The 114,107-nt window shown below is 64.5% G+C and carries 103 protein-coding genes, 1 tRNA gene and 1 pseudogene (2 of these 105 only partly in view); 58 read left to right on the plus strand and 47 right to left on the minus strand.

The features are described from left to right. Positions 1-1,148 carry the 5' portion of a glycerol-3-phosphate dehydrogenase gene (gene glpD, locus HV770_RS03760; RefSeq protein ID WP_175158156.1) on the minus strand. Its footprint begins 382 nt before the window's first position, so 1,148 of the gene's 1,530 nt are visible here — the first part of the coding sequence; it begins with the start codon at positions 1,146-1,148; its stop codon lies beyond the left edge, outside the window. A gap of 200 nt (positions 1,149-1,348) precedes the next feature. On the opposite strand from glpD, the gene HV770_RS03765 reads away from it, so the two are divergent. Then, positions 1,349-1,723, plus strand: a complete 375-nt coding sequence (locus tag HV770_RS03765) for an RNA-binding protein (RefSeq protein ID WP_175158157.1) — start codon at positions 1,349-1,351, stop codon at positions 1,721-1,723. Positions 1,724-2,157: 434 nt separating this feature from the next. Here the strand turns inward: HV770_RS03765 and HV770_RS03770 are convergent, their stop codons facing one another. Beyond that, a complete protein-coding gene (locus HV770_RS03770; RefSeq protein WP_175158158.1) occupies positions 2,158-2,355 on the minus strand; it encodes a hypothetical protein in 198 nt (65 codons plus the stop codon). A gap of 305 nt (positions 2,356-2,660) precedes the next feature. Beyond that, positions 2,661-3,440 (minus strand): DeoR/GlpR family DNA-binding transcription regulator, encoded by a 780-nt coding sequence (locus HV770_RS03775; protein ID WP_175158159.1) that lies wholly within the window; start codon positions 3,438-3,440, stop codon positions 2,661-2,663. Positions 3,441-3,768: 328 nt separating this feature from the next. Here HV770_RS03775 and HV770_RS03780 point away from each other — a divergent pair, with 328 nt between their 5' ends. The 4 genes from HV770_RS03780 to HV770_RS03795 all read left to right on the plus strand — a co-directional run bounded on the left by HV770_RS03780 (position 3,769) and on the right by HV770_RS03795 (position 8,920). Beyond that, positions 3,769-5,406 carry a gamma-glutamyltransferase family protein gene (locus tag HV770_RS03780; protein ID WP_175158160.1) on the plus strand — a complete coding sequence of 546 codons (1,638 nt, stop codon included), beginning with the start codon at positions 3,769-3,771 and terminating at the stop codon, positions 5,404-5,406. 293 nt (positions 5,407-5,699) lie between these two features. Beyond that, positions 5,700-7,064 (plus strand): MFS transporter, encoded by a 1,365-nt coding sequence (locus HV770_RS03785; protein WP_175158161.1) that lies wholly within the window; start codon positions 5,700-5,702, stop codon positions 7,062-7,064. Positions 7,065-7,430: 366 nt separating this feature from the next. Continuing rightward, on the plus strand, positions 7,431-8,258 hold the full coding sequence (locus HV770_RS03790) for a ferritin-like domain-containing protein (RefSeq protein ID WP_175158162.1): 828 nt from the start codon (positions 7,431-7,433) through the stop codon (positions 8,256-8,258). Positions 8,259-8,395: 137 nt separating this feature from the next. Continuing rightward, positions 8,396-8,920, plus strand: a complete 525-nt coding sequence (locus HV770_RS03795) for a hypothetical protein (RefSeq protein ID WP_175158163.1) — start codon at positions 8,396-8,398, stop codon at positions 8,918-8,920. A gap of 45 nt (positions 8,921-8,965) precedes the next feature. Here HV770_RS03795 and HV770_RS03800 read toward each other — a convergent pair whose 3' ends face one another. From HV770_RS03800 to HV770_RS03815, 4 genes are all read right to left on the minus strand, one after another. Continuing rightward, positions 8,966-10,513, minus strand: coding sequence for a DEAD/DEAH box helicase (locus tag HV770_RS03800; RefSeq protein WP_175158164.1), 1,548 nt, complete (start codon positions 10,511-10,513; stop codon positions 8,966-8,968). 212 nt (positions 10,514-10,725) lie between these two features. Next, complete coding sequence (gene trhA, locus HV770_RS03805) at positions 10,726-11,346, minus strand: PAQR family membrane homeostasis protein TrhA (protein WP_175158165.1); 621 nt, start codon at positions 11,344-11,346, stop codon at positions 10,726-10,728. Between the two features lie 118 nt (positions 11,347-11,464). Further along, on the minus strand, positions 11,465-12,763 hold the full coding sequence (locus HV770_RS03810; protein ID WP_175158166.1) for a c-type cytochrome: 1,299 nt from the start codon (positions 12,761-12,763) through the stop codon (positions 11,465-11,467). A gap of 21 nt (positions 12,764-12,784) precedes the next feature. Continuing rightward, the gene (locus tag HV770_RS03815; RefSeq protein ID WP_175158167.1) at positions 12,785-13,516 is read right to left on the minus strand and encodes a c-type cytochrome; all 732 of its coding nucleotides are present in this window, start codon (positions 13,514-13,516) and stop codon (positions 12,785-12,787) included. 394 nt (positions 13,517-13,910) lie between these two features. Here HV770_RS03815 and copC point away from each other — a divergent pair, with 394 nt between their 5' ends. Continuing rightward, positions 13,911-14,288, plus strand: a complete 378-nt coding sequence (copC, locus tag HV770_RS03820; protein WP_175158168.1) for a copper homeostasis periplasmic binding protein CopC — start codon at positions 13,911-13,913, stop codon at positions 14,286-14,288. Next, on the plus strand, positions 14,285-15,214 hold the full coding sequence (locus tag HV770_RS03825; RefSeq protein WP_175158169.1) for a CopD family protein: 930 nt from the start codon (positions 14,285-14,287) through the stop codon (positions 15,212-15,214). The genes copC and HV770_RS03825 overlap by 4 nt, the downstream gene beginning before the upstream one ends. 347 nt (positions 15,215-15,561) lie before the next feature. Here HV770_RS03825 and HV770_RS03830 read toward each other — a convergent pair whose 3' ends face one another. The 4 genes from HV770_RS03830 to dgoD form a co-directional block, all read right to left on the minus strand. Continuing rightward, the gene (locus HV770_RS03830) at positions 15,562-15,792 is read right to left on the minus strand and encodes a YodC family protein (RefSeq protein WP_175158170.1); all 231 of its coding nucleotides are present in this window, start codon (positions 15,790-15,792) and stop codon (positions 15,562-15,564) included. A 26-nt stretch (positions 15,793-15,818) separates the two neighbouring features. Next, complete coding sequence (locus tag HV770_RS03835; protein WP_175158171.1) at positions 15,819-16,121, minus strand: hypothetical protein; 303 nt, start codon at positions 16,119-16,121, stop codon at positions 15,819-15,821. 248 nt (positions 16,122-16,369) lie between these two features. Continuing rightward, positions 16,370-16,510, minus strand: a complete 141-nt coding sequence (locus HV770_RS03840; RefSeq protein WP_175158172.1) for a hypothetical protein — start codon at positions 16,508-16,510, stop codon at positions 16,370-16,372. 12 nt (positions 16,511-16,522) lie between these two features. Beyond that, positions 16,523-17,671 carry a galactonate dehydratase gene (dgoD, locus tag HV770_RS03845; RefSeq protein WP_064268791.1) on the minus strand — a complete coding sequence of 383 codons (1,149 nt, stop codon included), beginning with the start codon at positions 17,669-17,671 and terminating at the stop codon, positions 16,523-16,525. Positions 17,672-17,916: 245 nt separating this feature from the next. On the opposite strand from dgoD, the gene HV770_RS03850 reads away from it, so the two are divergent. After that, positions 17,917-18,594 (plus strand): FadR/GntR family transcriptional regulator, encoded by a 678-nt coding sequence (locus HV770_RS03850; protein WP_175158471.1) that lies wholly within the window; start codon positions 17,917-17,919, stop codon positions 18,592-18,594. 20 nt (positions 18,595-18,614) lie between these two features. On the opposite strand, the gene HV770_RS03855 is transcribed toward HV770_RS03850, so the two are convergent. Then, on the minus strand, positions 18,615-20,153 hold the full coding sequence (locus HV770_RS03855; protein WP_175158173.1) for a DHA2 family efflux MFS transporter permease subunit: 1,539 nt from the start codon (positions 20,151-20,153) through the stop codon (positions 18,615-18,617). Between the two features lie 136 nt (positions 20,154-20,289). On the opposite strand from HV770_RS03855, the gene HV770_RS03860 reads away from it, so the two are divergent. Next, a complete protein-coding gene (locus tag HV770_RS03860) occupies positions 20,290-20,733 on the plus strand; it encodes a MarR family winged helix-turn-helix transcriptional regulator (protein ID WP_121315637.1) in 444 nt (147 codons plus the stop codon). Between the two features lie 61 nt (positions 20,734-20,794). Here the strand turns inward: HV770_RS03860 and HV770_RS03865 are convergent, their stop codons facing one another. The 5 genes from HV770_RS03865 to HV770_RS03885 all read right to left on the minus strand — a co-directional run bounded on the left by HV770_RS03865 (position 20,795) and on the right by HV770_RS03885 (position 25,784). Next, positions 20,795-21,133 carry a hypothetical protein gene (locus HV770_RS03865; protein WP_175158174.1) on the minus strand — a complete coding sequence of 113 codons (339 nt, stop codon included), beginning with the start codon at positions 21,131-21,133 and terminating at the stop codon, positions 20,795-20,797. 284 nt (positions 21,134-21,417) lie between these two features. Further along, positions 21,418-21,494: transfer RNA gene (locus HV770_RS03870), tRNA-Met, on the minus strand. An 86-nt stretch (positions 21,495-21,580) separates the two neighbouring features. Further along, entirely contained in the window at positions 21,581-23,239 is a 1,659-nt protein-coding gene (locus tag HV770_RS03875; RefSeq protein ID WP_175158175.1) for an MFS transporter, read from the minus strand. 217 nt (positions 23,240-23,456) lie between these two features. Next, positions 23,457-25,007: a sensor histidine kinase gene (locus HV770_RS03880; RefSeq protein WP_175158176.1), complete on the minus strand. Its 1,551-nt coding sequence runs from the start codon at positions 25,005-25,007 to the stop codon at positions 23,457-23,459. Between the two features lie 9 nt (positions 25,008-25,016). Then, complete coding sequence (locus HV770_RS03885; RefSeq protein ID WP_175158177.1) at positions 25,017-25,784, minus strand: response regulator transcription factor; 768 nt, start codon at positions 25,782-25,784, stop codon at positions 25,017-25,019. Positions 25,785-26,015: 231 nt separating this feature from the next. Between HV770_RS03885 and recA the strand changes: the two genes are divergently transcribed. From recA to HV770_RS03925, 8 genes are all read left to right on the plus strand, one after another. After that, entirely contained in the window at positions 26,016-27,092 is a 1,077-nt protein-coding gene (gene recA / locus HV770_RS03890) for a recombinase RecA (RefSeq protein ID WP_121315632.1), read from the plus strand. Positions 27,093-27,099: 7 nt separating this feature from the next. Further along, positions 27,100-27,786 carry a recombination regulator RecX gene (gene recX / locus HV770_RS03895; RefSeq protein WP_175158178.1) on the plus strand — a complete coding sequence of 229 codons (687 nt, stop codon included), beginning with the start codon at positions 27,100-27,102 and terminating at the stop codon, positions 27,784-27,786. Between the two features lie 179 nt (positions 27,787-27,965). Continuing rightward, positions 27,966-28,691: a DUF2889 domain-containing protein gene (locus HV770_RS03900; protein WP_175158179.1), complete on the plus strand. Its 726-nt coding sequence runs from the start codon at positions 27,966-27,968 to the stop codon at positions 28,689-28,691. Continuing rightward, complete coding sequence (gene sucC / locus HV770_RS03905; RefSeq protein ID WP_064268774.1) at positions 28,688-29,857, plus strand: ADP-forming succinate--CoA ligase subunit beta; 1,170 nt, start codon at positions 28,688-28,690, stop codon at positions 29,855-29,857. Before HV770_RS03900 ends, sucC begins: the two co-directional genes overlap by 4 nt. Positions 29,858-29,973: 116 nt before the next feature. After that, complete coding sequence (gene sucD / locus HV770_RS03910) at positions 29,974-30,855, plus strand: succinate--CoA ligase subunit alpha (protein WP_175158180.1); 882 nt, start codon at positions 29,974-29,976, stop codon at positions 30,853-30,855. Positions 30,856-30,999: 144 nt separating this feature from the next. Beyond that, positions 31,000-31,704, plus strand: a complete 705-nt coding sequence (locus tag HV770_RS03915) for a TerC family protein (protein WP_175158181.1) — start codon at positions 31,000-31,002, stop codon at positions 31,702-31,704. 176 nt (positions 31,705-31,880) lie between these two features. Continuing rightward, the gene (locus HV770_RS03920; RefSeq protein ID WP_121315628.1) at positions 31,881-32,504 is read left to right on the plus strand and encodes a pilin; all 624 of its coding nucleotides are present in this window, start codon (positions 31,881-31,883) and stop codon (positions 32,502-32,504) included. 148 nt (positions 32,505-32,652) lie between these two features. Then, complete coding sequence (locus tag HV770_RS03925) at positions 32,653-34,440, plus strand: PglL family O-oligosaccharyltransferase (RefSeq protein ID WP_175158182.1); 1,788 nt, start codon at positions 32,653-32,655, stop codon at positions 34,438-34,440. Between the two features lie 64 nt (positions 34,441-34,504). Here the strand turns inward: HV770_RS03925 and moaC are convergent, their stop codons facing one another. After that, on the minus strand, positions 34,505-34,981 hold the full coding sequence (gene moaC, locus HV770_RS03930; RefSeq protein WP_175158183.1) for a cyclic pyranopterin monophosphate synthase MoaC: 477 nt from the start codon (positions 34,979-34,981) through the stop codon (positions 34,505-34,507). A 143-nt stretch (positions 34,982-35,124) separates the two neighbouring features. Between moaC and HV770_RS03935 the strand changes: the two genes are divergently transcribed. Beyond that, positions 35,125-36,834 (plus strand): M48 family metalloprotease, encoded by a 1,710-nt coding sequence (locus HV770_RS03935; protein ID WP_175158184.1) that lies wholly within the window; start codon positions 35,125-35,127, stop codon positions 36,832-36,834. A 72-nt stretch (positions 36,835-36,906) separates the two neighbouring features. Here HV770_RS03935 and HV770_RS03940 read toward each other — a convergent pair whose 3' ends face one another. The 6 genes from HV770_RS03940 to HV770_RS03965 all read right to left on the minus strand — a co-directional run bounded on the left by HV770_RS03940 (position 36,907) and on the right by HV770_RS03965 (position 41,823). Further along, positions 36,907-37,488 carry a DUF2946 family protein gene (locus HV770_RS03940; protein ID WP_175158185.1) on the minus strand — a complete coding sequence of 194 codons (582 nt, stop codon included), beginning with the start codon at positions 37,486-37,488 and terminating at the stop codon, positions 36,907-36,909. Then, the gene (locus HV770_RS03945; protein ID WP_175158186.1) at positions 37,481-38,551 is read right to left on the minus strand and encodes a YheT family hydrolase; all 1,071 of its coding nucleotides are present in this window, start codon (positions 38,549-38,551) and stop codon (positions 37,481-37,483) included. Before HV770_RS03945 ends, HV770_RS03940 begins: the two co-directional genes overlap by 8 nt. 51 nt (positions 38,552-38,602) lie before the next feature. Further along, positions 38,603-39,049: a nuclear transport factor 2 family protein gene (locus HV770_RS03950; RefSeq protein ID WP_175158187.1), complete on the minus strand. Its 447-nt coding sequence runs from the start codon at positions 39,047-39,049 to the stop codon at positions 38,603-38,605. Between the two features lie 182 nt (positions 39,050-39,231). Next, positions 39,232-40,257, minus strand: a complete 1,026-nt coding sequence (gene waaF / locus HV770_RS03955) for a lipopolysaccharide heptosyltransferase II (protein ID WP_175158188.1) — start codon at positions 40,255-40,257, stop codon at positions 39,232-39,234. 361 nt (positions 40,258-40,618) lie between these two features. After that, on the minus strand, positions 40,619-40,813 hold the full coding sequence (locus HV770_RS03960) for a zinc-finger domain-containing protein (protein ID WP_175158189.1): 195 nt from the start codon (positions 40,811-40,813) through the stop codon (positions 40,619-40,621). Positions 40,814-40,899: 86 nt separating this feature from the next. Next, a complete protein-coding gene (locus HV770_RS03965) occupies positions 40,900-41,823 on the minus strand; it encodes a branched-chain amino acid transaminase (protein WP_175158190.1) in 924 nt (307 codons plus the stop codon). Positions 41,824-42,045: 222 nt separating this feature from the next. On the opposite strand from HV770_RS03965, the gene HV770_RS03970 reads away from it, so the two are divergent. The 9 genes from HV770_RS03970 (at position 42,046) to HV770_RS04010 (ending at position 51,682) form a co-directional block, all read left to right on the plus strand. After that, positions 42,046-42,792: an AzlC family ABC transporter permease gene (locus HV770_RS03970; protein ID WP_175158191.1), complete on the plus strand. Its 747-nt coding sequence runs from the start codon at positions 42,046-42,048 to the stop codon at positions 42,790-42,792. Beyond that, positions 42,789-43,115 (plus strand): AzlD domain-containing protein, encoded by a 327-nt coding sequence (locus HV770_RS03975; RefSeq protein ID WP_175158192.1) that lies wholly within the window; start codon positions 42,789-42,791, stop codon positions 43,113-43,115. Before HV770_RS03970 ends, HV770_RS03975 begins: the two co-directional genes overlap by 4 nt. Before the next feature lie 272 nt (positions 43,116-43,387). Beyond that, complete coding sequence (locus HV770_RS03980; RefSeq protein WP_175158193.1) at positions 43,388-44,581, plus strand: phosphoglycerate kinase; 1,194 nt, start codon at positions 43,388-43,390, stop codon at positions 44,579-44,581. A 421-nt stretch (positions 44,582-45,002) separates the two neighbouring features. Beyond that, the gene (gene pyk / locus HV770_RS03985; RefSeq protein ID WP_175158194.1) at positions 45,003-46,439 is read left to right on the plus strand and encodes a pyruvate kinase; all 1,437 of its coding nucleotides are present in this window, start codon (positions 45,003-45,005) and stop codon (positions 46,437-46,439) included. 220 nt (positions 46,440-46,659) lie between these two features. After that, on the plus strand, positions 46,660-47,724 hold the full coding sequence (gene fba / locus HV770_RS03990; protein ID WP_121315614.1) for a class II fructose-bisphosphate aldolase: 1,065 nt from the start codon (positions 46,660-46,662) through the stop codon (positions 47,722-47,724). A gap of 129 nt (positions 47,725-47,853) precedes the next feature. Continuing rightward, on the plus strand, positions 47,854-48,744 hold the full coding sequence (locus HV770_RS03995) for a phosphoribosylaminoimidazolesuccinocarboxamide synthase (RefSeq protein WP_042321200.1): 891 nt from the start codon (positions 47,854-47,856) through the stop codon (positions 48,742-48,744). A gap of 50 nt (positions 48,745-48,794) precedes the next feature. After that, positions 48,795-49,313: a 5-(carboxyamino)imidazole ribonucleotide mutase gene (gene purE / locus HV770_RS04000; protein ID WP_121315613.1), complete on the plus strand. Its 519-nt coding sequence runs from the start codon at positions 48,795-48,797 to the stop codon at positions 49,311-49,313. A gap of 112 nt (positions 49,314-49,425) precedes the next feature. Further along, a complete protein-coding gene (locus HV770_RS04005) occupies positions 49,426-50,622 on the plus strand; it encodes a 5-(carboxyamino)imidazole ribonucleotide synthase (protein ID WP_175158195.1) in 1,197 nt (398 codons plus the stop codon). A gap of 10 nt (positions 50,623-50,632) precedes the next feature. Then, complete coding sequence (locus HV770_RS04010; RefSeq protein WP_175158196.1) at positions 50,633-51,682, plus strand: L-threonylcarbamoyladenylate synthase; 1,050 nt, start codon at positions 50,633-50,635, stop codon at positions 51,680-51,682. Positions 51,683-51,824: 142 nt separating this feature from the next. On the opposite strand, the gene HV770_RS04015 is transcribed toward HV770_RS04010, so the two are convergent. From HV770_RS04015 to dacB, 3 genes and pseudogenes are all read right to left on the minus strand, one after another. After that, entirely contained in the window at positions 51,825-53,078 is a 1,254-nt protein-coding gene (locus HV770_RS04015) for an SGNH/GDSL hydrolase family protein (RefSeq protein ID WP_175158197.1), read from the minus strand. A 94-nt stretch (positions 53,079-53,172) separates the two neighbouring features. Further along, positions 53,173-54,134: pseudogene (locus tag HV770_RS04020) on the minus strand (sterol desaturase family protein). Positions 54,135-54,352: 218 nt separating this feature from the next. Continuing rightward, positions 54,353-56,008 (minus strand): D-alanyl-D-alanine carboxypeptidase/D-alanyl-D-alanine endopeptidase, encoded by a 1,656-nt coding sequence (dacB, locus tag HV770_RS04025; RefSeq protein ID WP_175158198.1) that lies wholly within the window; start codon positions 56,006-56,008, stop codon positions 54,353-54,355. Positions 56,009-56,332: 324 nt separating this feature from the next. Here dacB and HV770_RS04030 point away from each other — a divergent pair, with 324 nt between their 5' ends. From HV770_RS04030 to HV770_RS04055, 6 genes are all read left to right on the plus strand, one after another. Next, positions 56,333-56,995 (plus strand): response regulator, encoded by a 663-nt coding sequence (locus HV770_RS04030; RefSeq protein WP_175158199.1) that lies wholly within the window; start codon positions 56,333-56,335, stop codon positions 56,993-56,995. A gap of 4 nt (positions 56,996-56,999) precedes the next feature. Continuing rightward, positions 57,000-58,301, plus strand: coding sequence for an ATP-binding protein (locus HV770_RS04035; protein WP_175158200.1), 1,302 nt, complete (start codon positions 57,000-57,002; stop codon positions 58,299-58,301). 152 nt (positions 58,302-58,453) lie between these two features. Continuing rightward, complete coding sequence (locus tag HV770_RS04040) at positions 58,454-59,977, plus strand: DegQ family serine endoprotease (protein ID WP_175158201.1); 1,524 nt, start codon at positions 58,454-58,456, stop codon at positions 59,975-59,977. A gap of 295 nt (positions 59,978-60,272) precedes the next feature. After that, the gene (locus HV770_RS04045) at positions 60,273-60,770 is read left to right on the plus strand and encodes a carboxypeptidase regulatory-like domain-containing protein (protein WP_175158202.1); all 498 of its coding nucleotides are present in this window, start codon (positions 60,273-60,275) and stop codon (positions 60,768-60,770) included. A gap of 149 nt (positions 60,771-60,919) precedes the next feature. Beyond that, the gene (locus tag HV770_RS04050) at positions 60,920-61,312 is read left to right on the plus strand and encodes a DUF427 domain-containing protein (protein WP_175158203.1); all 393 of its coding nucleotides are present in this window, start codon (positions 60,920-60,922) and stop codon (positions 61,310-61,312) included. Positions 61,313-61,346: 34 nt separating this feature from the next. Continuing rightward, on the plus strand, positions 61,347-62,108 hold the full coding sequence (locus HV770_RS04055; RefSeq protein ID WP_175158204.1) for an SRPBCC family protein: 762 nt from the start codon (positions 61,347-61,349) through the stop codon (positions 62,106-62,108). A 232-nt stretch (positions 62,109-62,340) separates the two neighbouring features. Here the strand turns inward: HV770_RS04055 and HV770_RS04060 are convergent, their stop codons facing one another. Beyond that, entirely contained in the window at positions 62,341-63,342 is a 1,002-nt protein-coding gene (locus tag HV770_RS04060) for a helix-turn-helix domain-containing protein (protein WP_175158205.1), read from the minus strand. 184 nt (positions 63,343-63,526) lie between these two features. Here HV770_RS04060 and HV770_RS04065 point away from each other — a divergent pair, with 184 nt between their 5' ends. Beyond that, positions 63,527-64,159, plus strand: coding sequence for a cysteine hydrolase family protein (locus tag HV770_RS04065; RefSeq protein ID WP_175158206.1), 633 nt, complete (start codon positions 63,527-63,529; stop codon positions 64,157-64,159). A 182-nt stretch (positions 64,160-64,341) separates the two neighbouring features. Here the strand turns inward: HV770_RS04065 and HV770_RS04070 are convergent, their stop codons facing one another. Continuing rightward, positions 64,342-64,983, minus strand: a complete 642-nt coding sequence (locus tag HV770_RS04070; RefSeq protein WP_175158472.1) for a TetR family transcriptional regulator — start codon at positions 64,981-64,983, stop codon at positions 64,342-64,344. 428 nt (positions 64,984-65,411) lie between these two features. Between HV770_RS04070 and HV770_RS04075 the strand changes: the two genes are divergently transcribed. The 3 genes from HV770_RS04075 to HV770_RS04085 are packed head-to-tail and all read left to right on the plus strand — an operon-like array spanning position 65,412 to position 71,415. Next, complete coding sequence (locus HV770_RS04075; protein ID WP_175158207.1) at positions 65,412-66,644, plus strand: efflux RND transporter periplasmic adaptor subunit; 1,233 nt, start codon at positions 65,412-65,414, stop codon at positions 66,642-66,644. A gap of 18 nt (positions 66,645-66,662) precedes the next feature. Then, complete coding sequence (locus tag HV770_RS04080) at positions 66,663-69,884, plus strand: efflux RND transporter permease subunit (protein ID WP_175158208.1); 3,222 nt, start codon at positions 66,663-66,665, stop codon at positions 69,882-69,884. 1 nt (position 69,885) lies between these two features. Beyond that, on the plus strand, positions 69,886-71,415 hold the full coding sequence (locus HV770_RS04085) for an efflux transporter outer membrane subunit (RefSeq protein ID WP_175158209.1): 1,530 nt from the start codon (positions 69,886-69,888) through the stop codon (positions 71,413-71,415). Positions 71,416-71,564: 149 nt separating this feature from the next. Here HV770_RS04085 and HV770_RS04090 read toward each other — a convergent pair whose 3' ends face one another. Continuing rightward, on the minus strand, positions 71,565-72,974 hold the full coding sequence (locus tag HV770_RS04090; RefSeq protein ID WP_175158210.1) for a nucleobase:cation symporter-2 family protein: 1,410 nt from the start codon (positions 72,972-72,974) through the stop codon (positions 71,565-71,567). A gap of 458 nt (positions 72,975-73,432) precedes the next feature. Between HV770_RS04090 and HV770_RS04095 the strand changes: the two genes are divergently transcribed. The 3 genes from HV770_RS04095 to fghA all read left to right on the plus strand — a co-directional run bounded on the left by HV770_RS04095 (position 73,433) and on the right by fghA (position 77,109). Then, positions 73,433-74,896, plus strand: coding sequence for a xylulokinase (locus HV770_RS04095; protein ID WP_175158211.1), 1,464 nt, complete (start codon positions 73,433-73,435; stop codon positions 74,894-74,896). Between the two features lie 239 nt (positions 74,897-75,135). Next, positions 75,136-76,242, plus strand: a complete 1,107-nt coding sequence (locus HV770_RS04100) for an S-(hydroxymethyl)glutathione dehydrogenase/class III alcohol dehydrogenase (protein ID WP_175158212.1) — start codon at positions 75,136-75,138, stop codon at positions 76,240-76,242. A gap of 15 nt (positions 76,243-76,257) precedes the next feature. Next, on the plus strand, positions 76,258-77,109 hold the full coding sequence (fghA, locus tag HV770_RS04105; protein WP_175158213.1) for an S-formylglutathione hydrolase: 852 nt from the start codon (positions 76,258-76,260) through the stop codon (positions 77,107-77,109). Positions 77,110-77,208: 99 nt separating this feature from the next. On the opposite strand, the gene HV770_RS04110 is transcribed toward fghA, so the two are convergent. The 4 genes from HV770_RS04110 to HV770_RS04125 form a co-directional block, all read right to left on the minus strand. Further along, the gene (locus tag HV770_RS04110; RefSeq protein WP_175158214.1) at positions 77,209-77,991 is read right to left on the minus strand and encodes a metal ABC transporter permease; all 783 of its coding nucleotides are present in this window, start codon (positions 77,989-77,991) and stop codon (positions 77,209-77,211) included. After that, the gene (locus tag HV770_RS04115; RefSeq protein ID WP_175158215.1) at positions 77,984-78,967 is read right to left on the minus strand and encodes an ABC transporter ATP-binding protein; all 984 of its coding nucleotides are present in this window, start codon (positions 78,965-78,967) and stop codon (positions 77,984-77,986) included. Before HV770_RS04115 ends, HV770_RS04110 begins: the two co-directional genes overlap by 8 nt. Further along, complete coding sequence (locus tag HV770_RS04120; RefSeq protein ID WP_175158216.1) at positions 78,964-79,956, minus strand: metal ABC transporter solute-binding protein; 993 nt, start codon at positions 79,954-79,956, stop codon at positions 78,964-78,966. The genes HV770_RS04115 and HV770_RS04120 overlap by 4 nt, the downstream gene beginning before the upstream one ends. Positions 79,957-80,204: 248 nt before the next feature. Next, positions 80,205-80,684, minus strand: a complete 480-nt coding sequence (locus tag HV770_RS04125; protein WP_175158217.1) for a Fur family transcriptional regulator — start codon at positions 80,682-80,684, stop codon at positions 80,205-80,207. Between the two features lie 306 nt (positions 80,685-80,990). Here HV770_RS04125 and HV770_RS04130 point away from each other — a divergent pair, with 306 nt between their 5' ends. The 7 genes from HV770_RS04130 (at position 80,991) to HV770_RS04160 (ending at position 87,462) form a co-directional block, all read left to right on the plus strand. Then, positions 80,991-81,773: an L-iditol 2-dehydrogenase gene (locus HV770_RS04130; RefSeq protein ID WP_175158218.1), complete on the plus strand. Its 783-nt coding sequence runs from the start codon at positions 80,991-80,993 to the stop codon at positions 81,771-81,773. Positions 81,774-81,873: 100 nt separating this feature from the next. Then, positions 81,874-83,196: an ABC transporter substrate-binding protein gene (locus HV770_RS04135; protein WP_175158219.1), complete on the plus strand. Its 1,323-nt coding sequence runs from the start codon at positions 81,874-81,876 to the stop codon at positions 83,194-83,196. Between the two features lie 174 nt (positions 83,197-83,370). Beyond that, entirely contained in the window at positions 83,371-84,306 is a 936-nt protein-coding gene (locus tag HV770_RS04140) for a carbohydrate ABC transporter permease (RefSeq protein ID WP_175158220.1), read from the plus strand. Positions 84,307-84,344: 38 nt separating this feature from the next. After that, a complete protein-coding gene (locus HV770_RS04145; RefSeq protein WP_246290716.1) occupies positions 84,345-85,178 on the plus strand; it encodes a carbohydrate ABC transporter permease in 834 nt (277 codons plus the stop codon). Further along, the gene (locus HV770_RS04150) at positions 85,175-85,888 is read left to right on the plus strand and encodes an HAD family hydrolase (protein ID WP_175158222.1); all 714 of its coding nucleotides are present in this window, start codon (positions 85,175-85,177) and stop codon (positions 85,886-85,888) included. The genes HV770_RS04145 and HV770_RS04150 overlap by 4 nt, the downstream gene beginning before the upstream one ends. A gap of 109 nt (positions 85,889-85,997) precedes the next feature. Beyond that, positions 85,998-87,107, plus strand: coding sequence for an ABC transporter ATP-binding protein (locus HV770_RS04155; RefSeq protein WP_175158223.1), 1,110 nt, complete (start codon positions 85,998-86,000; stop codon positions 87,105-87,107). Between the two features lie 58 nt (positions 87,108-87,165). After that, on the plus strand, positions 87,166-87,462 hold the full coding sequence (locus HV770_RS04160; RefSeq protein ID WP_175158224.1) for a DUF1330 domain-containing protein: 297 nt from the start codon (positions 87,166-87,168) through the stop codon (positions 87,460-87,462). Positions 87,463-87,487: 25 nt separating this feature from the next. On the opposite strand, the gene HV770_RS04165 is transcribed toward HV770_RS04160, so the two are convergent. The 3 genes from HV770_RS04165 to dalD form a co-directional block, all read right to left on the minus strand. Continuing rightward, positions 87,488-88,435: a sugar-binding transcriptional regulator gene (locus tag HV770_RS04165; RefSeq protein WP_175158225.1), complete on the minus strand. Its 948-nt coding sequence runs from the start codon at positions 88,433-88,435 to the stop codon at positions 87,488-87,490. Between the two features lie 81 nt (positions 88,436-88,516). Then, complete coding sequence (gene xylB, locus HV770_RS04170) at positions 88,517-89,998, minus strand: xylulokinase (protein ID WP_175158226.1); 1,482 nt, start codon at positions 89,996-89,998, stop codon at positions 88,517-88,519. Between the two features lie 118 nt (positions 89,999-90,116). Next, positions 90,117-91,526 carry a D-arabinitol 4-dehydrogenase gene (gene dalD, locus HV770_RS04175; RefSeq protein ID WP_175158227.1) on the minus strand — a complete coding sequence of 470 codons (1,410 nt, stop codon included), beginning with the start codon at positions 91,524-91,526 and terminating at the stop codon, positions 90,117-90,119. Between the two features lie 426 nt (positions 91,527-91,952). Between dalD and HV770_RS04180 the strand changes: the two genes are divergently transcribed. From HV770_RS04180 to HV770_RS04210, 7 genes are all read left to right on the plus strand, one after another. Beyond that, positions 91,953-92,933, plus strand: coding sequence for an AraC family transcriptional regulator (locus tag HV770_RS04180; RefSeq protein ID WP_175158228.1), 981 nt, complete (start codon positions 91,953-91,955; stop codon positions 92,931-92,933). Positions 92,934-93,071: 138 nt separating this feature from the next. Then, positions 93,072-94,025 (plus strand): ABC transporter substrate-binding protein, encoded by a 954-nt coding sequence (locus HV770_RS04185; RefSeq protein ID WP_175158229.1) that lies wholly within the window; start codon positions 93,072-93,074, stop codon positions 94,023-94,025. A 59-nt stretch (positions 94,026-94,084) separates the two neighbouring features. Further along, positions 94,085-95,605: a sugar ABC transporter ATP-binding protein gene (locus tag HV770_RS04190; protein ID WP_175158230.1), complete on the plus strand. Its 1,521-nt coding sequence runs from the start codon at positions 94,085-94,087 to the stop codon at positions 95,603-95,605. Next, positions 95,592-96,599, plus strand: coding sequence for an ABC transporter permease (locus tag HV770_RS04195; protein WP_175158231.1), 1,008 nt, complete (start codon positions 95,592-95,594; stop codon positions 96,597-96,599). The genes HV770_RS04190 and HV770_RS04195 overlap by 14 nt, the downstream gene beginning before the upstream one ends. A 46-nt stretch (positions 96,600-96,645) precedes the next feature. Beyond that, positions 96,646-97,734 (plus strand): alcohol dehydrogenase catalytic domain-containing protein, encoded by a 1,089-nt coding sequence (locus tag HV770_RS04200; protein WP_175158232.1) that lies wholly within the window; start codon positions 96,646-96,648, stop codon positions 97,732-97,734. Positions 97,735-97,816: 82 nt separating this feature from the next. Then, positions 97,817-99,361 (plus strand): FGGY-family carbohydrate kinase, encoded by a 1,545-nt coding sequence (locus HV770_RS04205; protein ID WP_175158233.1) that lies wholly within the window; start codon positions 97,817-97,819, stop codon positions 99,359-99,361. Further along, positions 99,358-100,095: an SDR family oxidoreductase gene (locus tag HV770_RS04210; RefSeq protein WP_175158234.1), complete on the plus strand. Its 738-nt coding sequence runs from the start codon at positions 99,358-99,360 to the stop codon at positions 100,093-100,095. Before HV770_RS04205 ends, HV770_RS04210 begins: the two co-directional genes overlap by 4 nt. 34 nt (positions 100,096-100,129) lie before the next feature. Here HV770_RS04210 and kynA read toward each other — a convergent pair whose 3' ends face one another. The 3 genes from kynA to kynB are packed head-to-tail and all read right to left on the minus strand — an operon-like array spanning position 100,130 to position 103,031. Next, positions 100,130-101,074, minus strand: a complete 945-nt coding sequence (kynA, locus tag HV770_RS04215; RefSeq protein WP_175158235.1) for a tryptophan 2,3-dioxygenase — start codon at positions 101,072-101,074, stop codon at positions 100,130-100,132. A 10-nt stretch (positions 101,075-101,084) separates the two neighbouring features. After that, positions 101,085-102,335: a kynureninase gene (kynU, locus tag HV770_RS04220; RefSeq protein WP_175158236.1), complete on the minus strand. Its 1,251-nt coding sequence runs from the start codon at positions 102,333-102,335 to the stop codon at positions 101,085-101,087. A 57-nt stretch (positions 102,336-102,392) separates the two neighbouring features. Further along, positions 102,393-103,031 carry an arylformamidase gene (gene kynB / locus HV770_RS04225; RefSeq protein WP_175158237.1) on the minus strand — a complete coding sequence of 213 codons (639 nt, stop codon included), beginning with the start codon at positions 103,029-103,031 and terminating at the stop codon, positions 102,393-102,395. A gap of 130 nt (positions 103,032-103,161) precedes the next feature. On the opposite strand from kynB, the gene HV770_RS04230 reads away from it, so the two are divergent. Next, positions 103,162-103,677, plus strand: coding sequence for an Lrp/AsnC family transcriptional regulator (locus HV770_RS04230; protein WP_175158238.1), 516 nt, complete (start codon positions 103,162-103,164; stop codon positions 103,675-103,677). A 159-nt stretch (positions 103,678-103,836) separates the two neighbouring features. Here HV770_RS04230 and HV770_RS04235 read toward each other — a convergent pair whose 3' ends face one another. Next, positions 103,837-104,346, minus strand: a complete 510-nt coding sequence (locus HV770_RS04235) for a flavin reductase family protein (RefSeq protein ID WP_175158239.1) — start codon at positions 104,344-104,346, stop codon at positions 103,837-103,839. A gap of 256 nt (positions 104,347-104,602) precedes the next feature. Between HV770_RS04235 and msrA the strand changes: the two genes are divergently transcribed. Next, positions 104,603-105,151, plus strand: a complete 549-nt coding sequence (gene msrA / locus HV770_RS04240; RefSeq protein ID WP_175158240.1) for a peptide-methionine (S)-S-oxide reductase MsrA — start codon at positions 104,603-104,605, stop codon at positions 105,149-105,151. A 12-nt stretch (positions 105,152-105,163) separates the two neighbouring features. On the opposite strand, the gene HV770_RS04245 is transcribed toward msrA, so the two are convergent. The 3 genes from HV770_RS04245 to pdxH form a co-directional block, all read right to left on the minus strand. Next, positions 105,164-106,603, minus strand: a complete 1,440-nt coding sequence (locus HV770_RS04245) for a DUF72 domain-containing protein (RefSeq protein ID WP_175158241.1) — start codon at positions 106,601-106,603, stop codon at positions 105,164-105,166. Between the two features lie 70 nt (positions 106,604-106,673). Beyond that, positions 106,674-107,888: an SAM-dependent methyltransferase gene (locus tag HV770_RS04250; protein ID WP_175158242.1), complete on the minus strand. Its 1,215-nt coding sequence runs from the start codon at positions 107,886-107,888 to the stop codon at positions 106,674-106,676. A 140-nt stretch (positions 107,889-108,028) separates the two neighbouring features. Then, positions 108,029-108,670 carry a pyridoxamine 5'-phosphate oxidase gene (gene pdxH / locus HV770_RS04255; RefSeq protein WP_175158243.1) on the minus strand — a complete coding sequence of 214 codons (642 nt, stop codon included), beginning with the start codon at positions 108,668-108,670 and terminating at the stop codon, positions 108,029-108,031. A gap of 223 nt (positions 108,671-108,893) precedes the next feature. Between pdxH and tcdA the strand changes: the two genes are divergently transcribed. Further along, a complete protein-coding gene (tcdA, locus tag HV770_RS04260) occupies positions 108,894-109,751 on the plus strand; it encodes a tRNA cyclic N6-threonylcarbamoyladenosine(37) synthase TcdA (RefSeq protein ID WP_175158244.1) in 858 nt (285 codons plus the stop codon). A 112-nt stretch (positions 109,752-109,863) separates the two neighbouring features. Here the strand turns inward: tcdA and trxA are convergent, their stop codons facing one another. Beyond that, entirely contained in the window at positions 109,864-110,712 is an 849-nt protein-coding gene (trxA, locus tag HV770_RS04265) for a thioredoxin (RefSeq protein WP_175158245.1), read from the minus strand. Between the two features lie 103 nt (positions 110,713-110,815). Further along, a complete protein-coding gene (locus HV770_RS04270) occupies positions 110,816-111,691 on the minus strand; it encodes a pirin family protein (protein WP_175158246.1) in 876 nt (291 codons plus the stop codon). A 177-nt stretch (positions 111,692-111,868) separates the two neighbouring features. Here HV770_RS04270 and HV770_RS04275 point away from each other — a divergent pair, with 177 nt between their 5' ends. After that, entirely contained in the window at positions 111,869-112,750 is an 882-nt protein-coding gene (locus tag HV770_RS04275) for an EamA family transporter (protein ID WP_175158247.1), read from the plus strand. A 92-nt stretch (positions 112,751-112,842) separates the two neighbouring features. Here the strand turns inward: HV770_RS04275 and HV770_RS04280 are convergent, their stop codons facing one another. After that, positions 112,843-114,107, minus strand: partial view of an N-acetylmuramoyl-L-alanine amidase gene (locus HV770_RS04280; protein ID WP_175158248.1) — the 3' portion only. It continues 328 nt past the right edge of the window; only the last 1,265 of its 1,593 coding nucleotides appear in the window; its start codon lies beyond the right edge, outside the window; its stop codon occupies positions 112,843-112,845.

Below are 114,107 nucleotides of genomic sequence, written 5' to 3' on the forward strand. Positions count from 1 at the left end.
GCGCCATTGTGCAACGCCTGCGCGAGCGTGTCGACGGCTTGCTCCGCGAGCTTGCGAAAGGTCGTGATCTTGCCGCCGAACACCGACAGAAGCGGCGCTTCGCCCGCGGGCGCGTCGAGTTCGAGCGAGTAATCGCGCGTGACTGCCGACGGGTTGTCCGCGCCTTCGTCTTCGAGCAACGGACGCACGCCCGAATAGGTCCAGCGCACGTCGGCCGGCGAGATCTTCTGTTTGAAGTAGCGGTTGATCGAGTCGCACAGATACTGCGTTTCGCCGGCGTCGATCGCCACTTGCGACGGGTCGCCGCGATATTCGAGGTCGGTCGTGCCGATCAGCGTGTAATCGCCTTCGTACGGAATCGCGAAGATGATCCGCTTGTCGGGGTTCTGGAAGATGTACGCGTGGTCGTGTTCGAACAGGCGCCGCGTGACGATATGGCTGCCTTTTACGAGGCGGACACTGTGCGATGCCTGGCGGCCGAGCGCGCCCTGCAGCAGTTCGCCGACCCATGGGCCCGCGGCGTTCGCGATCGAGGCAGCGCGTACGTCGAGGGTGGTGCCGTCGGCGCGCCGCAGTTGCGCGCGCCATTCACCGCCCGCGCGCACCGCGCTGACGAGCTTCGTGCGCGTCAGAATCGTTGCGCCGTGTTCCTGCGCGTCGAGTGCGTTCAGCACGACCAGACGCGCGTCGTTGACCCAGCCGTCCGAATACACGAAACCGCGTTTGATCGAGTCGATCAGCGGCGCGCCGGCCGGATGCCTGCGCATCGAGATGCCGCGCGAACCGGGCAGCAATTCGCGTTTGGCGAGATGGTCGTACAGAAACAGCCCCGCCCGGATCAGCCAGGCCGGGCGCAGATCGGGCATGTGCGGCATCACGAAGCGCAGCGGCCACATGATGTGCGGCGCGGCGCGCAGCAGTGTTTCGCGCTCCTGCAGCGCTTTGCGCACCAGGCCGAACTCGCGGTATTCGAGGTAGCGCAGGCCGCCGTGGATCAGCTTGGTGCTGGCCGACGACGTATGCGCGGCCAGATCGTCCTGTTCGCAGAGCAGCACCGACAGGCCGCGACCGGCCGCATCGCGTGCGATGCCTGCGCCGTTGATCCCGCCGCCAACGACGAGCAAATCGTATCTCGAGCCTTGCGTCACCTGCTGTGTCCCCTGCGTTGCGCTTGAAAGTCGTATGGAAGCCGGCCGAACAGACTGTGTTCGTTTTCGAACTTTAATGAACATATTCGAAAAAGTAAAGTTCGCTTTATCTGAACGCGCCTTACCCGAACGGCCAAGGGTGTGGCGCAATGGGCGGCCACGGACGATACTCTCGGCAGTAGCCATTTCGAGGTGAATGAATGCGTGGACTTTTGATGATCGGCGCCGCCGCGCTTCTCACGGGGTGCGTCAGCTCGCCGAGCCTGACGGGGACGATGGGTGCGCCGTCGTTCGAAGCGTTGCAGCGGATGTGCACGGCGCAACCCGTCGACTATGGCAAGGATGCGCAAGGCGTCTACGCGGCGCTATTCGACGCCTATGTGGCGAACCGGCGCGGCGCGTTGTCGAAGGACGATTTCTGCGCGTTCCAGGCCGCCATCGCCCAGCGTCATGCGAGCGAAGGTATGAGCGCCGATCCGCACGCGCGCAATCAGTGGGTCGAGTTTTTCACCGCCCAACGGGCCAAGGCGCTGAGCTGGCGCGCGGCGGTCGATCCGACCTTGCGCAGCGGTTGAGCGGGGTCGTATTGCGTTTTCCTCTCCGCGCAGGCGGGCGCGTGGGCCGCTATCTCTAACCGGGTGGGGTAATGGGGCGGCGGCGGTTCGCGCATCGTCGCAAGGCTCGCGCGCCGGGTGTGGCGAACGCATCTGCCCGCCAAGCCTTGAGTCAAGTCGCTGGGCGGAATTGCCGAATGCCGTTCGCGGGAAAGCGATGTTGACAGGCGCGAGGGCCGAAGGTCCGTCGCGCCAATTCATCGTGTCAACGAGTCGGGCACGACGACGCGGCAACGCGGCCTCTTGACCGGCTGCCCGGTCCGGCTTCGTTAAGAGGCGTAGAAAATACGAGGCAATCGACAGGGAGCGAGGGCGTACGAACTGTGTACGACGCACCCTGCCGTCATTGCAAGACCGCGCGTCGGCTGCAAAAACAGCGACACGCTTTCGCGACATCAGGAAAAACGCTTGATAGCCCGCAGTGCCTCATCGCCGGTTTCCGTCACACGCCATTGTTCGTTGCCCGACGCGAGTCGTTCGAGTTGTACCAACTGGCGTTCCAGCAGCGCGTCGAGTTCTTCTCGGCCCATGTCGACCTGATTAGGGGCGTCCTTGACGAGCAACAACGTGGCGAATTCATGCGGACTCAGCATCGTTCTCTCCATGTCAAGCAAACGCGGACGGCCTTGCCGGCGACTGGCGAGATGCCAGTGAAGTCCGCTAGAGGATCAGGCGGGAAGTACGGCTCACACAACACAACCACGCAACCGGCGCTACGCAGAATGCGCCACGCACAGCGGGAACTGGAGTGTAGTCAACCGCACGTTAAACGCCAAATGCGCCCCCGCAAATATTCCCTTTGACAATTGAGGGGCCCGGCGGCGGTTGGGAATAGCGGCCTGAATCTTGATTTCACTCGAAGTTTTGTATGCGCTGCAGCATGGCGCAGAACGCATGGTTAATCCGCGATGTACACCTGACAGTTGGCCGCGGTGAGGGCTTCGAGCATCGGGGCGGCGGGTGCGGCATCGGTGAAGAGCGCATCGATCTGGTCGAGATGGCCTTGGCGGACCAGCGCCGGGCGGCCGAATTTCGAGCTGTCAGCCGCGAGGAATACGGTGCGCGCATGCTGGATGATGGCCTCGGCCACGCGCACTTCACGGGTGTCGAAATCGCGCAGTGTGCCGTCCGTTTCGATACTGGAGGTGCCGATGATCGCGAAATCCACCTTGAACTGACGGATGAAATCGATTGCGAGTTCGCCGACGATGCCCTTGTCCCAAGGCCGCACGATGCCGCCCGTCACCAGCACCTCGCAATCCGGATAGCCGCTCATCATGCTCGCGACGTTCAGATTGTTGGTGATCACCCGCAACCCGCGATGCCGGTTGAGTGCTCGAGCGACTTCCTCGGTCGTGGTGCCGAGGTTGATGAAGAGCGACGCCTGATCGGGAATGTGAGTGGCCACCAGCGCTGCGATGCGCCTCTTCTCGTCATGGAACATCCGCTGGCGTGCGGTGTACGAGACGTTCTCGGAACTGGTCGGCAGACTGGCGCCGCCGTGATAGCGGCGCAGCAGGTTCATGTCGGCAAGCCAGTTGACGTCGCGGCGGATCGTTTGCGGCGTCACGTCGAAGTGCGCCGCGAGGTCGTCCACGGTCACGAAGCCGTCGCGTTGCACCCACTCCAGCAATTCCTGTTGCCGCGCATTGAGAGTGAGGCGGGGGTCTCGGGTCATGTGTCTCGGGTCGTGGGATTTTATCGGGCGCTGCCCGCCGCCGGCGTGATGTGCCAAGCCGGAAACCGGGTCATGCGTGAACGGGATATGACTATTGTAAGACCATCAGTCCCCTTGTCCGTGAACTCGCGCGACATGCATAAGGCGCGCGAAGGCAATCGTCTGATCCATTCAGGCGCCAGGTGCATTTATTCATTTGATAAATGAATTTGTTTTTTGGGCCGGTTCGCGCTGCAATCCACGGTTTCGCGTTTTACCCTGTTTTCATGATTTCCCGCGTACCGGACGGCTTTCCTCGCTCCGGATCGCGCTTTCGAGAGTGTTCGACATGACTGGCTTCAACTGGCAAAACCCCTATCCGACGCCGCGTCTGCCTGTATTCGCGCGCAACATCGTTTCGACTTCGCATCCGCTCGCCGCGCAAGCCGGGCTGCGCATGCTGTGGAAAGGCGGCAATGCCGTCGATGCGGCGATCGCGGCGGCCGCCGCCATCACGGTGGTCGAGCCGGTGTCGTGCGGCCTTGGCGGCGACGCGTTCGCTCTGGTGTGGGACGGCAAGAAGCTGCATGGCCTGAACGCGTCGGGCGTCTCGCCGGCGGCGTGGAACGTCGACTACTTCAAGCGCAAATACGGCGCGGAAAACGGTCTCGCGAAGCAGCCCAAGCGCGGCTGGGATGCGGTGACGGTGCCCGGCGTGATCGCGGGCTGGGAAGCGCTGCATCAGAAGTTCGGCACGCTGCCGTTCGCCGACCTGATGGAGCCGGCCATCGAAATCGCCGAGCGCGGCCATGCGGTGGCGAGCATCGTCGCCTACAAGTGGGCAGCGGCCGTGCCGGAACTGAAGGACCTCCCGGGCTTCGCGCAAACCTTCATGCCGCGCGGCCGCGCGCCTGAAGTGAGCGAGCTGGTGCGCTTCCCCGGCCACGCGAAGACGCTGCGCAAGCTCGCCGAGCTTGGCCCGCGCGCGTACTACGAAGGCGAGATCGCCGAGCGGATCGCGGCGTTCGCGCGCGAAGGCGGCGCGGCGCTCACGCTCGACGACCTGCGCAACTACCGCGCGGACTGGGTCGAGCCGATCGGCAAGGACTATCGCGGCTACACCGTGCATGAGATTCCGCCGAACGGCCAGGGCATCGCGGCGCTGATCGCGTTGGGCATCCTCGAAAAATTCGACGTGAAGTCGCTGGCGGTCGACAACGTCGAGTCGCAGCACTTGCAGATCGAAGCGATGAAGCTGGCGTTCGCCGATGTCTACCGCTACGTGGCCGATCCGCGTTCGATGGAAGTCACGCCCGAGCAGATGCTCGACGACGCGTACCTCACGTCGCGCGCGAAGCTGATCGACCACAAGCGCGCGACGCAGTTCGACTTCGGCATGCCGAAGGCCGGCGGCACGATCTACATGTCGGTGGCGGACGAGCGCGGCATGATGGTGAGCTTCATTCAATCGAATTACATGGGCTTCGGCTCGGGCATCGTGGTGCCTGACAGCGGCATCGCGATGCAGAACCGCGGCTGCGGCTTCTCGATGGACCCGAAGTCGCCGAACGTCGTGGAAGGCGGCAAGCGCCCGTTCCACACGATCATCCCGTCGTTCCTCACGCAGCAGGTGAACGGCCAGCAGGAAGCGGTGATGAGCTTCGGCGTGATGGGCGGCGACATGCAGCCGCAAGGCCATCTGCAATCCATCGTGCGGATGCTCGATTACGGTCAGCAACCGCAGGCCGCGTGCGACGCGCCGCGCTGGAAGGTCAACCGCGACTTCACGATCGACATCGAATCCACGCTCGATCCGAAGACCGCCGAGGCGTTGCAGAAGCTGGGCCACACGATCAAGTCGGTCGACGATCCATACATGGACTTCGGTTCGGGCCAGTACATCTGGAAGCTCGACCGGAACGATCCGGAGCGCGGCTACGTGGCGGCAAGCGACAGCCGCCGCGACGGGTTGGCCGCCGGGTTCTGATCCATTCCACGTGATGCGCGGCGCAGCCGGGGAGGCCGCTTCGGGGAGTGCCCCGGCGGCGCCTCGCTGAATCTGGCGAGGCCGCGGGCGGGGCAAATAGCATATCGCCGAATGGCTCCCATCGCAGTCGCGGTGGTCGGCATGCGAGCCACCCGCCGCGCTGCTGCGCGGGAGCGCCGTTATCGAACGACATCGGCCGCCTCGCGCGTCACGCCCATCAGTCACGTTTCAGATACACCCCGCACGCCAGGCATACGGCGTCAAAGCAGGCATTGAACAAGGCAGGAGACATCATGCACACCCACGCGTCGCCATCCACGACAGCTTCCCCTCACGCGTCGTCCGCACCGCTCTCCAAAGCGATGGTGCGGCGGATCGTGTTTTCGTCATCGGTCGGCAATGCGCTCGAATGGTTCGACTTTCTGGTCTACGGCTATTTCGCGACCATCATTGCCAAAGAGTTTTTCCCGATGCAGGACGAGTGGCTCTCGACACTGTTCGCCATCGCCACGTTCGGCATCTCGTTCCTGATGCGTCCGCTGGGCGCGGTCGTGCTGGGCATCTACGGCGACCGCAAGGGGCGCAAGGCGGCGCTCACGCTCGCCATCGCATTGATGATGGTCGGCACCTTCACGATGGCCGTGATGCCCCCATATGCGTCGATCGGCATCGCGGCGCCGTTGCTGATCCTGCTCGCGCGGCTCGTGCAAGGCTTCGCAGTGGGCGGCGAGTTCGGCAGCGCGACGGCCTTCATGGTCGAGCACAGTGCGTCGCGCCGAGGTTATTACGCGAGCTGGCAGTTCGCGAGCCAGGGCCTCGCGGCGATCACCGCCGCTACCTTCGGCTCGCTGCTGACCGCATGGATGTCGCCCGAGCATCTCAGTAGCTGGGGCTGGCGCCTGCCGTTCGTGTTCGGTTTGCTGGTCGGGCCGGTCGGCTTCTACATCCGTTCGCATCTCGACGAAACGCCGGAGTTTCTCGAGTTGCGCAAGGCACGCGAAGCGGCCGGCGAGCGTAAAGACGCGAGCGAAGCGAAGGGCGTATCGTTCGCCAACCAGTGGGTCAACCTCGTGCTCGCGGTCGGCATCGTGGCGCAGTCGACGGTTGGCGTCTACGTGCTGCAACTCTACATGCCGATGTACGCCGTCAAGCAGTTGCACATGTCGGCGGCCGCGTCGTTCGGTGTGGTGGTGCTCAACGGCGGACTGCAGTTCATCTTTTCGCCGGTGATGGGCGCATTGTCCGACCGTATCGGGCGGATTCGCATCATGCTGACTACGTCGATCCTGATGGGCGTGATGATCTACCCGATGTTCGCGTGGCTGCAGTCTCATCCGACGATCGGCTGGCTGATGGCGCTGCAAGCCATCGCGGGCATCTTCAAGGCCGCTTACTCCGGACCGATGCCCTCGCTGATGTCCGAGATCTTCCCGACGCACGTGCGCTCGACCGGTCTCTCGATCGGCTATAGCATCGGCGTGACGATCTTCGGCGGCTTTGCGCCGACGATCGTCGAGACCTTCATTCATTTGACCGGCGACAAGCTCGCGCCAAGTTATTACGTGCTGCTTGCGGCGGTGCTGTCGGGCCTGTCGTTGATCATCGTCGCGCAACGCATGCGCCGCGTGCGTCCGCTCCAAAACGTGCAGCCTGCCTGAGCATCGCGCATCGCAGCGGGGCGGGCGGGGGCGCGGTCGCACGCTGGCTCCGGCGTCTCTGCGGTGACTCACGAGGCTCACAGGCTCCATGCCCTGCCTCAAAGCCAGCTCCTTCGAGCTGGCTTTTTTCGTCTGGCGCCCGACGTTTTCTCGACCGAGCGTTTCGACTATCTCCGAATTGGAACTGAGCCCGTCCGGCATGGTCTGTGCTGGGTTGTCTGCAGAGTTGGTTAACACCGGCTAAGATGCAGACAAGGGGTTAACTCTAATTCAAGCGCTGTGTCCGACATAGCGAACCGTCACGGCGAATGCGGGGCGGTTTCGCGCAGGCAGCACGAGTCGGGACAGCATTCGGAGCAACACATCATGCATACCGAGCCGAACCATGTCATGCCCTGGCGGATCGAGGACATCGACCTGACCCGCATTGATCGGCAGAAGGCCGTCGCTAATGAAGACCTGCTGCTGCTCCTGTGCGCGGCTTCGTTCATTGAAAGCGGAACCGATCTTTACACGAGCAATCTCAGTACTTTTTTCAACGGCGATCCCGAGGTCTCGGCTTGGCTCAACAAGGAATGGGAGCCGGAAGAGATGCAGCATGGCCGCGCGCTCAAAACGTATGTCGCCTATGTGTGGCCCGAATTCGACTGGGACACCGCCTTCCGCAATTTCATGGACGAGTATTCGCTGACCTGTTCGGTCGAAGATTTCGAGAAGACCCGCGCGCTCGAAATGGTCGCGCGCTGTGTGGTGGAGACCGGCACGGCGACGCTGTACCGCGCGATCGGCGAATGTTCGGATGAACCGGTGCTCAAGCAGATCACCGACAACATCCGCACCGACGAAGTCCGTCACTACAAGCATTTTTTCAAGTTCTTCAAGAAGTACAACCGGATCGAAGGCAACGGACGGCTCGCGGTACTCGGCGCGTTGATGCGGCGCGTGATGGAGATCAAGAACGAAGACTCGGAGATCGCGCTGCGTCATGTGTTCGCGATTCGCTATCCGGAGCGCGTGCATGATTCGGCGTATAACCGCGAGCGGGCGGCGCGTATCAATGCGCTGGTGCGGCGCAACCTGTCCGCCGACATGTGCGTGAAGATGTTGCTCAAGCCGCTCAATCTGCCGGCGAAGATTCAGCCGGGCGTGCACTATCCGCTCGCGAAGATCACGCAGCATGTGTTCTTCCGCTGAGTCGCTGGCGAGCCGCGTGTCTTTGGCTTACTGAAACGCAATTACGCAACGACATGCAGAAGAATGGCCCGCTAACGCGGGCCATTGCTTTTTCGAGGCATGATTGAGCCTTGCCCACTTTCAACCGGATCGACAGCATGAGCGATTCCTCCGCACCTGCACGTCCGCTCGAACAGAACGTGTTCGACGAATGGCCCGATGCCGTGCGCGCGTTGTTCGACGGTTCGTCGCTGGCGAGCAAGACAGGATTCACCGCGTCGCTGCTAAGTGTCGATACGAACGGCCACGTGCGCACGTCGTTGCTCGGTGTCGGCGAGTTGTACGCGCCCGATTCGCGCACGCTGTGCATCGCGTTGTGGCCGCAAGCGAGGGCGGCGCGCGCGATCGCGCAAAGCGGACGCGCCGCGCTGAGCTTCGTTTGCGACGCAGCTTTCTATCAGGTGCAGTTGCTTTTCACGCCGCTCGCCGGTGCTGCTGGAGACGACAGCGGGTTGGTCTATCTGATCGGTTCGATCGATACGGCCGAGGCGCAGAGCGTGCGTTATGCGCGCCTGACGAGCGGCATCACGTTCGAACTGGAAGGGCAGGGAAGTACGGTGCTCGACCGTTGGGAACGGCAGGTCGAGCACCTGAAGCAGGCGGCCGCCGCGGCCGGCCGTTAGTCCTCGACTAGCGAGGACCAAGCGGCCAGCCGGGAGCCTTGCAGCTTAACGGCCGCGCTGGCCGCTGCGTGACGGCTGGCCGCCACGCGGTGCGTCGTTGCGCGGCTTCGCGCCGCCCAGCAACGCACCCGGATTGCCGCCTTGCGGCTTGTTGGCGTGCGGCTTGCGCGGCGCATGTTGCGCAGCGCTGCCTTCATGCGCGACCGCGCGCGGCCGGTCGTCATGACGCTGACCGTCGCGACGCGGCTGGCCGCCGTTGCCCGCCGGCTTCGCGCCCTGCGGCTTCGGCTGTTGCTGACCGTTCGCCGGACGCTGGCCCGAACGCTGAGCAGGCTTCGCCGCAGCGGCGCCATCACGCTTCGGCGCGCCTTGACCTTGACGCGGCGAACGACCACCGCCGCCGCCGCCACCTTGGCCGCGGCGCAGGATCGGTTCCGGCTTCGCGGTCGGGTCCGGTTCGAAACCGGCGATCACTTCCTGCGGCACCGGACGCTTGATCAGCTTCTCGATGTCCTTCAGCAGTTGCAATTCATCGACGCACACCAGCGACACCGCTTCGCCCGTCGCGCCCGCGCGACCCGTGCGGCCGATACGATGCACGTAATCTTCCGGCACATTCGGCAGATCGAAGTTGACCACGTGGGGCAACTGGTCGATGTCGATGCCGCGCGCGGCGATGTCGGTCGCGACCAGCACCTGCAGCGTGCCGTCCTTGAACTCGGCGAGCGCGCGGGTCCGGGCCGACTGGCTCTTGTTGCCGTGAATCGCGAGCGCGCTGATGCCGTCCTTGGTCAGTTGTTCGGCGAGGCGGTTCGCGCCGTGCTTCGTGCGCGTGAACACCAGCACCTGAAACCAGTTGTGCTGCTTGATCAGATGCGTGAGCAGCTCGCGCTTCTTGTCGCGGTCCACCGGGTGAATCTTTTGTGCGACCGTTTCCGCCGTCGTATTGCGGCGAGCCACTTCGATCAGCGCCGGCGAGTCGAGCAGGTTGTCGGCGAGGGTCTTGATCTCGTCGGAGAACGTGGCCGAGAACAGCAGGTTCTGACGCTTCGGCGGCAACTTGGCGAGCACGCGCTTGATGTCGTGGATGAAGCCCATGTCGAGCATGCGGTCGGCTTCGTCGAGCACGAGAATCTCGAGATGCGACAGATCGATGGTCTTCTGCTGCATGTGATCGAGCAGGCGGCCCGGCGTCGCGACGACGATGTCCACGCCGCTACGCAACGCGCCGATCTGCGGATTGATGCCGACGCCGCCGAACATCACGGTCGACTTCAGCTTCAGATACTTGCCGTAAGCGCGCACGCTTTCTTCGACCTGCGCGGCCAGCTCACGCGTCGGCGTGAGGATCAGGGCGCGCACCGCGCGCTTGCCCGAGCCGGTGGCGACGGCCGGCATCGAATTCAGACGCTGCAGGATGGGTAGCGTGAAACCGGCGGTCTTGCCGGTGCCGGTCTGCGCGCCGGCCAGCAGGTCGCCGCCGTTGAGCACGGCGGGGATCGCTTGCGTCTGGATGGGAGTCGGCGTGGTATAGCCGAGTTCGTGTACTGCGCGGACCAACGGTTCGGACAAGCCGAGGGAATCAAAAGACATAAATGCTCTTTGCAATGCAGTTTCGCGAACGGCACAAATGGGCTCAAGCAGGCATGAATGCAGCATGAACACGCCAGCATGGCGCGTTCGATGCCCAAGCCCAGTTCCGGTCGCAGAGAAATCGGCGGCACGCTCAAACACGTGCCGAATGCTTCAACGCGCTATGCAGACACGTTGACTGGCCTTAAGTTGCATTTCGTCGCCGTGGGGTGTCACGCGACATAGCGCGCAACACTGACGAATTGACACAGACTGCCCGCCAGTACGAACAGGTGCCAGATACCATGTCCATGCCGGATGCGCTCGTCGTTGATGAAGAAGTAGATGCCGGCGCTGTAGATGATCCCGCCGGCCACGAGCCAGGCGGTACCCGCTGCAGGTAAGGCTTGCAGCAGCGGGTGGACGGCAACGAGCGCGAGCCATCCCATCAAAACATACAGCACCATCGACACGCTGCGGGTGCGTCGCCCGAGCGTCAGTTCCTGCACGATGCCGAGGGCGGCAAGCCCCCAACTCACGCCGAATAACGACCAGCCCCACGGCCCGCGCAAGGTGACAAGCGTGAACGGAGTGTAGCTGCCGGCGATCAGCAGGTAGATCGCCGAATGGTCGCATTTTTGCAGGACCGCTTTGACGCGCGGGTTACGCGCGCTGTGGTAAAGCGTCGAGATAGCATACAGCACGAACAGCATCGCACCGTATACCGCGAAGCTGACCACCTTGTACGCGTCGCCGTCGAGCGCGCCCATCGTGACGAGCGTCACCAGCCCCACCACCGACAGCACGGCGCCGACAAGATGGGTCATGCTGTTCAAACGCTCACCGACATGCACGGCTCTTTCCTCCTGCGCGGTTTCATCAGGGTAAATACCGACATGATACCGGTCCTGCAAAAACGAAGGGCGCGGCCGCGAATTTCGCAGGCCGCGCCCGGGGTGCAACTCAGGCTGCTTAGTCGAGCGGCGCCGAACGCAGATCCGACACTTGCTGCGGCGACACCGCGGTGCCATGGTTGCCCCACGACATACGGATGTACGTCACCACCGCGGCGACTTCCGTGTTCGACAGCGACTGTGCGAACGGCGGCATGCCATACGGATGCGGGTTGGCTTCCGTGCTCGGCGGATAACCACCGTTGAGCACCATGCGGATCGGGTTGACCGCCGACGGCATCTGGATCGACTGATTGTTCGCGAGCGGCGGGAACGACGGCGGCATGCCGAGGCCGTTTTCCGCGTGGCATTTCGCGCAGTTGTCAGCGTAGATCTTCGCGCCTTGCTTCAGCAGTTCGCCGCCGAACTTTTCCGACGTTTCGAGCTGCAGCGGTTCAGGCGCCTCGCTCTTTTGCGGAATCGTCTTCAGGTACGTGGCCATCGCGTTAATGTCTTCGTCCGACATGTACTGCAGGCTGTTGTGAACCACTTCAGCCATCGGACCGAACACCGCGCCGCGATTCGACACGCCGGTCTTCAGCAGATCGGCGATGTCCTTCAGGTCCCAGTCGCCGAGGCCGGCTTCACGGTTCGACGTGAGCGACGGCGCGTACCAGTTCTGCAGCGGGATCAGGCCGCCCGCGAAGGCCGCCGAATTGACCGGGCCGCCCATCGCGTTGATCGAGGTGTGGCACATGCCGCAATGGCCGAGGCCTTCGATCAGGTACGCGCCGCGGTTCCATTCGACCGACTTGGTCGGATCGGGCTTGAACTCGCCTTCACGGAAGAACAGCGTGCGCCAGCCGATCAGCATGTTGCGCTGGTTGAACGGGAATTTCAGTTCGTGCGGACGGCTCGGCACGTTGACCGGCGGGACCGAGCGCAGGAACGCGTAGATCGCGTCCGAGTCGGCGCGCGTGACCTTCGTGTAGCTCGTGAACGGGAAGCCCGGATACAGCAGGCTGCCGTCTTTCGAGCGGCCGGTGTGCATCGCGCGATAGAAGTCGTCCTGGGTCCACTTGCCGATGCCGTACTGGTCGTCCGGCGTGATGTTCGGCGTGAACATCGTGCCGAACGGCGTGGCCATCGGCAGCCCGCCGGCAAACTGCTTGCCGCCGCGCACCGTGTGGCAGGCGATACAGTCGCCGGCGCGGGCGAGGTACTCGCCCTTTTTGATCAGTTCGGCCTGATCGGCGGGCGTGGCCGCCATCGCCGAGCCGTTATGCAGGTTGTCGCCGCCCGACCACAGGACGGGAACGAGTGCGGCAGCCGCAACCACGACGACTGCCGAGAGGGCGAACAAGGACTTGCGTTTCATTTGAGTGTCTCTCCCGGTGCCTTATTGCGGTTCGCTGCCGCAGGCAAGCGGAGTCTTCAACGAGCGGGCCGGAGCCGGCACGGGGTTTTGTGGAGCCTGCTGCGTGGAAAGCCATGCCGCAACGGCGTTCACGTCTTCGTCGCTCAGGCGCGTGGCGATGGTGTGCATGCAATCAGGCGCGATGGCATGACGCGTACCCGAGCGCCATGCGCCAAGTTGCGCGCTGATGTAGTCGGCGTGCAGGCCGACCAGACCGGGGATAGCCGGCTCCATGCCCGTCAAGGCCTTGCCGTGGCAGGCCGCGCAAGCCGGGATCTGCTTGCCTGCGTCGCCGTTCAGCACGAGCTGCTGGCCGCGCGCGAGCGTGGCCGACGACACCGTCGGCTTGGCCGGCGGCGGATACGGCGGGCGCTGCTGCGAAAAGAACGTCGCGATCTTATGAAGGTAGTCGTCCGAAAGATACGTGACGAGGTAATTCATGGGCGGGTACTTGCGACGCCCTTCGCGGAAGTTCTGCAACTGGTTGAACAGATAGTCGGCCGGCTTGCCCGCGAGGCGTGGGAAGTAGTCGTTGTCGGTACCTTGCCCGTGCGAGCCATGGCACGCGGTGCAACCTTGCACGCGCGCTTCCATTGTGTCGGGGGCCTTCGGTTGAGTCTGCGCTTTCGCAGCGCTATAGACACCCGCGGAGCCGATCAGGAGAAGGGCGAGCAACGGGCGGAAAAGGCGTCTAGAAGACACGCGTAACTCCATCAAAATCGGGGACCTGACCGAACTTCGAGCGGCTCGGTGTGAAGGGCAGCCGGCGCTGCGGCGACGCAGCATTCTATCATTGAAGGGTCATGGTGACTATTTGCCACATTAGAGAAGGTTCCTGGTGTAACAGCGATGCGACACTTTGACGCGCAATCCTGCTTCCTGAGGCGTTTTTCGTTTATCTCAATTTAGCTATTCCTGGCTGTTCCGTTTCACCCCCGTTCCACCCCGTTAATGCGGGGGGCGCGCCATGCCATTCGACAAACCAGGTTGAACCGATGCCCGAGCGATCCATCGAAGCGTACACTTCCGGGCTCGCCGGCCGCTGTCCGAGCCAGATGCGCCCGGCTCGACATTCACCGTTTTCCTGTTCATCAGCTATCGGCCTTACATGAAGCTATTCCATTTTTCCCGTCCGACGCTGCGTGCGTTGATGGTCGGCGCCGCGGCGCTGGTTGTGACGTCTGCCGCGTCCGCGCATGCGCATCTGGCGTCGAGCGAGCCAGCGGCGAACACCGACGCCGTCGCGCCCACCGCGGTGACGATCCATTTCACCGAGCCGCTCGAGCCGGCGTTCAGCAGGATCACGCTGGCCGATGCGAGCGGCAAGGCGGCCGCGCAGGCCGCCTCAGAAGTCGACAAGCAGGACGCCAGGGTGATGCGCCTGCCGCTGCCGCCGTTGAGCGCGGGCCGCTATGCGGTGCACTGGATCGCGGTCGCCACCGATGGCCACCGCACCCAAGGCGACTTCGCGTTCAACGTCAAATGAGCGTCGACGGATTGTGGATCGGGCAGGTCGCCATGGCCGCGCTCATGAACGTTGCGTTTGCGTTTGCCGTCGGTTCAGCGTTGCTCAGCGCGTGGCTCGCGAACGACGCCCAACAGAAAATCTCGCCTGCGCGCCCGGCCTGGATGCGCGCGCAACGATCGCTGCTGACCGCGACGGTCGTACTGGTGCTCGCGGACCTCGGCTGGCTGCTGTATCAGGCGGCGTCGATGGCCGGGGTCGCGTTGCCGGCCGCGTTCGGCGTCGTGCCGACCGTGCTGACGCAGACGCATGTCGGCTACGGCTGGAGCGTCGCATTTGCAGGCGCGCTGGTATTGCTCGGCATGGCGATGGCCAGCCATAGGGGCATGCTGCGCAATGCGCTGCTGTGGCTCGCGGTGATCGCGGTCGCGGCGGGCAAGGCGTCGCTCGGGCATGCGGCCGATGCCGGCGTGGCGTCGGCCGCGATCGGCATGCAAACGCTGCACGTGCTCGTCACGAGCGTGTGGGGCGGGCTGGCGATGGCGGCGGGGCTGGCGATCCTGCCGGCCCTCGGCACCTCGACCGCGCGCGGGATGCTGATCCGCACCGCGACCCAGGTGTCGAATGTGTCGGTGGTGGCGGTAGGGTTCGTGCTGCTGTCGGGCATCTTCAATGCCGTGCGCGGCTCCGGCGGCTCGCTCCAGGCGATTCAGTCCAGCACATGGGGTCACGTGCTGACGCTGAAACTCGTGCTCGTCGCCATGGCGCTCGTGCTCGGCGGACTCAACCGTTTCCTCGCGCTGCCGCGCCTGCGCCGCACGGCGTCGACGATGGATGCGCATACGTTCGTCAACGTCCTGTACCTCGAAGCGCTGGCGATGATCGGGGCATTCGTCGCGGCGGCGGCGCTGTCGCATAGCGTGCCGGCGTTCGCGGCATTGGGCTGAGACCGTCGGGCGGTTGAGCAGGGTTGAGTTGAATTGAGCGGGGCGGACGGGCGAAGGGCGTGACGTGGGGTGTTGCGCCAGTTTGTGCGACGCGCGCATGAAATCGCCAACGTCCGGTGCGACCACGCCGCCTAAGGGATTTTGGGGCAATAAGCCTGTGCGCCCCAGACTCGCAAACGGGGCGGCGTCTCAAGACTCTTGCGGTACGCGTCCGTGCGCCCGCCGCCCGCTCGTCCACCTTGCGTCATTCCTGCAACGGAACACCAAAAAAAAAGCGCCGCACTGCAGGAGCGTGCGGCGCAATACACACGGTCGCCTGGCGGTGGCCGGCAATCCGCTACTGCTCCTCAGGCGGCGAGCGCGTCCTGGCTCGCCCGTTCCAGCGTCTCCTCCGGAAACATCTCCTGCTGCAACTCGCCAGCGTCGCTGATCCATTGGCAGATCAGCCAGTTGCCCGGTGCGAACAGCACCGGACCGCTCCAGGTGGCGGTCATCGGGCGTCCGCCAGATCCGGGCTTCAGCACTTCGCCCACGTGATACGCAGGCTTCGCGCGTCTCTTCGCCAGCCGCAGTCGCATGGTGAGCATCCGCTTGATGAAGCCGCTTATTCGAGGCCGAGCCGATGGCCGACGATCGGCGCGCAAAAGAGCGCGATCGCGCAGCCCGCGGCCTTGCCTTCGAGTTCGGCGCCGGCGGCGCGCGCGCCGTACATATGCATCAGCAGATCGAAGAGTTGCGGCAGGCAGTAGACGACGGCGGCGGCAACGAAGCATTTCTCGACCACCGAGATGCGCCAGCCGCGTTCGAACGCCAGCATCGCGCCGAGGATGCGTAGCACGCCGAAGGCGACCAGTGCGCCGACGGCCGCCTGTTCGCGGATCAGATAGTCAGGAAGGAATTCGCCCATGATGTGCCCCGATGCGTGCGTTGTTTGCAAGCATTTCAGCAAGGCGCGGGCCATGCGTATGTCCGGTGCCGTACAAATGGCTTGAAAGCCTTGATGGATAAGGCTTTTCGAGAAATGAAGCCGGGCGGGTAGCGGTCCCTGAAACGCGTGTCTCAGCGTACGCGGTCCAGGATGTTACGTTACTGCGAAGGCCTGTGCGTCACGTCGCCGTAACATGCGGGCGGGCGGTCGTAACGAGGCTTTGGCGGTTAGGTCGATGTTGCCCAGACGAGCAAAGAGAACGATGCGCAGACCATGCCGAGCGCATTCGCGAGCGTTGACGCGAGCCTGGCATCGCAGACCGGCAGCAGCTCGCCGATCAAAGCGAACATGCCGCCCGCAGGCGGCATGTCTTGAGACTCTTACCACTCGGCGACGCTTCCGTCCTCGTGACGCCATACCGGGTTGCGCCAGCGATGTCCGACCTTGGCCATCTCGCGCACCTTCTCTTCGTTGACCTCGATACCGAGGCCCGGGCCTTGCGGAATCGACACGAAGCCATCTTCGTACTTGAAGACTTCCGGGTTCTTGATGTAGTCGAGCAGGTCGTTGCCCTGGTTGTAGTGAATCCCGAGGCTCTGTTCCTGGATGAACGCGTTATAGCTGACCGCGTCGATCTGCAGGCAGGTTGCCAGAGCGATCGGGCCGAGCGGGCAATGCAGCGCGAGGGCGACGTCGTACGCTTCGGCCATCGACGCGATCTTGCGGCACTCGGTGATGCCGCCCGCGTGCGACGCGTCCGGCTGGATGATGTCCACGTAGCCGCCCGACAGGATGTGCTTGAAGTCCCAGCGCGAGTACAGACGCTCGCCCAGCGCGATCGGCGTATTGGTCTGGTTGACGATGTCGCGCAGCGCTTCGGCGTTCTCCGACAGCACCGGCTCCTCGATGAAGAGCAGCTTGTACGGGTCGAGTTCTTTCGCCAGCACCTTCGCCATCGGCTTGTGGACGCGGCCGTGGAAGTCCACGCCGATACCGATGTTCGGCCCCACCGCCTCGCGCACCGCCGCGACGTTGTTGATCACGCCTTGCACCTTGTCGAAGGTGTCGATGATCTGCAACTCTTCTGAGCCGTTCATCTTCACGGCCTTGAAGCCGCGCTCGACCACCGCGCGCGCGTTGTTCGCGACGTCGCTCGGACGGTCGCCGCCGATCCACGAGTACACCTTGATCTTGTCACGCACCTGGCCGCCGAGCAGCGCGTGCACCGGCACGCCGTGATGCTTGCCCTTGATGTCCCACAACGCCTGGTCGACGCCGGCAATCGCGCTCATCGTGATCGGGCCGCCGCGGTAGAAGCCCGCGCGGTACATCACCTGCCAGTGGTCTTCGATCAGTAGCGGGTCTTTGCCGATCAGATAGTCGGACAGCTCTTCCACCGCGGCCGCGACCGTGTGCGCGCGGCCTTCGACCACCGGCTCGCCCCAACCGACGATGCCTTCGTCGGTCTCGATCTTCAGGAAGCACCAGCGCGGCGGAACGATGAAGGTTTCGAGCTTGGTGATTTTCATGGTGTGCGTCTCCTTGCGGCCTTGGGTGCCACGCGAAATATTTCGAGGACTCACATGCTACAACAAAAGCGCGTTTAAGTACTATTAATAGTATTATTCGCCAGATAGTGGCCACAGATGGCCGCACCGGAAGGCGTCGGGTTAAGGCGGCAGCACGCCGACAGGCGGGATGATGCCCGGACGCTCCCGTCGACGCTGGATTCCATGATCAATAAACGGCGCCGCAAGGCCGCTGGGAGAAATCTATTCAGCACGATCTGCATGGGCGCGTCACCCATCTGCTGGCGACCGCGATTCTGCGCGGCGACTACGCGCCCGATTCGATCCTGCCGCGCGAGGCGGAGTTGATGGAAACGTTCGGCGTGAGCCGCACGGTGCTGCGCGAAGCGCTGCGCACGCTGACTTCGAAAGGGCTGATCGAATCGCGCCCGCGCGTGGGCACACGCGTGCGGCCGAAGCCAGCGTGGAATCTGCTCGATGCCGATCTGCTCGACTGGTATTCGCGCGTCGCCGAGCCGATGGCGTTCGCGCTCAAGCTGCAGGAAATGCGCGAAATGATCGAGCCGTATGCCGCGGCTCTGGCTGCCGCCTCGCACACGGACGATACGTTCCGCGCGCTCGCGGCCGCACATGCGGCGATGGTGGCGGCGCGCAACGTCGACGAGTGGGTGCGCGCCGATCTGGAATTTCATTTGAGCGTGCTGAGCGCGTGCAGCAACGAATTGCTGATCCCGCTCGGCACGCTGATCGAGCGTACGTTGGAGGCGCAATTGCGCCTGAATGCGAAACGCGCGGACGTGTTCAACGCGTCGCTGGCCGAGCATACGGCGGTGTTCGACGCGATTCGCGAGCGCAACGCCGCTGCCGCGCGTGCGGCGATGGGCTCGTTGCTCGGGGTGACGCGAGGGCGGATCGAGGGGTGATCGAAGGCGCGTGGCCGCGCTCAATCCATCGCGGCATGCGCGACCGACGCATCCGGCGCCCTGTGCGAAGGGCGGATCAACAGCAGTAGCGGGATCACCAGCAACGTCGCCACGAACATCAGCTTGAAGTCGTTCAGATAGGCGATCATCGACGCCTGCTGTGTGATCGAAGCGTTCAGCGCCGCGATATCGTAGGCCGAGCCACTGCTGAGCATCGGCTGCATCGCGGGATTGAACGGCGTGACGTTCGCCGCGAGGTCCGCGTGCGAGATCTGCGTGTTGCGCGTCATCAGCGTCTGCACGATCGAAATGCCGATGCTGCTGCCGATATTGCGCATCAGGCTGTAGGTCGCGGTGCCGTCCGCGCGCAGTTCGGGCGCGAGCGTCGAAAAGGTCAGCGCGCTCAGCGGCACGAACACGAGACCGAGCCCGAAACCCTGAATCACGCCCGGCCACACGATGTCCGACGCCGACAGCACGATCGTGTAATGCATCATCTGCCACAACGCGAACGCCGAAATCAGAAACCCGGCGAGCAGCAACAGCCGCGCGTCGATCCGCTTCAGCAGGCGTCCGGCGATCAGCATTGCGACCATCGTGCCCGCGCCGCTCGGCGCGGTAACGAGGCCGGTGGTCGCGACCGGATAGTTCATCAGGTTTTGCAGCATCGGCGGCAGAAGCGCGCGTGTCGCGTACATCACCGCACCGATCACGAAGATGAAGAAGGTGCCGGTCGCGAAGTTCGGGTCCTTCAGCAACTTGTATTTGAAGAACGAGCGCTCGCCGACTGTCGCCGTGTGCACGAGAAAAAAGGCAAAGCTGATCGCCGCGACGAGCGCCTCGATGACGATCTCGGTCGACGCGAACCAGTCGAGCTGCTCGCCGCGATCGAGCATCGCCTGCAATGCGCCGATCGCGAGACCGAGCGTGACGAAGCCGAACGCGTCGAACTTGACGTCGTGTTTCGGCTCGCGCGAGGGCAGGAAGGTCGCCACGCCGAACAGCGCGAACGCACCGATTGGCACGTTGATGAAGAACACCCAGCGCCAGTTATAGCTGTCGGTGAGCCAGCCGCCGAGCGTCGGCCCGAGAATCGGCCCGACCATCACGCCCATGCCCCACACCGCCATCGCCTGGCCCTGCTTTTCGCGCGGATTGATGTCGAGCAGGATGGACTGCGACAGCGGCACCAGCGACGCGCCGAAAATCCCTTGCAGCAAACGCGACGCGACGATCTGCGTCAGCGTTTCCGACAGCCCGCACAGCGCCGACGACACCGTGAAGCCGCCGATCGCAACGATCAGCAGGCGCTTCACGCTCAGCCGGTCGGACAGCCAGCCGGTGAGCGGCGTCGCGATTGCGGCAGCGACGATGTACGAAGTCAGCACCCACGTGATCTCGTCCTGCGACGCGGACAGCGTGCCCTGCATATGCGGCAGCGCCACGTTCGCGATTGTGCTGTCGAGCGTCTGGATCAGTGTCGCGAGCATGATCGAGAGCGTGATCATCGGCCGGTTGAGCGGCGCGGTCGCGCTCGCCGGCGAGGAGGCGGAGGACATGAGTGAGCGGGATGGTCGATATAGTAAGCATGCTTATTATATCGATTGCACGCGCGGCCGCCATCAGGAGTTATGCGGAGGCTGAATTGCGCTCGCAGCCGCGCTCGAAGGCGAAAGGTTTTCGTATAATCCGCGCATGAAAACCCAACTCGAAGAGCGCTTCGGCTTCCTGGTCTCCGACGTCGGCCGGCTGGCAGGAAAGCGTTTCGACGACCTCGCGAAATCCTCGGTCGATCTGACGCGCGCGCAGTGTCGCGTGCTTGCTTATCTCGCGCATTACGGCGACATCAATCAGGCGCGGCTCGCGGATCTGCTCGAAGTCGCGCCGATTTCGGCGGGCCGGTTGCTGGACCGGATGGCGGAGGGCGGCTGGATCGAGCGCATCGCCAATCCGCAGGACCGCCGTGAGTATCTGGTGCGCATGACGCCCAAAGCCGGACGTACGCTCGGCAAGGCGCGCAAGGTGGGCGATGAGGTGGCGCTCGAAGCGCTCAACGGTTTCAGCGATGAAGAGGCGCAGCAACTGATCGCGCTATTGCAGCGGGTGCGCGGCAATCTGAGTCGCCTGGTGGATCGTTGAGGTGCGCATACGATGGCGTGGTGGCCCGCGCTTCGCGATGCGCGGGCTTATCGCACGGCCGTTACTTCGATTCGCTAGCCGGTGCGGTTCCCGATGGCGGGACCAGTTCGAAGCAGGCGGGCGCTTTCGTGCGCGCGTCCGGCAGCTGCGGGTCGATGCATTTGAACGCGCTCTGATCGCGCTGAACGAAGATCGTGTCGGCCGGCCCGGCGGCGCCGTGCGCGCCATTCACGACGGCGACGATCTTGTAGCCGTCCTGCAGCAGCGTGGACAGGGTGATCGGGCTAGCGCGCCACTGACTGTCGGTCGGTATCTGGGCCCGCGCCGTCAACGTGGACGTGACGCCTAGCAGCGCGATGGAAGCGGTGGCCGCGGCGAGCGCGATGGTGCGGAACGTCATCAAGAACCCTCCTTGAAGTTGCGATCGGGAAAGCCAAAATAAAAAAGCCGCTGAACCTTGAGGGTTAGCGGCTCTTTTGCAACTGGCGAAGAATCAATGGGAGGAGGATAACTCACTCCATTGAAGACATCGTTTTGGTGATGTTAACACGGGCGGCGTGATGGCCTTGTAAGCGGTTGTTCGCTGGCTGACGCAACCCGCTTGCCGGTCACCGCAGCAAAATCGTCGCTGAAAAAACGAAAGGCCCGCTCTTGGTTAAGAGAAGCGGGCCTTGCGAGTGATACTGGTGGCGAATCAGGGACTCGAACCCCGGACCTGCGGATTATGATTCCGTCGCTCTAACCAACTGAGCTAATTCGCCGAAAGAAGCGAGATTATGCTGACGGCGCCGGAGGCTGTCAACCCCAGGCGCACAACTTTTTTAAATTACCCGGGCCAACACGCGTTTCAGTCCTTTGCGTAGATGTCCGAGTCCTTGGTCTCCCGCACGAACAGCATGCCGATCACGAACGTGATCAGCGCGATCACGATCGGATACCACAGCCCCGAATAGATGTTGCCCCTTGCCGCGACGATCGCGAATGCCGTGGCTGGCAGGAACCCGCCGAACCAGCCATTGCCGATGTGATACGGCAGCGACATCGACGTATAGCGAATCCGCGTCGGGAACATTTCCACCAGCATCGCCGCAATCGGACCGTAGACCATCGTCACGTAGATCACGAGGATCGTCAGGATCACCACGGTCATCGGCCAGTTGATCTGCGAGGGATCGGCCTTCGGCGGATAGCCCGCGGCCTTCAGCGCCCCGGCGAGCCTCGTATCGAACAGTTTGCCTTGCTCCTTCGCATCAGCGGCGCGCCCGTCGAACGTGTTGATCACCGTGTCGCCGACCCGGATTTGCGCCTGCGTGCCCGCCGGCGCCGCGACGTTCTCGTAGTTCAGGCCCGCCCGCGACAGCGCGCTCTTCGCGATGTCGCAGGAGTTCGTGAACTTCGCCGTGCCGACCGGATTGAACTGGAACGAGCACTGCGCCGGATCCGCGATCACGACGATCGGAGCCCGCAGCGTTGCGGCTTCCAGCGCCGGGTTCGTGTAGTGCGCGAGCGCCTTGAACAACGGGAAGTAGGTGAGCGCGGCGATCAGCAGGCCGGCCATGATGATCGGCTTGCGGCCGATGCGATCGGACAGCGAGCCGAAGAACAGGAAGAACGGCGTGCCGATCAGGAGTGCGATCGCGATCATGATGTTGGCGCTGCTGCCGTCGACCTTTAGCGTCTGCGTCAGGAAGAACAGCGTGTAGAACTGGCCCGTGTACCACACCACGGCCTGGCCGGCGGTCAGGCCGATCAGCGCGAGAATCACGACCTTCAGGTTCTTCCACTGGCCGAACGCTTCGGAAAGCGGCGCCTTGGACGTCTTGCCCTCGGCCTTGATGCGCTCGAACACCGGCGATTCATGCAGTTGCAGGCGAATCCACACCGACACGGCCAGCAGCAGAATCGACGCGACGAACGGAATGCGCCAGCCCCAGGCGCCGAATGCGTCTTCGCCCATTGCCGTGCGCACGCCGAGAATCACCAGCAGCGACAGGAACAGCCCGAGCGTCGCCGTGGTCTGGATCCACGCCGTATAGAAGCCGCGGCGTCCCGGCGGCGCATGTTCCGCCACGTAGGTCGCGGCGCCGCCGTACTCGCCGCCGAGCGCGAGGCCTTGCAGCATCCGCATGGCGATGAAGATCACCGGGGAAGCGATGCCGATCGCTGCGTAGCCCGGCAGAAAGCCGACCAGGAACGTCGACAAGCCCATGATCACGATCGTCACGAGGAACGTGTACTTGCGCCCGACCATGTCGCCGAGCCGCCCGAACACGATCGCGCCGAACGGCCGCACCGCGAAGCCCGCGGCGAAGCTGAGCAGCGTGAAGATGAAGGCGGCCGTCGGATTGACGCCGGAGAAGAAGCTTTTGCTGATGAAGGCCGCGAGCGAGCCGGCCAGATAGAAGTCGTACCACTCGAAAATCGTCCCGAGCGACGATGCGAAGATCACCCGCTTCTCCTCGCGCGTCATCGGCACGTGCGAGATTTGCCCGCCAACGCTAGCCATATGCTGTCTCCAATATTGATATGCACGCGGAGCACCGGTAAAGGCGTTCCCGTGAAACCGATTATTGGAGTGGAAACTTACGGCGTACTGACGTCGCGAGGTGGATGGGCATAATTCGAAGTGCCGGCTTCGATTCGTCAACGTCTGCCAAATTTATTGAAATGTTTCCAAACGTTCGCTCAACGTATCTCAAAAATGTGGGTGCAAGTTTTTTCGTTCAGGGCGCGTTAGGGTAAGTCCTGCCCCGCTCATGCACGTGCAAACTGACACGCACGAGCGTCCCCGCAAGCCTCGGCGACTCCTGATAGACGTTGTCCTCGATAGTCAGCTCGCCGCCATGCATGGTCGCGATTTCGCGGACGATCGCCAGCCCGAGCCCGCTGCCGTCGCCTTCGCGGCCGAGAATCCGGTAGAAGCGCTCGATCACCCGCGACCGTTCGGCGACCGGAATGCCGAGGCCGGTATCTTCGACTTCCAGATGCACCAGCCGTGCCGCCGCGTCGTGTCTCACCGTGACGGTGATGCGCCCGCCCGGCGGCGTATAGCGGATCGCATTGTCGATCAGGTTCGACAGCATTTCGCGCAGCATCACCGGATTACCGTCGACTTGGACGGGTCCGTCGGGCGCTTCGTAGCCGAGGTCCATCTGCTTGGCGAGCGCGGCCTGCACCCAGTCGCGCACGGCGTTGCGCGCGACCTCGCTAACCTCGACCGGCGCGAATATCTGCCCCGACAAACGGTTTTCCGCGCGCGCGAGCGCCAGCAACTGAGTGACGAGCCGCGCGGCGTGTTCCGAACTGGTGGCGATCTGTTCGAGCGAGCGGTGCACTTCCGTCGACACGTCCTCGCGCAGCGCCAGCTCGGCCTGCATGCGCAAGCCGGCGAGCGGGGTTTTCATCTGATGCGCGGCGTCGGCGATAAAGCGCTTTTGCAGTTCCATGTTCTGTTCGAGGCGCGTCAGCAGATCGTTGAACGACGTCACCAGCGGCTCGATTTCCGGCGGCGCGCGGCGCGCCTCGAGCGGCGACAGATCGTCCGGGCGCCGCGCGCGGATGTGCGCCTGCAGCGCATGCAGCGGCGCAAGGCCGCGCGAGAGGCCGAACCACACCAGCAGGATCGCGAGCGGCAGAATCACGAACTGCGGCAGGATCACGCCTTTAATGATGTCGTTGGCCAGCTGGCTGCGCTTGTCGAGCGTTTCGGCGACCTGTACCAGCACGGGCTGCGCGCCGGGCGTGCGCGGAAATTCGACGGTCGTGTAGGCGACGCGGATGTCGTTGCCGTGCAGCACGTCGTCGCGGAATTCGACGATGCCCGGCGGCGGCCGGTCCTCTTCATGCGGCAACGGCATGTCGCGCTCGCCGCTCACCAGTTCGCCCCGCGTGCCGAGCACCTGATAGAACACGCTGTCGACGTTATCGGCGCGCAGGAAGTCGCGCGTCGAGTCGGGCAGCGCCAGCTCCGCCACGCCATTGACCGGATGGATCTGGCGGGCGAGCACGTAGGCATCGATTTCGAGCGCGCGGTCGAACGGGCCGTTCGCGATCGACTTGGCGACCAGATAGGTGACCGCGAGGCTCATGGGCCAGAGCAGCAGCAGCGGCGCCAGCATCCAGTCGAGAATCTCGCCGAACAGCGAGCGCGGGCGTGCTGCTGCGGCGGCCTCGGTTTCGTCGGGCGGGGCGAACGGATTGGCGTAGCGCTCGTCGCGCGCCTCGTCGAGGTCCGCCGCGTGCGCCGCCGGGGCGCGATCTGCGCGCGCGGACATGGATGCCCTCTATTTGTAGTGATGACTCGCCGGCATCGCGCGGGACGGCGGCGAGGCGGACGGGTCGGGCTCGGTGGGGGCGTGGGTGCCGGCGCCCGCGCCGGCGTGCGCCGCGGCTTTTTCGAGGCAGTAGCCGAGGCCGCGCACCGTGATGATGCGCACGCCGCTCGGCTCGATTTTCTTGCGCAGGCGGTGCACGTAGACTTCGATCGCGTTATTGCTGACTTCCTCGCCCCATTCGCACAGGTGGTCGACGAGCTGTTCCTTCGAGACCAGCCGGCCGATCCGTTGCAGCAGTACTTCGAGCAAGCCGAGTTCACGCGCCGACAAATCGATCACCTGCTCGTTCACATAGGCAATCCGGCCGACCTGGTCGAACGACAGCGAGCCGTGCCGCACGACTGTCGGGCCGCCGCCCGCGCCGCGCCGCGTCAGCGCGCGCACGCGCGCTTCGAGTTCGTTCAGCGCGAAGGGCTTTGCCATGTAGTCGTCGGCGCCGAGGTCGAGTCCTTTGACGCGTTCGTCGACGCTGTCCGCGGCGGTCAGGATCAATACCGGCAGACTCGAATTGCGCGCGCGCAGGCGGCGCAGCACCTCGAGCCCGGACATGCGCGGCAGGCCCAGATCGAGGATCAATAGGTCGAAAGTCTGCATTGACAACGCGGTATCGGCTTCCACGCCGCTCTTCACGTGATCGACCGCATAGGCCGATTGGCGGAGTGATCGCACCAGACCGTCCGCGAGTATGCTGTCGTCTTCGGCAATCAGAATTCGCATGATGCGCCAGCCTGGCCTTGCCGGCACCGTGGGTGTTCCCGGCGCACAGCGGTCTCCGAAAATTATTGTGGGTAGTTTGCGCAGCGCGACGGTAAAAATGCGTGTTCGCATGAGAATCGTGCTTGCCAAAACCACTGTTTTTTTATACAGTGTCTGGGTTTCGTGTGCTGTCCTTCAAAAGTGGACGGTACACCTGCCTCAGACGCCGTTCATCATAGCAAAGGACGATTCATGGAAGAAAGCAAGAAAGGCTCGGCTGGACTGACTGCTGAAAAGAGCAAGGCGCTGGCTGCCGCGCTCGCGCAGATCGAAAAGCAGTTCGGCAAAGGGTCGGTCATGCGGCTCGGCGCAGGTGAGGTGGTCGAAGACATCCAGGTGGTTTCAACCGGATCACTCGGCCTCGACATCGCGCTGGGCGTCGGCGGTTTGCCGCGTGGCCGTGTGGTCGAAATCTATGGTCCGGAATCGTCAGGCAAAACCACGCTGACGCTGCAGGTCATCGCCGAAATGCAGAAGATCGGCGGCACGGCAGCCTTCATCGACGCGGAACACGCGCTGGACATCCAGTACGCGGGCAAGCTCGGCGTGAACGTGAACGACCTGCTGGTTTCGCAGCCGGACACCGGCGAACAGGCGCTCGAAATCGCCGACGCGCTGGTGCGCTCGGGCTCGATCGACATGATCGTGATCGACTCGGTCGCGGCACTCGTGCCCAAGGCTGAAATCGAAGGCGAAATGGGCGACTCGCTACCGGGTCTGCAAGCGCGTCTAATGTCGCAAGCGCTGCGCAAGCTCACCGGCACGATCAAGCGCACGAACTGCCTCGTGATCTTCATCAACCAGATCCGCATGAAGATTGGCGTGATGTTCGGCAACCCGGAAACCACCACGGGCGGCAACGCGCTGAAGTTCTACGCGTCGGTGCGTCTGGACATTCGCCGGATCGGTTCGATCAAGAAGAACGACGAAGTAATTGGCAACGAAACGCGTGTGAAGGTCGTCAAGAACAAGGTGTCGCCACCGTTCCGGGAAGCGATTTTCGACATTCTGTACGGCGAAGGTATTTCGCGTCAGGGCGAAATCATCGACCTGGGCGTGCAGGCCAAGATCGTCGACAAGGCTGGTGCCTGGTACAGCTACAGCGGCGAGCGGATTGGTCAGGGCAAAGACAACGCGCGCGAATTCCTGCGTGAAAATCCGGACATCGCTCGCGAGATCGAAAACCGTATCCGCGAATCGCTGGGCGTCAATGCAATGGCGGAAGCCGTGACCGGCGCGAGCGCTGAAGTCGCGGACGAAGAAGAGTAAGCATCAAGTGATACGCAAGGGCCGACCGTGGTCAGATGGCGGACGCCATTCGGTCGGCCCGCGCGATGACGGTGACGATCCTTTCGAATCGTTCGACGCACACGACCGCGCTGCGGGCCACGGCCAGCAGCGTGCGCAGTCTGAACCCTCGCAGTCCTCAACCTCGGTCCCTTCCGAGACCACGTACACCCGTTCGCGTCGCACTCCTGGCGAAGCGAATCCGGGGCAAGACGAAGCAAAAAAATCCCAACGTCCCGCACGTTCGCTGAAAGGGCGCGCGCTCGGCTATCTGTCGCGCCGCGAATACAGTCGTACCGAACTCGCACGCAAACTGAAGCCATTCGTGGAAGAAACCGATTCGCTCGACACGGTGCTCGATGCACTGGAGGCCGAAAACTGGCTGTCCGACTCGCGTTTCGCGGAAAGCCTGGTTCACCGTCGCTCGTCGCGGCTCGGCGCGAATCGGATTCTCGGCGAACTGAAGCAACATGCGCTCGACCAGACACTCGTCGAAGAGGCGAGCGCGCAATTGCGAGAGACCGAACTCGCGCGTGCTCAGGCCGTCTGGCGCAAAAAGTTCGGCCAGCTTCCCGAAACGCCCGCCGAGCGGGCGAAGCAGATGCGCTTTCTGGCGGCGCGCGGTTTCTCGGGCGCCACGATCGGCAAAATCCTCAAAGGCATCGACGAGGAATGAGGCGGCGAATAGCCGCGTTGACTTCGGTTGCCGTTTTTGGGCCTTCCCTTCCGGCCTCTCACCCATTTCCTTCGAGACAGGCTCCCAGCCTCGCTGGCCGCCCTTGCGGATTCCAATCTGTCTCAAATACCCAGTATGCTAAAATTCGTGGGTTTTCCAATCCGGCCTTTCCTTCCCGCATGCCGCTTTCCCCGCCAGTGTCCCGTCAGTTGCGCCACCGTCGCGCAATCAGAGCGGAAGCCTATGAGCGAGCCGATGGCCTGTGGGATGTGGAAGCGTGCTTGACCGACGAAAAACCACGCGATGTGGAGCTTGCGTCGGGCGTCCGGCCCAATGGTCAGCCGATCCATGAACTCTGGCTTCGCATCACCATCGATCGCAAGCTCAATGTCGTCGACGCCGAGGCGTCGTCCGACTGGGTGCCCTATCCTGGTTTATGCCAAGTCAGCAATCCCGCCTACCGTGCCCTCATCGGGCTCAATCTCCATCACAACTTTCGTCGCGATGTTGCCCGTTTGCTCGGCGGCACGACCGGTTGCACGCATCTCACCGAGTTGTGTGCGATTCTGCCGACCGCCGCGATCCAGGCATTCGCCGGCGACGTGTGGAACACCGGTGACTCCAATGGCGGCACGCGAGGCGCGAGCGCAGGTTCAGAAGACGAGTCGTCTAACAGCACAGGCGAGCATTTCAACGACAAACCGCCATTCCAGCTGGGACGCTGCCACGCGCTGCGTTTCGACGGCGAGGCGGTGCAAGAGTTTTATCCGCGCTGGTATGGCCACGCACCGCGGTCAGCGGATCGCGCGGCATCGTCAGGCGAGGGCGGCAACGCGTCCGGCATGAACGACGGCAGCGGAAACGAAGTTCAATCCAACTCTCAGACTGAAGGGAATCACGCATGAAGATTCACGAGTACCAGGGTAAGGAAATCCTGCGGAAATTCGGCGTCGCGGTACCGCGCGGCAAGCCGGTCTTCTCGGTGGATGATGCGGTCAAGGCCGCGGAAGAGCTCGGCGGCCCGGTATGGGTCGTGAAGGCTCAGATCCACGCGGGTGGCCGTGGCAAGGGCGGCGGCGTGAAGGTCGCGAAGTCGCTGGAACAGGTTCGCGAATACTCGAACCAGATCCTCGGCATGCAGCTCGTCACGCACCAGACCGGTCCGGAAGGCCAGAAGGTGAACCGTCTGCTGATCGAAGAAGGCGCGGACATCAAGAAGGAACTGTATGTCGGTCTCGTGATCGATCGCGTTTCCCAGAAGATCGTCGTGATGGCATCGAGCGAAGGCGGCATGGACGTCGAAGAAGTCGCGGAAAAGACGCCTGAGCTGATCCACAAGATCGCCGTCGACCCGGCGACCGGTCTGAAGGACGCTGAAGCTGACGAACTCGCAACGAAGATCGGCGTGCCCGCCGCTTCGCTGCCGCAAGCGCGCGCGATCCTGCAAGGTCTGTACAAGGCATTCTGGGAAACCGACGCATCGCTGGCCGAAATCAACCCGCTGATCCTGACCGGCGACGGCAAGGTCATCGCGCTGGACGCCAAGTTCAACTTCGATTCGAACGCACTGTTCCGTCATCCGGAAATCGTCGCGTACCGCGATCTGGACGAAGAAGATCCGGCTGAAGTCGAAGCATCGAAGTTCGACCTCGCGTACATCTCGCTCGACGGCAACATCGGCTGCCTCGTGAACGGCGCAGGCCTCGCGATGGCAACGATGGACACCATCAAGCTGTTCGGCGGCGAACCGGCGAACTTCCTCGACGTGGGCGGTGGCGCCACGACCGAGAAGGTCACGGAAGCGTTCAAGATCATGCTGAAGAACCCGAATCTGACCGCGATTCTGGTCAATATTTTCGGCGGCATCATGCGCTGCGACGTGATCGCGGAAGGCGTGATCGCGGCGTCGAAGGCCGTGTCGCTGAAGGTGCCGCTCGTGGTCCGCATGAAGGGCACGAACGAAGACCTGGGCAAGAAGATGCTCGCCGAATCCGGTCTGCCGATCATCGCGGCGGACAGCATGGAAGAAGCGGCTCAGAAGGTCGTCGCGGCCGCTGCGGGCAAGGCGTAAGCCAAAACCCCCAGCGCGTTTACCAGGATTACGAATGGCGGCGTGCGAGCGACGCGGGCGAGGACATTGCGCCTCGCGGCGCAACCGCATGACGCCAAACGAACAGAGGTTTATACATGTCGATTCTGATTAACAAAGACACCAAGGTCATCACGCAGGGCATCACCGGCAAGACCGGTCAGTTCCACACGCGTGCTTGCCGTGAATATGCAAACGGCCGCGAAGCGTACGTTGCAGGCGTGAACCCGAAGCGGGCCGGCGAAGATTTCGAAGGCATTCCTATCTACGCCAGCGTCGCGGAAGCCAAGGCTGAAACGGGCGCGACCGTGTCGGTGATTTACGTTCCGCCGGCGGGCGCTGCTGCGGCAATCTGGGAAGCGGTCGAAGCCGAGCTGGATCTCGCGATCTGTATCACGGAAGGCATTCCCGTGCGTGACATGATCGAGCTCAAGGCCCGTATGCGCGCAGAAAACCGCAAGACCCTGCTGCTCGGACCGAACTGCCCGGGCACGATCACGCCGGACGAACTGAAGATCGGCATCATGCCGGGTCACATCCACCGCAAGGGCCGCATCGGCGTCGTGTCGCGTTCGGGCACGCTGACGTACGAAGCAGTCGGCCAGTTGACGGCGATTGGCCTGGGCCAGTCGTCGGCAGTCGGTATCGGCGGCGACCCGATCAACGGTCTGAAGCACATCGACGTGATGAAGATGTTCAACGACGATCCGGATACGGACGCCGTCATCATGATCGGCGAAATCGGCGGTCCGGACGAAGCGAACGCCGCTGAGTGGATCAAGGACAACATGAAGAAGCCGGTGGTTGGCTTCATCGCGGGTGTCACGGCGCCTCCGGGCAAGCGCATGGGCCATGCGGGCGCGCTGATCTCGGGCGGAGCGGATACGGCTGAAGCGAAGCTGGAAATCATGGACGCATGCGGTATCAAGGTCACGAAGAACCCGTCGGAAATGGCGCGTCTTCTGAAGGCGATGCTGTAAGAACGAAATTCGCGCGCTGTTGCGGCGCGTTTTTTGTTACGCTTACGAAGTCCTTTCGTGAGCGGGCGGTCCCGAAAAAGCGGGGGGTTTAGCCCCCCGCTTTTTTATTGTCCGCGCGGCAGATTTTTTCTTATTCTTCTTCTCATGCTCGAATTCCTCACCACCCTCCATTGGGGCGCGGTCTTCCAGATCATCGTCATCGACATCCTGCTGGGTGGCGATAACGCTGTCGTGATCGCGCTGGCCTGCCGCAATCTGCCGCCCGCCCAACGCATACGCGGCGTGCTGTGGGGGACGGCGGGAGCGATCGTGCTGCGTGTGGCGCTGATCGCCTTCGCGGTCGTGCTGCTCGACGTGCCGCTGCTGAAGTTCACGGGCGGGCTGTTGCTGCTGTGGATCGGCGTGCGTCTGATGGCGCCTGCGCACGACCCGCATGAGAACATCAAGCCGGCCGACCGGTTGATGTCGGCGATCAAGACCATCATCGTCGCGGATGCGGTGATGAGCCTTGACAACGTGATCGCCATAGCGGGCGCGGCTGAAGCGGCCGATGAGCAGCATCGAATCGCGCTGGTGATTTTCGGCTTGGTGGTGAGCATTCCGCTGATCGTTTGGGGCAGCCAGATCGTCCTCAAGCTGCTCGACCGTTTCCCGATTGTCATCCTGCTCGGCGCCGCGTTGCTGGGCTGGATCGCGGGCGGTCTCATCATCAACGACCCGGCCGGCGACCGTTGGCCGATTCTCGACACGCCCGCCGCTGAATACGGGATGAGCATCGCGGGCGCGTTGTTCGTCGTGATCCTCGGCTATCTATTGAAGCGTCGCAACGCCAATCGTGCGGCGGCGTGAGGCGCACGGGCCGCATGCACGCATGAGCCCGAACCTGAAGCAGAACCTGCTGCCGCTGTAGCGCTTCAGCGCAACGTTAGCCATTCGGCTGACTGTGAGCCGCGAGCGTCGCTGGCTACGATTGAAACGCCTGTCCCCGATCCGGGGCAGGCGTTTTTCGTTTCAGGAGCCTGCCGATGATCGTTACCTTGCCGTATTCCCCTTATTCCCAGTCCTCGCTTGCCGCGCGTTCCCTGTTCGGGCGAGCGGCGTGGTCCGCGCGGCTCGCGCGCGTTTGCCGCCGCTTCGGCGTCGGCTTCACGCTGATCGAACTGATGATCGTGCTGGCGATCGTCGGTGTGATCGCGGCCTATGCGATCCCCGCGTACCAGGACTATCTGGCTCGCAGCCGGGTGGGCGAGGGGCTGTCGCTCGCCTCGTCCGCTCGGCTCGCGGTCGCCGAAAACGCCGCGAGCGGCAATGCGTTCAGCGGCGGTTACGCGTCGCCGCCCGCGACGCGCAACGTGGAGTCCATCCGGGTCGACGACGACACCGGCCAGATCACGATCGCCTTCACGACGCGCGTCGCGCCCGCCGGCTCGAACACGCTGACGCTGGTGCCGTCGGTCCCAGACAATGCGGACGCACCTACCGCGCGGGTCGCATTGGCCAAGGACTCGGTGCAGGGCGGCGCGCTAACTTGGGAGTGTTTCGCGGGCGGCAAAACTGCGTCTTCGTTGCCAGCGCCGGGCGCGGGGCCCGCACCCGCCGACGCACCCACGCTGGCGTCGAATCTCGCACCGCCGGAATGCCGCTCGTGATCGAGCGCGTGATTCAGCCAACGCGTGGCCGCATGAAGGCGGAGCGCACGTAAAAGGCTGATTTTCGGCATATTTCGGCCGGGCCGGCGCACAGCGCAAGGAATTTTTTGTATAGTGCGCCGGTTGCTTGACGCCCTCCGGTTACTCGATGCCCACCCCATTTGCGCGCTACCTGTCTCTCATTCTGCTGGCTCTCGCGTTGGTGCTGCCGTATGCGGTCGCCAACCATACGTACCCGATTCCGACCTTCTACGCTGAGTTCACCGCGCTCGCGCTATATCTGCTGACCGGTGCGGGTGTCGTGTTGCTGATGGCGACGGCGAGACCACGCATCACGTTCGCATCGCCGATGGTCGCGCTGGTGCCGTTGCTGTTCGGACTGGTGCTGGTCGCGCAAGCGCTGCTGCTGCCGGTCGCACAGCCGTCGCTGAACTGGCTCGGCGCCGGTTTCCTGCTCGCGGGGTTCATGGCGGTTCATGCGGGCTACGGCTTCTCGCGCGCCAAGCTCGACGAGACCGCATTGCGCTGGGCGGCTGGCGCGCTGATCGTGGGTGGGTTGTTCGCGGTGTTCAGTCAGGTAATCCAGCTCTTTCACCTGGAGACGCGTGTGGCGCCGTTCGTCGTCGCGTATAACGTGACCGTCGAGCGCCGGCCGTTCGGCAATATGGCGCAGGCGAACCACCTCGCCACCTATATCGCCTTCGCGATGGCGGGCGCGCTGTTCCTCGTGCAGACGCGGCGGCTGGCCGTTGGCATCTGGCTGCTCGTATCGACGATCTTCGCGGCGGGACTGGCGCTGACGGTATCGCGCGGCCCTTGGCTACAGATGGGGGTGATCGTCGTTGCGGGCTTCTGGATGGCATTCGCGCAGATTCGCAGCGAACCGCTGCTACGCCGCAGCAACCGTGAGTGGATCATTCCGATCGCTCTTGCCGTGCTGTTCTTCGTGGTCAACGCGCTGATCCGCTGGGCCAATGTGCACTATCACCTTGAACTCGCACAGTCGGCGGCGGACCGCTTCAAGGACGCCGGTCAGATCGCGCCGCGCCTCGCGCTGTGGAAGTACGGCTGGACGATGTTCAGAACTCATCCGCTGCTGGGCGTCGGCTGGGGCGAATTTCCGAGCTATCAGTACGAGCTGGTGAGGACGCTCGGCGGCGTCGAGATCGCCAATAATTCGCACGATATCTTCATCGATCTGCTCGCGAAGACCGGCCTGATCGGTGTGGCCATCGTGCTGTTCGGGCTCGTCGCCTGGCTCGTGCGCGTCGCGCGTGCCCCGCAAAGCGCCACGCGCGTGTTCGGCATCGCGCTGATTGGCGTGCTGACGATGCACGCGCTGGTCGAATATCCGCAGCAGTACATGTTCTTCCTGTTGCCGGCAATGTTCGTGTTCGGCTTGCTCGAGACCCGGCCGTTGCGGCTCGTGCCCGCACGTCTGTCGTTCGGCGCGTTTGCGGTGGTGGTGTTCGGCGGACTGGCCGCGCTGTATCCGGTATATCGCGACTATGCGCGCGCGGAGGTGCTGTACTACGGCTCGCGGCCGGCGGAGCAATACACTGCGGCCCCGTCGTTCCTGTTCCGGGCGTGGGGCGAGTACGGCCTCGCGACGTTGCAGCCGATGAATTCGGTCGACCTGCAACGCAAGCTCGCGATGCACAGGCAGGCCATTGCGCTGCTGCCGGGCGAAACCGTGTTGCGACGCTATGCGGTGTTGCAGGCGCTGAGCGGAGATACGGCGGCCGCGCTCGATACCGTCGAACGCCTGAAGATTTTTGCGCAGGAGTTGAAGGACTGGCCGTCGCAACTGGGCAATCTGTACCAGTTGACCGATGAGCACAAGTCGCTGGCCGCCTTCAAGGCGGAACTGGTCAAGCGCTATGGCATGCCGTCGTCCGACGTCAATCAGAACGACGACGAGAGCGACGAGGATTGATGCCGGTCGCGTCCGTCGCAGAGATCAAAGCGTCAGGGAAGCCGGTTGATGGCGTAAGCCGCCATCAACCCGCCACCCAATCCCCCGACTTCCCACCGTGCTTCTCCAGCACCTTGACATCGGTAATCGTCATCCCGCGATCCACCGCCTTGCACATGTCATACACCGTCAGCAGCCCCACCTGCACGGCGGTCAGCGCTTCCATCTCCACACCTGTTCGACCGAGCGTTTCCACCTGAACCGTGCAGTGCACGCCAGGCAGCGTTTCATCGAGTTCGAAGTCCACTTTTACGCGCGTCAGCGCGAGCGGATGACAGAGCGGGATCAGATCGGCAGTGCGCTTCGAGCCTTGAATCGCTGCAATGCGCGCGATGCCGATCACGTCGCCCTTTTTGGCGTTGCCGTCGCGGATCAGCGCGAACGTCTGCGGCAGCATGCGGATCGAGCCGCGCGCGATGGCGATGCGCTTGGTCTCCTGCTTGCCGCCGACGTCCACCATATGCGCTTGGCCCGCGGCGTCGAAATGAGTGAGTTCAGGCATGGTTGGCTCCTTCAGAGGGCGCCTATCATAGCAGTGCGACGCAACCACCCGGAGCGCCGCATCGGCTGATTACAATTGCCCCGTGCCCGCTATCTTAGACCGAGCGGCGGGCGTCGCTTTCCGACTTCGTTACCGACTTCGCGATGCGTCTGAAACGGTTTCTTGCTGCGTTGGTGTCTGTCGCGCTCGTGGCGCCGCCGGGCGCGTTCGCGCAATCGCACACCGCGCCGAAACTCGCGCTCAACGCGCAGCCCGCTGAATCGCCGTTGATCAGCGGGCCGTCCGACGCCTACGCCGGCCCGCTCGTACCGCCCGACATCGCGCAAGGCGTATTCGGCGTGTACGGCGGCGCGCAGAGTCGCCTCTCCGGCAACGCCGGTCTGAGCAGCAGTTGGCGCGCGCCGATCGCTACCCAGCAATTGCCCGACCTCGGTAGCGGAGGCTCGGGCGCGCTGACGCCGCAAGCCGAGCGCAAGCTCGGCGAGCGTGTGATGCGCGAAGTGCGTCGCGACCCCGACTATCTCGACGACTGGCTCGTGCGCGACTACCTCAACTCGGTGGCCGCCAAACTCGCGGCGGCGGCGAGCGCGCTATATCTCGGCGGCTATCGTCCGGACTTCGAGCTATTCGCCGTGCGCGATTCACAGATCAACGCGTTCTCGCTGCCGGGTGGGTTCATCGGCGTGAATACCGGTTTGATCGCGGCGACGCAGACCGAGTCCGAACTGGCGTCGGTGCTGGGTCACGAAATGGGCCACGTGCTGCAGCGTCACATCTCGCGGATGATCTCCGCCAGCGAGCGCAGCAGCTATGCCGCGCTTGCCGGCCTGCTGTTCGGTGTGCTGGCGGGCGTGCTCGCGCACAGCGGGGACCTGGGCAGCGCGATTGCGATCGGCGGCCAGGCGTATGCGGTCGACAGCCAGCTGCGCTTTTCGCGTTCCGCCGAGCACGAGGCTGACCGCGTCGGCTTTCTGCTGCTGGCCGGCGCGGGCTACGACCCCTACGCGATGGTGACCTTCTTCGGCCGGCTCGATCGCGCGGCAATGAGCGACACAGGTGTTCCCGCATACGCGCGCACACACCCGCTGACCGGCGAGCGGATCGCCGACATGGAAGACCGCGCGCGCCGCGCGCCGTACCGGCAGCCGCATCAGGCGCCCGAATACGGTTTCGTGCGCGCACGGGCGCGTTTGCTGCAGGACCGCTCGCGCAGCGAGTACGCTGACGAGATTTCGCGCCTGCGTTCGGAGATCGAAGACCGCACCGCGGTCAACGTCGCGGCGAACTGGTACGGCATCGCGTATGGGCAGATGCTGCTCGACCGTTATGACGATGCGGTGGCGTCACTCGCGACGTCGCGCGCCGCATTCGCGACCGGCGAGCGCGCCGAGGGCGCACCCGCGCGCAGTTCGCCGAGCTTCGACGTGCTGGCCGCCGACATCGCGCGGCGCGCAGGCCGCAACGACGAAGCCGCGCGTCTCGCGGAGTTTGCGCAGAAGCGCTGGCCGCAGTCAAATGCCGCCATCGACATGCACGTCCGCACCTTGCTGACCTTGCGCCGTTTTGCCGACGCGCAGGCGCTCGCACGGAAGGAAACGCTCGCGCACCCGGATCAGCCTGCCTGGTGGCTGTATCTCGCGCAGGCGAGCGCGGGCAGCGGCGATGCGTTGACGCAGCATCGGGCGATGGCGGAGAAGTTCGCGCTGGAGGGAGCGTGGCCGTCGGCAATCCGGCAACTGAAAGACGCGCGCGATTTGAAGACGATCGGCTACTACGATCTCGCGACCGTCGATGCGCGCCTGCACGAAATGGAGAGCCGCTACAAGGAAGAACGGCTCGATGAGAAGAGCTAGCTAGCGGTTAAGGCGGATCCCATCGTCTGCGCGCACTGAGCACTATACGTCGTGCACGCCAGGTCCTTAGCCCTAAACCTTCGCCGCCGGACTCGGCTCGAACCCGAAGCGCATGGCGACCTCGCCGCGCCGTATCGCTTGCAGCGGCAACACGGCCTGGTCGTTCCAGTGGAACTCGCCGCTCATCGAATCCTCGGCTAGCGTCGCGTGATTGGAGAACATCTCCAGATCGTGATCGTGCAAAACCGCGACTCTCGGGCGCGCCGCATTGTCGGCATTGTCGGCAAACAGAATCCCGCCTTCTTCGTCGATAAACGCAGCCGCGGGCTCGAAGGCACCGCCTGCCTGGTCCTGCAACGCGAGCGTGCCATCGGCGTTCGCCGACAACCGCACCACCCACGGCGTGTAACCCAACTCCACGTACACCCGCTGCGGGCCGTTCTGGAAAAACCACTGCCCGTGTTCGTCGGCGCCGTAGTTCCGGTTGATGAAGCCGAGCAGCGCCTCATGCCGGATCGGCGTGCCCGGCGAACCGCTCGCCTGGGCCGCTTCGTCACGCATGCGCCAGTTGCCGCGCCGGTCCAGCATCAGCCAGCCCGTGCAGCTCGGCACGTTCGGCCATTTGGCCAAAGCCTGTTTGACGATGTCATCCATGATCGACGTGCCGCTCCAGGTAGCCGAACACGCGCCGCGACAGCCAGTCGATGCGGCCCGGGAACGGCCCGGTCATGAAGCCGGCGTGGCCGCCGTGCCTCGGTTGGTCGAGCTCAACAGCCGCCGAGACTTCATGCCGCGACGGCAGCGCCTCCGCCGGCAGGAACGGGTCGTTGCGCGCATTGAGCACCAGCGTCGGCACCTGGATGTGCGGCAACAGCGGCCGCGTGGTCGCGCTGCTCCAGTAGTGGTCGGTATCGCGAAAGCCGTGCAGCGGCGCGGTCACCACGTTGTCGAACTCGTACATGGTGCGGCTCGCCAGCATCGCGTCGCGGTCGAACAGGCCGGGAAACTGGGCCAGCTTCTGGTCGGCCTTCTGCTTGAGCGTCTTCAGGAAACTTCGCGTATAGACGAGACCGAAGCCTTGCGACAACGCACGGCCGCCCGCATGCACGTCGATCGGCGTCGAAATCGCGGCGGCCGCCGCGACCACCGACGCGGCGTCCTCGCGCCGTTCGCCCAGCCAGCGCAGCAGCACGTTGCCGCCGAGCGACACACCCGCTGCCACGACCGGCCCGCGATGCGCGGCGCGCAAGCGGCGCAGCACCCAGTCGACTTCGTTGCTGTCGGCGAGATGATAAAAGCGCGGCAGGCGGTTCATCGTCCCGCTGCAACTGCGAAAGTGCGGCACGACGCCGTGCCAGCCGTAGTCGCGCGCGGCCGCCATCAGCGTCGCCGCGTAGTGCGAACCCGAACTGCCTTCGAGGCCGTGAAACAACACGAACAGCGGGGCGTCGACGGCGGGTGCATGGGGTGCGGCGGACTGGCCGTCCGGCAGGACCCAGTCGAGATCGATGAAATCGCCGTCGGGCGTGTCCCAGCGCTCGCGGCGAAACGACACCGCCGGGCGGCGCGCAAACAGCGACGGGACGATGGTCTGCGCATGCCGGTTCGGCAGCCACAGTGGGGCACGGTAGAGCAGCTCGACAGTGGCCTCGACGGCGGCCGCGACCGTGGTCTGAGCCGTGCCGGAGGAAACGGGTTTATCGTGCGTCGAACTCATGCCGGCGTTGGAACAAAAAAATAAAACGCGAACCTGATCTAAGACCGTACGTCAGTGCAGCGAGCCCTGACCATGCCGCATCTTGGTGGCGAACTGGCTCGCGGCCTCGTTCGGCATCGGGCTCGCGTGAATGTGTGCGATGCGCCACTCGCCGCGTTCGTGGACCATCACGTAAGTGGTGAAGACCATGGCGGGCGTGGCGGTGGGGTCGGCTGGCCGATGCGCCTCGGCAATCGCATAGACGACGGTGCCAAGACTGTCGTAGACGCGGATGTCGAGCGGCTCGATCGACACGGGCGCGGCCTCGAGCTGTCTCTGCAAGCCGGCGCGGATGCTGTCGAGACCGTGCAGGTGCGAGCCGTCGGCGCAGATGCAGCTGACGAACTCCTCATCGATCCACAGGCCCATCAAGCTGTCGATATTGACCTCGGCGACGGCCTGATAGTAGGCGTTCAGGGTGTCGGCGGCGGCTTCGAAGATATGGGCAAAACGTGGCATGGCTCGTCAGTCTCTTGTGCGCGGCGCGCGGTTGCGGGGCAGCGGTCAGCGGGACAGTCCGGCGCACCGGACCTGTCGGCCCCGCAGCGTCAGCATGCCCGTGCCGCAAGGCGCGAACATGACGCGACGCGCACGGGGGCGTGCGGTGTTGCGTGCAAGTATCAAGTCGACTATCAGTCGGCTCAGCGTTGCGCGAGCAGCATGCCGCGCAAATCGCCGAAGACCTGTTCGGCGCTCAGTTGCTTCAGACAGTTCAGATGCCCGAGCGGACATTCGCGCTCGAAACAGGGGCTGCATTCGAGATGGAGCCATTGTACCTTCGCAAGCTCCGACAAGGGCGGCGTGTGGCGCGGATCGGTCGAACCGTACACGGCCACCAGCGGCCGGCGCAGCGCGGCTGCCACGTGCATTAGGCCGGAGTCGTTGGTGACGACCGCGTTGGCCCGCGAGATCAGCGCGCAGGCTTCGCCGAGTGCGGTCTGGCCACACAGGTTGCGCACGTTCGGCGCCTTCTCGGCGATCGCCTGGGCGAGCGGCGCGTCTTTCGGCGAACCGAGCGCCACGATCTGCGTGTACGGGAACGACTGGCCGACCATCTGCGCGAGCGCGGCGAAGTGTTCGGGCGGCCAGCGCTTGGCCGGGCCGTACTCGGCGCCCGGACAGAACACCAGCAGCGGCACGCGCGTATCCAGATTGAAGCGCGCCGACACGCGCGACGCTTCGTTCAGATCCGTGTCGAGGCGCGGCATCGGCAGGTTGTCCGGGATTTTGGCGCCGGGCGCGTAGGCGAGGGCGGCGTACTGGCCGACCATCGGCGGGCGCTCGTCCTTGCGCGGATTCGCGTGCCGCACGTTCAGCAGGCCATAGCGGCTTTCGCCGGTGTAGCCGATGCGCAGCGCAATGCCGGCCAGCCACGGAATCAGCGCCGACTTGAGCGAGTTCGGCAGCACATAGGCCGCGTCGTAGCCGACATCGCGCAAATCGCTCGCCAGTTGCCAGCGGCGCAACATCTGCAGCTTGCCGTGCGCGAGGTCGGTGGCGTAGACGTCGCGGATTTCCGGCATGCGTTCGAGCACGGGCGCGACCCACGAGGGCGCGACCGCGTCGATGACGATGCGCGGATGCAATTTCACGAGGCGCGCAAACAGCGGCTGCGCCATCAATGCGTCACCGATCCAGTTCGGTGCGATAACCAACGCGCGACGCATCAGAGTGAGTGTCCGGTGTCGAAACGAAACGCCGCGCGCGATGTGCGTGGCGTTCGGATTGATGAAAAGGGAAAAGCCGCGAACCGCGTGACGCGCTTCCGGGGGGGCCGGAGGCGCCGCGGTGGCGGCCCGATGGCGGCGCCGTCAGAGCGTGCTGACCTGCGAGCTTGCGTGCGCTTGCTGTGTAATCCCGCCCACCCTGCCTGACGACAAGGCGGACAGCACCATGTTCAGCCTGTCAGCCAGCGAACCCACAACGAAACGGCCGACGGGGCGAACCGCAAAACAGCGGCTAACCCCTCGACCCGCGCCCGACACTCCGAGCCAGCGCCGCCGCCAGGCAACGCTCAGTGCGCCGTGTTCAATGACCCTTGACCACTTCGCCGTCGCGCAGCCTGTAACGCGTGCTGCAGTACGGGCAACGCGCTTCGCCGTGCGTGACATCGATAAAGACGCGCGGATGCGCGCTCCAGCGCGGCATGGCCGGATTCGGGCAGTACGCCGGCAGGTCTTTTGCCGACAGTTCGACCAGCGGCATTTCCTTGATTTCGCTCATGGGCTTTCTCGTTGTATGCAGGGTGCGGGCGTTGCGCCGGTAGCCGGCCCGAAGGGCAACGGGCCCGGAGATCGGCGCAGCGCGCGTTAGATCTTGGTGAGCCAGTGCGCGTACTTGTCGCTCTTGCCGTTCACGATATCGAAGAAGCCCGATTGCAGCTTCTCGGTGATCGGGCCGCGTGCGCCCGAGCCGATCGTGCGGTTGTCGAGTTCGCGGATCGGTGTGACTTCGGCTGCGGTGCCGGTAAAGAACGCTTCATCGCAGGTGTAGACCTCGTCGCGCGTGATGCGCTTTTCGATCACCTGGATGCCGGCGTCGCGCGCGAGCGTGATGATCGTGTCACGCGTGATGCCGTCCAGACACGACGACAGGTCCGGCGTGTACAGCTTGCCGTTGTTCACGAGGAAGAAGTTCTCGCCCGAGCCTTCCGACACGTAGCCGTCGACGTCGAGCAGGAGCGCTTCGTCGTAGCCGTCGGCGATTGCTTCCTGGTTGGCGAGGATCGAGTTCACATACCAGCCCGACGCTTTCGCCCGGACCATCGACACGTTCACGTGATGGCGGGTGAACGACGACGTCTTCACGCGGATGCCCTTGGCCATGCCGTCTTCACCGAGGTAAGCGCCCCACGGCCAGGCGGCGATGGCAACGTGGATCGTGTTGCCCTTGGCCGACACGCCGAGCTTTTCCGAACCGACCCAGATGATCGGGCGCAGATAGCAGGACTCGAGCTTGTTCTCGCGGACGACTTCGCGCTGCGCGGCGGCGAGCGTTTCGTGGTCGAACGGCACGTCCATCTGGAAGATCTTGGCGGAGTTCAGCAGACGCTTGGTGTGCTCCTGCAGACGGAAAATCGCGGTGCCGCCGTCGGCCGTCTTGTAGGCGCGTACGCCTTCGAAAACGCCCATGCCGTAGTGCAGCGTGTGGGTGAGCACATGGATTTTGGCGTCGCGCCAGTCGATGAGCTTGCCATCCATCCAGATCTTGCCGTCGCGGTCGGCCATTGACATACGATTCTCCAGCGGGTGCGTTGTGAAGTGCGGCTACGCGCGTCAGGGGCAGCCAAGAGCGTCATTTTAGCGTCTTTTGCACACGGAACGGGCATTTGGGCACATCCCGGACGCTATAATCCGGCACACGCATAATTCATATCCGGATGCGCCAGCGGGTGCCTGACGACCTGGCGCCGACTTCCCTTCGTTGCGGCGCCTTGCGCCGGCTCGTTTCGCCTCATGCTCGCTCGTCTGTCTGACACCGATCGCCGTGCCTTCCGTGAGGGCGCACGCGACTACTCGCCCACGCTGATGGCCATTTTCTCGTGGGGGCTCGTCACCGGTATCGCGATGAGCAAATCCGTGCTCACGCTGCCGCAGGCGCTCAGCATGTCGCTGCTGTGCTACGCGGGCTCGTCGCAACTAGCGGTGCTGCCGCTGCTCGCCGCCAAGCTGCCGATCTGGACCGTGCTGCTCACCGCGGCGATGGTCAACACGCGGTTCGTGATCTTTAGCGTCGGGCTCGCGCCGCACTTCTCCTATCTGTCGATGTGGCGGCGCATCGTGCTCGGCTATTTCAACGGCGACGTGATCTATCTGCTGTTCCAGAAAAAGAGCTTCCCGACCGGTTACGTGCCGGGCAAGGAGGCGTACTTCTGGGGCATGGCGGTGTGTAGTTGGCTCTCCTGGCAGGTGTCGTCGATCGTCGGCATCCTGCTCGCGAGCCTGATTCCCGACAACTGGGGACTCGCGCTGGCGGGCACGCTGGCCCTGCTGCCCATCATGGTGTCGGCGATCGCGACGCGCTCCACGCTGGTCGCGGTCGGCGTCGCCGGGGTCGTGTCGCTGCTCGCATTCGACCTGCCGTACCGGCTCGCGCTGCCGCTCGCGGTGATCGCGGCGATCATCGCCGGCAGCGCCGCCGACCTGATGGTCGAGCGCGCCGATCTGCGCCGTATCCGCAACAGCGCCGGAGATTCACGATGACATCCACGCAAGTCTGGCTGGCCATTTTCGGCATGACCTTCGTCACGGCGGTGACCCGTGCAATGTTTCTGATCGGGGGGGAGCGCACGGTGCTGCCCGCGCGCGTGCAGCGCATGCTGCGCTACGCGCCGGCCGCGGCGCTGGCTGCCGTGGTCTTGCCCGACGTGCTGACGACGCCGGACGGCGCCCTGTCGTTCGCACCCTCCAACCATGAGTTTTACGCGACGCTATCCGGTCTCGGGTGGTTTTTGTGGCGGCGCACCATGCTCGGCACGATCGTCACGGGGATGGTGGTGTTCACGCTATTGCGCATCTTCATATGAGGGGACCGGCGGCGAATGCTGCGCAGCGTCATGCAAGGTCTCGTCTCCAAATACGCGAGATTCGCCTGCGTGCGGGTCAGAAGGGAGTGTGGATCAGTTAAAATGCCGATTTCCGGGTTGTGCGCGCTGCTGCAAACGCGCGAGAGCCGCGGCCTTGCCGGCGGCGCCCGATCACGTGGAGCCGCTGCCGTGTCACAGCGCTGGAATTCGCCGCGCTCGACGCCTGTGCGCCGTCCGCTACCGCCTTCTCATCAACTCGCACACACACGCCCATGAACAAGGTATTGCGTCTCTCCGATCTGATCGCCGAAGGCAAGCTATCCGGCAAACGCGTGTTCATCCGCGCCGATCTGAACGTGCCGCAGGACGATCAAGGCAACATCACCGAAGACACCCGCATCCGCGCCTCCGTGCCGGCTATCAAGGCGGCCCTCGATGCAGGCGCCGCGGTGATGGTCACGTCGCACCTCGGTCGCCCGACCGAAGGCGACTTCAAGCCGGAAGACTCGCTCGCGCCGGTCGCGAAGCGTCTGGCCGAGCTGCTAGGCCGCGACGTGCCGCTGGTGGCGAACTGGGTCGACAACGGCGTGAACGTGGCGCCGGGCTCGGTCGTGCTGCTGGAAAACTGCCGCGTCAACAAGGGCGAAAAGAAAGATTCCGACGAGCTCGCCCAAAAAATGGCGAAGCTCTGCGACGTCTACGTCAATGACGCGTTCGGCACCGCGCACCGCGCCGAAGCGACCACGCACGGCATCGCGAAGTACGCCCCGGTCGCCTGCGCCGGCCCGCTGCTGGCGGCTGAGCTCGAAGCGCTCGGCAAGGCGCTGGGTGCGCCCAAGCGCCCGTTGGTGGCGATCGTTGCCGGGTCGAAGGTGTCGACCAAGCTGACGATCCTGAAGTCGCTGGCCGACAAGGTCGATCAGCTGATCGTCGGCGGCGGCATCGCGAATACGTTCATGCTGGCTGCGGGCCTGAAGATCGGCAAGTCGCTCGCCGAAGCCGATCTGGTGAACGAAGCCAAGGCCATCATCGACGCGGCCAAGGCGCGCGGCGCCTCGGTGCCGATCCCGACCGACGTGGTCACGGCCAAGGAGTTTTCGCCGAGCGCCAAGGCTGAAGTCAAGGCCGTCGCGGACGTCCAGGACGACGATCTGATTCTCGATATCGGACCGCAAACGGCCAGGGCGCTCGCCGCGCAGCTGGAAAAGGCCGGCACGATCGTCTGGAACGGCCCGGTCGGCGTGTTCGAATTCGACCAGTTCGGCAACGGCACGAAGACGCTGGCGGACGCGATCGCCAAGTCGTCGGCGTTCTCGATCGCAGGCGGCGGCGATACGCTCGCGGCGATCGCCAAGTACGGCATCCACGACAAGGTCAGCTACATCTCGACGGGCGGCGGCGCTTTCCTCGAGTTCCTCGAAGGCAAGAAGTTGCCGGCGGTCGAAGTTCTGGAATCGCGGGCTTAACGTGGCGACGCGCTCCCCAACGGCAAAGTCAGCGAAAGCGCGTAGCGGCCAGCGTGCCAACAAGCCGCGCGATACCGCGGCAGCGACGGCAGGGGAGCGCGCGGCGCCTTCCACCGCTACTGCGGCGGCATCCGCCGCAACAGAAGAACCCGGCTCGTCTCTCGCGCCCGGGGAGTTGACCACCGCCGGCGAGGCGGCGGAAGTGTCCAGCGGACCTTCCGCGCCGTCGCCCGCGGAACTCCCCGCCGCGGAGACCGTCCCTCCACCGGCACCCTCCGCGCCGGTATCGAACACCGCTTCAAGCTATAAAGCGACGCTGGTTTCAACCGGCGCGCAACCCCTGTCAGCATCTTTCGGTGCGCAGCCTCCGCATCCGACTCGCAGCGCTCTTTCCAGCGATCCTATCCAGACGAGGAGACTCATGCATCGCGCCACCAAGATTGTCGCAACCATCGGACCGGCTTCCAACACGCCGGAAATCCTGCTGCAAATGATTCAGGCAGGGTTGGACGTGGTGCGGCTCAATTTCTCGCACGGCACTGCCGACGACCACCGCCAGCGCGCCGAATTCGTGCGCGAGGCGGCCCGTCAGGCCGGCCGTGAAGTCGCCATCATGGCGGACCTGCAAGGCCCGAAGATCCGCGTTGGCAAATTCGAAAACGGCAAGGTCACGCTGGTCGCCGGCGAGCCGTTCATCCTCGACGCCGACTGCGAACTCGGCAACGAGCAACGCGCCGGTCTCGACTACAAGGATCTGCCGCGCGACCTGAAGTCGGGCGACGTGCTGCTGCTCAACGACGGCCTGATCGTCCTGAATGTCGCGCGCGTGATCGGCAATGAAATCCACACGATCGTGAAGATCGGCGGCGAGCTGTCGAACAACAAGGGCATCAACCGCCAGGGCGGCGGCCTGTCCGCGCCGGCGCTCACCGCGAAAGACATGGAGGACATCCGCACGGCGATGTCGCTCGGCGTCGATTACGTCGCCGTGTCGTTCCCGAAGAACGCGACCGACATGGAAATGGCCCGTCAGCTGGCGAATATCGCCGGCGCGCCGTTCGGCATCAAGCCGAAGATGATCGCCAAGATCGAGCGCGCGGAAGCGATTCCGGCGTTGCAGGGCATCCTCGACGCGTCGGACGGCATCATGGTCGCGCGCGGCGACCTCGCCGTGGAAGTGGGGAATGCCGCAGTCCCCGCGCTGCAAAAGCGGATGATCCGTATGGCGCGCGAATCGAACAAGTTCGTGATCACCGCGACCCAGATGATGGAGTCGATGATCTACGCACCGGTGCCGACCCGCGCCGAAGTATCGGACGTCGCGAACGCGGTGCTCGACGGCACGGACGCGGTGATGCTGTCGGCGGAATCGGCGGCGGGCAAGTACCCGGTGCAGACCATCGAAACGATGGCGGCGATCTGTATCGAAGCCGAGAAGTCGGAGCAGTCGGAGCTGGACCGCGATTTCCTCGACCGCACGTTCACGCGGATCGACCAGTCGATCGCGATGGGCGCGCTGTTCACCGCCTATCATCTGGGCGCGAAGGCGATCGTGGCGTTGACCGAATCCGGCTCGACCGCGCTGTGGATGTCGCGTCACTGGACCCACGTGCCGATCTTCGCGCTGACGCCGCGGGTCGGCAGCGAACGGGCGATGGCGCTGTACCGCAACGTGACCTCGCTGCATCTGGACACCAACACCGACCGCGACACGGCGTTGCAGCAGGCGTTGGAGACCGTGGTGAGCAAGGGTTACGCGTCGCGCGGCGACATGGTGGTGCTGACCGTCGGCGAGCCGATGGGGCAGGCCGGTGGTACCAATACGTTGAAAATCGTGCGGGTCGGAGAACCGTACTGATCAGGCAGCAGACTGCTCGATCGGCACCGGCCTGATTGAGCGAAGCAGGCCCGCATGCCCCGCGAGAGGCGGCGCACCGCCCTCAATCGCGTCTTGAGCGGACAAGGACCGCTCGGCGCGTTAAGGCCCGTGCGACAGGGTATGCGGCTTGCTTCGCGATAAATCCGCCCAAAAAAGATGCCGACGGCACAAGAATTCGTTTCAATCTAAGGAGTTAAGCATGCCTCTCGTATCAATGCGTCAACTGCTGGACCATGCCGCCGAAAACGGTTATGGCCTTCCGGCATTCAACGTGAACAATCTGGAGCAGGTTCAGGCGATCATGGCGGCGGCCGACAAGGTCAACGCCCCGGTCATCATGCAGGCTTCCGCCGGCGCGCGTAAATACGCGGGCGAGCCGTTTCTGCGGCACCTGATCGAAGCGGCAGTGGAGTCGTATCCGCATATTCCGGTCGTGATGCACCAGGACCACGGGCAGTCGCCGGCGGTCTGCATGGCGGCAATCCGCAGCGGCTTCACCAGCGTGATGATGGACGGCTCGCTCGAAGCCGACGGCAAGACCGTCGCGTCGTACGAGTACAACGTCGAGGTGTCGCGCAAGGTCGTGGAAGCGGCTCACTCGATCGGCATCACGGTGGAAGCGGAACTGGGCGTGCTCGGCTCGCTGGAAACGATGAAGGGCGACAAGGAAGACGGCCACGGCGCAGAAGGCACGATGACCCGCGAGCAACTGCTGACCGATCCGGAGCAGGCTGCCGACTTTGTCAAGCTGACGCAGTGCGATGCGCTAGCGATCGCGATCGGTACGTCGCACGGCGCGTACAAGTTCAGCAAGAAGCCCACGGGCGACATCCTGTCGATCCAGCGCATCAAGGAAATCCACCAGCGCATTCCGAACACGCACCTGGTGATGCACGGTTCGTCGTCGGTGCCGCAGGAACTGCTCGCGGAAATCCGCGAATTCGGCGGCGACATGAAGGAAACCTACGGCGTGCCGGTCGAGGAAATTCAGGAAGGCATCCGCAACGGCGTGCGCAAGGTCAACATCGACACCGACCTGCGTCTGGCGATCACCGGCGCGATTCGCCGCTACATGGCGACCAACCCGGGCAAGTTCGATCCGCGCGATTACCTGAAGCCGGCGCGCGAAGCGGCGATGAAAATCTGCGTCGACCGTTACATGCAATTCGGCTGCGAAGGCCAGGCCGGCAAGATCAAGCCGCTTTCGCTTGATAAAATCGCGGAGAAGTACAAGTCGGGTGAGCTTGCACAAGTCGTCCGATAAGCTATAACTGCTCTGCGCCTGGCCGTTTGGCCAGGTTGTCGTTAGATCGCCGTTCCCGCATCATCCGGGGAACGGCGTTTCCCTTTTGTTCCGCACACACTTTTGCCTCACTTTTAGCGAACCACGACGATGTCTACCCTCTACGAATCCACGCTCCGCTCGCTGCCGCTGCTCGGCCGCGGTAAAGTCCGCGACAACTATGCGGTGGGCAACGACCAGTTGCTGATCGTCACGACCGACCGTCTGTCGGCGTTCGACGTCATCATGGGCGAGCCGATTCCGAACAAGGGTCGTGTGCTCAACGAAATGGCGAACTTCTGGTTCGAAAAGCTGAAGCATGTGGTGCCGAACCACCTGACGGGCGTAGCGCCCGAGTCCGTGGTCGCGGCAGACGAAGTCGAGCAGGTCAAGGGCCGCGCGGTGGTCGTCAAGCGCCTCGAGCCGATCCTCGTCGAAGCGGTGGTGCGCGGCTATCTGGCCGGCAGCGGCTGGAAAGACTACCAGGCAACCGGTTCGGTGTGCGGCGTCGAACTGCCGCCGGGTCTGCAGAACGCGCAGAAGCTGCCCGAGCCGATCTTCACGCCCGCCGCCAAGGCCGAGATGGGCCACCACGACGAAAACATCACGTACGACGAGATGGAGCGCCGCATCGGCACCGAACTGTCGGCCACGATCCGCGACATCTCGATCAAGCTGTACAAGGAAGCCGCAGACTATGCCGCGACGCGCGGCATCATCATCGCGGACACGAAGTTCGAATTCGGCCTCGACAACCACGGCAAGCTGTACCTGATGGACGAGGCGCTGACCGCGGATTCGTCGCGCTTCTGGCCGGCGGATCAATATCAGGTCGGCACCAACCCGCCGTCGTTCGACAAGCAGTTCGTGCGCGACTGGCTCGAAACCCAGCCGTGGAAGAAAGAACCTCCGGCGCCGAAGCTGCCCGACGACGTGGTCACGAAGACGGGCGAGAAATACCAGGAAGCGCTCGAACGCCTGACCGGCCATAAGCTCGCCTGACCCGCGTGGATCACCAGAAGCGCCGTTGGGGAAACAAGGAAGCCGTAAAGATGAGTGAAGCTCAAACCGCCCATACGCATGGCGCGCCGGTCGTCGGCGTGCTGATGGGCTCCAGTTCCGACTGGGAAGTCATGAAGAACGCCGTGGCGATTTTGCAGGAGTTCGGCGTGCCATACGAAGCCAGGGTCGTGTCCGCGCATCGCATGCCGGACGAAATGTTCGCTTATGCTGAAAGTGCGCGCGAGCGCGGTATTCGCGCGATCATCGCCGGTGCGGGGGGCGCTGCGCATCTGCCGGGCATGCTGGCCGCCAAGACCACGGTGCCGGTGCTCGGCGTGCCGGTGGCGAGCAAGTATCTGAAGGGCGTCGATTCGCTGCATTCGATCGTGCAGATGCCCAAGGGCGTGCCGGTCGCGACGTTTGCGATCGGCGAAGCGGGCGCGGCGAATGCGGCGCTGTTCGCGGTGTCGCTGTTGAGCGGCACGAGCACCGAGTACGCGGAAAAGCTGGCTGCATTCCGCGTGCGCCAGAACGAAGCGGCCCACGCGATGGTATTGCCGGCGCTGTAATCGCGCACCGGCTGACTGTTTTAAGACGTTCCCCTGTCCGACCCCCGGCCGGGTGTCTGCAGTTGCACGACCGCGTGCACGACTGCGCATCCGGCCGCGACCGACCACTAAGATGAACCCAGACAACACACCGGTTTCACCGATTCTGCCCGGCGCATGGCTTGGCATGGTCGGTGGCGGCCAGCTCGGCCGCATGTTCTGCTTTGCCGCCCAGGCGATGGGCTACCGCGTCGCCGTGCTCGACCCGGACGAAGGCAGCCCGGCGGGCGCCGTCGCCGACCGCCATCTGCGCGCGGCCTACGACGACGAAGCGTCGCTGACCGAACTCGCGCGGCTGTGCGCGGCGGTGTCGACCGAATTCGAGAACGTGCCGGCCGCGAGCCTCGACTTTCTCGCGAAGACCACCTTCGTGAGTCCGGCGGGCCGTTGCGTTGCCGTGGCTCAGGACCGCATCGCCGAGAAGCGCTTTATCGCGTCGTCGGGCGTGACGGTGGCGCCGCACGTGGTGATCGAGTCGTCGGGTGCGTTGAGCGCGCTCGACGATGCCCAGCTCGAAACCGTGCTGCCCGGCATTCTCAAGACCGCCCGCATGGGCTACGACGGCAAAGGCCAGATTCGCGTGCGCAACGCGGAGGAAGTGCGCGAGGCGCATGCGTCGCTCGGCGGCGTGCCCTGCGTGCTGGAAAAGCGCCTGCCGCTGAAGTTCGAAGTGTCGGCGTTGATCGCGCGCGGGTCGAGCGGCGCGTCGGTGGTGTATCCGCTTGCGCAGAATACGCACCACGACGGCGTGCTGTCGCACACCATCGTGCCGGCGCCGGACGCAAGCCCGACGCTGGTCGAGCAGGCGCAACAGGCGGCGCTGCAGATCGCCGACAAGCTCGGCTACGTCGGCGTGCTGTGCGTCGAGTTCTTCATTCTCGAAGACGGTTCGCTGGTGGCCAACGAAATGGCGCCGCGTCCGCACAACTCCGGCCACTACACCGTCGATGCCTGCGCAACCAGCCAGTTTGAGCAGCAGGTGCGCGCGATGACCGGCATGCCGCTCGGCGACACGCGTCAGCATTCGCCGGCGGTCATGCTGAACATTCTCGGCGACGTGTGGTTCCCGGACGGTCCGAAGCGCGCGGCGGTCACGCCGCCGTGGCACGAAGTCGCGGCGATGCCGGCGGCACGTCTGCATCTGTACGGCAAGGAAGAGGCGCGGTGCGGCCGCAAGATGGGCCACGTGAACTTCACGGCCGCAACGCTCGAAGAAGCCCGCACGGCTGCACGCGATTGCGCGCGGCTCCTGCACATCGTCACGAGCTGACGGGCGCGCCATGCCGGATCAACAGAATCCCGCTGAAAACGCCGCGAGCGCATTGCCGGTGAGCGGCGCGCAGATCGAGCACGCGGCGGCGCTGCTCGACGCGGGCGAGCTGGTCGCGTTCCCGACGGAGACCGTGTACGGGCTTGGCGGCGACGCCGAAAGTCCGGACGCGGTCGCGCGCATTTACGCGGCGAAGGGCCGGCCGGCGAATCATCCGGTCATCGTGCATCTGGCGCCGCAAGGGGATCCGAACTACTGGGTCGAGCAGTTGCCCGAGCAGGCCCAGCGTCTGATCGATGCGTTCTGGCCAGGTCCGCTCACGCTGATCCTGAAGCGTGCCGCGCGGATTCCGGCGGCGGTGAGCGGCGGCCAGGATTCGGTCGGGCTGCGCTGCCCGTCGCATCCTGTCGCGCAGGCTTTACTGGAAGCGTTCGGTGCATTGCGCGGCGGGCATGGCGGCGTGGCCGCGCCGTCGGCGAATCGCTTTGGGCACGTGAGCCCGACCACCGCACAACATGTGCGCGACGAGTTCGGCAGCGCGATTCATGTGCTGGACGGCGGCGCGTCGGATGTCGGGATCGAATCGACCATCGTGGATTTGTCGCGTGGTTTTCCGGCACTGTTGAGACCGGGCCGCGTCACGCCGCAAGATATCGCCGACGTGCTCGGCGAGGCGCCGCGTTTGCCGGATGGCTCGGATGCGACCGCGCCGCGCGCTTCCGGCACGTTGAAGGCGCATTACGCGCCGCGCACGCCGCTGGCGCTGCTGCCGTTCGGTGCGCTGGAGCCCTTGCTTGCCGCGCGTGACGCGGATGAGCGTGTGGCGTTGGTCGCACGCGCTTCGCGAGCCGGCCATTGGGCCGATGCCGCGGGCGTGCATTTCATCGCCGCGCCTGAAGATCCGCACGTGTATGCGCGTGAGTTGTACGGCCTGCTTCGCGCGCTCGATCGCGCGAACGTCACGCGAATTCTGATCGAGAAGCTGCCCGATACGATCGAATGGATCGCGGTGAATGACCGCTTGGGTAGAGCCGCAGCAGCCTTCGAAGCGCAAGGCTAACGGTGGGTTTTTATCCGCGCGGCGCACGCGCAATGCGGCAGTTCGCGTATCGCTGAAAGCAAAAACGCCCGGCTTGACACATCAAGCCGGGCGTTCTGTTTTGCAGAGCTATTGCCGCCGTCGCGAGGCGGCCCATTCCACTTTATTTTCCGAGCCCGCTGGCGGCGATCTGCTGCTGCACGTATTGCGCGAACAACGCATGCGTGTGCGTGCTCGGGTGGACCGTGTCGGCGAACATGTACGTCTGGTCAGCACCAGCCACCGTGTAGGTCTGCGGCGAGCAGAACAGCGACGAGCCGAACTGGGCGCCGTACTGCTCCGGGGTCAGCCCGTTGGTGGCGCTCGGATTGGCCTTCGCGTAAGCCGTTGCGTTGCTCTCCATCGACGCCAGGTTACATGCCGTGCCGGTGTTGGATACCGTGAAGCCCAGCGCCTGGTAGTTCGGCAGCTGCTGATCGAGCCACGTGAACGCATCGACCACGATCACCTTGCCCGTGCCCGCAACGCCGAGTTCCTTCAGCTTCTGGCCCAGCATGTAGTTATAGGCCGCGGTAATCGCCGACAGCAGTGCACCCGAGCCGGCCGTTTGCGCTTCGGCTGCGACGCCGAGCGGCGCATTGCCGATGTCCGGCACCGTCGACACCACCACGTGGGTCGCACCTGAATTGACGATGGTCTGGACTTTCGTGGCGAGCGCGACGGCGGCTTGCGCGATCTGCGGGTTCGGCAGATTCTGCAGATAGTCGACGATGAACGCGACCTTGCCTGCCTGCGAGTTCGGCAGTTTGCCGGTCTTCACGAGCGTCACGAAGTCGGTCTGCAGCGCGACGCCGAGCGCCGTCAGATTGGCGGGGGTCCCTGCGAACTGGAAGATGTCGTTCGCGCCGCCGTTCACCAGCACGAGCTGGTTCGAGTTGAAGCTCGTATGTGCGCTGAGGTATTGGTCCACCTGCGTCACGACCGGCACCGTCGTCGCCGCCATGTTGTTCGGCGCCCAGCCTTGGCCTTGAGCATTGACGACGTCCGAGCCGCCCTGCGCATAACCGTAGCCGCCTGCCGCGGCGAGCGGCTTGCCGAAACCGCCGAGGTATGCCGGCTTCAACGTGTCGCCGTAGTACTCGGCAACCTTCTGCGTCCACACCTCGCCCGGGTTGGTCGTGAAGCGCCCGCCGCCGAAGCTCGACTGAATCACCGGCGAATAGGTGCCGACGTCCGACAGGCTGTCGCCGAACGACACCACCTGCAATTTGACGCCGCCTGCCGGCGTGCTGCCGTTCGAGTTGTTGTTGTCATCGCCGCCACCGCCGCAGGCCGCGAGCAGGGCGAACGCGGCGCTGGCCAGCGCGATCTGCGTGACGCGAATGAATTGATGCTTCTTCGATGCTGATTGATTCATGTTGACTACATCTCCTCGTTTATGTGGCCCTTGCGCCATGTGTTGCAGGCAGCGCCCGCCGCGTCGGCGGCGTGGCGACAGCTTACAGAATCGTCTACGGTCTGCGCTGCGTTTGAAACGCGGCCGTATGGTTTGCACTCGGGTGCGACTGTTTGTTTGTCTCTTCGCTCGAAGCCGCGCCGGGCGCAGCCGGACCGGTCGCGCGGCGCGCATGATAGTCCGTAGCCCACGCGGGCGGCGCAAACAATGCACGCGACCTGTTGCGCCAACCGCCAGGCTCGCGAAGTCGGTGGCCATCGACGCCCATTCGTGAAACGTCGCCTTTAGCGGGTTGTAGGTGTGCAGCGGCTCGACGATGCCGTACACCGGCGCGTGGTGCGGATGCTCGTCGACATAGCTGCCGAACACACGGTCCAACATCACCAGCACGCCCGGGTAGCTGCGATCGATATAGCAGTCATTGCGCGCGTGATGCACGCGATGAATCGACGGCGTATTGAACATGTATTCGAGCCAGCCGAGCTTGCCGATGGCCTGCGTATGCACGAAAAACTGGAAGCCGAGATTGATCAGCACGATCGCGACGATCTGCTTCGGTGGAAAGCCGAGCACCGCGAGCGGAATCCAGAACAGCCACATGCCGGCGAGCGGGTACATCAGGCTCTGACGGAACGCGGTCGAGAAATTCATGCGCTCCGACGAGTGATGCACGACATGCGCGGCCCACAACCAGCGCACGCGATGGCTGCAGCGATGAAACACGTAATAGAGCAGATCCTGGGCGACGAACAGCACGCCGAACGAGGCCCAGCTCGCCTGCCACGTGTGGATGCGATAGTGCTCGTGGAAAAATGCGTAGACGGGAATGATCGCGAGCCACGCGAGCTTGTCGGCGGCTTGTTGCATCAGCGCGAGCGCGGCATTGCAGAACGTGTCGCGCCAGCTGTAGATCGATTCGCCCGGGCGCGTGCGCCGCAGGTGCCACGCCTCCCAGCCGATGCATGCGAGAAAGACCGGCGCCATGGCGAGCAGCAGCAATTCGGCATCGAATTGCATGGTGTCTTCCTCCGTGGTCCCTGACCGCAGCGCGCTGCGCAGCGGGTCGTGTCGTTATTGTTCGAGCGAGCCGCGCAGCTTCCGGAAGAAGTCCCTTCGGATAACCGTGTCGGGCGCGCGCTTTGCGCGACACGCATGGCGCTGTGCGCGTGTCGATCGCTGCCCGACAGCGTACACGCTTAGGACCTTCGCGCGCACGGCTTCGCTAGAAGAAATCCTCAGTGGCTCGCGCGCTTGCGCGGGTTTTTCCTGGGCTTGCCGCGCGGTTCGTCGACGGGGTCGGCGATCTTTCTGAAGCCTTGCGAGGGTCCCTCGTAGACCCATTCGAGCAATGCGTCGTGCGCGGCACGCGCCGCTTCCGAATGCGGATCGTTGATCAGGCTGACAACCACGTAACTGTTGCCGTCCTCCGACGCGACATAGCCCGCGATCGCGCGTACGTCGCGCAAGGTGCCGGTCTTGATGTGCGCGTTGCCGCCCGCGCCCTGATTGGCCAGGCGGTTGCGCATCGTGCCGTCGACGCCCGCAATCGGCAGTGACTCGACGAACACCTGTGCGACCGGGCTCGCATTGGCCCGCTGCAGCAGGTCGGCGAGCGCGAGCGCGGTGATGTGCTCGTCGCGCGAGAGGCCCGAGCCGTTGTCGAGCGTCAGGTATTCCATATTGAGGCTGTCGCGGCGCAGAAACGCCTGCACCGCGCGCGCCGCTTTGGCGGGCGTAGCGGGCGCCTTCTCTTCGGCCGCGCCGATGGTCAGGAACAGATTGCGCGCCATCGTGTTGTTGCTGAACTTGTTGATGTCGCGAACGATGTCGGACAGCATCGGCCCCTGGTGCGTGGCGACCAGTTTCGCGCCGACGGGCACCGCGCCTTCACGCGTCGTGCCGCTGAACGTGCCGCCGGTCTGCTGCCACAGCGCGAGAAAGCCGCCCGCAAAAAAAGCCGAGTGATCGAGCACCGCGACGTTGATCGTGCGCGGGTCGCAGCGCATCGAATAGTCGCCGATGAACGAGGCCACGAGGGTGCCGTTCGGCTGCTGCGTAACCGTGGGCGACACAGAGGCCGCGTCGCCGCGGCAGGGCCCGTTGAGCGCGCGCATCTGATTGTCGATCTGCAACTGCGCGAGCGCGGGCAGCACGTCGATCGCGACGCGGCCGTCGGGCGACGGCGTCACGGTGAACGACAGCGATTTGAACGCGTACAGCAGCGGATCGGGGCCCACGTTGTACGGCGCGGTGGCGTCATCGTCGAACGGCGGCAGGTCGCGTGTCGACGGATCGAAGTAGCGCTTGTCGAGCACCAGCGCGCCGTCGATGCCGGTGATGCCCGCCTTGTGAATCTTCTGCACGAGATCGATCAATTCCTCCGGCACGAGCTTCGGGTCGCCGGTGCCTTGAATGTACAGACTGCCGTGCAGCACGCCGTTGCCGTCGAGGGTACCGTCGGCGTATGCGCTCGTGCGCCAGCGATAGTCGGGGCCGAGAATCGACAGGCCAGAGTAGGTGGTGACGAGCTTCATCGTCGACGCGGGCATCATCGGCTTGCCGGCATTGAGCGCGACGATCGGCGTGCGGTCGCCGACCTTCTCCACCACCACGCTGATCGACGACAGCGGCACGTGCGCGCGCTGCAATGCGGCCATCACCGGTTGCGGCAGCACCGTCGTCACGTTGACGCTCGGATGCGTGGCCTTGACGCGCGCCTGCGCGGCGAGTGGCAGCGCCGCGGCCGAGCCGAGCGCGGCGCACACGATGAGCCAGGCCGGGGCGAGCAGCGCGAGCCGGTGCGGCGTGCGAGCGGCAGCGGCGGGTGCAACGGAACGGCGCGAACGCAACGCCACGCGGCGTGCGAGGGAAGACAGGAAAGCGTGCGTCATGAACGGGTGAGGAAGCAAAATTTCGGGGCGTGGAGGTCGCGGCAATCCACGCAGCATTGATTCAGGCGCGGCGCTTGCGCTGGGCGGCTGCGGCGCGCGCGGGGGCATCGGCCGGTCGTGCAAACAGCCGTGCAAACGCTTCGGCGCAATGCCGGGTCCGGCATGCGCCTGCGGCGCGCACGGGGCAAATCGCGGCCACGCGACGCAAAGCGCCCATTGTAGTGACATGCCGCCAGGCTGCGGTGAGAAAAAAACATCACGCGCCGCGCATGGCGGGGGCGGCGCTAGAATGCGGCATCATCAAACGTTTCGGAACGTATAACCATGCGCATTTTGCTAGTCGAAGACGACCGGATGATCGCGGAAGGCGTGCGCAAGGCGCTGCGTGGCGAAGGCTTCGCGGTCGACTGGGTGGAAGACGGCGAAGCGGCGCTGAGTGCAGCGAGCGCACAACCTTACGATCTGGTGCTGCTCGACCTCGGCCTGCCCAAACGCGACGGTCTCGATGTGCTGCGCACGTTGCGCGCGCGCGGCCACGCGCTGCCGGTGCTGATCGTCACCGCGCGCGACGCGGTGGCCGAGCGCGTCAAAGGCCTCGACGCCGGCGCCGACGACTACCTCGTCAAACCTTTCGATCTCGATGAACTCGGCGCCCGCATGCGCGCGCTGATCCGGCGCCAGTCCGGCCGCAGCGATTCGACGATTCGCCATGGCACCCTCACGCTCGACCCCGCGTCGCATCAGGTCACGCTCGACGGCGCGCTGGTCGCGTTGTCGGCGCGTGAGTTCGCTTTGCTGGAAGCGCTGATCGCGCGGCCCGGCGCGGTGCTGTCGAAGAGTCAGCTCGAAGAGAAAATGTACGGCTGGGGTGAGGAGATCGGCAGCAATACCGTCGAGGTCTACATTCACGCGTTGCGCAAGAAGCTCGGCGCGGACCTGATCCGCAACGTGCGCGGTCTCGGCTACATGATCGCGAAGGACGCCTGAGCCGATGCGTTCGATTCGCCGACAACTGCTGGTCTGGCTGCTGGCGCTGGTGTTGCTCGGCGTCGGCATCGCGGGCTGGCTGATTTACCGGCAGGCGCTCGCCGAAGCCAACGAACTGTTCGATTACCAGCTGGAACAGATCGCCGCGGCGCTGCCGTCGGAGCCGTTCTCGCAGGTGCTCGGGTCGCGCGACACCGGCGACGAAGGCATCGTGCTGCAGATCTGGAATCGCAACGGCGTGCTCATGTACTACTCGCGGCCGCGCGCGCCGCTTGCGCCGCGCGCCGAACTCGGCTTTTCGACTGAACGCACGGAGCGCGGCGAATGGCGCGTGTATGGCGCGATCGTCGGCGATAACGTCGTGCAGCTGGCGCAGCCGCTGTCCGTGCGCAACCGGCTCGCCGCGAATGTGGCGCTGCGTACCTTGTGGCCGTTGATCGTGCTGCTGCCGTTGCTGGGTCTCGCCGTGTGGGTGATCGTCGGACGCGGGCTGCGACCGTTGCGGCGCGTGACCACCGCGCTCGACGCGCGTCACCCCGAGGCGCTCGATCCGTTGCCGGAGCGGCGTTTGCCGCTCGAGGTGCAGCCGCTCGTGCGCGCGTTGAACGGTTTGCTCCAGCGGCTCGCTACCGCGCTCGATATTCAGAAAGCCTTTGTCGCCGATGCCGCGCACGAATTGCGCACGCCGCTCGCCGCCGTGCAGATTCAGGCACAACTGGTGGCCCGCGCGAAAGACGATACCGCGCGCAACGAGGCACTGGCCGATCTGCAGGCGGGCGTCACGCGCGCCACGCGCCTCGCCGAGCAGTTGCTCGCGCTCGCGCGCTCCGAACCGGATGGTGTGGCCGTCACCGACGCAATCGATCTATGCGCGCTGTTGCAGGAGTGCGTCGCGACCTATGCGCCGCTGGCGCTGAATCGCGGCGTCGATCTCGGCGTCGAGGCGAGCGAAGCGGCCACGGTAATCGGCGATGTGGACGCGCTGCGCGTGATGTTCAACAACCTCGTCGACAACGCCACCAAGTACACGCCGCAGGGTGGCCGCGTCGACGTCAGCCTGCGCGTCGAAGACGGGCATCCTGTCGTGCGGATTGCCGACACTGGACCGGGGATCGACCCGGCCGACCGCGATCGCGTGTTCGATCGCTTCTACCGTGCCGGCGCCGGTGCGAATCGTGCGCGCGCCGACGTGGCGGGCACGGGGCTGGGCCTCGCGATCGTGCGCCGCATCGCGACGCAACATCACGCGAGCGTGTCACTCGACGAATCGCCGGCGGGCGGTTTGCTGGTCACGGTGCGCTTCTGACGATGAGCTTTTCCTTTCTCAATTTGGGTTGATCGAGGGTTAAACGTGTCGCGAAAATCGATTTTTCCGATTGACGCTGCTTAAGACTCTTTTAAGCGATCCCACGTACGCTCCCTGACATCCCAGAAGCTCTCTCCAGTCAGGAGTCCACGATGAACGCGAAAACCTTGTCTCGCAGCGCTGTCGCAGTAGCTGTCGCCGTTGCGCTTTCCGCCGGCTATGTGGCGGGGCATCGCGATGTACCCGCACCGCAGGTGATCTCGCCGGCGCAAGCCGCGATGATGCCTGCCGAAGCCGCGGCCAAAACCGGCATCCCCGATTTCTCGGGTCTGGTCGAAACCTACGGGCCGGCCGTCGTCAACATCAGCGCGAAGCACGTGGTCAAGCGCACCGCGCTGCGCGGTAATGGCGGCAACGCGAACGGCAACCAGTTGCCGATCGATCCGAGCGATCCGTTCTATCAGTTCTACAAACACTTCTTCGGCGGCATGCCGGGCATGCAAGGCGGTGGCGGTGGTGACGACGGCGGCGATGCGCCCGATCAGCCGAGCGCGAGCCTGGGCTCGGGGTTCATCCTCAGCAATGACGGCTACATCCTGACCAATGCACACGTGGTGGACGGCGCGAACGTCGTTACCGTGAAGCTCACCGACAAGCGCGAGTTCAAAGCCAAGGTAGTCGGCGCCGACAAGCAGTCCGACGTCGCCGTGCTGAAGATCGACGCGAGCAATCTGCCTACCGTGAAGATCGGCGATCCGCGTCAGAGCAAGGTCGGTCAGTGGGTGGTCGCGATCGGCTCGCCTTACGGCTTCGACAACACCGTGACCTCGGGCATCATCAGCGCGAAGTCGCGTTCGCTACCGAACGAAAACTACACGCCGTTCATCCAGACCGACGTGCCGGTGAACCCGGGCAATTCGGGCGGTCCGCTGTTCAATCTGCAAGGCGAAGTGATCGGCATCAACTCGATGATCTATTCACAGACCGGCGGCTTCCAGGGCCTGTCGTTCGCGATTCCGATCAACGAAGCGATCAAGGTCAAGGACCAACTCGTCAAGACCGGTCACGTGAGTCGCGGCCGTCTCGGCGTCGCGGTGCAGGGTCTGAATCAGACGCTGGCCGAATCGTTCGGCATGCAAAAGCCGCAAGGTGCGCTGGTCAGCTCGGTCGATCCAGGGGGCCCGGCTTCCAAGGCCGGTCTGCAGCCGGGCGACGTGATCCTGTCGCTGAACGGCGATCCGGTCGCCGACTCGTCGGATTTGCCGTCGAAGGTCGCGGGTCTGGCGCCGGGCAGCTCGGCCACCGTGCAGATCTGGCGCGACAAGGCCACCAAGGACCTGAAGGTGACCATCGGCTCGTTGTCGGATACGAAGGTCGCGTCGAATAAGGCCGATGAGCCGACCCAGTTGCAAGGCCGTCTCGGCGTCGCGGTGCGTCCACTGACGCCGGAAGAGAAGAGCGGCGCGTCGGTGTCGCATGGTCTGCTGGTGCAACAGTCGGGGGGCGCGGCGGAGAACGCCGGCATCCAGCCGGGTGACGTGATTCTGGCGGTCAACGGCCGGCCGATCAGCAGCGTGGACCAGCTCAAGCAGATGATCAGCAGCGCCGGCAACAGCATCGCGTTGCTGATCCAGCGCGACAACGCTCAGATCTTCGTGCCTGTCGATCTCGGCTAACAGGTTGTTTGAACGGACGGCCCGGGTGAACGTCGCGCCGGTAGGTTGACCGACGCTTCCCCGATTTGTCCGCTTGGCAGTACCTTTTGCCGGTCTTTGCATTTACTGCAACGGATCGGCTTTTTTTCGCCTGCCAGAAAGTGCGCAAAAAGCGTGGCGCACCCAGCGGCATCCCGTGACAGCGGTTTCCAGACGACGCTCCCGGCGCCTGGCACGCAGGTTGCATGTGCCTTGATCCGGACCTATCGCGGACCCGGAAACACCGGACGACAAGTCCTCAACAAGGAGCGAACCGATGAAAACCCAACGCAAGCAGCGAGGGATCGTAGCCGCCGCGCTGTGCGCGGCGCTCACGCTCGGTCTGGCGGGCGGCGTGCAGGCACAGCAGGCAAGCGAAGTCACCGGCGGTACCACCACCGACGACAGCAGCGCAGGCAACACCAATGGCGGCGGGCTGCCGCAAATCCAGCAGCAGGGCGACGTCTCGTTCGTGTCGGGCGGCGTCGGCCTCGACGAGTCGAAGGCGCTGCAACACGCGCAGAGCCAGTGGCCGCTGTCGCTGCGCTTTACCGGTCCCGGCTCCGAATTTCTCGCTGACGTCCACGTGCGAATAGTCGACGCACATAACAGCGAGGTTTTGAACACCAGCTCGCGCGGGCCTTACATGCTGGTCAGGCTGCGCCCCGGCCGCTACACCGTGCACGCGAGCTATAAGGATCGGGAGCAGTCCAAGGCGGTAACGGTCCAGGCCAAGGGCAGCGCCAAGTCCGCGTTCTACTGGAATACGAACTAAGCGGCTGCGGGTTCACGGCGGGGAATGCGGCTGAACTGCCCGCTGCCCGAGGAAGCCCGCGCAATCGGCGGCGGTTTGGCCGATAATGAAGCCACGGGCGAGCCCGTGGCTTTCCTGTTTGTACGACCGCATCATCACGGAGCCGAGACATGAGCGATGCCTTGACACCTCACGGTAACCCCGCAGCGAGTGCGGGCGGCCACACGATCACGATCCGTAGCAACAGCCACCGCGTGCGCGTGATCCACGGCGGCGTGACTATGGCCGACACCCAGGCGGGGCTCACGCTCACCGAGACCGGGTTGCCGGACGTGTTCTACTTCCCGCGCGAGCACGTCAACATGGCGCGGCTCGAACGCTCGACGCACACCTCGCACTGTCCGCACAAGGGCCACGCTTCTTACTTCCACCTGCGCACCGAAGACGGTGTGATCGAAAACGCCGTGTGGAGCTACGAGGCGCCGTCCGAGCCGGTCGCGCAGATCAAAGGGTATCTCGCGTTTTACGCATCGCGCGTCGACCGCATCGATCAGACGTCCTGATCCCGCTGTCGCGCGTTCATCGGAAGAGGCTGCCATGGAACTGAACGACGCGTTACGGATTCCACTTGCGCCATCCGATGTTTGGGACGCGTTGCAAGACGTCGCGATGTTGCGCGCCAGCCTCGATAACTGCGAGTCGTTCACGCGCCTCGCGCACGGCGAATACGAGTTGATCATGACCGTGCCGCTCGGCCCGTTACGCGCGCGGTACGAAACGCGCGCCCACGTGGCCGGCCAGCACTCCGGACCGGCGGATGCGCAGCGCCGCACCATCAATTTCAAGGCGCGCGCCGAGGGCATCGGCGCGTTGCGCGGTCAGATCGAAGTGCGCTTGCGCGCGGACGAAAACGCGCTTGGCACAGCCAGGGAGCGCAGCACGCGCGTCGACTATACGATCTGGGCAACCTCATCCGGGCCGCTTGCCGAACTGCCGACGCGCCAACTCGAAAACGCGCTGCATCAGCTCGCCGACGATTTTTTCACCGAATTCGATGCAGTGGTGCGGGCGAGACACGGACAAGGACCCAACCGCGCGCGCAGTTCGCCGATGCGTCGGCAGCACGTGTTTCTAAGGCCGATCACGTTAGCCGGCATCGCCCGGCGTACCCGCATGGAGCACGGCAATGCGATGACGGGGCGGGCGGCGAATGCGTCGCATGGTGTTTCGCAGGGTCTGTCGCATAGCGTCTCGCGGCGCGAGCACGGTTCGCACGTGGTACCGAACTGGGCGTGGGCCGTGATGATTTTTCTGGTCGCGCTGTTGTTATATGCGGCGCGGTGGCTTAGCGAGGCTTGACGACGGTACGGTACGATTGTGCCGCAGCCATCGCGCAACGATGACGGAAGGCGCTGTCGCGTCGGCGCGACTACGAAATCACGGTGGACCACTACGGAACACTGTTGATCACTGAGATCCCCAAGCGTGTTCCTTGAACGCGTCAGTCCTGCCTCTATCGTTGTTTCCGCGCTTACTTCTCCGCCGCGCTTTTACGCGGCGTCGCCGACTCCGAGCCGCGTGCGCACAATATCTACGCTCGACCGCCGCGAAACTCCCGCCGCCACGCAGATGGCGACGTGCGAAACACCTCCCCGAAATGTTGCCGCAGCGAAGCCGCAGAACCGAAGCCGGCATTCCCCGCGATCGCTTCCACCGACGTGTCGGTGCTTTCCAGCAACTGCTGCGCGCGGGCGAGCCGCTGCGCCAGCAGCCACGCGCCGACCGTCATGCCGGTGGCGAGCCGGAAGCGTCGCGTGAAGGTGCGGCGGCTCATCAACGCGCGCCCGGCGAGCGTGTCGAGCGTATGCGGCAGGTGCAGATTGCCGCTCACCCAATCGAGCAGGCCGGACAGCCGGTCGCCACGCAGATTCGGCGGCATCGGCTGCTGGACGAATTGCGCCTGGCCGCCTTGCCGGTGCGGCGGCACCACCAGCCTGCGCGCCACGTAGTTCGCCGCCTGCGCGCCACACAGCTTGCGCAGCACGTGCAGGCAGCAGTCGAGGCCAGCGGCGGTGCCGGCCGAGGTCATCACGTTGCCGTCGTCCACGTACAGCACGTCGGGGTCGAGCCGCACGCGCGGATAGCGGCGCGCGAAATCGTCGGCCCAGGCCCAATGGGTCGAGGCAGGGCGATTGTCGAGGATGCCGGCGGCGGCCAGCACGAACGCGCCCAGGCACAGCCCGACCAGTTGCGCGCCGCGCGCATGGGCCGCGCGCAACGCGTCGAGCAATGCGGCGGGCGGCGCCTCGTCGGGATCGCGCCAGCTCGGCACGATGACCGTATGCGCCTCGGCAAGGGCGTCGAGTCCGTGCGTGACGGCGATCGAGAAGCCGGCGGTGGTCCTCAGCGCGCCTGTCTCGGCGGCGCAGACGCGCAAGTCGAAGTCCGGCAGGCCGCCGCCGCGGCGATCCTCGCCGAAAACCACGCACGGCACCGACAGATGAAACGGGCTGATGCGGTCGAACGCGACCACGGCTACGATGTGGCGGGGCGCGTCGTCCAGCAGGGCGCGCCGGGCAGGGGAATGGGCCATCGATCATCTCGTGCATTCAACCGGATGGCCCGATTCTAGCGAATCTTGTCGTTCGGGCCGCTGTCGTGAAAACGGCAACGGGCGAACAATGCAGTCATCGCGCCACCGTGCCGCTCGGCACCACGCCAAGCCGCGCGGCACGAGCCTTTCCCCGATCATTCCATCACCCGCCAGGAGCCTTGCCATGACCACGCCGCGCCGTGCGCTGATCGTCATCGACGCGCAGAACGAATACGTGACCGGCGATCTGCCGATCGAATTCCCGGACGTCCAGACCTCGCTCGCCAATATCGGCCGCGCGATGGACGCGGCGCGGGCCGCCGGCGTGCCGGTGGTGGTGGTGCAGAACTTCGCGCCGGCCACCTCGCCGCTGTTCGCACGCGGCAGCGCAGCGGCGCAGCTGCATCCGGTGGTCGGCTCGCGTCCGCACGATCACTACGTGGAAAAGTCTTTGCCGAGCGCATTCAGCGGCACCGATCTCGCCGACTGGCTCGCCGCGCAGGACGTCGACACGCTGACGGTGGCCGGCTACATGACGCACAACTGTGACGCGTCGACCATCAATCACGCGGTTCACGCGGGGCTCGCCGTCGAATTCCTGCACGACGCGACGGGCTCGGTGCCGTACGAGAACCGTGCGGGCTTTGCCAGCGCGGAGGACATTCACCGGGTATTCAGCGTGGTGCTGCAATCGCGCTTCGCGGCGGTGGCGAGTACGGACGAGTGGATCGCGTCGGTGCAAAGCGGGGCGCCGCTCGCGCGCGACAACATCTATACGTCGAATCAGGCGGCGCGGGCGCGCCGGGCGGTTGCCTGACGGGGTGCATAACGAGGCGCACATGCACGGCTGTCGCGGCTAGCCACACAGCACGCAAAGCCGCCGTGCCCGCCACTCATTGTCGCGCCCAAACGAAAGCGGGCGGGGGTTGCCCACCCCGCCCGCTTTTCTGGCGTTGATCACGCCGCTCCTCAAGCCGCGCTAGCCGTACCGCGCGGCCGCTACACCGGCCTCTTGCGCAGCGCCGGGCTTAGCCGCAACGCGTCGAACATGCCTTCGACCATCTGTTGCGCATGCGCGCCGAAATCCGTCGCATCGGGCAGGAACAGCATGTCGCGCAGCGAACCGCTGACGAACGCATGCACCATCGCCGCCGCGAGTTTCGTATCGAGATCCGCGGGCATTTGTCCCTTGGAGACCGCGTTGCGCAGACCGCCTTCAATTTTGGCGAGCCCCTCGCGCATATTGGTCTGATAGCGTTCCATTACCGGGCCCATTTCCTCGACCAGCTCGCACTTCAGAAACAGAATATCGAACACGCGCCGGCGGCGGGGGTCGTTGGCGGTGTCGCGCAGGCAGACCACGCAGATTTCCATCACGCTCCTGAGCGGATCGGGTTCGTTGGGGTCTTGCGATGCGGCTTTGAGTTCGTCCAGCGGCAGCAGCACGCGGTCGAACATTTCCGTAAAGAGGTCGCTTTTGTGGGCGAAGTGCCAGTAGATTGCGCCGCGCGTGACGCCGGCGGCTTGGGCGATATCGGCGAGCGAAGTGCGCGATACGCCTTTCTCGAAGAACACGCGTTCGGCCGCATCGAGAATACTGGTGCGCGTCTCCAACGCCTCTTCTTTGGTTCTTCTGACCATATTGGTATGACCTGCCCTGATTGTGGGGTTTTCCCGGGCGCTTTTAAGTCGGCCCGATGACAATCTGTCTACTATTTTGCACTTTAAGAACCGTTCTTGCGGGTCCACCGTCGGCAGGAGATATAATGCACTTTTACATTCATTCGTGAACGTATATATAATAGCACCCCACGACCGGATAGCCCAAGCCGTGACGACCGGTTAATATCCGTCACTGTTGCCTTCCAAAACGCTCCTGCGCGTTGCCCGAGAGGGCGGCGCCGTGCGGCATTCCACGGTATGGCGCATTCGCACCACGATGCCCCGGCAGGTGCGATGTGCAGCCACGGGCTTCCGGTCAAGCGTCGCAAGACGCATGTGTGCGCCGCGGTCCCCGGGGTAGGGATGCGCGCACTTTTTCATTCTCAGTCTTTGACAGAGGTCGCTCCATGCGCGTCGAACGGGTTCCATTCCGCTTAATCAGTGCCGCGACGGCTGCCGTATTGCTGGCAGCGTGCGGACCAAAACAATCTGCCCCGCCGCCACAGACGCCCGAAGTCGGCGTCGTCACCGTCGAGCCGACAACCGTGCCGGTTGTGACCGAACTGCCTGGCCGCACCAGCGCTTTCCTCGTCGCACAGGTGCGCGCGCGGGTCGACGGTATCGTGCTGCGCCGCGAGTTCACGGAAGGCAGCCAGGTGAAGGCCGGTCAGCGTCTGTACAAGATCGATCCGGCGCCGTACATCGCGACGTTGAACAACGCGAAGGCGACGCTCGCCAAGGCGCAGGCCAACCTCGTGTCGACCACCGCGCAGGCCAACCGCTACAAGGTGCTGGTCGCCGCCAACGCGGTCAGCAAGCAGGACTACGACAACGCGGTCGCCGCGCAAGGCCAGGCCGCGGCCGACGTCGCCGCGGGCAAGGCCGCGGTCGACACCGCACAGATCAACCTCGGCTATACCGACGTGACCTCGCCGGTGACCGGCCAGATCGGCGTGTCGCAAGTCACGCCGGGCGCGTTCGTGCAGGCGAGCGCCGCGACGCTGCTCGCCACGGTCCAGCAACTCGATCCGGTCTACGTGGACCTGACCCAATCGAGCCTCGACGGTCTGAAACTGCGCCGCGACGTGCAGGAAGGGCGCCTGAAGACGAGCGGTCCGGGCGCCGCCCAGGTCTCGCTGATTCTCGAAGACGGCCGCGTTTATTCGGAGAAGGGCAAGCTGCAGTTCACCGACGTCACGGTCGACCAGGGCACCGGCTCGGTCACGGTTCGCGCGATCTTCAAGAACGCGGACAAGGTGCTGCTGCCCGGTATGTTCGTGCGCGCGAAGATCGAGGAAGGCGTCAACCAGAACGCGCTCGTCGTGCCGCAAGTCGGCATCACGCATGACCAGAAAGGTCAACCGACCGCGCTGGTCATCGGCGCCGACAACAAGGTTGAACTGCGTTCGCTCGTCACGGCGGGTACCTTCGGCACGAACTGGGTGGTCGCAAGCGGCCTGAAGCCGGGCGACCGCGTGATCGTCCAGGGCACCGACAAGGCGCGCCCGGGCCAGCAGGTCAAGCCAGTTGCCGCGCAACTTCCCGCCACCCCCGCTTCCGACGCAGCCGCCCAAGGCGCGCCGGCCGCCAGCGGTGCTGCCCAGACGGCTCAACCAGCCTCTGCTGCATCGGGCGCGTAATAACAGGGAGCCCGCTTCATGGCAAAGTTCTTTATCGATCGCCCGATTTTTGCATGGGTGATCGCCATCATTCTGATGCTCGCGGGTATCGCGTCGGTGTTTACATTGCCGATCGCGCAATACCCGACCATCGCGCCGCCGGCCGTGCAGATCAGCGCAACGTACCCGGGCGCATCGGCGAAGACGGTGGAAAACACCGTCACGCAGGTGATCGAGCAGCAGATGAGTGGTCTCGACCACTTGCTGTATCTGGCATCCACCTCGGACGACTCGGGCACGGCAACCATCACGCTGACGTTCGCAGCCGGCACCAACCCCGACATCGCGCAGGTGCAGGTGCAGAACAAGCTGCAGCTCGCCACGCCGCTCTTGCCGCAAGCCGTGCAGCAGTTGGGCACCAAGGTCACGAAGTCGAGCAGCAGCTTCCTGCTGGTGATGGCGTTCGTGTCCGAAGACGGCAGCATGAGCAAGTACGACCTGGCGAACTACGTCGCGTCGAACATTCAGGATCCGGTCAGCCGTATCGACGGCGTGGGCACGGTGACGCTGTTCGGCTCGCAGTACGCGATGCGCATCTGGCTCGATGCGACCAAGCTGAACAACTTCGGCCTCACGCCGGTCGACGTCGAAACCGCGTTGCAGGCGCAGAACGTTCAGGTAGCAGGCGGTTCGCTCGGCGGTACGCCGTCGGTGCCGGGCCAGGTGCTGCAGGCCACCATCACGCAGGCCACGCTGCTCAATACGCCTGAACAGTTCGGCAACATCCTGCTGAAGGTGAACACGGACGGCTCGCAGGTGCGCCTGCGCGACGTTGCGCGTATCGAGCTGGGCGGCGAAAACTACAACTTCGACACCAAGTACAACGGCCAACCGACGGCCGGCTTCGGTATTCAGCTCGCCACTGGCGCGAACGCGCTGGCCACGGCGAAGGCGGTGCGCGCGAAGGTCGCCGAATTGTCGAAGTACTTCCCGCACGGGCTGGTCGTCCAGTATCCGTACGACACCACGCCGTTCGTGCGCCTGTCGATCGAGGAAGTGGTCAAGACGCTGCTCGAAGGTATCGTGCTGGTGTTCCTGGTCATGTACCTGTTCCTGCAGAACCTGCGCGCCACGCTGATCCCGACGATCGCCGTGCCGGTGGTGCTGCTGGGCACGTTCGCGATCATGGGCCTCGTGGGCTTCTCGATCAACACGCTGTCGATGTTCGGGCTCGTGCTGGCAATCGGCCTGCTGGTGGACGATGCGATCGTGGTGGTGGAGAACGTCGAGCGGGTGATGCAGGAGGAGGGCTTATCGCCTCGAGACGCGACCCGCAAGGCGATGGACCAGATTACCGGCGCGCTGGTCGGCGTGGCGCTCGTGCTGTCGGCGGTGTTCGTGCCGGTGGCGTTCTCGGGCGGTTCGGTCGGCGCGATTTACCGGCAGTTCTCGCTGACGATCGTGGCGGCGATGGTGCTGTCCGTGCTGGTCGCGTTGATTCTGACGCCGGCGCTGTGCGCGACGATCCTCAAGCCGATTCCGCAAGGGCATCACGAAAAGACCACCGGCTTCTTCGGCTGGTTCAACCGCACGTTCAACAAGAGCCGCGACAAGTATCACTCGGGCGTGCACCACGTGATCAAGCGCTCGGGCCGTTGGCTGATCATCTACATGGTGGTGATCTTCGCGGTCGGGTTGCTCTTCGTCAGACTGCCGAAGTCGTTCCTGCCTGACGAAGATCAGGGCACGATGTTCGTGCTCGTGCAAACGCCGTCGGGCTCGACACAGGAAACCACTGCGCGCGCGCTGAAGGACGTGTCGGACTATCTGCTCAACGACGAGAAGTCGATTGTCGAATCGACCTTCACGGTGAACGGCTTCAGCTTCGCCGGTCGCGGCCAGAACGCGGGTCTCGTGTTCGTGCGGATGAGGGACTACGCGCAGCGTCAGCATGCGGACCAGAAGGTGCAAGCGCTGGTCGGGCGTCTCTACATGCACTTCGCCAGCTACAAGACCGCGGTGGTGTTCCCTGTCAATCCGCCGTCGATTCCTGAACTCGGCACGGCTGCGGGCTTCGACTTCCAGTTGCAGGATCGCGCGGGCATCGGCCACGCGAAACTGATGGAAGCGCGCAACATGCTGCTGGGTCTGGCGGCCAAAGATCCGACGCTGGCGCAGGTGCGTCCGAACGGCCTGAACGATACGCCGCAGTTCAAGGTGAACATCGATCGCGAGAAGGCGCAGGCGCTTGGCGTGTCCGTGTCCGACATCGACCAGACGTTCTCGATTGCGTGGGCATCGGCGTACGTGAACAACTTCCTCGATACGGATGGCCGGATCAAGAAGGTCTATCTGCAAGGCGAGGCGCCTTTCCGGATGAAACCGGAAGACGTCAGTGCCTGGTTCGTGCGCAACAGCGCCGGCGCGATGGTGCCGTTCTCCGCGTTCGCGAGTACCGAGTGGGCGTTTGGTTCGCCGAAGCTGGAGCGCTACAACGGTATCTCGTCGGTGGAAATTCAGGGCGCGGCTGCACCGGGCAAGTCGACCGGTCAGGCGATGACGGCGATGGAAGCACTCGTGGCGAAGTTGCCCGCGGGCGTCGGCTACGAATGGACGGGCTTGTCGTTGCAGGAACGCCAGTCCGGTTCGCAGGCACCGATTCTCTACGGCATCTCGATTCTCGTCGTGTTCCTCTGTCTCGCGGCGTTGTATGAAAGCTGGTCGATCCCGTTCTCGGTGATCATGGTGGTGCCGCTCGGCGTGATCGGCGCACTGCTGGCCGCCACGCTGCGCGGGCTCGAGAACGACGTGTTCTTCCAGGTGGGTCTGTTGACCACCGTCGGATTGTCGGCGAAGAACGCGATTCTGATCGTGGAATTCGCCCGCGAACTGCAGCAGGGTCAAGGCATGGGCCCGATCGAGGCCGCGCTGGAAGCAGCGCGTCTGCGGTTGCGCCCGATTCTGATGACCTCGCTCGCGTTCATTCTCGGCGTGATGCCGCTCGCGATCAGTAACGGCGCCGGTTCGGCCAGCCAGCACGCGATCGGTACCGGCGTGATCGGCGGGATGTTGACGGCGACCTTCCTCGCGATTTTCATGATCCCGATGTTCTTCGTCGTGATTCGCGCGAAGTTCGGCGGTGAGAAGGAAGACCCGGATGAGGCGCTCGCACACTACGAACAGCACCATCCGCATGATCCGCAAGGTGGCGGTTCGGCTGGCGGGTCGACTGATGAAGGCTCGGGCAAGGACGGACATTGAGATGCAAAAACATTCTCTGATTGCAGTGGCGGTCGCGTTGTTCGCTGCGGGTTGCACGATGGCGCCGCATTATCAGCGCCCCGATGCGCCCGTGACGGCAACCTTCCCGACCGGCGGCGTGTACGACGCGCAACCGGGAGCGACCCAGCCCGGGGCCGTCAGCGCGCGCAGCGCCAACGGCCAGGCTGCCGCCGACATCGGCTGGCGCGAGTTCTTCGTCGATCCGCGTATGCAGCGGTTGATCGAGATCGCGCTGAAGAACAACCGCGATCTGCGCGTGTCGGTGCTGAACATGCAGGCGTCGCAGGCGCAGTACCGCATCGTGCGCGCGGGTCTGTTCCCGACGCTCGACGCGGCGGCTTCCGGCTCCCGTTCGCGTACGCCGCGCGACCTGTCGTTCACCGACCAGCTGATTTCCTCGTCGTATTCGGTGGGTCTGAACGCGTCGTGGGAAATCGACTTCTTCGGGCGCATTCAGAGCCTGAAGGATCAGGCGTTGGCGACCTACCTGGGTACGGCTCAGGCGCGCAAGGCCGCGGAAATCGCGCTGGTCTCGCAGGTGGCGAACCAGTACCTGACGGTGCTCGAACTGGATGACCTGCTGAAGGTCACGCAGGACACGCTGAAGACGGCGCAGGATTCGTACCGGATCACCAAGCTGCAGTTCGACAACGGCACGGGTTCGGAACTCGATCTGCGTCAGGCGCAGACGGTGGTCGAGACGGCGAACGCGAACTTGCAGGCGCAGGCGCGCTTGCGGGCTCAGGCCGAGAACGCGCTCGTGCTGCTGCTGGGCGAGCCGTTGCCGTCCGATCTGCCGCCGGGGCTCAAACTGAACGACCAGAATCTCCTCACGGATATTCCGGCGGGCCTGCCTTCCGATCTGCTGACGCGGCGTCCCGACATCATGGAGGCCGAGGAGAACCTGCTCGCGGCCAACGCCAACATCGGCGCGGCGCGTGCGGCATTCTTCCCGCAGGTCACGTTGACCGGCAGCGTCGGCACACTGAGCCCAACGCTGGGTGGTCTGTTCAAGCCGGGTTCGGCGGCGTGGAGTTTTGCACCGTCGATCACGGTGCCGATTTTCCAGGGTGGCGAACTCAAGGCGAGCCTCGACGTTGCCAACATCCAGAAGAACGTCCAGATCGCCACGTATGAAAAGGCGATCCAGACGGCCTTCCGCGAAGTGGCGGACGCACTCGCGGCGCGCGGCACGTACGATCAGCAGATCGAGGCGCTCGAACGCAATACCTTTGCCGAACAACGCCGGCTGGATCTGTCGAACCTGCGCTATACGAATGGCGTCGACAGCTATCTGGCGGTCCTGACCGCGCAGACCGATCTGTATTCCTCGCAGCAGTCGCTGATCACGGCGCGCATGCAACGTCTGCAGAACCTCGTGACGTTGTACGAATCGCTCGGCGGCGGCTGGATCGAGCATACCGGCGAGCAGCCGCGTCCGGCGGACGCGCCGGTCGACTACGGCGCGGCCAGTGCGCCGGTGGCGGCTTCGGCACCGAGCGCGGGTTGAGTTTCGCGCCAGTGTTTGTGTGGGACGGGTTCTGATTCAAGGAGCCGTCTTACGCAGCGGGCTCAAATAAAAACGCCACGGCAATGCCGTGGCGTTTTTGTTTCCGCGGCCTTCGCGGCCGCGATCCTCATCGTTTCAATCGGCGATGCTCAATGCAAATCCACCGTGCGCAGCATCTCGTCGCCATGCGGCTCCGCACCGCCGCGTCCATCGAAGTCATGACCCGCCCGGCGAATCTCGCACTGCGCCTTCTTCTCGCTCTTCACGCCGTTGAAGATCAGATTCAGCACCACCGCCGACACCGACGCCAGCAGAATCCCGCTATGCAAGAGCGGCGACAGCGCGGGCGGCAGCTTCGCGAAGAAGTGCGGCGATACCACCGGCACCAGACCTAGGCCGATACTCACCGCAACGATGAACAGGTTGTGGTGGTTCTTCACGAAGTCGACTTTCGACAGCACCTTGATGCCGTTCGCCGCGACCATGCCGAACATCACGATGCCCGCGCCGCCGAGCACGAACGCCGGCACCGAGGCGACCACCTGCGCCATCTTCGGGAACAGGCCGAGCAGCACCAGGATCACGCCGCCCATCGCGCAGACGAAGCGGCTCTTCACACCGGTCACGCCGATCAGCCCGACGTTCTGCGAAAACGAGGTATGCGGAAACGAGTTGAAGATGCCACCGATCAGCGTGCCCAGGCCGTCGACGCGCAGGCCGCGCACCAGCGTCTTCTGATCGACCGGACGATCGACCATGTCGCCGACCGCGAGGAACATGCCGGTCGATTCGATGAAGGTGACGAACATCACCGTGACCATCGTCGCGATCGACAGTGGATCGAAGTGCGGCAGGCCGAAGTGGAACGGCATGACGAAGCCGACCCACGGCGCGAGCGTGACGCCTTCCATGTTGACGCGGCCGAGTGCCAGCGCGATCACGAAGCCCGCGACGATGCCGAGCAGCACCGAGATGTTCGCGAGGAAGCCGCGCGCGAATTTGTTGATCAGCAGGATCAGCAACAGCACGACCAGCGACAGCCCGAGGTAGACCGGGTTGCCGTAGTCGGGATTGCCCACGCCCCCGGCTGCCCAGTTGATGCCGACTTCCATCAGCGACAGGCCGATCACCGAGATCACCACGCCGATTACCACCGGCGGGAAAAAGCGCAGCAGCTTGCCGACCGCGGGCGCGAGCAGGATGCCGACCACGCCGGCCGCGATCGTCGAGCCGAAGATGTCGAGAATGCCGAGCGACGGGTTGGTGCCGATCGCGACCATCGGACCGACGGCCGCGAACGTGCAGCCCATGATGACCGGCAGACGGATGCCGAAGATCCACAGCCCGAGCGTCTGGATCAGCGTGGCGATGCCGCACGAAAACAGATCGGCGCTGATGAGGAAGGCAATCTGGTCCCTTGGCAGCTTGAGCGCCGCGCCGATGATCAAGGGCACCGCGACGGCGCCTGCGTACATCACCAGAACGTGCTGAATGCCGAGGGTGAGCAACTGGCCTGCGGGCAGTCGCTCGTCGCACGGGTGAACCGTGTTCGGTTGCATATCGTCTGTCTCCACCATCTGTTTTGGGATGGCTCCAAGGTATCGGGGACGAAAAGGTGCAACAAGACCACTGGGGCCTATTCCGGCATTCCCGGTGACGATATGCGGGCGCGTCGTTTGAAAGCTGAATTAAAGGTGCGCGCATGGCCGATCGGCGGTGAGCCCTTGGCAGCGGCGCTGCGAGGCCGCTCGCCGCGCGTGCCCGGCGCGCCGGGATATATGTGAGAATCAATGAGGTGTATCGCATCTGGCGCATAGTCCTGTTTTCATGCGGCTCGCGGCGTGGCGGGGTTAACCCGCGAATGGCGATTGTCGGCATGCGTTCTGGCGCGAGTGCTCGTGTGCGCATCGGGGCGCGTTTCAGCGTGAACGTTGGCGCGCTTCGCGCATGCTCGATGTCGCTTCTCCCTGCACCCGATGCGTACCCATCTCCCCACCCATTTGACGACCCATCGCCTATGAGTTTTCTCGGCATCGACCTCGGCACCGGTTCCCTCAAAGCGGCGATCGTCGACGAACAAGGTCGCGAGCAGGCGGTGGCGAGCGTCGCGTATGCGCTCGACACACCGCACGCGGGTTGGGCTGAAACGCCGGTGCAGACATGGTGGCGCGCGCTCTGCGAAGCGATGGCGCGCTTGCCCGAAGGCTTGCGCCACGAGGTGCAGGCGATCGGCTTTTCCGGGCAGATGCACGGCGTCGTGCTGATCGACGGGGCAGGCGAAGCCGTGCGCCCCGCGATGCTCTGGCCCGACACGCGCGCGCTGGACCTGCTCGATGCGTGGCCCGAGCCGCAGCCGAATCCGGTCGCTCCGGGCATGGCCGGTCCGTTGCTGCGCTGGATCGTGCTGCACGAACCGGAGCTCGCGCGCCGCACGCGTTGGGCGCTGCAACCGAAGGACTGGCTGCGCGTCGCACTCGGCGGCGCGGTGGCGACCGACCCATCCGACGCGTGCGCGACCGCGCTCGCCGATCCCGCTGGCGTATGGGACGCGGCCCTGCTCGAACGCCTGCGGATTCCGCGCGAGTGGTTCGCACCGCTGGCGCCGTCGTATGCGGCGGGGGGCGTGCTGTCGGAGAGCGCGGCGCACGCGCTTGGCCTGCGCGCCGGCATCGTGCTTGCGACCGGCGCCGCGGATACGCCCTGCGCGGCGCTCGGCAGCGGACTCGCGCACGACGGCGACGCGTTGCTCACCACCGGCACCGGCGGACAGATCGTCGTGCTCGCTGCGCATAAGCCCGCGGCGGTGAAGGGCTTGCACCGCTATCGGGCGGCGAGCGATCACTGGTACCGGATGGCGGCGATGCAAAACGTCGGCATCGCACTGGAGCGGGCGCGGGGATGGCTGTCGTATGAATGGGCCGATGCTTATCTTGACGCATTCGGTGATGCATTCGGCGACGAAGCGGGCAGGATTGCCAACGACCACGCCAACCTGACCTTCCTGCCTTACCTCACAGGTGAGCGCACCCCATGGCTCAACCCGCAGGCGCGCGGCGGCTGGCTCGGTCTCGCGCTCGATCACACGCGCGGCGCGATGATGCGAGCCGCGTTCGAAGGCGTCGCGTTCTCGCTGCGCGCAGGGCTCGACGCAATTCGTGCGAGCGGCGCCACGGTGACGGCCTTGAAGCTCGCCGGCGGCGGTTCCGTCGACGCGCGTTGGCGCCAGCTGCTCGCCGACGCGTTGAACGTCGAACTGCATGCGGTCGATTGCCCGAATGCCGCGCCGCGTGGCGCGGCCATGCTCGGCGGCCTCGCGAGCGGCCATTGGCGCGTCGACGATCTGGCCGCGCTCGCGCCGGGCACGACGCGCGTCGCGAGGCCGCAAGGCGATGCCGCGCTCGAAGCACGCTATGCGCGCTTTCTCGATCTGTATGGCCGCGTCGAGACATGGTTCGGCGTCGGCGGCACGACGCCGCGCTAGCCGCAGCAATGTCCGGTCAGGACAATGCGATGACGCGCTTTGCAATACCATTACGCTTTTCGCGCGCTAAGCTGCATCCCGCCCTGCGCTGTCGGCCGCTATCGCGTCGGCGCCGGCCAGCGGCGTCGCGCACGCATCACGTGTGGCAAGCGCAACGCAACATCCGCGGATCACCCGCGCGCCGCGACGTAACGAACCGCGACGCGCGTCGCATTCACAGACTCACAGGAGCATTGACGATGAAGACCAAAGCAGCAATCGCATGGAAAGCCGGCGCCCCGTTGACGATCGAGGAAGTCGATCTGGAAGGGCCGCGCGCCGGTGAAGTCCTGATCGAAGTGAAGGCGACGGGCATCTGCCACACCGACTACTACACGCTGTCTGGTGCCGATCCCGAAGGCATCTTCCCGGCGATTCTCGGCCACGAAGGTGCGGGCGTGATCGTCGATACCGGTCCGGGCGTCGGCACGCTGAAAAAGGGCGACCACGTGATTCCGCTGTACACGCCGGAATGCCGCCAGTGCAAGTTCTGCCTCTCGCGCAAGACGAACCTGTGTCAGGCGATCCGCTCGACGCAAGGCAAGGGCTTGATGCCGGACGCCACGTCGCGTTTCTCGCTCGACGGCAAGCCGCTGTTTCACTACATGGGCACGTCCACGTTCTCGAACTACATCGTCGTGCCGGAAATCGCGGTCGCGAAGGTGCGTGAGGACGCGCCGTTCGACAAGATCTGCTACATCGGCTGCGGCGTGACGACCGGCGTCGGCGCCGTGGTGTATTCGGCGAAGGTAGAAGCGGGTGCGAACGTCGTCGTGTTCGGTCTCGGCGGCATCGGCCTGAACGTGATTCAAGGCGCGAAGATGGTCGGCGCGGACAAGATCATCGGCGTCGATATCAACCCGGGGCGCGTCGAGCTGGCGAAGAAGTTCGGCATGACCCACTTCATCAACCCGAACGAAGTCGAGAACGTCGTCGATCACATCGTGCAGCTCACCGACGGCGGCGCGGACTATTCGTTCGAATGCATCGGTAACACGAAGGTGATGCGCCAGGCGCTGGAGTGCACGCACAAGGGCTGGGGCCAGTCGTTCATCATCGGCGTGGCGGCGGCGGGCGAGGAGATCAGCACGCGTCCGTTCCAGCTGGTGACGGGCCGCGAATGGAAGGGCTCAGCCTTCGGCGGCGCGCGTGGGCGCACCGACGTGCCGAAGATCGTCGACTGGTACATGGAAGGCAAGATCAATATCGACGACCTCATCACGCACCGTCTGCCGCTCGAACGCATCAACGAGGCCTTCGATCTGATGAAGAAGGGCGAGTCGATCCGCTCGGTAGTGCTGTACTAAACGAGGAGCGTCGCGATGCTTGAACTATTGTCGTCGCATGCATGCTATGGGGGCGAGCAGCGTTTTTATCGGCACGACTCGCACATCATCGGTTTGCCGATGCGCTTCTCGGTCTATCTGCCGCCGCAGGCTCTGCAGACCGACGCGAAGGTGCCCGCGCTGTTCTATCTCGCGGGTCTGACCTGCACGGAAGAAACGTTTCCGATCAAGGCCGGCGCGCAGCGCTTCGCCGCCCAGCACGGCATCGCGCTGATCTCGCCGGACACCAGTCCGCGCGGCGCGGGCGCGCCGGGCGAAAGCGCGGCGTGGGATTTCGGCGTGGGCGCGGGCTTTTACGTCGACGCGACGCAGGAGCCGTGGGCGACGCACTACCGGATGTACTCGTACGTGCGCGACGAGTTGCGCGACGCGGTGCTCGCCAATCTGCCGGTGGATGGCGCGCGCCTCGGCGTGTTCGGGCATTCGATGGGCGGTCACGGTGCGTTGATGCTGGCGCTGCGCAATCCGCAGATCTATCGGTCGGTGTCGGCGTTCGCGCCGATTGCCGCGCCGATGCGCAGCCCGTGGGGCGAGAAGGCGTTCAGCGGCTATCTGGGCGAAGACCGCGAAGCGTGGAAGCAGTACGACGCGAGCGAGCTGGTGGCGCACGCATCGCGCAAGTTCGCGCAAGGGATTCTGGTCGATCAGGGTCTCGCGGATCAGTTTCTCGCCGGGCAGTTGAATCCGGATGTGTTCGAAGCCGCTTGCCAGAGGGCAGGGCAGCCGTTGACACTGCGCCGTCATGCGGGCTATGACCACGGCTATTACTTCATCTCGACGTTCATCGAGGATCATCTCGCCCATCACGCCAAGGCGTTGCTCGGGTGAGCTCGTCGTAGTTCGAGAGGGCGATGGCGGCGGCATGCAGATGTGCTGTCCCCATCGGCCAGGCGCGGCGCGCAAGCGGCCGATGAGCCGCTCACTGACTCAACGCCGCTTCAACAAACTTCCGCCATACACCAGCGCCGACAGCGCGGTGATCCAGAAGCTCGTCGGCCAATCGGTATAGAACGCCAGTGTCAGACCCAGCCACGCCTGCAGCAGCGCGAATACGGCGGCCAGCACGAGCCCGGTCGACAGCCGAGTCGTCATGTTCTGCGCCGCGGCGGCCGGGCCGACCATCAGCGTGAACACCAGCAGCACGCCGACGATCTGCGTGCACGCAGCCACGGCCAGCGCGGCGATCGCGAGAAACAACACCGACACCAGACGCAGCGATACGCCCTTGGCCTCAGCCAGTTCCGGCTGCAACGACGCGAACAGCAGCGGTCGCATGATCGCCGCGAGCGCCGCCAGGCTGACGATGCCCAACGCCGCGAGCACAGCGAGCGTCGACGTGTTCACGCCGAGCACGTTGCCGAACAGCAGCGCGGTGACCTGCGTCGCATACGCGGTGAAGAAGTGCAGGAACAACAAGCCGAAGCCGAGCGATAGCGACAGGATCACGCCGATCGCGACGTCGCGTCCGGCAAGCCGCTCGCCGAGCGCGCCCATGCCGACGCCCGCCGCGAGTGTGAAGCCGATCATCCCCCAGATCGGCGAGATGCCGATCAGCACCGCGCCGGTCGCGCCGGTGAAGCCGACGTGCGAGAGCGCATGGCCGGCGAAGGTCTGTCCCCGCATCACCAGAAAATAGCCCACCACACCGGCCAGCACCGCGACGATCCCCGACGCCGCGAATGCGTTCACCATGAAATCGTATTCAAACATCGTGCGTGTGTCCGTCGCGTGAGTCGTGCTGGTGGGCGTGGCTGTGCGCGTGGCCGTGCGAGTGCGAGTGGCCGGGGCCGCCGTCCTCGTCGTGTTCGTGCTCGTGATCGTGTTTCTCGACTTCGACGTCGCCCGACATCACGAAGATGCGTCCATTCACGCGCATCACGTCGATCGGCGAGCCATACAGGCGCGACAGCACCGGCCGCGTGATCACTTCGTCGACGGTGCCGAGCGCCGCCACGCCGCTGCCGAGATACAGCACGCGGTCGAGCGAGTTCAGCAGCGGATTCAGCTCATGCGCGGAAAATAGCACGGCGATGCCGAGTTCGCGCTGCACGCTTCGCACCAGTTCGACCACGCTCTTTTGATGATGCGGATCGAGGCTGATCAGCGGTTCGTCGAGCAGCAGCAGTTTCGGATTGCCGAGCAGGCATTGCGCGAGCAGCAGCCGCTGACGCTCGCCGCCCGACAGTTCCGACAACGGCCGCTCGGCCAGCGTGCGGCCGCCGACCAGATCGAGCACGCGCTCGACGTCGGCGCGCGTTTTCGCATCCGCATGCGGCAAGCCCCAGCGGTGGCCGTCGGCGGCCATCGCGACGAAATCGCGGCCGCGCACGCGCCGGCCGGCGAGCGCGCTGCGCGTCTGCGGCATATAGCCGATCGACGCATTGCCGCGTTCGACCGGCTGCCCCAGCACGCGGATCGCGCCTTGCGCCGCGGGCACGAGGCCGAGCACGGCGCGCATCAGCGTGGTTTTGCCCGCGCCGTTCGGCCCGAGCACACCGATGAATTCGCCCTGGTTCACCACGAAGCCGGTGTCGCGCAAGATCGTGCGGCCGCCGAGTTCGAGGGTCACGTGGTCGAGTTCGAGCACGGGCGTGGTGCGGGGGGCGCTTGCGGCCGCGCTTGCCGCCAGGCTGCCCGATGGGCGGCCTGACGCGCTGGCTGGCGCGTTGCGGCCAGTCGAGGTCATTGAGTTTTTCCTGTGGCGCCGGAGCTTGCCGATTTTGCCGCTTTCGCATTGTTCGCACCGCTCGCACCGTTCGTGCCGCCCGCGGCCAGCGCCGCGCTGAGCGCGTCGAGCTGCGTGAGCATCCACGTCTGATAGGTCTTACCGGCCGGCAGGGTTTCGGTGACGCTCATGGTCGGCACCTGCGATTGCTGCGCGAGCTTCAACATGCGTCGGGTCAGGGCCTCGGTTGCCTGGCTGTTATAGATCAGAACGCGTACGCGCTTCTCGCGCAGATCGCGTTCGAACGCGGCGATATCGGCCGCGCTGGCTTCGGTGTCGTTCATGACGGCGAGCTGGAAGCGCTGATTGCGCATCGTCAGCCCCACCGCGTCCGACATATAGCCGAACACCGGCTCGGTCGCCGTGACCGGCACGCCCGCATAGCGGCCATGCAGTTCGGCGACCTTGGCGTCGATCGGCTTGAGCGAAGCGAGAAACTTCGCGAGGTTCGCATCGTACGCCGACTTGTGCGCCGGGTCAGCCGCGACGAGCGCGTCGCTCACCGCGCGCGCCACTTTCGGCATGGTCGCCGGGTCGTACCAGAGGTGCGGATTATCGCCGCTCTTCCTGCCGGTGAGGTCGGCGGCGACGATCGTGGTGCGCTTTGCGCCTTGCGAGGCAGCGAGCAGTTTCGCCATCCACGGATCGTAGTCGGCGCCGTTATAGACCACAAGGCTCGCATGTTGCAACGCGCGCGCGGTCGTTGGGCTCGCTTCGAACAGATGCGGGTCCTGGTCCGGATTGCTGAGGATGCTTGTCACGGCGACGCGATCGCCGCCCAACTGCTGCACCACGTCGCCATAAAAATTCTCCGCGGCGACGACCGGGATTTTCGCGTCGGCGGCCATCGCGCCGTGGCCGAATGCAAACGCCGCCGCGCCTGCGGCCAGGTACTTGGAGAGTTTCAGCGCACGGCGCGCCCCGATCAACATCGAGCCGATTTTTTTCATCGTTGTTTCCTGCTGCGTGAGGGTTGAGTGGGTCACAAATCTGAGTGGGTCACAAATCTGAGTGGGTCACAAATGCCGGGATGGGTTGTGGCGGCTGGCGGCTGGGGCGAGTTCGCCCACCGGGTCCTGCGCGGTTCGATGCGCCGCCTGTGCCATCGCGGCTTCATGCATGCGGCTGTGATGCGTGGTTTTGAGTGGGCGTTCGTGTCCGGCGTCATCCACTGCCTCATACACCTCGTACGGAAGCCTCATACCGAAGCCCCGGCAGGCCGCGCGGCGCGGGCGCACACGGCACACAGGCCGCTCAGCTCGATCACCTGCCGATGCACCTCGAAACCATGCGCCGGCGCGCTATGCGACAACTGGTCGGCAAGATCGTCGCCGGGAATCTCGACGGTCGCGCCGCAGCCGTCGCACATCAAAAACTGGCTGCGGTGCGGCACGCCGATCTCACAGCAGGCGACGTAGGCGTTCTTCGATTCGATCCGGTGGACGAAGCCGTGCGCGAGCAGAAATTCGAGCGCGCGGTACACGGTCGTGGGCGGCATCCGTCCGCGCTGCGGCGCGAGCGCATCGAGCAGTTCGTACGCCCCGACCGGCCGCTCGCTGGCGACGATCGCCGCATACACCTGACGCCGCAGCGGCGTCAGCGCGAGTCCGTGCAACGCGGCGTGCGCTTGCGCATGCGCAAGCCGCACGGCATGGTGTTCTGCAATCGACGTGGCCATCGGCGTAGACCTCCCTGGCGGCAAAGGCTTCGAATGAAGCAAGGTCGAAATGATATAACGTATCTCGAATTTTTGTCAGTGGCGTGCACGGAATGTGATTTGCCGGCCAACGCTCGCCGCCATTGCCTGGCTGAGGGCGGCGCGCCGTGCGCGGGGCTCCTGTCGCGCTGCACCATCGAAATCTGGTCGAGTGCCTTGACATGGCCCGGTCCGTATCCGATCATTCGATCACTAACAGAGCAATTGTTCGCGCAATGAGCGTTCGCTCACTGCGCCTCAAAAAGCAGAACGAACCGGAGACATGCGGTGGCGGCACGATTGCAAGACAAGGTGGCCATTCTGACGGGGGCGGCCAGCGGCATCGGAGAAGCGGTGGCCCGGCGCTATCTGGACGAGGGCGCGCGCTGCGTGCTGGTCGACGTGAAGCCGGCCGGCAGTTTCGGCGACGCGCTGCGCGCCGCCTACGGCGAGCGCGTGCTGAGCGTCAGCGCCGACGTCACCCGCCGCGACGACATCGACCGGATTCTTGCGAGCACGCTCGCGCGATTCGGCCAGGTCGACATTCTGTTCAACAACGCGGCGCTCTTCGATATGCGCCCGATCCTCGATGAATCCTGGGACGTGTTCGACCGCCTCTTCGCGGTCAACGTGAAGGGCATGTTCTTCCTCATGCAAACCGTCGCGCGCCAGATGGTCGAGCAGGGCCGTGGCGGCAAGATCATCAACATGTCGTCGCAAGCGGGGCGGCGTGGCGAGGCGCTGGTGTCGCACTACTGCGCGACCAAGGCGGCGGTGTTGAGCTACACGCAATCCGCGGCGCTCGCCCTCGCGCCGCACCGGATCAACGTGAACGGCATCGCGCCGGGCGTCGTCGATACGCCGATGTGGAAGGAAGTCGACGCGCTCTTCGCCCGCTATGAAAACCGGCCGCTCGGCGAGAAGAAGCGGCTCGTCGGCGAAGCGGTGCCGCTCGGCCGCATGGGCGTGCCGGACGATCTCACCGGCGCCGCGCTATTTCTCGCTTCCGCGGACGCTGATTACATCACCGCGCAAACCCTGAACGTCGACGGCGGCAACTGGATGAGTTAGGCGAATGCGCCCGGCGCAGGTACTCCAAACCCGCGCGCACCATCGCCATTTCCGTAAAACAAACGCAGCACCACATAACGCACGAGAAAGGAGACAACACATGAAACCTGCATTCAAATCCACGCTGAAGGCGGTCAGCGCCGGCGCGGCAGCATGCTTTGCGTTGAGCGCGTCGGCGGCCACGGTGACGATCGCGACGTTGAACAACCCGGACATGATCGAGCTGAAGAAGCTCTCGCCCGCGTTCGAAAAAGCGAACCCGGACATCAAGCTGAACTGGGTGATTCTCGAAGAAAACGTGCTGCGCCAGCGCGCCACGACCGACATCACCACCGGCAGCGGCCAGTTCGACGTAATGACGATCGGCGCCTATGAAACGCCGCAATGGGGCAAGCGCGGCTGGCTCACGCCGCTCACCAATCTGCCCGCCAGCTACGATCTGAACGACGTCGTGAAGACGGCCCGCGACGGCCTGTCGAGCGGCGGCCAGCTATACGCGTTGCCGTTCTACGTGGAAAGTTCGATGACGTATTACCGCAAGGATCTGTTCGACAAGGCCGGCCTGAAAATGCCCGACCAGCCGACCTATGACCAGATCGCGCAATTCGCCGACAAGCTCACCGACAAAGCCAACGGCCAGTACGGCATCTGCCTGCGCGGCAAGGCGGGCTGGGGCGAGAACATGGCGTACGGCACGACGGTGGTGAACACCTTCGGCGGCCGCTGGTTCGACGAGAAGTGGCACGCACAGCTCACGTCGCCGGAATGGAAGAAGGCGATTACGTTCTACGTCGATCTGCTGAAGAAAGACGGCCCGCCGGGAGCAAGCTCGAACGGCTTCAACGAAAACCTCACGCTGATGTCGTCGGGCAAGTGCGCGATGTGGATCGACGCGACGGTCGCGGCCGGCATGCTCTACAACAAGCAGCAATCGCAGATCGCGGACAAGGTCGGTTTCGCCGCGGCGCCGATCGCGGTCACGCCGAAGGGTTCGCACTGGCTGTGGGCGTGGGCGCTGGCGATTCCGAAGTCGTCGAAGCAGCCCGACGCGGCGAAGAAGTTCATCACGTGGGCGACGTCGAAGGAATACATCGAACTGGTCGCGAAGGATGAAGGCTGGGCCTCTGTGCCGCCAGGAACGCGACAGTCGACCTATGCGCGCCCCGAGTACCAGAAGGCCGCACCGTTCGGCGGGTTCGTGCTGAAGGCGATCGAAACGGCGGACCCGGAACATCCGACACTGAAACCCGTGCCGTACACGGGTGTGCAGTTCGTCGGGATTCCTGAGTTCCAGTCGTTCGGCACCGTGGTCGGTCAGAGCATCTCCGGTGCGATCGCCGGTCAGATGACGGTCGATCAGGCGCTGGCGGCGGGCAACGCCACCGCGGATCGCGCGGTGAAGCAGGCCGGCTATCAGAAGTAACGTAACTCCGCCACTTCAGAACGTGGCACGCGCCGGCTGACGCCCGTCAGCCGGCTCACGCAGCACAGCGGGGCCGTCCCGGCCGCGAGCGAGCGTTGTGGCGTCGCACGATGCCGCGGCGTTTCGTGCGGCTCAAACGGACGCCCCCGCGCATTACCGAACAGGTGGTCAATCATGCGTCCTTTGCGCCTACCTCTCATGCATGCCCAGCCCCAGACCGAAAAAGAACGCGAAATCCGTCAAGCCAATTCGGCCCGCTGGCTGGTGTCGCCATCGGTCGCCGTGCTGGTGCTGTGGATGACGATTCCACTCGCGATGACGATCTGGTTTTCGTTCTCGCGCTACAACCTGCTGAATCCGGATCTGCGCGGCTTCGCCGGCCTCGACAACTACCGCTACCTCGCGAGCGACCCGTCGTTCTGGCCGTCGATTGCCAACACGCTCGAACTGATCGTCTCGGTGCTGGTGATCACGGTGGTCGGCGGCGTACTGATGGCGATCCTGTTCGACCGCAAGTTTTACGGCCAGGGTGTCGCGCGGCTGCTCGCCATCGCGCCGTTCTTCGTGATGCCGACCGTGAGCGCGCTGATCTGGAAGAACATGATCCTGCATCCGGTGTACGGGCTCGTCGCGCAGGGCATGCGCGCGATCGGCCTGCAGCCGATCGACTGGTTCGCCGTCTATCCGCTCACGGCGGTGATCATGATCGTCGCGTGGCAGTGGCTGCCGTTCGCGTTCCTGATTCTGTTCACGGCGATCCAGTCGCTCGATCAGGAGCAGAAAGAGGCGGCCCGCATCGACGGCGCGGGTCCGTTCTCGATGTTCTTCTACATCACGCTGCCACACCTGAGACGCGCGATCGCGGTGGTGGTGATGATGGAAACGATTTTCCTGCTGTCGATCTTCGCCGAAATCTATACGACCACGGGCGGCGGTCCGGGCACTGCGACCACCAATCTGTCATACCTGATCTTTTCGCTGGGCCTGCAACAGTTCGACGTCGGTCTCGCGTCCGCCGGCGGCATTCTCGCTGTCGTGCTGGCCAACATCGTGTCGTTCTTCCTCGTGCGGATGCTCGCGAAGAACCTGAAAGGGGAGTACGAAAAATGAGCCATGTTGCCTCTACTCCGGCGTCCTCGACGACGCCGATGACCGTGCCGACCAAGTCGCCGTTCGAAGCAATCCGTCGCGCTATCCCCGGCGTGATCGCCTGGCTCGTCGCGCTGCTGCTGTTCTTCCCGATCTTCTGGATGACGATCACCGCATTCAAGACCGAGCAGCAGGCGTACTCGTCGTCGCTCTTTTTCGTGCCGACGCTCGAGAGCTTTCGCGAAGTGTTCGCACGCAGCAATTACTTTTCGTTCGCGTGGAATTCGGTGCTGATCTCGGTGGGCGTCACCGTGCTGTGTTTGATTCTCGCGGTGCCCGCCGCGTATGCGATGGCGTTCTTTCCGACGCGCCGCACGCAGAAAGTGCTGCTGTGGATGCTGTCGACCAAGATGATGCCGTCGGTCGGCGTGCTCGTGCCGATCTACCTGCTGTGGAAAAACAGCGGCCTGCTCGATACGGTGTCGGGTCTGGTAATCGTCTATACGCTGATCAATCTGCCGATCGCGGTATGGATGTCGTTCACGTACTTCGCCGAAATTCCGCGCGACATTCTCGAAGCAGGGCGCATCGACGGCGCCGCGACCTGGCAGGAAATCGTCTATCTGCTGATGCCGATGTCGTTGCCCGGTCTCGCATCCACCGCGCTGCTGCTCGTGATCCTTTCGTGGAACGAAGCGTTCTGGAGCATCAATCTGTCGAGTTCGAACGCTGCGCCGCTCACGGTGTTCATCGCGTCGTATTCGAGTCCTGAAGGGCTGTTCTGGGCCAAGCTGTCGGCGGCTTCGCTGCTGGCGGTCGCGCCGATCCTGATCGTCGGCTGGCTGTCGCAGAAGCAACTGGTGCGCGGCCTCACGTTCGGGGCGGTCAAATGACGGCGGGAGCAAATGGGGGCGCGTTGACAAGCAACTACGCGTTGATCTGCGATTGCGACGGCGTGCTGATCGACAGCGAAGCCGTCGCGGCGCGCATGCTGGTGCACGAACTCGAAGCGCGCTGGCCCGATGCCGACGTCGAACCGGTGGTGCTGCCGCTGCTCGGACTGCGAATCGAGAAGGTGTTGCAGAGCACGGCGGCGCAACTCGGCAAAAGCCTTGGCGTTGCCGAGATCGACGCGATCCGCCGCGCGGTGGAAGCCGCCGCGATCGAAGCGCCGGCGGTCGAAGGCATCGAGGCTGCGCTCGCCCAGGTGCCGCTCGTCAAGGGCTGCGCGAGCAACAGCTTCCGGCCTTACGTGCAAACCGTGCTGACGCGCACGGGTCTCGTGCGCTTTTTCGGCGAGCGGCTGTTCTGCGCCGACGCGGTGCCGAATCCGAAGCCCGCCCCCGACGTCTATCTGGCGGCGGCGCGCGGACTCGGGCTCGCGCCTTGCGCGTGCCTCGTGGTCGAGGACAGCGTGACGGGCGTGACGGCGGCGAGCGCGGCGGGCATGACGGTGCTCGGTTTCATCGGCGGAGGTCATGCGAGCGACGCGCAGATCGACAAGCTGCATGCGGCGGGCGCGCGCCACGTATTTGACGACATGCGGCAGTTGCCGGACATCGTCGCGCAATGGACGCTGAGCGTGACGGCGGCGGCGCCCTGAGCGAAAGCCCGGATCACGGCGGCCAATGGTGAGCGGTCAAGGGTCGACGGGCAGGCATCGAACGCACACTGCAACACAGAGCACACACAGCATTACACGGAGACACATCATGGCAAGCGTAACTCTGCGCAACATCAGAAAGGCCTACGACGACAACGAAGTGATGCGCGACATCAACCTCGACATCGCCGACGGCGAGTTCGTCGTGTTCGTGGGCCCGAGCGGCTGCGGTAAATCGACCTTGATGCGGATGATCGCCGGTCTCGAAGACATCAGCGGCGGCGACCTGACCATCGACGGCATGCGCGTGAACGACGTGCAGCCCGCCAAGCGCGGCATCGCGATGGTGTTCCAGTCGTACGCGCTGTATCCGCACATGACGCTATACGACAACATGGCGTTCGGCCTGAAGCTCGCCGGCACCAAGAAGCCCGAGATCGACGCGGCCGTGCGCAACGCCGCGAAGATCCTCCACATCGACCATCTGCTCGATCGCAAGCCGAAGCAGTTGTCCGGCGGCCAGCGCCAGCGCGTGGCGATCGGCCGCGCGATCACGCGCAAGCCGAAGGTGTTCCTGTTCGACGAACCGCTGTCGAACCTCGACGCCGCGTTGCGCGTGAAAATGCGCCTCGAATTCGCGCGTCTGCACGACGAGCTGAAGACCACGATGATCTACGTGACGCACGATCAGGTCGAAGCGATGACGCTGGCCGACAAGATCGTCGTGCTGTCGGCGGGCAATCTCGAACAGGTCGGCAGCCCGACCATGCTGTATCACGCGCCCGCCAACCGCTTCGTCGCGGGCTTCATCGGCTCGCCGAAGATGAACTTCATGGAAGGTGTCGTGCAGTCGGTCACCCACGACGGGGTCACGGTGCACTACGAAACCGGCGAGACGCAACGCGTCGCGGTGGAACCGGGCTCAGTCAAGCAGGGCGACAAGGTGACGGTCGGCATCCGCCCCGAACACCTGCACGTGGGCATGACCGACGACGGCATCTCGGCCCGCACGATGGCCGTCGAATCGCTCGGCGACGCGGCGTATCTGTATGCGGAATCGAGCGTCGCGCCGGACGGACTGATCGCGCGGATTCCGCCGCTCGAACGGCACGCAAAGGGCGAAGTGCAAAAGCTCGGCGCCACGCCCGAGCACTGCCATCTGTTCGACAGCGAAGGCAAAGCATTCCAGCGTAAGATCGTTGAAGTGCTGGCCGCGTGACGCGATGGAAAGCGGCGGGCGCGCCGCTTTCCTTTCCACCACGCTGCGGGGAACGCTCATGTCCGCCTACGTCGTCATCACGCGCGAGAAAACGCTCGACCCTGCGAAGGTGGAAGCATACAAACAGGTCGCGCCGGCCACCTTCGACCAGCGGCCGGTCGTGATGCTGGCGAGCCATGGGCGTAGGGAAGTGCTGGAGGGGCCCGCGCTCGAAGACATCCTCATTCTCGAATTCACCGGCTACGACGAAGCACTCGCGTGGTATCGCAGTCCCGCGTATCAGGCGCTCAGCGAAACGCGGCTGCAGGGCGGCGATTACCGGATCATCGTCACCGAAGGTTTGCCGCAGATCTAGCGCCTCGGTGCGCTTGCCGCCAGCGTCATGCTTCCAACGCGGCGCGCGCGCACAACTCGTCGGTCACCAGTCCCGACAACCAGCCGCCCTTGAGCACCGCGATCAGCGCTTCACGCTTGCGCTGGCCGCCGGCGAAACCAATCGTCGGCCGATGCGGCGGCGTATCGAGCGCGATGCTCGTCACACGCCGGCCGGTGGGCGATTCGACATGCGCGCCGGCCGCGTCGATTGGCAGTCCGAGCATTTCGGCCACGGCGCCGTTGTGCATCAATTCCTTCACTTCCGCCGACGTGATGAAGCCGTCTTCATGCAGCGGACATTTCGGCCCGATATTGCCGATCCCGACGAACGCGACATCGGCCTGCGCCGAGAGCGACTCGACGATCCGGTACAGCCGGTGATTGCACCACTGCGCACGCTCGGCCTCGCTATCGGCAAGCAGCGGCGCGGGCAGCAGAAAATACTTGCCGCCCGTCTTTTCCGAAATGTGCAGCGCGACGTCGTAGCGGTTCGAGGAGCCGTCCTGCGCGATCGCCCCGACCATCGACACCAGCCGATGCTGCGGACGGTCCAGCTGGGCGATCTGATCGACCGCGGCCTTCAGCGTGCGGCCGCTGCTCACCGCGACCACCATCGGTTTTTCGGCGCCGAGATAGCGCTCCATCACCTGCGCGCCGGCCACCGCCAGCTTGCGGTCGACTTCGTCGCTCGTGTCGCCGTCGATCGGCACCACTTCGCACATGCTCAGGCCGTAGCGCTTCGACAGTTGATCGGCGAGCGACAGACAGTCGGCCAGTTTGTGATCGACGCGCACGCGAATCAGATTCTTTTCCACCGCGAAGGCGACGAGCCGTTGCGCGACCGGACGTGAGACCTGCAGCTTCTCGGCGATTTCGTTCTGGGTATTGCCTGCGACGTAGTAGAGCCACGCGGCGCGGGTAGCAAGGTCTAGTTTTTCTGAGGACTTGGGCACGGTAACGGCTCGCTTGAAGTGCGCCGATGATAGCAGCCGGCCGGCGCCGCTCAGCGCCACCCGGCCGTGGCTGCCGCCAGTTCAGGCGAGCGGCGCGCGCGCCGGGTCGAACAGCGGCCGCACGTGACGATATAGCGCGCGGTACGCTTCGAGCCGCGTGCGCAGTTCGGCATGGCGGCGCGGATTCGGCGTGAACTCCTTTTCGATCGGCGGCTTGCTCAGCACGGTGGCCGGATCTCCGCCGGCGGCCAGCCAGCCGAGCCGCGCCGCGCCGAGCGCCGCACCGGTTTCGCCGCCGCCGTGCTTGCGCGTCGCGGTGTCGAGTGCATCGGCCAGCAACTGCGCCCAGTAGTCGCTGCGCGCGCCGCCGCCGAGCAGCGACAGCGCTTTCGCCTCGGTGCCGGCCGCGCGCAACGCGTCGAGCCCGTCGGTGAGCGCGAGCGTCACGCCTTCGAGCACCGCATAGCCGAGCAGCGCGCGATCGGTCGCGTGATTCATGCCGAAGAACACGCCTTGCGCATACGGGTCGTTGTGCGGCGTGCGTTCACCCGATAAATACGGCAGGAACAGCGGCGCGGTGCTCAGCGCGTCGGCGGGCAGCGCCTCGATTTCGGCGAGCAGGGTGGGCTCGTCGGTCGAGGTGAGCTTGCAGACCCAGCGCAGACAACTCGCCGCCGACAACACCACGCTCATCTGATGCCAGCGATCGGGAATCGCATGACAGAACGCGTGCACGGCAGATGCCGGGTTCGGCCGGAAACTGTCGCCGACCACGCACAGCACGCCCGACGTGCCGAGCGACACGAAGCCGTCGCCCGGTTGCGTCGCGCCGATGCCGATCGCGCTGGTGGCGTTGTCGCCGCCGCCCGCCGCGACGATCACGCCGTCGCTCAGGCCGAATTCGCGCGCGACCGACGGCAGCAGCGTGCCGGACGGCGCGCTGCCTTCGGCGAGGCTCGGCATCTGCGCCCGCGTCATGTTGCAGGCGGCGAGCAACGAGTCCGACCAGTCGCGCTTGGCGACATCGAGCCACAACGTGCCGGCCGCATCCGACGGGTCGGACACCTTGCCGCCCGTCAGTTGCAGGCGCAGATAGTCCTTCGGCAGCAGCACGCAGGCGGTCCGCGCGAAAATCTCCGGCTCATGGCGCGCGACCCACAGCAGCTTCGGCGCGGTGAAACCCGGCATCGCCAGGTTGCCCGCCACGCCATGCAGATCCGGCGCACGCGCGGTCAGTTCCGCGCACTCTTTGTCGCTGCGCATGTCGTTCCACAGAATCGCGGGCCGCAGCACGCGGTCCTCGGCATCGAGCAGCACCGCGCCGTGCATCTGTCCCGAGAGACCGATGCCGCGAATCTGCGCGAACTCGTCGGGATGGCGCTCGCGCAACGCGGCGAGCGCCGAGCGCGTACCCGTCCACCAGTCCTCGGGATTCTGCTCGGCCCAGCGCTGATGCGGACGCGAAACGGTAAAGGGGGAGCCTGCAGTGCCGATCACGCGTCCATCGGAGGCGAGCAGCAGAACTTTCACTTCGGACGTGCCGAGGTCGATGCCGAGATACATGGGCGCGAAACCTTCGTCGTTAGGGATGCGCTACTTTAGCCGCACATGACGCGCGCTGCCATGCGCATTAAGCCTGGCACCGCGCGTGAGTGGTTCGAAACGGGGCGCACTTGAGTGCTTAAACCGCGCCGCGTCGGGCGAGCCAGACATCGACGCGCGCGAGCGCTCCCGCGAGCGCCGATTCCAGTTCCGGCGTCTGCGCCATGCTGCCCCACAGCAGCCGGTCGGCGGCGAATGCCTGCAACGGGTCGGGCGCCGCGAAGAAGCCGTGTGCGACGCCCTCGTCCATCACGCCGTCCTGATACGCATACGGCAGCTTGCCCGCGTGCCAGCGTTCGAGAAAGCGGAAGAACAGCGCGGGCAGCATCGCCGTCGCGGCAGGCGTGACGCCCCGTTCGAAACACTCGGACAGCGTCGGCGCGATGAAGCCGGGCAGCTTCGAAAAGCCGTCGGCCGCGACGCGCTGATTGGTGTCCTGGATATACGGATTGCTGAAGCGTTCGAGCACCACGTCGCGATAGCGTGCGAGATCGAGCGGGCTCGGCGAGAGGCACGGGATCACGTCTTCGGTCACGTAGTCGAACGCGAACTGGCGAATGTCGGCGTCGAGCGTGCCTTCGTGAATGTAGTTCAGCCCGACCAAGGTGCCCGCCCACGCGATGCAGCTATGCGGCGCGTTGAGAATGCGGATCTTCGCTTCCTCGTACGGCAGCACCGAATCCACCAGTTCCGCGCCGACCTTTTCCCAGGCGGGGCGGCCCGCGATGAAGCGGTCTTCGATCACCCACTGGATGAACGCTTCGCCCATCACCGGGCACGCGTCGTCGAAGCCGGTCGCGGCCTTCACGCGCTCGCGCACGTCCGGCGTCGGACGCGGCGTGATGCGGTCGACCATCGAGTTCGGGCAGGCGGTGTTGTCGTCGAACCATTGCGCGAGCCGGTCCGCGCCGCGTCGTTGGAGAAACTCGCTCATGCCCGCGTGAAAGCGCTCGCCGTTGCTGCGCAGGTTGTCGCAAGTCTGCAGCGTGACGGGACCCGCGCCGCGTTGCATGCGCGCGTCCAGAATTGCCGCCAGCGCGCCGTAGATGGTGGTGTGGCCGCCTTTCAGGTCGGCGGCGAGATCGGCGTTGCCGGTGTCGAGCCGGTCGTGTTCGTCGAGGTAATAGCCGCCTTCGGTGACCGTGAACGCAATGATCTTGCAGGCCGGATCGGCGCCCGCTTCGATCAGCGCGTCGAGGCTTTCGGTCCACGGCACCACGCGTTCGATCGAGCGGATCGTCTCGTAGACGCGCTCGCCTTGGGGCGTGACGGTTTCGAGCGTATAGACGCCGTCCTGCGCGGCGAGCGCTTCGAGCACCGCGTTCATGTCGCTGCGGATATTGCCGACTGTCAGCGACCAACGCTCGCCCGCGAGCTCCGCCTCGTTCAGCCGATGCAGATACCACGCTTGATGCGCGCGATGAAACGATCCCGCGCCGATGTGCAGGATCACGTGTGCGGCCGCGCCGCTGCCTTGCCCGGTGTCCATGTGCGTCTCCTATGTCGACCGGAGTTGGCGCTTTAGCGTCTACTCCGGTCCCATGATGGTTGCTGTTTTCGCACCGCTCGAAGCGTGCGTTTTCTCTGATGGAGCATTTGCTCTGTGTGTGAGCGAATGATCGTACCCGGCGAAACGAAAGTCAAGACGGCGTCAGCGGCTTTCTGTGGCGCAGCGCGGCGTGGCTGGGCTTGCCGGGTGACCGGCAAGGCGTCGCCGGGCGAGCGGCCGTGCCTCGCCGTGCGTTTTGCATTGCATCAAATTTGACCTTGGGAGCGTCGGGACTAACCCGAATGCAAAAAAGTATTGGTCTAGGGTCTCATTTTTAGTGGTGCCCGGCGCGGTTGCGGGCTACTTTTCGCTATACAAGACGAAGAGCAGCGGCGCCCCCGGCGGCCCGCTTCATGGAGACAGACAGTGCAACCCGATCTGGAAATCGTGGCCGTGCGCCGCGACGAATCGTTCAAGGTGTGGTCGCATGGCTATCCGTACCGAACGGTGCGCTGGCATTTTCATCCGGAATACGAAATTCATCTGATCGTCGCGACGACCGGCAAGATGTTCGTCGGCGATCACATCAGCAATTTCGCGCCCGGCAATCTGGTATTGATGGGCCCGAACCTGCCGCACAACTGGGTCAGCGACGTGCCCGAAGGCGAGACCATCGCGCAGCGCAACCTGGTCGTGCAGTTCGGTCAGGAGTTCGTGTCGGGCTGTCTCGACAGCTTTCCCGAGTGGCGCCAGGTCGAGGCGCTGCTGGCCGACTCGCGCCGCGGCGTGTCGTTCGGCGCACGCACCAGCGCGGCGATCCAGCCGCTGTTCATGGAGTTGCTGACGGCGCGCGGGTTGCGCCGTCTCGTGCTGTTCATGTCGATGTTGGAGATCCTGATGAATGCCGAGGATCGCGAGGCGCTCGCGAGTCCCGCCTATCAGGCCGACCCGACCGGCTTCGCGTCGACTCGTATCAATCACGTGCTGTCGTATATCGGCAAGAACCTCGCGAACGAGTTGCGCGAATCGGATCTGGCGCAGCTCGCCGGGCAGAGCGTCAGCGCGTTCTCGCGCTATTTCCGCCGCCATACCGGCTTGCCGTTCGTGCAGTACGTGAACCGGATGCGCATCAATCTCGCGTGCCAGTTGCTCGCCGACGGCGAACTGAGCGTGACCGATATCTGCTTCAAGGCGGGTTTTAACAACCTGTCGAATTTCAACCGGCAGTTCCTCGCGGTGAAGGGCATGGCGCCGTCGAAGTTCCGCCGCTATCAGCAACTGAACGACGCGAGCCGCGACGCGTCCGAGGAAGCCGCGGCGCGCGGCGCGGGCATCGACGACGCGCCGGCCATCGTGCTCGCGCCGGGGCTGCCGCGCAACGTTGGCGCCGCCTATCCGATCACCTAGCCAGCAGCAAGTGCGCGGCTGCATAGCCCGTCGCCGGGCGTTCAGCCGAAGCGTTTTACCTCAACCGCGTTTCAACACGTATCGCGCTGTGCGTACACAGCGTGAGGGACGTGCTCATTTTTAATAACGGAGACAACCATGACGCAATCCCTTTCGAAGCAGGCCTCGTTGCAGATCCTCGCGCGTCGTTCAGCGGCGCTCGTGACGCTCGCATTCGGCCTGTCGCTGGTCGCCGCCCCGGCTGCGCAAGCCGCACCGCTGAAAATCGGCATGACGTTTCAGGAACTGAACAACCCGTACTTCGTGACCATGCAGAAGGCGTTGAACGACGCCGCCGCTTCGATCGGCGCAACGGTGGTCGTCACCGACGCGCATCACGACGTGAGCAAACAGGTCAGCGACGTCGAGGATATGCTGCAAAAGAAGATCGACATCCTGCTCGTGAATCCGACCGATTCGACCGGCATCCAGTCGGCGGTGACGTCGGCGAAGAAGGCGGGCGTGGTGGTCGTCGCGGTGGATGCGAATGCAAATGGCCCGGTCGATTCGTTCGTCGGCTCGAAGAACTATGACGCGGGCGTGATGGCGTGCGAGTACCTCGCCAAGTCGATTGGCGGCAGCGGCGAAGTGGCGATTCTCGACGGCATTCCGGTCGTGCCGATTCTCGAACGCGTGCGCGGCTGCAAGGCGGCGCTCGCGAAAGCGCCGGGCGTCAAGCTCGTGGACACGCAGAACGGCAAGCAGGAACGTGCGACCGCGCTGTCCGTCACCGAGAACATGATTCAGGCGCATCCGAATCTGAAGGGCGTGTTTAGCGTCAACGACGGCGGGTCGATGGGCGCGCTGTCGGCGATCGAAGCGTCGGGTAAGGACATCAAGCTGACCAGCGTCGACGGTGCGCCGGAAGCGATTGCCGCGATCCAGAAGCCGAACTCGAAGTTCGTCGAAACGTCCGCGCAGTTCCCGGCCGACCAGGTGCGTATCGCGCTCGGCATCGCGCTCGCGAAGAAGTGGGGCGCCAATGTGCCGAAAGCGATTCCGGTCGACGTGAAGATGATCGACAAGAGCAATGCGAAGGGCTTCAGCTGGTAACGCGAACGCCCGTTGCCGCACGCATTGAAGCGCGGCGACGGGCGGCACAGGAGCGCCCGATGGACACCATTCTCAAGCTCGACAACATCACCAAAAGCTTTCCCGGCGTGAAGGCGTTGCAAGGCATTCACCTGCAGATCGCGCGCGGCGAGATTCACGCGCTGCTTGGTGAGAACGGCGCCGGCAAATCGACGCTGATGAAAATCCTGTGCGGCATCTATCAGCCGGATGAAGGCACGATCACGATCGACGGCGAAGCGCGCCATTTCACGAACTATCACGATGCGGTGGCTGCGGGCGTCGGCATCGTGTTTCAGGAATTCAGCCTGATTCCGTATCTGAACGCGGTGGAGAACATGTTCCTCGGCCGCGAATTGAAGAACGGGCTGGGTCTGCTCGAGCGCGGCAAGATGCGGCGCGCGGCGGCCGCGATTTTCGAGCGGCTCGGCGTGGCGATCGATCTGTCGGTGCCGATTCGCGAACTCTCAGTGGCGCAGCAGCAGTTCGTCGAAATCGGCAAGGCGTTGTCGCTGGAGGCGCGCATTCTGATTCTGGATGAGCCGACCGCGACGCTCACGCCCGCCGAGGCCGAGCATCTGTTCGCGATCATGCGCGATCTGAAGAAGCAGGGCGTCGCGATGATCTTCATCTCGCACCACCTCGAAGAGATCTTCGAAGTGTGCGACCGCATCACGGTGCTGCGCGACGGCCAGTACGTCGGCATGACCGAGGTCGCGCAGTCCGACGTGGGACGGCTTGTCGAGATGATGGTCGGGCGCCGTATCGAAAGCAGCTTTCCGCCGAAGCCGGCGTTGCGCGCCGACGCGAAGATCGTGCTGGACGTCGACAGGCTGCAATTGCTCAAGGACAGCCCCGTGCTCAAATTCACGCTGCGTGAAGGCGAGATTCTCGGTTTCGCCGGGCTGGTCGGCTCGGGGCGCACGGAAACCGCGCTCGCGGTGATCGGTGCAGACTCGGCCTATGCGAAGGAGATTCGCATCAACGGCGCGGCTGCGAAGCTGGCCGATCCCGCCGACGCGTTGCGCGCCGGTGTGGGCATCCTGCCGGAGAGCCGCAAGACCGAAGGCCTGATCACGGATTTTTCGATCAAGCAGAACATCTCGATCAACAACCTCGGCAAGTATCGCTCGCTGCGCTTTTTCATCGACCAGCGCGGCGAAGCACGGGCCACCGCCGACATCATGAAGCGCGTGGGCGTGAAGGCGCCGACCATGCACACCGAAGTCTCGACCCTCTCGGGCGGCAATCAACAGAAGGTGGTGATCGCGCGCTGGCTGAACCACCACACCAACATCCTGATCTTCGACGAACCGACGCGCGGCATCGACGTTGGCGCGAAGGCCGAAATCTATCTGCTGATGCGCGAACTCACCGCGCGCGGCTACTCGATCATCATGATCTCGTCCGAACTGCCGGAAATCGTCGGCATGTGCGACCGCGTCGCCGTGTTCCGGCAGGGCCGCATCGAAGCGATGCTCGAAGGCGACGCGATCAACTCGAACGCCGTGATGACCTATGCGACCGCGGGCTCGCTTGGAGCAACTCATGAACACGCCTAATCCTTCTTCGCCGCCCAAGACGTCCACTGTTAGCAGCGATACCCCAGGCGCGCCAGTGCGCTTCACCTGGGCCGCGCTGAAACGCTCGACGTTGTTCTATCCGTTCATCGGCCTGCTGGTGGTCTGCATCGTGATGGTGTTCGCGAGCGACAGCTTTCTCTCCGGCGCGAACATCGAGAACGTGCTGCGCCAGGTGTCGATCAACGCGATCATCGCGGTGGGCATGACCTGCGTGATTCTGACGGGCGGCATCGATCTCTCGGTCGGCTCGGTGATGGCGCTCGCGGGCACGCTCGCCGCCGGTCTGATGGTCGCAGGAATGAACGCGGTAGCCGCGCTCGCGGTCGGCGTCGCGGTCGGGCTCGGCTTCGGCGCGGCCAATGGGTTTTTCGTCGCATATGCCGGTATGCCGCCGATCATCGTCACGCTCGCGACGATGGGCATCGCTCGCGGTCTCGCGCTGATCTACACGGGCGGTTATCCGATCGACGGTTTGCCCGAATGGGTCAGCTTCTTCGGCAGCGGCAAGATTCTCGGCGTCCAGGCGCCGGTCGTCATCATGGCGGTGATCTATGTGATCGCGTGGGTGCTGCTCGAGCGCATGCCGTTTGGGCGCTACGTCTACGCGATCGGTGGCAACGAACAGGCGACGCGTCTGTCCGGCGTGCGTGTCGCGCGCGTGAAGCTGATCGTCTACACGATTGCGGGTCTGACGTCCGCATTCGCCGCCATCGTGCTGACCGCGCGGTTGATGAGCGGTCAGCCGAACGCGGGCGTCGGCTTCGAACTCGACGCGATCGCCGCCGTCGTGATGGGTGGCACGTCGATTTCTGGTGGACGCGGCTCGATCATCGGCACGTTGATCGGCGCGCTATTGCTCGGTGTACTGAACAATGGTCTGAACATGGTCGGCGTGAATCCGTATGTGCAGAACGTGATCAAGGGCGGAATCATTCTGCTCGCGATCTACATCAGCCGCGACCGTAGAAAGTAATGCTTTCCACTGACCTTCCTTTTCTTCCTTTTCGCAGGACCACGCCATGACGACTCAATCCGACAAGCAGAACATGACCGCCATCGTCTGTCATGCACCGAAAGACTATCGCGTCGAGCAGGTGTCGAAGCCGCAGGCCCGCGCGCATGAACTCGTGATTCGCATCGCTGCTTGCGGCATCTGCGCGAGCGACTGCAAATGCCATTCGGGCGCCAAGATGTTCTGGGGCGGCCCGAGTCCGTGGGTGAAAGCGCCGGTGATCCCGGGGCACGAATTCTTCGGCTACGTCGAGGAGATCGGCGAAGGGGCGGCCGAACACTTCGGCGTGAAGAAGGGCGAGCGCGTGATCGCCGAACAGATCGTGCCTTGCGGCAAATGCCGTTATTGCAAATCCGGTCAGTACTGGATGTGCGAGGTGCACAATATTTTCGGCTTCCAGCGCGAAGTCGCGGACGGCGGCATGGCCGAGTACATGCGCATTCCGCCGACGGCGATCGTCCACAAGATTCCCGACGGCATCTCGCTCGAAGACGCCGCGATCATCGAGCCGCTTGCGTGCGCGATTCACACGGTCAATCGCGGCGAACTGCAACTCGACGACTTGGTGGTGATCGCGGGCGCCGGTCCGCTCGGTCTGATGATGACGCAGGTCGCGCATCTGAAGACGCCGAAGAAGCTGGTCGTGATCGACCTCGTCGAAGAACGTCTCGCGCTCGCACGCGAATACGGCGCGGACGTGACGATCAATCCGCAGAAGGACGACGCGCTCGCCATCATCCACTCGCTCACAGACGGCTACGGCTGCGACGTGTACATTGAAACCACCGGCGCGCCGATCGGCGTGAACCAGGGGATGGACCTGATTCGCAAGCTCGGGCGCTTCGTCGAGTTTTCGGTGTTCGGCGCGGATACGACGCTGGACTGGTCGGTGATCGGAGACCGCAAGGAGCTCGACGTGCGCGGCGCGCATCTCGGACCGTACTGCTATCCGATTGCGATCGATCTGCTCGCGCGCGGACTCGTGACGTCGAAGGGTATCGTCACGCATGGCTTTTCGCTGGAAGAGTGGGACGAGGCGATCAAGGTCGCGAACTCGCTCGATTCGATCAAGGTGCTGATGAAGCCGCGCGCGTGAGCGCGCTACGCGGGCACGAACGCCAAGGCGAACGCGACGCGGCCGTCGGCGCATGACAGGCCGCATATAAAACGGAGACTGTATGAACTACGTCATCGGCGTCGATATCGGCACGCAGAGCACCAAGGCACTGCTGGTCGATCAGCATGGCGCGATCGTCGCGCAGCATGCGTCGAGCTATCAGCCGGATACGCCCAAACCGCTGTGGGCCGAACAATGGCCCGCGGTGTGGTTGAAGGCGGTGGTGGAGTGCGTCGCCGCATGCGTCGGCGCGGCGAAACAGGCCGGCATCGCCGCGAGTTCGATCAAGGCGCTCTGCGTGAGCAGCCTGTACGGCGGCTCGGGCATTCCCGTCGATAGCGACATGCGGCCGCTCGCGCCCTGTCTGATCTGGATGGATCGCCGCGCGACTGCGCAGGTCGAGTGGGTGCGCGGCAATGTCGATCTCGAACGGCTTTATACGATCACCGGCAACGGCGTGGACAGCTACTACGGCTACACGAAGATGCTGTGGCTGCGCGATCGCGAGCCGGACGTCTGGGCGCGAACGCGCTTTTTCCTGCCGCCGAACGCGTATGTGATCTACATGCTGACCGGCGAAGTGGCCGTCGATCACAGTTCTGCCGGCAATATCGGCGGGGTCTACGATATCGCGAAGCGCGACTGGTCGGACGAAACGCTCGACATGCTAGGCATTCCCGCGACCATGATGCCGGAGCGGCTGGTCGAATCGTCGGACGTGGTCGGCGGGCTGCTGTCGCAATGGACCGAACAGCTTGGGCTGGACGCGGGCACGGCGATCGTCGCGGGTGGCGTGGATGCCGCGATGGCGACGTTCGCGGCCGGCGTGACGCGCGCCGGCCAGCATGTCGCGATGATCGGCACGAGCATGTGCTGGGGCTATATCAACCAGAGCGTCGACGCACGGCACGGATTGGTCAGCATGCCTCACGTATTCAACGGGCTGCACGATATCTATGTATTCGGCGGCGCGATTACGGCGGGCGCATCGGTCACGTGGTTTCGTGAGCAGTTCTGCCATGCCGAAATCGAAGCTGCGCGCGCGACGCCGCATGGCGATCCGCATCGTCTGCTCGAAGAGAGCGCCGCCAAGGTGCCGGCCGGCTCGGACGGCGTGATGTTCCTGCCGTACCTGATGGGCGAGCGTAGCCCGGTGTGGGACGCGAAGGCCAGCGGGGCGTTCGTCGGGCTGAGCCTGTTTCACACCCGCGCGCATCTGTATCGCGCGGTGCTGGAGGGTGTGTCGTTCGCGCTGAAGCACAACATCGAGGCGGGACGCGAGGGCGCGCAATCGCTCGACGACAAGTTGATCGTGGTCGGCGGCGCCGCGCATTCGGACCTGTGGATGCAGATCATCGCGGACATCACCGGTTATCCGGTCTACACGATCGAACAGGACGTGGAGGCGGCGATGGGCGCGGCGTTGCTCGCGGCGGTGGGCGTTGGGATGGTTTCGCGCGAGGCGGCCCAGGGCGGCTGGGTCAACCTGATCGAACGCGCGCAGCCCGATGCGGCGCGGATGGTGTTGTACGAGCAGCGCTTCGGCGTTTATAAGGATTTGTACCCGGCCTTGAAGCCGGTCATGCATCGGTTGCAATCATCATGAATGCTAACTTCGATTTTTCCGGCCGCTCGATTCTTGTCACGGGCGCTTCCAGCGGGATTGGCCGCGCAACCGTCGAAGCGTTGTGCGCAGCGGGCGCGGCGGTGGTGGCCACCGCGCGCAACGTGAACGAACTGGCGCGGCTGGCCGAGGAAACCGGCTGCGAGCCGTTGACGCTGGACGTGAGCGACGAAGCCGCGATCGACGATGCGTTGGCCTCTATCGATGTGTTCGACGGGCTAGTGAATTGCGCGGGCATCGCGTTGCTCGAGCGCGCGGTGGACACCACCGCGGCGAGTTTCGATCGCGTGATGGCGGTGAATACGCGCGGCGCCGTGCTGGTGGCGAAGCACGTGGCGCGTGGGATGATCGAGGCGAAACGCGCTGGCAGTATCGTCAACGTGTCGAGTCAGGCCGCGCTCGTGGCGCTCGACGATCATCTGAGCTACTCGGCGTCGAAAGCGGCGCTCGATGCGGTGACGCGAGCGCTGTGCATCGAGCTGGGGCCGTTCGGGATTCGCGTGAACAGCGTGAATCCGACCGTCACGTTGACGCCGATGGCGGTGCAGGCGTGGAGCGATCCCGCGAAACGTGATCCTGCGTTGCGGGCGATTCCCTTGCGGCGCTTTGCGCAGTCCGAAGAGGTTGCCGCGCCGATCATGTTTCTGTTGAGCGACGCGGCCTCGATGATCAGCGGCATCTGCTTGCCCATCGACGGCGGATATACGGCGAGGTGAACCGTTGCCGCGCGAGCGCGGCAACGGCAACCGGCTACAGCATCGTTCTTACATGCCAAAGCTCGGGAAACAGCACCACGTCCAGCATCTTGCGCAAATACGGCGCACCGCTGGTGCCGCCGGTGCCCTGCTTGAAGCCGATGATGCGCTCGACCGTGGTCACATGCCTGAACCGCCATTGACGGAACGCGTCTTCGAGATCGACCAGTTCTTCGGCCATCTCGTACAACTCCCAATGCTGCGAGGGATTGCGGTACACCTCCAGCCAGGCGGCTTCGACCGAGGCGTCGTGTGTGGTCGGCTGCGTCCAGTCGCGCTCGAGCCTCGACGCAGAAATCGCAAAGCCGCGGCGCGCCAGCAGACGCACCACCTCGTCATAGAAAGAGGGCGCTTCGAGCGACGCCTTCACCTCGGCGAAGACGTCGGCGCGATGCGCATGCGGCTTGAGCATCTGCTCGTTCTTGTTGCCGAGCAGAAACTCGATCTGCCGGTACTGATACGACTGAAAGCCCGACGAGCTGCCGAGATACGGCCGCATCGCGGTGTACTCGGACGGGGTCATGGTCGCGAGCACGCTCCACGCCTGCACCAGTTGCTCCATGATCCGCGACACGCGCGCGAGCATCTTGAACGCTGGCGGCAACTCGTCGCGATGCACCGCCTGCAGCGCGGCGCGCAACTCGTAGAGCGCGAGCTTCATCCACAGTTCGCTCGTCTGATGCTGGATGATGAACAGCATCTCGTTGTGATCCGGGGACAACGGGTGCTGCGCATCGAGCACCGTCCCGAGCGACAGATAATCGCCGTAGCTCATCGAGTCGGAGAAGTCGAGCTGCGCGTCGTGCCAGCCGGAGTCGGGCGCATCGGAAGAAGCATGGGCGGATGCAGCCGCAGCGGAAACCACGCGCCCATGCCCGAACGGACATCCCTGCGTCACGGTCTCTTCCGGCAAATCCGGTGTTTGCATGTGATCGGTCATCGCGCGCTCCTCAGGTGACGGCGCCGCGAGCGGCGAATTCGGGGGCGCGCCAGGTCTCCTGCGCGAGCACGTCACGCAGGGTCTCGACGGCGTCCCACACATCGACGAAGCGTGTGTAGAGCGGTGTAAAGCCGAAGCGCAATACATGCGGCTCACGGTAATCGCCGATCACGCCGCGCGCGATCAACGCCTGCATGACCTCGTAGCCATGCGGATGTTCGAAGCTCGCATGCGAGCCGCGCTGCGCATGTTCGCGCGGCGTCACGAGCGTGAGCGGAAACTCGCTGCAGCGCGCTTCGACCAGTTCGATGAACAGATCGCTCAGCGCGAGCGACTTCTTGCGGATCGCCTGCATGTCGGTTTCCAGGAACACGTCGAGTCCGCATTCGACCAGCGCCATCGACACCATCGGCTGCGTGCCGCACAGGAAGCGGCCGATACCGTCGTCCGGCCGGTACGTCGGATTCATCTCGAACGGCGCGCGATGACCCCACCAGCCGGAGAGCGGCTGCGCGAAGGCATTCTGATGGCGCTTGGGCACCCACACGAACGCGGGCGAACCGGGACCGCCGTTCAGATACTTGTACGTGCAGCCGACCGCGTAGTCCGCGCCGACGCCGTTCAGATCGACGGGCACCGCGCCCGCCGAGTGCGCGAGGTCCCACAGCGCGAGCGCGCCCTTGTCGTGGATCAGCTTCGTCAGCGCGGCCATGTCGTGCATGTAGCCGGTGCGGTAGTTCACGTGCGTGATCATCGCGATGGCGGTGTCGTCGCCGATCGCGGCGGCCAGCTCGGACGGATCGTCGACGAGGCGCAGTTCATAGCCGCGATCGAGCTGCTCGATCAGGCCTTGCGCAATGTACAGATCGCTCGGGAAATTCGAGCGTTCGGACACGATCACGCGACGCTTCGGATCGCGCGCATTCGCGACGCGCACGGCGGCGGACAGCAGCTTGAACAGATTGATCGAAATCGTATCGGTGACGACCACTTCGTCGTCGGCCGCGCCGATCAACGGCGCGAGCTTGTTGCCGAGACGGCGCGGCAGCGCGAACCAGCCGGCGCCATTCCAGCTGCGGATCAGGCCTTCGCCCCATTCGGCGGCGATCACGGTCTGCGCGCGTTGAGCGGCGGCGGCCGGCGGCACGCCGAGCGAGTTGCCGTCCAGATAGATGGTGGTCGGCGACAGCGCGAACTGGTCGCGCAGCGTCGCGAGCGGGTCGGCGTCATCGAGCGCCAGTGCTTCGTCACGGTGGTTCATGGTAGGTCCGTCGGTCAGATCAGTGAAAGTCGGTGAGGTCGATGCGTTCTGCCAGGGTCAGCGCGCGCCGGGCAGCGCGCGCAGCACCGCGCGCACCGGGCTCGCGTCGAGGGTGGTCAGCTTGAGCGGCAGGGCGATCAGTTCGTAGTCGCCAGGGGCGACGTCATCGAGCACGATTCCTTCGAGGATCGCCATGCGATGCGCGCGAATCCGCCGATGAGCGTCCATCGTCTTCGATCCCTGCGGGTCGAGCGAGGGCGTGTCGATGCCGATCAGCTTCACGCCGCGCGCGGCCAGCTGATCGATCGTGTCAGGCGCGACTGCGCAGAACGCGCTGTCCCAAGCCGTCTTCGGGGCGCTTTTGTAAGTGCGCAGTAAGACTCGCGGCGGCAGCGCGTCGAGCGCACCGGCCAGGTGTTGTGGCGTCACAACAGGTGACGCGCCGATGCAATGAATCACCCTGCATAAACCGAGATAGGCATCGAGCGGCACTTCGCCGATCGCCGCGCCGTTTTCGTCGTAGTGCAACGGGGCGTCGGTATGCGCGCCGGTATGCGGCGACAGCGTCAGACGCGCGACGTTGACCGGCGAGCCCGCCTCCATGCGCCATACGCGTTCGATGCCGACCGGCGTGTCGCCGGGCCAGACGGGCGTCGCGGTATTGACGGCGGGGGTGATGTCCCAGAGTGTTTGCATGTCTCCAGCGGCGAATGGTGTGTATCAGGAAATGATAGGTGGATCGCCGCACAATGTGATTGCGAAAAAATCTCCTTCTGAGCCGTGTCTTGGAACATAATTTGAGTCAAACGGGAAAGGGAGACCGAATATGAACGCGATCTCGCTCGACGCCACCGATTGCCGTATTTTGACGGTGCTTCAGCAAGAAGGACGGATCAGCAATCTCGACCTCGCGGAGCGTATCTCGCTCTCGCCATCGGCTTGTCTACGGCGCCTGCGCCTGCTGGAGGAGCAGGGCGTCATCGAACATTACCGCGCCTGTCTGAACCGCGAGGTGCTCGGTTTCGAACTGGAAGCGTTCGTGCAGGTGTCCATGCGCAACGACCAGGAGAATTGGCACGAGCGCTTCGCGGAGGCGGTGCGAGACTGGCCGGAAGTGGTCGCCGCGTTTGTCGTGACCGGCGAGACGCACTATCTGCTGCGGGTTCTCGCGCACAACCTCAAACACTATTCGGATTTCGTGCTGCAGCGGCTCTACAAAGCGCCGGGCGTGATGGATATTCGCTCGAATATCGTGCTGCAGACGCTCAAGGAAGATTCGGGCGTGCCGGTTTCACTAGTGAAGAAGAGCGCCGGGCACGGCGCGTCGCATAACGACCGTTGAAGGCGGGCTGGCGCGATGTGTCGCCGGCTGTGTGGCGGTCCGGCGGCTTGCGGGTGCTGTAGCTGGCGCTGCGGTTGCCGGCGAGGCGACATATGCGGCCGCCGCGCCTCGCGCGGCCGACACGCTTGCTGCGCGTCCAGCCAGGACGCGGCAACACGTTCAAAGCGGCTTGAGGCCGTGGAACAGCCCGTTCTGAAACACCAGCGGCGAGGTCTGCGCCGCGTTCTCATGCACGCCGCAGCGCTCCACTTCGCCGACGAAAATCACGTGATCGCCTTCTTCGTAGCGGCTGCGGTTATGGCATTCGAACCACGCGAGCGCGCCGTCGAGCACCGGCATGCCGGTGTCGCCCTGCGCGTGCGACACGCCTTCGAAGCGGTCGCCCTTTACGGTCGCGAAGCGTTTGCACAGATCGAGCTGCGAAGCGGCCAGCACATTGACCACGTAGTGACTGTTGGCGCGGAACACCGGCATCGAGGCCGAGCGTGTCGCGAGACTCCACAGCACCAGCGGCGGATTGAGCGACACCGAGTTAAACGAGCTCGCCGTGATGCCGATCAACTGGCCGGACTCGGCGCGCGTCGTAATCACGGTGACGCCGGTGGCGAACTGACTGAGCGCCTGTTTGAAGGCGGGTTGGTCGAAATTGGGCGGGCTGGCGCGCTTCATCGGGCGCAAGTCCGTGACAACGGCCGGGGCCGGGCCGGGCGGAACCCGTCGCGCGCGCGGTCGGAAACAATTGATTCGAAAGTCATAGTGAAAATCGTCGATTTGTCCCAATTTTAACTGCAATCGTGGCGCACGGGCCGCGATCACAGCCGGTCATTGGAAAACCCGCTAAGCTGGAAAGTCCCGCTCGTGGCACGAGCGTTGGGGCGAAGCAGGGCCGGCATCGGCCGACTATCAGTATCAAGGAGCGAGCAGCATGAGTCAGACAGGCGAAGTCGCCACCCTCGGTGGCGGGTGTTTCTGGTGTCTCGAAGCGGTGTATCTGGGGGTCGACGGTGTCAACTCGGTCGAGTCGGGCTATGCGGGCGGTCAGACCCGCGCGCCGACGTACGAACAGGTGTGTGACGGCGAGACAGGTCACGCCGAAGTGGTGAAGGTCGATTTCGATCCGGCGAAGATCGGCTATCGCGAGATTCTCGATATTTTCTTCGCGATTCACGATCCGACGCAGTTGAACCGGCAGGGCAACGACGTCGGCACGCAGTACCGGTCGGTGATCTTCACGCATTCCGATGCGCAGCGTGAGACGGCGCTGCAGGCGATCCGCGAGCTCGGCGAACAGCGGATTTACGACGGGCAGATCGTCTCCCAGGTGCTGCCGCTCGACGGCAACTACTGGCCGGCTGAGGCGTATCACCAGAACTATTTTGCGCAGCATCCGAATCAGGGGTACTGCTCGTTCGTGGTGGCGCCGAAGGTCGCGAAGTTTCGTCAGAAGTTCGCGCATCGGATCAAGGCGGGGTAGGACGGCGCGCGCTCAACCCGGCTCGCTGCCGGGTTCGCCGCCGTCTTCCTGCGGCCGATGTTCGTCCGTCTGCGGCCGTTCACCATCGTGCTCGTGCTCACGTTCGTGGGCACGGTGCGCATAGGCGTCGATAATCGCCCGCGCCAGTTCCACGCAGCTTAGCGGCGCCGATCCCTCCGCCTTGTTATTGATCGCGATCACCACCGGCTGGCCGGCGAGCGCGTAGCGCGCGGCCAGTTCTGCGAGCGACGCGCGGGTGGCCGGGTCATGATCGACCAGCTGGTTGAACGGCTCGTACCTGGCTTTCGCCTGCTCGTATTTGAAGCCGCTGTGCAGACTCCAGCGCACGATCAGCGGACCGGCCGGCTCGCCGTCCAGCAGCGCGAGCGCAGCGGCCTGGCGCAGGGGGTCCGGCATCCGTGCATGAATCCCCACGCAATAGCGCACGCCCGCCGTTTTCAGCGCGCGAATGAAGCGCGGCGTGAGCAGACTCGCGTCGCGGATTTCGATCGCGTAGCACGTGCCGTCCGGCAGCTTCGGCAACGCCATCAGAAACGCGGCAAGCCGTTCGATGAACACCGTCGGCTGCGCCAGCATCTGGTCCGGCAGCGGCGAAAGCTGGAACACCAGCGCGCCGGCTTTCGCGCCGAGTCCTTCGAGACAGGGCGTGACGAATTCGTCGATCGCCATCTGCGCGTTCAGGAAGCACGGGTTCAGCGATACCGGTTCGCCGCGTTCGGCGCGCACGGTGGCGTCGGTGATCGTCATCGGCGCCTTGACGATGAAGCGGAAATGCTCGGGGACCTGCTGCGCGTAGCGCAAGTAATCGGTGACCGGCAGCGTCTGATAAAACGACCGGTCGATGCTGACCGTCTTCAGCAGCGGATGCGCGCCATAGGCGGTGAGTCCGTCGCGCGAGAGTTTGCTGTTGCTGTACTCGTCTCCGTAGACGATGCCGTTCCAGCCGGGAAATGACCATGTCGAGGTGCCGAGATGGATCTGCGGCGGCAGTTCGGCAGCAAGCGCGCGCAATGCGGGCGACGGCGGGGCGGCGAGGATGTCGCGGCCACGGCGCTTTTTTGGGGTGTCGGCGGGCGCGGGTGGGGAATCGGCAGTGGCGGGCGACCCGGTGTTCCCGGGCGCATCGTCTTCCTGCCAGAGCGACGCGGCCGGGCCGGGTTTCGTGCGCGGTTGCCGCCGGCGTTCGGGCTGGTCGGCGGCAGCGGGCGCGGCAGCATGTGTATCGGCGGCAGGCTGCCCGGCTCCAGCTTCGGCTCCTACTACCGCGCGCGGCGGCTTACGAGCCCGGGCATCCGCCTTCGACGAAGCGCTCGCCTGCTCCACCGGCATTCCGAACAGATCGACCTGCACGGCTTCGCCGCCGGTGTCATCATCACCGCAATGCTCGCCGCCTGGCGGCTGTTCAACTTCGTTCGTCCCGCTCTGGTCCATCGATGTCGGATCTGCTGTTCAAGGTTGCGCCGCGCCGGTCCGCTCATGCACGCGCCGCGGCGCAACCGTATCACAGCGGTTTTTCGTACATATAGCGGCGCGACCACGGCAAGGTTTTCGCGCTGCGGCCGGCTTTGCGGCACACCACTTGGTAGATCGACACGTCGTCGTTTTCGAACGCGTAGGCGCAGCCGGCGAGGTACACGCGCCAGATGCGGAATTTTTCGTCATCGACCAGCTTGCGGGCTTCGTCCGCATGCGCCTCGAAACGTTCCGCCCACAGGTCCAGCGTGTGCGCATAGTGACGGCGCAGGCTTTCGACGTCAACCGCTTCGAGCCCGCCGCGCTGCATCGATTCGAGCGCGAGGCTGATGTGCGGCAGCTCGCCGTCCGGGAACACGTAGCGGTCGATGAATTCGCCGCCGCCGAGCGCAGTTTCGCCGCTGTCGGAATCGCTCGACGTGATGCCGTGGTTCATCGCGATGCCGTCGTCGACCAGCAGGTCGTGGATTTTCTCGAAGTAGCCCGGCAGATTCTTGCGGCCCACATGCTCGAACATGCCGACGCTCGTGATGCGATCGAATTGCCCGGTGATGTCACGATAATCCTGCAGACGGATCTCGATCTGGCCTTCCAGACCCGCGGCTTTCACGCGGGCGGTAGCGAGGTCGAACTGATTCTGCGAGAGCGTCACGCCCACGCACTTCGCCCCGAACTTCTGCGCCGCGCGCAGCACGAGCGCGCCCCAGCCGCAGCCGATGTCGAGCAGACGCTGGCCGGGCTGCAACTGAATTTTGGTGAGTATGTGGTCGATCTTCTTGATCTGCGCGGTGGCGAGATCTTCGTTGCCGTTCTCGAAGTACGCACACGAGTAGACCATGTTCTCGTCGAGCCACAGCTTGTAGAACTCGTTCGAGACATCGTAGTGGTACTGGATCGCCTTTTTGTCCGACGTCTTCGAATGATTGAAGTAACGCCGCACGCGCGCGAGCTTGCTTGCACTGGTTACGGTGTTGCGCGCCAGCTGATAGCCGATGTTGATGATGTCCGACAGCTTGCCTTCGATGTCGATCTTGCCCTTCACGTACGCCTCGCCGAGATTGTCGAGGCTCGGTTCGAGCAGATAGGGCAGCGCCGTCGCGCTCTTGACGTGTAGCGTCACCTGGGGCGCGGCGAACTGCCCGAAGTCATGTTGCTGACCGTCCCACAGCACGAGGCGTGCAGGCAGGTTAGCCTTGGTTTTTACTTCTTCTACCCACTGCGCCAGCTTCTTCTCCCAGAACATGTGATCTCTCCGTGTCCGTTGAATTAAAGCAAAGCTTGTGTGGACCGCGGCCCGGTGCGGCGCAACTCCCATGCCGCGAGACGCGATCCGGCCGACGCGCGCTGCTGCGTTGGCGGCGCGCTGCCAGCGTCATATTCGATTCAAGGCGATAAGCGGGAGATTTGCCAGTCGCCGTTTTCGCTTGCGCGCGTATAGAGCAGACGGTCGTGCAGACGCGACGGCCGGCCCTGCCAGAATTCAATTGCTTCGGGGACCAAACGATAACCGCCCCAGTGCGGGGGACGCGGTGGCTGGTCGCCGTATAGCAGGCTGATTTCGCGTTCGCGTGTTTCGAGCTGCGAACGGCTTTCAATTAGCTGACTCTGATTCGAGGCCCATGCGCCGATGCGTGAACCGAGCGGACGCGACGCGAAATATGCATCGCTTTCCTCCGCGCTGGTTTTGACAATGCGGCCCTCGACGCGCACCTGGCGTTCGAGTTCGATCCAGTAAAACAGCAGGCTCGCGTACGGATTGGCAGCCAGTTCGCGGCCTTTGCGGCTTTCGTAATTGGTGAAGAACACGAAGCCGCGTTCATCGACGCCCTTGATCAGCACGATGCGCGCCGACGGCCGGCCGCGCGGGTCGACCGTGGCCAGCGTCATCGTATTCGGTTCGGGTAGCTTGGCGTCGACGGCTTGTTGAAACCATCTGTCGAACTGACGAAACGGGTCGTGGTCGACATCGGCAACGTCCAAAGAACCTAGCGAATAGTTTTTTCGAAGTTCGGCGAGTGAGGTCATGTTCTTATGCGAACGCTACAGTCAAGCAAGTATAGCCAGGGAGATAATTTTTTGCGCGCGAGCAGGGCAAGACCGCGTGCCATGCATGGCTTTCCGCCTTGGCCGCCGCCGCACCCGCCGCGATGCCGATCGACGCGTTCAGGCAAAATACGGGCTGAGCGCGCCAAACCCGCTTGAGCGCCGTCACTTTTTGTCTTGCCAGTTTTCAACGAGCCCCGCCATCATGTCCAGCATCACCGCGCAATCCGATCTTACTACCAGCCTCGACGGGAGTGAAACCGCCGACCGCGCGCGGCGCTTCGGCGGCATCGCCCGCCTGTACGGCGCGCCGGCGCTCGCCGCGTTCGAAGGCGCGCACGTCGCGGTGATCGGCATCGGTGGCGTGGGGTCGTGGGTGGCCGAGGCGCTCGCGCGCAGCGCGGTCGGCACGCTGACGCTGATCGATCTGGATAACGTCGCCGAAAGCAACACCAACCGGCAGATTCATGCGCTCGACGGCAACTACGGAAAGCCGAAAGTCGAAGCGATGGCCGAGCGCATCGCCGCGATCAATCCGTATTGCGACGTGCGGCTGATCGAAGACTTCGTCGAGCCGGACAACTTCGCGGCGACGCTCGGCGTCGGCTTCGACTACGTGATCGACGCGATCGACAGCGTGCGCACGAAGACCGCGCTGATCGCATGGTGTGTCGAGCGTCAACAGGCGTTGATCACGGTGGGCGGCGCGGGCGGTCAGCTCGACCCGACGCGCATTCGTATCGACGATCTCGCGCTGACGATCCAGGACCCGCTGCTGTCGAAAGTGCGCGGTCAGTTGCGCAAACAGCACGGCTTCCCGCGCGGACCGAAGGCGAAGTTCAAGGTGAGCGCCGTGTATTCCGACGAGCCGTTGATCTACCCGGAAGCGGCGGTCTGCGATATCGATGTGCAAGCCGAGCACGTGAGCACGTCGCCGGGTCACACGGGACCGGTCGGGTTGAACTGTGCGGGATTTGGATCGAGCGTGTGCGTCACGGCAAGCTTCGGTTTTGCCGCCGCGGCGCATGTGTTGCGAGCGTTGGCGAAGCAGGCGGCGGCCTGATGCGGTGAGGCGAGTGCAGCGCGAGCGCGCGGCATGGTGAGGCGCGATGGCCGCGGATTCAGGCGCGATGGCCGCGCTTGCTCGCGGCCACCACGCGTGAACCCGGCGCGAATCAGAACAACGATGCGCTCAGCTTGCGCCGCCACTGCGACACCAGCTCCGGCTGATGCGCGGCCAGATCGAACACCGACAACATCGTCTTGCGGCCGATATCGTCGCGGAACGTGCGATCGCGTTGCACGATCGCAAGCAGGTGTTCGAGCGCTTGCGCATATTTGCGACGCGCGATCAGCGCGCTCGCCAGATCGAAGCGCGCTTCGAGATCGTCCGGAGCGGCCGCGACTTTGGCCTCCAGCGCATCGGTCGGCGGCAGGTCGGCGGCGGCATCCACGGCATCGAGGCGCGTCTTGATCGCGTTGAAACGCGCGTCGATGCCTTGCGTCGTTTTCGGCGACAGCAGATCCACCTCGTTGCGCGCCTCGTCGATGCGGTTGTCTTCGAGCAGCAGCTCGATGCGGTCCATACGCGCTTCGTCGAAACCCGGGTCGTAGGCGAGGGCGGCTTGCAGCGCGTCGTACGCATCGTCACGGCGGCCTTCGGCCAACGCGGTCTGCGCTTCGAGGCGCGCCGCATCCGCGCCTTGCGGCACGAGCCGCTCGATAAACTCGCGCAACTGACCTTCAGGCAACACGCCGATGAACTGATCGACCGGCTGGCCGTCGGCAAAAGCGATTACGTGCGGAATGCTGCGCACCTGGAAGTGCGCGGCCAGTTCCTGGTTTTCGTCCACGTTGACCTTCACCAGTTTCCATTTGCCGGCCGCTTCGGCTTCGAGCTTCTCGAGCATCGGGCCGAGGCTCTTGCAGGGGCCGCACCACGGCGCCCAGAAATCGACCAGCACGGGGGCCAGTGTCGACGCCGTGATGACGTCCTGTTCAAAAGTGGCCAGAGTGGTGTCCATTGCGTCCTCGTCGATAAAACGGTTTGTGATTAATTGGGGCCGAACGGCGCGGATTCAATGCGGCCGGCGCCGGCTTGCGTCAGCCGGCGGCGCTCATTTGCGCTCATTGTCGTTCCGGCAGCGGAATCCATTCGGTCTCGCCCGGCACCGTGCCCATCTCCTGATGAGTCCACGCGAGTTTCGCGGCTTCAATCTTCGCGCGCGAACTGGCGACGAAATTCCACTCGATGAAGCGCTCGCCGTCCAGCTTCTCGCCACCGAGCAGCATGACGCGGGCGCCGTGCGTGCTGGCCAGCGTGACGGTTTCGTCGAGCGCGAGCACGGCCATCTGACCGGCTTCGAGCGGCGCGCCGTCGATCTCCAGATCGCCATCCACGAGATAGACGCCGCGTTCCTCGTGCTCCGGTTCGAGCGCGAAGGCGCCGCCCGGCGCGAATTCCGCGGCCACGTACAGCGTGCCCGAAAACGTCCTGACCGGCGACTCCACGCCGAAGGCCGTGCCCGCGATCACCCGCAGCGAGACGCCATTGCGCTCGACGACCGGCAGCGTGTCGGCGGCGTGATGCGCGAACGACGGCTCGACCTCTTCCTCCGCGAGCGGCAGCGCGACCCAGGTCTGGATGCCGTGCATCGTCAGGCCGCTCGCGCGGTCTTCGGCGGGCGTGCGCTCGGAATGGACGATGCCGCGCCCCGCGGTCATCCAGTTGACGTCGCCGGGGACGATTTTCTGCTCGGAGCCGAGGCTGTCGCGATGCATGATCGCGCCTTCGAACAGATAGGTGACGGTGGCCAGACCGATGTGCGGATGCGGGCGCACGTCGAGGCCGACGCCCGGTTCGAGCGTCGCCGGGCCCATGTGGTCGAAGAAAATGAACGGGCCGATCAGGCGCGCTGCCATGGCGGGCAGCACGCGCCGCACGGTCAGACTACCGACGTCGCGCAGATGCGGTTTGAGGACTGCTTTGATCGAGGAAGTCATGGGCGGGGCTCGGCTGAAATGGTCGGTGGGGATGGCTTAATGGACGATTCTACTGCGCAGCGCGCGATGCCGACGGCTCGCGGCACAGCGGCGCTGCGGGAACGCGTAGCGTGGGCGATCACGCCGCGCTGCCGGCTCCGCTAAACTGCCGGATTGGACAATCAATCGGAGACCGGGATGTCGCCCAGGGACTTGCTGCTCGCGCTGGTGGTGGTGCTCGCGTGGGGCGTCAATTTCGTCGTGATCAAGGTGGGCCTGCACGGGGTGCCGCCGATGCTGCTCGGCGCCTTGCGCTTCACGGTCGCGGCGGTGCCGGCGGTGTTCTTCGTCAAACGCCCGAACCTGCCATGGCGCTGGCTGCTCGCATACGGCGCGACGATCTCGTTCGGACAATTCGCTTTTCTGTTCTCGGCGATGTACGTCGGCATGCCGGCCGGGCTTGCTTCGCTGGTGCTGCAGGCCCAGGCGTTCTTCACGCTGATGTTCGCGGCGCTGTTCCTGCACGAGCGGTTTCGTTTGCCGAACGTCGCGGGTTTGCTGATCGCGGCGGGCGGGCTCGCGGTGATTGGCCTGCAAGGCGGCCATTCGATGAGCGTCGCCGGTTTCGTGCTGACGTTGTGCGCCGCGTGCATGTGGGCGCTCGGCAACATCGTCACGAAGAAAGTCGGCAAGGTCGATCTCGTCGGGCTCGTGGTGTGGGGCAGTCTGATTCCGCCGCTGCCGTTCTTCGCCGCGTCGTATCTGTTCGAGGGGCCGCAGAAGATGGCCGCGGCACTGACGGGCATCAGTGCGATGTCGATCTTCGCGATCGTGTATCTCGCCTTCATCGCGACATTGCTCGGGTATGGCTTGTGGAGCCGCCTACTGTCACGCTATCCGGCGAGCCAGGTCGCGCCGTTTTCGTTGCTGGTGCCGATCGTCGGGCTGGCGTCGGCGTCGCTGCTGCTCGACGAGCAATTGACCATGGCGCAAATCGGCGGCGCGCTGTTGGTGATGGCGGGCCTCGCCGTGAACGTGTTCGGCGGCTGGGTCGTGCAGCGGTTGACGCCGGCGCGTTGAGCCTGCCGAGCGCCGGTCGTGCGCGCGAACGCATCAGGAACAACGGCCGCATCGAGCGGCCGTTTTTCATTGCGTGGCGGCACGCCAATGCATCACGTCATGCGGTTTTTCGCCAGCGGCGGGTTCGCCGCGAAATAGCGCTTGATGCCGGTCAGGATCGCGTCGGCCATCTTCTCGCGATAGGCGTCGTCGTTCAGACGGCGCTCCTCGTCCGGGTTGCTGATGAACGCGGTCTCGACGAGGATCGACGGAATGTCCGGCGCCTTCAGCACGGCGAACCCCGCCTGTTCGACCGAGCCCTTGTGCAGCTTGTTGATCCCGCCGATTTCCTTCAGCACGAAGTTGCCGTAGCGCATCGAATCGCGAATCTGCGCGGTGGTCGACATATCGAACAGCGCACGGTTGACGGTGGCGTCGGCGGACTTGATGTTGATCCCGCCGATCTGATCCGACGAGTTCTCCTTGTTCGCCATCCAGCGCGCGGCAGCGCTCGACGCGCCATGTTCGGACAGCGCGAACACCGACGAGCCCTTCGCCTCCGGCGTGGTGAACGCGTCCGCGTGGATCGACACGAACAGATCCGCACCGACGCGCCGCGCTTTTTGCACGCGCACGTTCAGCGGCACGAAGAAGTCGGCGTCGCGCGTCATCATGGCGCGCATGTTCGATTGCGCGTCGATCTTCGCGCGCAGCTTCTTCGCGATGTCGAGCGCGACGTGCTTCTCGTAGGTGCCCGAGCCGCCGATCGCGCCCGGGTCTTCGCCGCCATGACCCGGGTCGATGGCGACCGTCAGCAGACGCACCGTGTTGCTCTTGGCGGATTTGGGCGTGCTGAACGCGTAGGTGTCGCCGCCGTCCGTATCGTCGCTGTCCTGGCTGCGCGCGCTATTGCCGCTGTTGCCGCCTTTGTTGTTGCGCGCAATCGCGGCGGGCGGCGCGAGAGGGGCGAGCGGCGCTGCCGGCTTGCCCGCGATGATCGGCGCGGTAGGCGTGGGGGTGACGTGCACGGACGGACGCGGCACATTCGGCGCAGTGTTGCCGCCGCCGTTCTGCGCATAGCGCTCGAAGAATGCTTCGCTGTTGTCGGCGGTGGGCGGCGTGCCGGGGCCGCTCAGCGTGGCGGGCGGCACGCCATTCTCTTCGTTCAGCGTCTGCTGCTTGTGCTCGGTCTGCGCGAGCAGGTCCATCAGTGGATCGGGCGCGACCGCCGGATAGAGGTCGAACACCAGCCGGTACTTGTACGTGCCGACCGGCGGCAGCGTGAATACCTGCGGCTTCACCGAACCCTTCAGGTCGAACACCATACGCACCACGTGCGGCTGATATTGCCCGACCCGCACGGACGAAATCTGCGGAT

Origin of the sequence: Paraburkholderia fynbosensis (assembly GCF_902859935.1) — a bacterium.
Taxonomy (GTDB): Bacteria; Pseudomonadota; Gammaproteobacteria; order Burkholderiales; family Burkholderiaceae; genus Paraburkholderia; species Paraburkholderia fynbosensis.

Coding starts and splice junctions, on each gene's coding strand:
- HV770_RS03765 (WP_175158157.1), top strand. CDS start 1,349: ATGCGTGGACTTTTGATGATCGGCGCCGCCGCGCTTCTCACGGGGTGC.
- HV770_RS03770 (WP_175158158.1), bottom strand. CDS start 2,355: ATGCTGAGTCCGCATGAATTCGCCACGTTGTTGCTCGTCAAGGACGCC.
- HV770_RS03775 (WP_175158159.1), bottom strand. CDS start 3,440: ATGACCCGAGACCCCCGCCTCACTCTCAATGCGCGGCAACAGGAATTG.
- HV770_RS03780 (WP_175158160.1), top strand. CDS start 3,769: ATGACTGGCTTCAACTGGCAAAACCCCTATCCGACGCCGCGTCTGCCT.
- HV770_RS03785 (WP_175158161.1), top strand. CDS start 5,700: ATGCACACCCACGCGTCGCCATCCACGACAGCTTCCCCTCACGCGTCG.
- HV770_RS03790 (WP_175158162.1), top strand. CDS start 7,431: ATGCATACCGAGCCGAACCATGTCATGCCCTGGCGGATCGAGGACATC.
- HV770_RS03795 (WP_175158163.1), top strand. CDS start 8,396: ATGAGCGATTCCTCCGCACCTGCACGTCCGCTCGAACAGAACGTGTTC.
- HV770_RS03800 (WP_175158164.1), bottom strand. CDS start 10,513: ATGTCTTTTGATTCCCTCGGCTTGTCCGAACCGTTGGTCCGCGCAGTA.
- HV770_RS03810 (WP_175158166.1), bottom strand. CDS start 12,763: ATGAAACGCAAGTCCTTGTTCGCCCTCTCGGCAGTCGTCGTGGTTGCG.
- HV770_RS03815 (WP_175158167.1), bottom strand. CDS start 13,516: ATGGAGTTACGCGTGTCTTCTAGACGCCTTTTCCGCCCGTTGCTCGCC.
- copC (WP_175158168.1), top strand. CDS start 13,911: ATGAAGCTATTCCATTTTTCCCGTCCGACGCTGCGTGCGTTGATGGTC.
- HV770_RS03825 (WP_175158169.1), top strand. CDS start 14,285: ATGAGCGTCGACGGATTGTGGATCGGGCAGGTCGCCATGGCCGCGCTC.
- HV770_RS03830 (WP_175158170.1), bottom strand. CDS start 15,792: ATGCGACTGCGGCTGGCGAAGAGACGCGCGAAGCCTGCGTATCACGTG.
- HV770_RS03835 (WP_175158171.1), bottom strand. CDS start 16,121: ATGGGCGAATTCCTTCCTGACTATCTGATCCGCGAACAGGCGGCCGTC.
- HV770_RS03840 (WP_175158172.1), bottom strand. CDS start 16,510: ATGCCGCCTGCGGGCGGCATGTTCGCTTTGATCGGCGAGCTGCTGCCG.
- dgoD (WP_064268791.1), bottom strand. CDS start 17,671: ATGAAAATCACCAAGCTCGAAACCTTCATCGTTCCGCCGCGCTGGTGC.
- HV770_RS03855 (WP_175158173.1), bottom strand. CDS start 20,153: ATGTCCTCCGCCTCCTCGCCGGCGAGCGCGACCGCGCCGCTCAACCGG.
- HV770_RS03860 (WP_121315637.1), top strand. CDS start 20,290: ATGAAAACCCAACTCGAAGAGCGCTTCGGCTTCCTGGTCTCCGACGTC.
- HV770_RS03865 (WP_175158174.1), bottom strand. CDS start 21,133: ATGACGTTCCGCACCATCGCGCTCGCCGCGGCCACCGCTTCCATCGCG.
- HV770_RS03875 (WP_175158175.1), bottom strand. CDS start 23,239: ATGGCTAGCGTTGGCGGGCAAATCTCGCACGTGCCGATGACGCGCGAG.
- HV770_RS03880 (WP_175158176.1), bottom strand. CDS start 25,007: ATGTCCGCGCGCGCAGATCGCGCCCCGGCGGCGCACGCGGCGGACCTC.
- HV770_RS03885 (WP_175158177.1), bottom strand. CDS start 25,784: ATGCGAATTCTGATTGCCGAAGACGACAGCATACTCGCGGACGGTCTG.
- recA (WP_121315632.1), top strand. CDS start 26,016: ATGGAAGAAAGCAAGAAAGGCTCGGCTGGACTGACTGCTGAAAAGAGC.
- HV770_RS03900 (WP_175158179.1), top strand. CDS start 27,966: ATGCCGCTTTCCCCGCCAGTGTCCCGTCAGTTGCGCCACCGTCGCGCA.
- sucC (WP_064268774.1), top strand. CDS start 28,688: ATGAAGATTCACGAGTACCAGGGTAAGGAAATCCTGCGGAAATTCGGC.
- sucD (WP_175158180.1), top strand. CDS start 29,974: ATGTCGATTCTGATTAACAAAGACACCAAGGTCATCACGCAGGGCATC.
- HV770_RS03915 (WP_175158181.1), top strand. CDS start 31,000: ATGCTCGAATTCCTCACCACCCTCCATTGGGGCGCGGTCTTCCAGATC.
- HV770_RS03920 (WP_121315628.1), top strand. CDS start 31,881: ATGATCGTTACCTTGCCGTATTCCCCTTATTCCCAGTCCTCGCTTGCC.
- HV770_RS03925 (WP_175158182.1), top strand. CDS start 32,653: ATGCCCACCCCATTTGCGCGCTACCTGTCTCTCATTCTGCTGGCTCTC.
- moaC (WP_175158183.1), bottom strand. CDS start 34,981: ATGCCTGAACTCACTCATTTCGACGCCGCGGGCCAAGCGCATATGGTG.
- HV770_RS03935 (WP_175158184.1), top strand. CDS start 35,125: ATGCGTCTGAAACGGTTTCTTGCTGCGTTGGTGTCTGTCGCGCTCGTG.
- HV770_RS03940 (WP_175158185.1), bottom strand. CDS start 37,488: ATGGATGACATCGTCAAACAGGCTTTGGCCAAATGGCCGAACGTGCCG.
- HV770_RS03945 (WP_175158186.1), bottom strand. CDS start 38,551: ATGAGTTCGACGCACGATAAACCCGTTTCCTCCGGCACGGCTCAGACC.
- HV770_RS03950 (WP_175158187.1), bottom strand. CDS start 39,049: ATGCCACGTTTTGCCCATATCTTCGAAGCCGCCGCCGACACCCTGAAC.
- waaF (WP_175158188.1), bottom strand. CDS start 40,257: ATGCGTCGCGCGTTGGTTATCGCACCGAACTGGATCGGTGACGCATTG.
- HV770_RS03960 (WP_175158189.1), bottom strand. CDS start 40,813: ATGAGCGAAATCAAGGAAATGCCGCTGGTCGAACTGTCGGCAAAAGAC.
- HV770_RS03965 (WP_175158190.1), bottom strand. CDS start 41,823: ATGTCAATGGCCGACCGCGACGGCAAGATCTGGATGGATGGCAAGCTC.
- HV770_RS03970 (WP_175158191.1), top strand. CDS start 42,046: ATGCTCGCTCGTCTGTCTGACACCGATCGCCGTGCCTTCCGTGAGGGC.
- HV770_RS03975 (WP_175158192.1), top strand. CDS start 42,789: ATGACATCCACGCAAGTCTGGCTGGCCATTTTCGGCATGACCTTCGTC.
- HV770_RS03980 (WP_175158193.1), top strand. CDS start 43,388: ATGAACAAGGTATTGCGTCTCTCCGATCTGATCGCCGAAGGCAAGCTA.
- pyk (WP_175158194.1), top strand. CDS start 45,003: ATGCATCGCGCCACCAAGATTGTCGCAACCATCGGACCGGCTTCCAAC.
- fba (WP_121315614.1), top strand. CDS start 46,660: ATGCCTCTCGTATCAATGCGTCAACTGCTGGACCATGCCGCCGAAAAC.
- HV770_RS03995 (WP_042321200.1), top strand. CDS start 47,854: ATGTCTACCCTCTACGAATCCACGCTCCGCTCGCTGCCGCTGCTCGGC.
- purE (WP_121315613.1), top strand. CDS start 48,795: ATGAGTGAAGCTCAAACCGCCCATACGCATGGCGCGCCGGTCGTCGGC.
- HV770_RS04005 (WP_175158195.1), top strand. CDS start 49,426: ATGAACCCAGACAACACACCGGTTTCACCGATTCTGCCCGGCGCATGG.
- HV770_RS04010 (WP_175158196.1), top strand. CDS start 50,633: ATGCCGGATCAACAGAATCCCGCTGAAAACGCCGCGAGCGCATTGCCG.
- HV770_RS04015 (WP_175158197.1), bottom strand. CDS start 53,078: ATGAATCAATCAGCATCGAAGAAGCATCAATTCATTCGCGTCACGCAG.
- dacB (WP_175158198.1), bottom strand. CDS start 56,008: ATGACGCACGCTTTCCTGTCTTCCCTCGCACGCCGCGTGGCGTTGCGT.
- HV770_RS04030 (WP_175158199.1), top strand. CDS start 56,333: ATGCGCATTTTGCTAGTCGAAGACGACCGGATGATCGCGGAAGGCGTG.
- HV770_RS04035 (WP_175158200.1), top strand. CDS start 57,000: ATGCGTTCGATTCGCCGACAACTGCTGGTCTGGCTGCTGGCGCTGGTG.
- HV770_RS04040 (WP_175158201.1), top strand. CDS start 58,454: ATGAACGCGAAAACCTTGTCTCGCAGCGCTGTCGCAGTAGCTGTCGCC.
- HV770_RS04045 (WP_175158202.1), top strand. CDS start 60,273: ATGAAAACCCAACGCAAGCAGCGAGGGATCGTAGCCGCCGCGCTGTGC.
- HV770_RS04050 (WP_175158203.1), top strand. CDS start 60,920: ATGAGCGATGCCTTGACACCTCACGGTAACCCCGCAGCGAGTGCGGGC.
- HV770_RS04055 (WP_175158204.1), top strand. CDS start 61,347: ATGGAACTGAACGACGCGTTACGGATTCCACTTGCGCCATCCGATGTT.
- HV770_RS04060 (WP_175158205.1), bottom strand. CDS start 63,342: ATGGCCCATTCCCCTGCCCGGCGCGCCCTGCTGGACGACGCGCCCCGC.
- HV770_RS04065 (WP_175158206.1), top strand. CDS start 63,527: ATGACCACGCCGCGCCGTGCGCTGATCGTCATCGACGCGCAGAACGAA.
- HV770_RS04070 (WP_175158472.1), bottom strand. CDS start 64,983: ATGGTCAGAAGAACCAAAGAAGAGGCGTTGGAGACGCGCACCAGTATT.
- HV770_RS04075 (WP_175158207.1), top strand. CDS start 65,412: ATGCGCGTCGAACGGGTTCCATTCCGCTTAATCAGTGCCGCGACGGCT.
- HV770_RS04080 (WP_175158208.1), top strand. CDS start 66,663: ATGGCAAAGTTCTTTATCGATCGCCCGATTTTTGCATGGGTGATCGCC.
- HV770_RS04085 (WP_175158209.1), top strand. CDS start 69,886: ATGCAAAAACATTCTCTGATTGCAGTGGCGGTCGCGTTGTTCGCTGCG.
- HV770_RS04090 (WP_175158210.1), bottom strand. CDS start 72,974: ATGCAACCGAACACGGTTCACCCGTGCGACGAGCGACTGCCCGCAGGC.
- HV770_RS04095 (WP_175158211.1), top strand. CDS start 73,433: ATGAGTTTTCTCGGCATCGACCTCGGCACCGGTTCCCTCAAAGCGGCG.
- HV770_RS04100 (WP_175158212.1), top strand. CDS start 75,136: ATGAAGACCAAAGCAGCAATCGCATGGAAAGCCGGCGCCCCGTTGACG.
- fghA (WP_175158213.1), top strand. CDS start 76,258: ATGCTTGAACTATTGTCGTCGCATGCATGCTATGGGGGCGAGCAGCGT.
- HV770_RS04110 (WP_175158214.1), bottom strand. CDS start 77,991: ATGTTTGAATACGATTTCATGGTGAACGCATTCGCGGCGTCGGGGATC.
- HV770_RS04115 (WP_175158215.1), bottom strand. CDS start 78,967: ATGACCTCGACTGGCCGCAACGCGCCAGCCAGCGCGTCAGGCCGCCCA.
- HV770_RS04120 (WP_175158216.1), bottom strand. CDS start 79,956: ATGAAAAAAATCGGCTCGATGTTGATCGGGGCGCGCCGTGCGCTGAAA.
- HV770_RS04125 (WP_175158217.1), bottom strand. CDS start 80,684: ATGGCCACGTCGATTGCAGAACACCATGCCGTGCGGCTTGCGCATGCG.
- HV770_RS04135 (WP_175158219.1), top strand. CDS start 81,874: ATGAAACCTGCATTCAAATCCACGCTGAAGGCGGTCAGCGCCGGCGCG.
- HV770_RS04140 (WP_175158220.1), top strand. CDS start 83,371: ATGCGTCCTTTGCGCCTACCTCTCATGCATGCCCAGCCCCAGACCGAA.
- HV770_RS04145 (WP_246290716.1), top strand. CDS start 84,345: ATGACCGTGCCGACCAAGTCGCCGTTCGAAGCAATCCGTCGCGCTATC.
- HV770_RS04150 (WP_175158222.1), top strand. CDS start 85,175: ATGACGGCGGGAGCAAATGGGGGCGCGTTGACAAGCAACTACGCGTTG.
- HV770_RS04155 (WP_175158223.1), top strand. CDS start 85,998: ATGGCAAGCGTAACTCTGCGCAACATCAGAAAGGCCTACGACGACAAC.
- HV770_RS04160 (WP_175158224.1), top strand. CDS start 87,166: ATGTCCGCCTACGTCGTCATCACGCGCGAGAAAACGCTCGACCCTGCG.
- xylB (WP_175158226.1), bottom strand. CDS start 89,998: ATGTATCTCGGCATCGACCTCGGCACGTCCGAAGTGAAAGTTCTGCTG.
- dalD (WP_175158227.1), bottom strand. CDS start 91,526: ATGGACACCGGGCAAGGCAGCGGCGCGGCCGCACACGTGATCCTGCAC.
- HV770_RS04185 (WP_175158229.1), top strand. CDS start 93,072: ATGACGCAATCCCTTTCGAAGCAGGCCTCGTTGCAGATCCTCGCGCGT.
- HV770_RS04190 (WP_175158230.1), top strand. CDS start 94,085: ATGGACACCATTCTCAAGCTCGACAACATCACCAAAAGCTTTCCCGGC.
- HV770_RS04195 (WP_175158231.1), top strand. CDS start 95,592: ATGAACACGCCTAATCCTTCTTCGCCGCCCAAGACGTCCACTGTTAGC.
- HV770_RS04200 (WP_175158232.1), top strand. CDS start 96,646: ATGACGACTCAATCCGACAAGCAGAACATGACCGCCATCGTCTGTCAT.
- HV770_RS04205 (WP_175158233.1), top strand. CDS start 97,817: ATGAACTACGTCATCGGCGTCGATATCGGCACGCAGAGCACCAAGGCA.
- HV770_RS04210 (WP_175158234.1), top strand. CDS start 99,358: ATGAATGCTAACTTCGATTTTTCCGGCCGCTCGATTCTTGTCACGGGC.
- kynA (WP_175158235.1), bottom strand. CDS start 101,074: ATGACCGATCACATGCAAACACCGGATTTGCCGGAAGAGACCGTGACG.
- kynU (WP_175158236.1), bottom strand. CDS start 102,335: ATGAACCACCGTGACGAAGCACTGGCGCTCGATGACGCCGACCCGCTC.
- kynB (WP_175158237.1), bottom strand. CDS start 103,031: ATGCAAACACTCTGGGACATCACCCCCGCCGTCAATACCGCGACGCCC.
- HV770_RS04230 (WP_175158238.1), top strand. CDS start 103,162: ATGAACGCGATCTCGCTCGACGCCACCGATTGCCGTATTTTGACGGTG.
- HV770_RS04235 (WP_175158239.1), bottom strand. CDS start 104,346: ATGAAGCGCGCCAGCCCGCCCAATTTCGACCAACCCGCCTTCAAACAG.
- msrA (WP_175158240.1), top strand. CDS start 104,603: ATGAGTCAGACAGGCGAAGTCGCCACCCTCGGTGGCGGGTGTTTCTGG.
- HV770_RS04245 (WP_175158241.1), bottom strand. CDS start 106,603: ATGGACCAGAGCGGGACGAACGAAGTTGAACAGCCGCCAGGCGGCGAG.
- HV770_RS04250 (WP_175158242.1), bottom strand. CDS start 107,888: ATGTTCTGGGAGAAGAAGCTGGCGCAGTGGGTAGAAGAAGTAAAAACC.
- pdxH (WP_175158243.1), bottom strand. CDS start 108,670: ATGACCTCACTCGCCGAACTTCGAAAAAACTATTCGCTAGGTTCTTTG.
- tcdA (WP_175158244.1), top strand. CDS start 108,894: ATGTCCAGCATCACCGCGCAATCCGATCTTACTACCAGCCTCGACGGG.
- trxA (WP_175158245.1), bottom strand. CDS start 110,712: ATGGACACCACTCTGGCCACTTTTGAACAGGACGTCATCACGGCGTCG.
- HV770_RS04270 (WP_175158246.1), bottom strand. CDS start 111,691: ATGACTTCCTCGATCAAAGCAGTCCTCAAACCGCATCTGCGCGACGTC.
- HV770_RS04275 (WP_175158247.1), top strand. CDS start 111,869: ATGTCGCCCAGGGACTTGCTGCTCGCGCTGGTGGTGGTGCTCGCGTGG.